Below are 115,343 nucleotides of genomic sequence, written 5' to 3' on the forward strand. Positions count from 1 at the left end.
AAAAGGTATTAACCTTATTGATCACGTACAGGCACAAGCGCGGGTTATGTCCCTATCCGGCGTGATATCTGGACCGGACGCCGCTAAGAACCGCGCTCACATTATCGCGATTAAGGATAAAGGACAGATCGTCAAGTATGTGGGCCGTAATGCATTTACTGGTGTGATCACAGATTTTAGCACATCGACAGATTACAAAACGGCGGACGGTATGACATTTAGCATGCAGTTACGCGAGGTAAGGATAGCGACATCATCCTATGTGGAGAAGCTGCCGTCCCCGATCAAGGCGCAGGTCGCTAAGATCATCAACTCCGGTACAAAGCAGACAAAGGACAAGTCTTCTAAATCCAGCAAGAGCAGCAAATCCAGCAGTAAGTCCGGCAGCAAAAAAAAGGAAAAGGAAAAAGTGGAGAAAGTGAAATTCAAGTCCGGCAGCAAGTGGGGAGGATGATCAATGGAATACATCGAGATTGAGAAAGAGCTTATTCCATACAGGTTTGATATTTCTATTGCCGAAACCCTGTTCACTTTCGAGGTGCATTACAATCCAGATTGCGATTTCTTCACCGTCGATCTGGAACGGGATGGGGAAACCTTAGTGTACGGGGAAAAGCTAGTATACGGTCAGACGCTCTTTTACGACGTACAGGATAACCGGTTTCCGCGCCTGCCCATTGTGCCGTATGACAAATCAGAAAACAGTATAGCTGTAACATGGGAGACGCTCGGAGTGAGCGTCTTTCTGTATATATGGGATGGTGCAGATGGCTAAACAAAATTTTGGGCGGATTGCGGAGATTATGACCGGAAATATGTCCTTTGCGCTTTCCAAGTACACGATGGAGGGCAGTGTACCATTTGACAATGATGCACTGCCCAATGAGTCGGAGCTAAGGGTCTGGAATCTGGCACAGACCACCATCAACAACATCAAGCGTAACGGGGTGCTCATGCTCAATGCGGGCTATACCGGAGATATTGGCATAATCCTACATGGCCGCATATCCGCCGTCCGCACACGATGGGAAGGCGTAGACAAGGTAACTACCATCAACGTGCTGGACAGTGAGGATCTGAGCAAGCGCGAGGTCACAGAGATTGCCTTTGCTAAAGGTACTCTGGCCAGCGCGATTATAAAGCAGATGGCGGGATATATAGGCTTGCCGGTAGCGCAAATGCAACTTTACCAGGACTACAGATACCAAGAGGGTTACACCGCCAAGGGCAAGGTCACTGATATTATTACGGAGGTGTGTAAGGACTGTCGCACCTCCTGCTTCATCAATCAGAGCAAACTATACGTACGTAATCTCCGCAGCGGCGCGGATGCTGTCTTTGCCCTGTCACCGGATACCGGATTAATCGGCAGCCCGGAGTTTTTCGAGGACAACGGCATCAAGGGATATAAGATTCAAGCGCAGCTGCAACGCCGGATTACAACGGCATCCGTCATTAACCTGACCTGCCGGGAGTTTTCGGGCAGGCTGCACGTTCGCGGTGGTAGCCATAAATTTAGCAATACCGGTGATTTTATCACTGAGGTGGAGGCGGTTTTATGACAAAGATAAATCCCGCTGGTGCGCTGGCCGGGATACTGGAGTCCCACAGGGGGAAGCAGGGAGAAAATATAAACGTAGCAATGCCCTGCAAGGTTGTGGCATTTGATCCGGTTACGCTGCGGGCTGATGTGCAGCCGTTGCTTAAACTGACCAGCGGACAGCCTGCACAGATTATGTCCGTGCCGGTAACCGGACAAAAGGTCAAGTTTAGCCTGGGCGATGGCCTGCAGGAGATTGAGACGATTATGCGCCCGGCGCTGGAGCGGGGCGACGTTGTGTATGTCGTCTTTGCCGACGCTGAGATTAAAAACACGCTCTCCGGTCAAGTAGCTGCCCCGGACACAGGCAGGAAGCACAGCTTGAATGATGCGGTAATCGTGGGGGTGATGCCGTGCAGTCTTTAATGCTGGATGCATCAGGGGATTTGGTGTTCCTGGGCGATGACCTGCAGCTGGTGACCGGACCGGATGAGATTGCACAGTGCTGCAAGTTGGTGCTAGGCACCAATCAGGGGGAGTGGTTCTTAGACCCTGAACTGGGGATAGACTTTTCACGGATTACGGGCAAGGGCGTTACTGCCGATGAAGTGCGTTCCGAATTGACGGTGGGCATGTTGCAAGAGCCGAGGATTACGGAGGTCAATGACGTCGTGGTTACATTTGACCGTTCAAACCGGACAGTGAGCGCAAACATAACGGCCACGGCCATCAACGGAGATGTAATAAAGATTGAGGGGGTTGATACCGTTGTTGGATAGCAAAGGGTTTAAGCGTTTGCGCTTTGACGATCTGCTGGGGCAGATGGAGGACAAGGCCCGGGAAGCATTTGGTGATACGGTAAATACGTCAGCCCGGTCACCGTTGGGCATCATCTTGCGGATATTCGCTTTTTTCTTGGCATCAATTTGGACCATGGCCGAGGACGTATATAACAGCGGATACATTCCCACGGCCACGGGTAACAACTTGGACCGGCTGGGTCCGCAGGTCGGTATTACCCGGACCCTGGCGCAGTGGTCCACCGGAATGCTGACGATTAACGGTACCTCTGGTTATGTCGTTCCGGCTGGCTTTCGTGCGGCTACGGCTGCCGGGGTGATTTTTGAAACGATGGCAGATATAACCTTGACCGGGGGTGTGGCAAAAGTTGCAATCGAGGCGCTGGAAGCTGGGGCATCCGGTAATGTGGCTGCAGGTGCTATTACCGTTGTTGTTAATCCGGTACCGGAGATCACCAACATAACCAATGCTGCATTGGTCACCGGTGGCCGGGAAAAGGAGACAGACGCCGAGTTCCGAAATCGCTTTGACTTATCTGTCGCTGGTGGTGGCGCGGCTTCTGTGGATGCCATTCGCGGGGCACTGCTGCGGATGCCTGCCGTCCGGGCGGCAACCGTCATTGAAAATACCGGCATGACGCCGGACGCTGCCGGACGCCCGCCAAAGTCATTTGAGGCCTATGTGCTGGGTGGAGAAGAGCAGGAGGTTGCTAACGTCATATTTGCGACAAAATCCGGCGGTGTGGAACCATATGGCAAGATCACCAAACAGGTGGAGGATCTGGGCGGGCTGCAGCACACGGTTAAGTTCAGCCGCGCGGCTGAGGTCAATATTAAGGTGTCTGTCAATGTCACCAAGAACGCGCAATATCCTGTTGATGGTGATGATCAGATTCGAGGGGCCATCCTGCGCTATATCGGCGGGGTTGATTCCTCAGGATCTTATTACAACGGTCTGAGCATGGGCAACCCCGTGGTATTTACTCGGTTGATCAGCGCGGTTTATGCGGTTGAAGGTGTTGAAGATGTTACCTTGACCGTGGGCAAGGCTTCCGGCAGCTTGGGCAGCGCTAACGTCGTTATCCAACCGTACGAAGTTGCTCAGACCACGGCGGCAGACATTGAAGTGATTAGCCATGTTTAGCGTCAAGGACATGCTTAAGCGATTTGCGGATACTTACAACAAATCACCGGACAGCAACCTGGGAAAGTTGATCAGTATTCTTCATTCGGAGCTGGCACGGCTAGGAGACACCTTCGAACGTATCCGTGACTGGCGCGATATTGACGCAGCCCAAGGCACGACGCTGGACCGGATTGGCACCAACATTGTGCAATCGAGAGGCGCGGCGACGGATGAAGTGTACCGGGTGTTACTCAAATCCAAGATTGCCCGAAACTTGTCGAAGACGGATGTAAATACAATTATTCGAGTGCTGGCTATTGCACTAGATTGTGAATATAACGACATTCGGATCGTTGAAAAATATGACGATCCATTAGAGCCGGAGCCAGCGGCAATCAACTTAATAAGGGTACCAGTAAGGCGACTAAATGAGGTTGGCATGTCGCCTTTTCAGTTCGCCCGAATCATTCAAAAAACCGTCGCCGCTGGTGTCCGGGTCGCACAGATCGAGTTGGCCGGGACGTTTGCGCTATCCTCACAATACGATGTTTTGGAGACAAGCCCTTTCGGGCTGGCAGATCCAGACATGACTACCGGCGGGGAGCTGGGAGAGGTATACGTTCCCGGTGATGATTATCCATTGCCAATATAGGAGGGATTAGATTGGCAGATTTCAATGAACAACTACCAGAATGGCAAGAGGGTGGGATTGAACCGCCAAACTCAAAGAAAGTTGCGGGATGGGCCGTAAATGATAAACCACCAGCGGGTTGGCTCAACTGGCTTTTTAACAGGACATACAAAGTCCTTGCGGAAATACGATCCGTCATATCCAGTCATAAGGCTGATACATCTGTCCATGTAACAGCGGCCAAACAAGTAGCCTGGGACGCCAAGGAAACAACAGCAGGCGCTCAAGCCAAAGCAGACAACGCTCAGGCTGCTGCTGCCTTAGATGCTACAACTAAAGCTAATGCTGCAAGGGATGCGGCAACACTGGCAGCAGATGCGGCAGCCGACGCAGCAGAGGCAGCGGCAAAGGCTGCGTCAATCCCGACAACCCAAAAGGGCGCGGCTGGTGGTGTGGCTGATCTTGATGCGAACGTTAAAGTGCCAAGGGACAAGACTTATAATTCGCTGGGTGGTCGGGGCGGCATAACAAACCTAGACACGGCCTTCACTGCGGGCATTTGGACAATCTCTCCCGGCGCTATCTCCAGCCCAGACGGGACAGCGTACGGCATCTTAGAGAATATTGTTAGTAACGCAGAAGTTCACAACAACTCTACAAACTGGATTATTCAAGTAGTACGCATGCTTGACGCGAGAGTGTTCTCACGCATAAAGGTGAATCAAGGCGTTTGGGGAACGTGGAATCTTGAGGGTGGCGAGGGTGTATTCAAAACCAAGGGGATTGTAGGCACTGACTATAACGAATATATCCATCCGGGTACTTACCAGATTTACGGAAACATACCAGCTAACGCTCCGCCATTAACAGCACCTTGGGGTATCCTTAACGTCTATATGGGAAGTAACGGTTATATTGTGCAGGAAGCTACACAAACAACCGCACCCTACGGGAAATGGTATCGAACGCGCACAGAAACGGAATGGGGTCCATGGCTCAACGTTGCTGTGCAAAACAGAGCTGTGATATTTGATGGGGTGGATGCAAGAAGTGCCGAAAATTTTAGACTAGCGACCGACGCCCCAAGCACCTACCCCGGAGGAGAAATAGTTTTCTTTGTCAACAATAGCCCGGGATGGCCCGCAGTTTACGGCACTGTTGTTTCAGTCAGGGGTAACGATAGGGTAGGGGCTACCGCAGTCACTCAGTATTTTTATCCGTATAATATATCTGCCCCAATTAAGTACCGTCAAGCGCTATACGGCAGCGACACATGGGGCGAATGGAAAACCAATCTCACAAATTCTGATGCTGCCGGATTTGCTAAGACAGTAGGTATTCAAAACTTTGGAAATTCTGCAGGGCCAATTAGTACGGCACAATTTGTTGATACGCTCGCTGGTTTGGGTGCGTTCAGCAACGAGGGATATTGGAGTGGGCGGGGGAACTGGTCATACGCAGCTAATAAATATATAGCAGATTCTGGCTTTGGAAACATCCCACTAGCTGGGGCTTTCATTGAAGTTATTGGGGCTTCATCGTACCACACGATAAGGGTAACGACCGCTACAACTTCAGATGTGCCAAATGCTGCAACATCATCAGAGTTCATCTATGTAAACAACGGACCTACTTATAGCCCCGGATGGCGGAAGAGCTGGAACAGCGCAAATGATGCAAATCTAATGACAGCAAGAGATTTACCAAGTACGAACTTAAATGACGCGATTGTTCCGGGAACATACCTCTTAGCAGCGAATAACGCATACACAAATGGTTCGGGCTTGGATTGGTGTCTGATGAATGTATACCGCAACACTGCGGGGTATGTCGTACAAGAGGCGGTTCAAGTCACTGGACAAAACAGAAGATACAGAACAAGATCGGAAAATACTGCAGCTTGGACAGAGTGGATGATTGTTATCACCGCCCCTGTATCTACTGGTAAAGCGTGGCAAATTGCAAATAATCGTCAAGTAGTTAAATCCGCATATCTTAGTACGACTTCTGCACAGACAATTGCAACTTATACCACTGGAGCTACAACAACCGCTGTAACTGTAAAAGTGAGTCTGATAACTGATGCGCTTAGAACTGTAGCTATTTCAATTTCATATATAGATTCCTTGGGTAACGCTAGGACCTATACAGTTTTACCGGCAACTCAAATGGCGGCGAATGATTACCAATTTATATCCCCAACGTTTATCTGCAGAAATGCTAGCACTATTAGTGTTATAGGACAGACACCATCAGCTGGTGGAAATGCTTGGGTATCAGCCGTAATTACAGAGGAGGGCTAATTAATGGTTTTATATGTACCAGGTACTGCTGATCCGGCGCACGTTGTCGCCGGACAGTATTTTACCTCAAAAACTAACTATAACGTTCAGGGTACGTTACCAGTTAAGACAGACTGGAATGGAGACGGCACAAGTGCAAATCATCACCTAGCCAAAGATATTTCAGCAATCCCCGGAACACTATGGCTAAGACCTGTAAATCCAGCAGATCCAATTACGGGCTTTCAAGGAGATGTGTGGATACAGAAAAATGAACCGAATTTAAATCCCGCATACTGGAGATCGGACGTGACTATGTTCGGCCTACAGGGCGGCATTCCTGTTCGCGGAGCTGGTGGAGTGGTGACACCTGGACCTGTACCGCAGATAAAAGCGGCAGGGTATTGGTCTGACGATATTACCATTGCTGCTGTATCTGTCCCGGCTGGAAGCGTGCGGTCAGGTGTTACGATTGCAGGCACTGCCGGGGCACTGCCCGTGCAAGCTACAGGTCCGCAGACAATCACTCCAGGCACATCTAACATCGTAAAAGGTCCCGGTATCTATGATGGAGCTATTACAATTGCCGGGTCACCGGACGGCATTGCATCTAATATAAGGCAAGACAAGGTAATAAACGGTGTCAGAGGAACTTTGGTAGAAGGCAAGCGCTCGGCCACAGGAACATTCGTAGACGATGGTACACCACATACCGTAAACGGACTAGGATTTACACCCGCTTCAGTAGAGGTTGCTTTTAGCAATGGTAGCAACCACACACGTACAGGTTATTCATATGGACAGTGGTACGCTTGTGTAACAAACTCAAATCAAACCCAACCAATGTCTACAAATTTTAACCAAAATTCAGTTTTTGCCGGGGGTTTTACCGTTGCGGTACCGTTTGGTGTTGGATATACAATCACATGGCGGGCAGTTGAATAAAAAATAGGAGGTCATTAAGATGGAAATCGGAAGAAAAATATATTTTGATAAAGCGACGGGAAATGTAATTCTTGATACTGGTGAAAAAGTCGGTGATGTTGTTAAAACAACACGCGAGCAAGATTTTGCATCTTTCAAAGTGCTAACTGAACGCGTAGAGGAAACGGTAGGAATGATTGAATTAGAGTTCGGTCAATACGCTACTGAGTTTCTTGAGTCACGGTTTCGGTTTCGCGTGAATCCAGAAACGGAGGAACTGGAGTTTTTCTACGGCCCCCTTGATCCAGTAGAAACACCAGTCTATCAGAAGCCACTCACGGAGCGGATGGCAAATACGGAAGCAGAGACTGCGGGAATGGCTTTGGAGCTTGCTCAGACTCAGGCACGACTCGATCAGTCCGAGCGGGATCAAGCATCACTACTCCTGAGCCTCGTGGAAGGAGGTGTTATCTAATATGGATTGGTACGCACTGATTAAGCGACATTTCGACGCTGGCCGTTATACCGTTGAGCAGGTCCAAGTATTTGTGGCTGCAAAGAAGATTACAGAAGATCAAGCTAAAGAGATTAAAACGAGCGCCGCATAGTAGGCGTTTTTATTTTGCCCTCGGAGCCGATCCGGGGGTTTTTACGTTGAGGGGAGAGCGGGGGAACGGGAGTGGAGATAACAACAATCACAGCAATAGTCGCAGCAATAAGCGGAGTTGTCCTTGGGTGGGTGACTAGGACATCAGCGTTTAAAAAGGATGTGGCTCAAGAGGCCGGGAGTGGTGCAGCCTTGCGTACAGACGTTGAGTACATCAAGCATGGCGTTGATGATGTCCGGTTTGAGTTAAAGGATCAGGTAAGGAGATTTGATGCGCTGACAGAGCGAGTGACGAGGGTTGAAGAGTCAGCCAAGCAAGCACATAAGCGGATAGACAAAATTGAGGAATAAGGGAGAGGGAAAATTATGGAATGGAATACAGTGGCTAACTTTATTAAGCCAGAATTGCTTATCGTCGTGGTGGCATGTTGGGTGGTCGGTTACATCCTGAAGCAGACGCCGCGGGTGCCGGACTGGACGATCATCTATGTGGTCACGCTGGTGGCCCTATTTGCTGTCTGCTTCACATTGGGCTTTACTCCTGAGAGCATCCTGCAAGGTATCCTCTGCGGCGCTGTCGCGGTATACGGAAACCAATTGGTCAAGCAGGCCAAAAAGGGGGAATAAAGATGAGCCGTAAAATATCGCAAGTGGGAATTAAGTTCATCAAGTCGTTTGAGGGCTGCAGGCTCAAGGCTTACAAGCCTGTGCCAACGGAAACCCATTACACTATTGGTTGGGGCCACTACGGACCTGACGTTCAATCAGACATGACCATTACGCAGGCACAGGCTGACAGCATGCTGGTCGCCGACCTTGCCAAATATGAGGGATACGTTAACAACTCTAATTACGTGCCGGTTACAGCGCAGCTTAATCAAAACCAATTTGATGCGCTGGTGAGCTTTTGCTATAACTGCGGAAACGGTAGCTTAAAAAAGCTTTGCGCAGGCCGGACAATAGCGGAGATTTCCCAAAATATCACGAAGTACAACAAGGGCGGGGGGAATGTCCTGGCCGGACTCGTGCGCCGGCGACAGGAAGAACTGGAACTATTCAACAAATCTATTGAGACCGAACCGGTCAAGGGGGAAAACACTTTGGAATTAACAAACTATCAATGGAACACACTGCGCGCTCAAGTTAAGGTACTGCTGGATTCAGGTACGATTAAGGATACGGCTTGGTTGGAAAAGATCGACAATAAGACGCTGACAACATCAGAGCTTGCTTGGCTGACATTTACTGTTGCCAAAAAGTAAAGAGTGGATTCCCAAGCGTTTGGGATTTTGGTTTACAAGTTATCCCTATAATGATAATCTGACTTTACACGGATCGGAAGCACCGGAACGCGCAGTCCGAAAGCATCGGTAAAAGCCCGTCTGCCTATAAATGGTCGACGGGCTTTTTTTGCGTTTAATGACAGTTTGAACCATTGCTTAAAAATCCCTTATTCGGTTATAATACAAACAAATGTTCTTATGTTTGGGGGTGCTATCTTGATAAACGAATTAACAAAGCGGGAACAGGATGCTTTGAGCGCAATAATTACCCTCTCTGATCGGTTAAAGTTTTCACCGACTGTCAAAGAAATCGCGGAAGAGATGGGGCTGTTATCGACATCAACGGCATTTATGTACATTGAGCGACTTGAGAAAAAGGGATACATCGAAAGAAAAGAAAGTTCTCCCCGGGCGCTGAAGGTAATCCGTCATGCTTGACGATACCCCACGCAAGTTACTGCTTATCATAACCCATTATCAGCGACACTTTGGCAGTCTCCCTGGTATGCCGGAGCTGGAGAGATTGAGCGGACGAACACCGGTACCGATCAAAGAAGGGCTGTCGGTGCTTGCCAGAGAAAACTACATCCAGTGGCAACCGGACATGCCGCCAGAGAGGGCCGTAATCATTGAGGGTTGGGAACGGGATAACCCATCCCATCAAGCGGATCAGCGGGGAGGCAATACGGATTACTGGAACTACTATTGATTTCGGATTATCAAGCGTTTGGGAATAAGAAAAGCCCCCCAGTTTGACTTTACAGGGGCTTACTTTTTTATCCTATCCTACCGATAACATTTATAGTAAAATATTCATCAAAAATATGTTTGGGGGATAACATGAGGAAAATTAATATTGGAATCCTGTTGCTTTTATTGCTTCTGGTGACTGCATGCTCAAGTTCAAAAAGTATTGAAGGTAATTGGCAGAGAGATGATGATAGTAAATATAGCGGGATGCAAATATCTCTGGAGAAGCTTGATAATGGTAATTATCGAGCAAAGGTCACCAAAGCGGATGAAGAAGGGGTTTTTGCAGAAGGAAATGTTAAATGGCGTGATGTGAAGAAGGTGAAGGAAAATGAGTTTGATCTTTATGATCTAGGGGATGCCGGTCAGTCGTATGAAATGACCTTAACCTATAAGGCTGGTGAAGACGAACTGTCCTTGCAATCCTTCGATAACAAAGGCGAAGAGGGGTCTTCACAAAAATGGACACGGGTCAAATAGGTAATCTTACCTCCGCTATTAGAGCGGAGTTTTTTTCTTTGTAAGAACATTAAAAATAAAGTCCAGCCATGCGCGGCCATCTCCTATCTGGTTCCCGCGACTCACTCCCCAAATGTGGAGGGTGAGTTTCGGCCGGTTCCCTTCCGGCCATCATCAGGCGGGCAGTTCAATTGCCATTATTGGCTGTTTGCTTCGATGCGAAGTGCTTCTTTAACTGCGTTTTGCAGCAATAAAGAATAATTCAATCCTGCAGCATCACCTGCGTCACGCATCCATTTTGGAATTGAACAATTCTTAGTTACTGACTTGTTAGCGGCTGCGTCCTTATACGGGGGCAGAAATACATCTACGAAGACAATTCGGTCTGTAGCGTCTTCAAGCTCTATATGATCAGGAAGAGAAGGTAAGGGGAAAGTTTCTCCTTTTTCCTCCAACTCCAGAAGACGGAAGGCAAGTAATTCCTTCGCGCGCCAAATGCCATCAGCCAAATTTTTCGGGATAATCGCAGTACCGGGGAAGTCAGGGAAATACATACCAATGCCGCCGTCTTCTGCTTGTTCAATGACTACAGGATATACATGGGTACTCAAATCATCACGCTCCTTTAAATTAAAGAGGCAAGCGGAGGGGAAAGCCGGGGTTAAAACTCAACCCCGGAAGTCCGTTCTATGTTCTTGAGTGTCCCCTTCGGAATGGAGCGCCCGCCTGCATGGGCGCTAACATCAGCATATCGGGTTGGGTCTGTCAGGTGTATGTACCGTTGATGACTGGTGCCTTTCCCGTGGTTCGGTGAAGGTCTGAACCCTGCTTCCCGAAGGGCTTGGATAACTTCTCGGACTGTTTTTTGTTTTCCCATCGCTTACCTCCTTTCTATATTCTTATTATAACACGCATTATATTGCGCGTCAATAAATAAATGCGCAATATAATGCGTGCTGTGATGGGTTAGGTGGAGTAACTCCACTGTATAAGCTATACCTATCATTGGAATGGGGGACATTATAGGGATTGTCAAATATCACTGATAACTTGGACTTCTACCATTTTTTCTACCGTCATGAGAAACCATAACAATACTAATAGAACCTTGTACGCACCGGAACGCTCAAACTATAACGAATAGAACCTAATAAATACCTATGAAACCCATGTGTTCCGCACTCGTAATGCGTAGGCCGGGGGTTCAATTCCCTTCACCAGCATCCTTAATAACTCAATCATGGCGCGGCTTTCCGGATTTCGGAGGCTGCGCTTTTTTGTTGCAGTTTCTGATTAAAGGAATTATGTTCATCTGATTATTTAGTCTCAATTTTTTTCTTTTTCTCTTCTATAAGTTGCTTTACGGGATACAGTTCATGTAGTTACCAGTTAGAATAATAATGTTAGGCTCTTTATTATCTCTTGCGTCCTCTACAATCGTACATGATGAAGTTAGAGCTACTACACAAATCATGAATACAATAGTCATATTTTTTTCATCTTGTATGCCCCGCTTATTCTGAATGATTAAATAATACTCCAGTTATAGAGATCACGAACAGTCGAATGGGTTCTTGGGGAATTCAGAATGATCCTTTGTGAGGGTATCCACTCCGGCCTTGAATGTCCTCATCCCACCAGCCCAGAGCAAGAGGCTCTGGATCAGTGGGTACCTGGTTGATTTTTATCTTTGATCCTTGTGTTGGTAATCAATCACCATGCGGACCCACAAAAGTTTTGACCTTGACAGTTACGTTGAACAAGAACCCGCCCTTTTGTACACGTTCGATTTTTATGATCTCTGCATCATACAGTCCGTATTGCCGTGGAGAGCCAAAATATCCGTTTACTGCATTTTGGATCGCTGGGTTTAGTGCAGTAAGTAGAGTGTCTTTGCATAACTGTTCCTTCTCTTCCGGATCGGCGCTGACGCCAGGTTCCAGTAAGAGGCTACACATCAGTAAAGTGACCATTGAGAATTTCTTCAAGAGCTAAGCGCTAGTCTGAATAAGCACACCCATTAAAACTTTCAGGTCCGACACGGTTAACGTTTACAGTGCTGTTCACAAATAAGGAATAGATGATCTCATCTGCTGGAGCGGGATTGTAGTCAGAGCCTATTAAGTAAAGCGGGAACAAATTAGTAGGTGTTGTTGCACCGGGATTTAACTGAAGCCGGTTTGAAGCAACTATGGGATCGGTAGCTGCACTCCCCCTAACCACAAACAGGTTTAACGTGATAAATCCTCCTGAAAACACAAAAAAAGTTGCGACGCCATTGAACTGTACCCTAATAGGGCCCTGAGATCCGGCAGTGGTTAATCCAATCTGGCCAATTAATACATTTTGGTTTGCTGTCAATCCTGCGCCATTCATGCTGCCGGCAATGCTAGCGTTTTGAGAAGTCCGAGCATCGAGTAAACGTGTCATATATCTAGCCTCCCATAGTTTTTGAGATATGGTATGCAGCTATTCCGAAGAGTTCGTCCGCAGGGAGGCAATCATTTAGAGACGGCTGGCCGCCAAGAGTTGTAATACATCCTTCACTAGCTTGTCTCATTGGGAACTGCGGGATTATGGCGGTCAGGATGAATGAGTAAACGGATTCCAGAGTGGGCCAATATGTAGAAATTGCACAGCGGGGGATAGCGGTTATACAGCGGCAGTTATTTTGAGGGGCTGGCAAAGGCGAAGGGAGGGGAATTCCCTCCCTCCTGTCATCAAATAAAAAACGGGAGTAAGAACAAAGCAGTAATGGCGCCAAAAGGGATCCGTCTCTGGATAAAGCGGCGTCTGGGGAAAAAACCTGGATGGAAACCGAATTGTCTGTAGGTAGAGTTTTGCGCGGGCATACCCTGAAACATCTCGTTTGTGGGAATAGCAAGAGTAACGAAATCCTGGTCTACATGGGCAATAAACCCATCATGAGACTGACCATCCGTAGTAGTTACACCAACGTACTTATTCATGCAACTCCAAGCGACTTGTTGATAATTATTTGCTTCCATAAAATAATACCTCCTCAGATAAATACATCCTGACAACAGTCTATGGACTATAACCTACATTGTTGACGGCGAATGCCCATTAATTATTATTTGATGTATTACATTCTTAAGGAGGGAATGTTCATTGATTTTCTTCTTTGAAATTAACGATAATGTCACTCAATTGTTTAGGGTTTACAACCTTATGAGAGAACTCTACCGACCCATCCGCACCAATAATTCCATATTCTCCTTCATCATAAGGGAATATTCTATCTTCAAAGTAGATGAGCCTGGACGTTAATTTTGGTTGCTCCCCCCAGAGGGTATCTATGCCTGTACCCAAAAATTTGGCCAAAGGACTAGATGAGTTTTCCTGAGTCTTAGCCGACATCTGACCTTCCCAAACAAGGCTCATGTATCCATTCTTCAACTCGTAATAATAAATGCTATCGCTGTGTAGGAAATACCACTTAGAATAGTCATTTTCAGTGTAAATAAAACTAGTCATAGGGCCTTCCGGATGCACAGTGGAATAGTAAAATTGAACCCGCGGCAAACCAATGACGGCTAACCTTGCTTTAGCCAGATCGCCGCTGTTCAATTCTTTCTGAATCTCCGGATTTGGAGAAATAATCACAATACCGTTATTCTTCGAATCCCAATGAACAAGCGTTCCGAAACTTCCGCTCATGAACCGTAACGGGACATAAACGGTGTTTTTTTCAACAAAAGGCGGCGTATCTAATTCTAGTTTTTTCTCATTTATCCTCGCAGCACCGCTGCCGACGGCAAGGCTCAATGTGTCCGAAGTATGCGGGTCAACAACCAAAACCGTTTTGGATCTGCTGTTCCAGGTCACCTTATAACCCAAAGACTGCGCAGTGCGAATAGGAACATAACTCACGTTCTTCCTGACCAAAGGAGAAGGTAACTCATCCTGTACCGCCCCGTTTACATTTAGTTTTAGGGGGTTAGCAGCATTCGCTGTACCGCCGATTGAAAAGATAAACAATACAGTAAAAAACAAAAATAATGTTTTTTTCAAGTTGATCCATCCTTTTCTTTTTTTAGTTAGACTTGCTGATTTGGAAAAAGTTGCAGCACCAAGTGAAGCCGGGGCCTTAACCTTGGAGTAGGCAGCCAGCCATCTAACATTTCTTCTACCGTCGAGAGGAACTTTACAAAACCTTATTGAACCTTATAATGAGTAGTGAAGCGCCGCAAAGATCATACAGAACCTAATTGAACCTTACAGATAGGTGTGGGTTACGCTCATAATGCTTAAGCCGGGGGCAATTTCCTTCACCAGCATCTCAAAAAAACTATATGCGGCGCGGTTTTCCGGATTCCCGGTGGGCTGCGCCTTTCCTTTGTTGCAGAGAGGGGGCAGAATGTTATGCGATGCCTGACTATACGGCAGCCTTGGGCGACGCTCGTTGCTCTTGGTGAAAAATCATTCGAGACCCGTTCCTGGAGAACGGCTTACCGGGGTGAAATCGCCATTCATGCCGGTTTGAAGATTGATAAGGCAGTATGCTTACGGGAGCCTTTCCGATCGGTGCTCGCCCGTCATGGTCTTACAGCGGACAATTTGCCTGCCGGAGCGATTGTAGCGACAGGATCGCTGATAAACTGTTATGAAGTTACAGCTGGTATGGCTGAAGAAGGCTGGCCCTACGGCAGCGAATATATCTTTGGAGATTATAGGGAGGGACGGTTTGCCTGGGAACTGACGGGGGTCACTCCGCTTGAGGACAACATTCCGGCCAAAGGCCGACTGGGCTTCTGGGAGCATCCTGTTCTGCAAAGAAAGCGGTGAAGCGCTTATGGAATTTCAGACCGGCAAGTCTAACTGGATAGACGGAAAATGTTATGACAGTACCGGCGGTTCGGTGAAATATAGGTATGAATGGGATGCTGTCCGGGTATCTTTTTAAATATAGGGCTTTGTGTATCTTATCTCTGCCGGAGCCAATCAGGTGTTCAGGAAGGAGCGTATGCATAGGAAATGGGCAGTCTTCTTATTGCGTGGCTTTGCATGTTATGTTTATTTCTTACGTTTAAGGATAAGGTAAGCCGGAGAATTCTATATCCCGTGGCGCTGGTAGTTATTTTCGGCACATTGGGTTATTGGAAGGTTTTAATGTAATCTATAGCGGGTACTTTACAGGTCTTGCCGACTCCCATGGCGAGGCCTGTTTTTATTCTTCAACGCACCAAAGGCTATAGGCTTGCTTGAGGGCCGGATTTGTTTTTGTACTGTTCCTCATAGCTGTGGTAGCCGGAGATATCGAGTCCCAGGTATTTGCGCATATGGATAGCGGCCTGTGCAGCGATGACGTCATCCAGCAGCAGCATCCGTTCATGATATCCCCGGCATATAAATTTGGCCTCGATGCCGACCTGGAGCCGCTGCTGTTCATAGACCTTAACTCCGCGTTTCCTCATTTCGGCGCGCACATCCCTCAGATCGGCAGTAGCCGCATTCGCAGCAGTACGGAGAACATCCATGTATGGGGCGGGGGTCCGCAGTTGTGTCGACATAATGGCTGAATCCCGTTCAAAGGCTGATAAAATCAGCGGAAGCAATATATAGGATTTGACCAGTGTATTATCGTTACTCTCCGCTCTATGCATAAATTCAATCACCTCTAATAAGAACGTATATTCGTATTTTAACCGATTATTCAAAAATTAATCAATGGAATTTCTAAACAACTGAAACAATGTGACATAATTCACAAAATAATTATAAGAATTATTTTATATTAAAATTGAAATAATAAATATTGAAAAATAAAGCTCATTGATAAGGAGAATTGTGATGAATTATGAGGGAAGTCTCCGCCGCGGGTTGTTGTTCGGGTTGTTTCTAAGTGTTCCACTATGGATGTCCATGATCGGCTGGGTTCAGCTGTTATAAAATATACAAATTCTAAGTCCGGCTGTTGCCCGCTGACTTGTGTAAAATTGACAATGACTAAAAACTGCTGCCAAGAGCTGGCGACAGTTTTTTTGCCGTTTCGACATAAGTTGAAAAGTGGTTCGAATATACTAATTTTTAATATTGAAAATTTGTTTTATATGATCGGTAAATACAACGAAACCCTTATGTGATGCGGGATTGAGGACTTTTTAAGAGAATCTATCAAAAAAAATAAGGAATAGATTGACAAACGGAGGGGTGAAGAGATAGACTGATTCTAGTCCGAAAGTAACAAAAGTCATAGACTACATAGAATACAACTGTTACCAACTTCTCATGTATAATCGCAAACCGTTCGAAAGAGCGGGACGCAAAGTCAGGAATCTACAGCACTCTAAAGGTGCCATGATCGTCCGGCCGCCATGAAGCTAACCCTTCTTGGCGGTCTTTTTGTTGTTACGGGCTAATCTGTGCATTCATAGAATAGTTACATAGGAGGTGCATATCGTTGTTGAAGAAAAAATCATTAGCCTTGATTCTGACGGGGATTTTAACCATCGGCAATATGCTTCATCCGGGGATCAATGCAGAGGCGGCGGCAAGTATGCCGTACACCCCAACACCGGTGCTGGGAGTCGCCGGGAATTTCAATGCCTTTATCTTTGGAGATTTCTCGCAAAGCAATGACCAGATTCACGGACGGCTTGCTGCTGCAGGGAATATTACTCTTCAGGGATATGGAGTATCCAAGGATGCTGTGGGCGGAGATGTGCTTATCGCCGGCAAAGACATCGACTTTTCAAATGGAACAGTTTATGGCACCTCTGTGTATGGAGGCAGCATGAAAAGTTCAGGAGCTGATCTTAAAGGAGGTACGCGGCAGGACCATCCGATCGATTTTCAAGCTGAGGAGCAATTTTTGATTCAGCGTTCGAGTGAACTCGCTGCTCTGAAACAAACGCAGCCCTTTGTCAGAGATGGAGGGGAAATGACGATTAACGCTCCGGATTCCTTTAATGTCATTCATTTGACTGCTGCGGATTTGGCGGTTACCAACGGTCTCCAGTTCAACATTGCAGGAAATGCCACGGTAATTATCAATGTAAGCGGGAATAAGGTCGTCATTCCGGATTTTCAAATGTGGAACGGCAAACCTCACAATGTGCTGTTCAACTTCTACGAAGCTTCTTCTGTAGCAAATGGCAACACAACCATTGAAGGCACCATGTTAGCGCCTCATGCCTTTGTGGCATTCAGCCGAGCTGAGCTGCATGGTACCCTTATTGCAAAAGGATTCAGCGGTTATATTCAGATGCATCATCATACCTTTGAGGGAACGGTGCCGCCAGTCGGGCCGACACCAACACCGACACCAACACCAACACCGACGCCGATACCGACGGCGACACCGACACCAACGCCGATACCGACGGCGACGCCAACACCGACGCCGATACCGACACCAACACCAACACCAACGCCGATACCGACGCCAACACCGACGCCGATACCGACACCAACACCGACACCAACACCAACACCAACACCAACACCAACACCGACGGCGACGCCAACACCGACGGCGACGGCGACGGCGACACCGACACCAACGCCGATACCGACGGCGACGCCAACACCGACGCCGATACCGACACCAACACCAACACCAACGCCGATACCGACGCCAACACCGACGCCGATACCGACACCAACACCGACACCAACACCAACACCAACACCAACACCAACACCGACGGCGACGCCAACACCGACGGCGACGGCGACGGCGACACCGACACCAACGCCGATACCGACGGCGACGCCAACACCGACGCCGATACCGACACCAACACCAACACCAACGCCGATACCGACGCCAACACCGACGCCGATACCGACACCAACACCGACACCAACACCAACACCAACACCAACACCAACACCGACGGCGACGCCAACACCGACGGCGACGGCGACGGCGACACCGACACCAACGCCGATACCGACGGCGACGCCAACACCGACGCCGATACCGACACCAACACCAACACCAACGCCGATACCGACGCCAACACCGACGCCGATACCGACACCAACACCGACACCAACACCAACACCAACACCAACACCAACACCGACGGCGACGCCAACACCGACGGCGACGGCGACGGCGACACCGACACCAACGCCGATACCGACGGCGACACCGACACCAACGCCGATACCGACGGCGACGCCAACACCGACGCCGATACCGACGGCGACGCCAACACCGACGGCGACACCAACGCCGACACCGACACCAACGCCGACACCGACACCAACGGCGACGCCAACACCGACGTCGACGCCAACACCGACGGTGACACCGACAGCAACGCCAACGGCGACGCCGACGCCGACACCAACACCGGTGCCGACACCGGTGCCAACACCGACGGCGACGCCAACGCCAACGCCGGTACCAACGCCGACACCAACACCGACGGCGACACCGACGCCAACGCCAACGCCGGTACCAACGCCTACACCAACACCGACGGAGACACCAACGCCGGTACCAACGCCAACACCGACGGCGACACCGACACCAACGGCGACGGCAACGCCAACGCCGACACCAACAGCGACGGCGACACCAACGCCGACGCCAACACCGACGGCGACACCAACGCCAACACCGGTGCCGACACCAACGCCGACGGCGACACCGACACCAACAGCGACGGCGACACCAACGGCGACGGCGACACCGACGCCAACGCCGACGCCAACACCAACGCCAACACCGGTGCCGACGCCAACACCTACACCAACGCCAACGCCGGTACCGACACCAACACCAACACCAACACCAACACCAACAGTGACGCCGACACCAACAGCGACGCCGACACCAACACCGGTGCCGACACCAACACCAACAGCGACGCCGACACCAACAGCGACGCCGACACCAACGCCGACACCAACACCGGTGCCGACACCAACGCTAACACCGGTGCCGACACCAACGCCGACACCAACGCCAACACCGGTGCCGACACCGGTACCAACACCGGTACCAACGCCGTTGCCAACGGTAGAACCAACGCCAGCGCCGACGAGCGTAGCGCCAACAGTAGACCCGACGCCAGCACCGTCGAGTGTAGTGCCAACGGTTGACCCGACGCCAGCGCCGACGAGTGTAGCGCCAACGGTTGACCCAACGCCAGCGCCGACAAGTGTAGCGCCAACGGTAGACCCAACGCCAGCTCCGACGAGCGTAGCGCCAACGGTAGACCCGACACCAGCGCCGACGAGTGTAGCGCCAACGGTTGACCCGACGCCAGCGCCGACGAGTGTAGCGCCAACGGTTGACCCGACACCAACGCCGACACCAACGGTGATTGGTACGAATGACGATCAGGAGATTACGATTGATGAGGATCCGCTGCCTTTGGGCCCTGTGACCATATCTTCGCCTGTGCAGCCAACGCCGGAGACTACTCCAGCGACGGTCCCAGTACCTGCTTCGGTACCGGATGAAGAGATTATTCTTGATGAAGAAATTCCGCTGGGGCCAGTGGATCCAGCCGAGAGTCTGCCGCAGACGGGCGAAGCCAGCCCGGCACCTTATTATATTACCGGTCTCGCTATTGCCGGAGTAGGTCTGCTGCTGAGCAGAACGGCAAAAACCAGCAGACGAAAACGCTGAGGCTTTCATTGAATCACACTCGGGCCAATAGCAGTCTAGACGCCATGTTCTAAATATAACCAAGGCCGCTTTCGGGAGAGACAATCCCCGGAAGCGGCCTTTTTATAGGGTGTTTCCTACGTTTTCAGGGTTATTATACAACAATCGTTTAGATTTCAATCCATCTGTTATACGTACATTTCTCGCAGGCGAGGCTACCATGTTATACTATGCAGAAATCATTGCGGAACCCGCATGATTGTGACTGGAGTATCCCACAGCTACGAGAAGGAAAGGTGAGAATATTCATGTGGAGTGTAATTATACTGGCGATTATTATCGTCATTGCCGGAGGATTGACCTATGCGGGTTTCTTTTTCTATGGAGTGGCGATCCATCGGGCTCCTAAGGAGTTTTTGGCGACTTCACCCGCGCTGAAGGTAGATCCGCCGGTGGCCGGAGCATCCTGGGGAGAAGGGGCGGAGTGGATCGCCCGGCAGAGCTTCCGGAATGTCGACATGAGCTCAGAGGATGGACTAAAGCTGCGGGGTTATTATCTGCCGTCAGAGCGGGCAGCCGGACGTACAGCAATCGTTGCCCACGGCTATTCCGGCAAAGCCAAGGATATGGGGGCCTACGCCAAGATTTATTATGAAAACCTGGGCTATAATGTGCTGATTCCCGATGCCAGGGGACATGGTGAAAGCACAGGCAATTACATAGGATTTGGTTGGCCCGAACGCCGGGATTATGTAAAGTGGATCGAATACATCATTGAAGAGAATGGGCCGCAGGCGCAGATTGTGCTGCATGGGGTGTCTATGGGTGGAGCAACGGTGATGATGACCGCGGGTGAAGAGCTTCCGCCGCAGGTGAAGGCGGTTGTTGCCGACTGCGGGTATAGTTCGGTCAAAGCACAGCTCTCTTATCAGCTCTGGCGGATGTATCATCTGCCAAGCTTTCCCTTCGTGCAGATTGCCAGTCTGATTACCCGGCTGAAAGCAGGCTATTTCTTCGGTGAGGCATCAGCGCTGAAGCAGGTGCGTAAGGCACGGGTGCCGATCCTGTTCATCCATGGTGATGCCGATAAGTTCGTACCCTATGCCATGATGGACAAAGTGTATCAGGCATGCCGCAGCCCCAAGGACAAGTTTGTAGTGCATGGCGCAGGGCATGGGCTTGCGTATGACACGGATAAGGCCGGATACATCGGCAAAGTAAGCCAGTTTGTTGCCCGTTATGTACATTAGTTCCGGATAAACCCCTAGAAAGTAGACGCGCCCGATCTCCGCAAGCTGCGGATATCGGGCGCTTATATGTTCCACATATGGCGGCGTTCCTTGCAACGGGGAACGGTACGTCCATATCTTCTCGTATATTTAATCCCCCGCCGTTTGTGAGCGAAACGGGTGTCGTAATTCCCTGTTATTTCCAGCAGCCGTATGGCGAGAATAATCCTTCCAAAACGACAAAAGCCCTACCTCTCTTTTGTCCTTGCGGCTCCGTGGCCGCGCCAGTGTGAATCGGAATGCTATGTTCGAATTTAGTCTCATAAAAAGGAAGAGTCATGCAAGAAAACGTAAGATTTTGTGTCCAAAATGCCGATAATAAATAGAAAGTAACCAATCGGCCTGACATCTTCTTGATGGGGATGTATATACACGAAAACAAATATTACTTTATTATATCACGAAGTATATAGTAATGCAAGTAGAACATAAGCAGCAGGGTAAGGCTGGAAATGGGGGAACAGATGAATATATACGGGGTGTTTTTGAAGAAGCAAATCAGAAATTATTTTTTTGGCTCCGTGATTGCCGTGCTGGCGGTGGGAAGCCTGTTGCTGCTCTCTTCGCTGGAGATAAGTGCGGTGGAGTATTCCCGCCTGCTAATCGTATTGCTGCTCTCTTTTTCAATTATGGCAATCACGGAAGTCAGTGTGTTCATGAATCAACTCAAACCGATACGGACTGCAATGAAAGAACAGCGGCCTACGCTGGCCATGCTGGAGGAAGCTTATCTCTATACCCATCGAATGCCCAGAAATGCAGTACAGCGGATTCTAGGCCCGCATCTTCTCGGGTTATCCTTGCCGGCGGCCCTAATGACCTTCTGGATGATTCACACCGGATTAATCAACCTCCCTTATTTCTATCTGCTGCTGGCCATGGTCGGGGCGACTCTGGTGGCGTGCATGCATGCGCTGATCGAATTTTTCCTGACCTGCTCGGCCATTGTTCCGCTAATCAAAGAATTCAGAAACCGGGCTTTGGATATGTATAATGTGGATTTCTCGCTGGAAGGGCATGTATTTGTAGCCATCCGCCCAAAATTTCTGATCAGCTGCATGCTGATCGGGACGTTTCCGCTGTTTCTTTTCATCATGGCAACACATATCCGCATGGACAGCCTCAACAGCAGTTCACTTGCCGGCTTGCAGAGTTATTGGGCTTGGGCAGGGATGGTGCTGATGGTAGGTACATTATTCTCCTCCATTGCCGCCTGGCTCCTGACTAACAGCGTTCAACACCCGATCAATGAACTATACAAGGCAATGAATAACGTCAAGGACGGGCGCCTCTTGCAGGTGCAGGATGAATATTCCGATGAATTTTCCAAGCTGGTGGCCGGGTTTAATATGATGGTGCGGGGGCTTCAGGCCCGGGAACAGCAGAACAGACAGCTTCTGGACAGCTACTTCACCACGCTTGCCGTAGCTCTGGATGCGCGTGATTCCTATACTGCGGGACATTCATTGCGGGTGGCGGAGTACTCGGTCATTATTGGACAATTGGCGGGGCTGACGGGCCAAAGGCTCGATGACCTGCGGAAATCAGCTCTGCTGCATGATATCGGCAAAATCGGTGTGCCCGACAATGTCCTGTTTAAAGAGGGAAATCTTACAGATGAGGAATTTGATCAGATTAAGAGCCATCCGGTGCTTGGGGAAAATATTTTGCGGCAGATTGAGCCTGTGGAGAAGATGGCGCCCTACATAAGTGGAGTCCGCTCACATCATGAGCGTTACGACGGCAAAGGTTATCCGGATGGCCTTGTCGGAACGTCCATCCCGCTGCATGGCAGAATCATTGCTGTAGCCGATGCCTACGACGCTATGACATCGGACCGCCCCTACCGGAAAGGGATGGATCATGAGCGGGCGCTGGCTATTCTGGAACAGGGCAGAGGAAGCCAGTGGGATCCTGAATTCGCCGGGTTATTCCTGGCATACTTCGGGAAGGCGGCAAGTTCAGAAGAAGCGGATGTTCCCGGAAGGGCGGGGTGAAACGGGCTGGCAGGGTGTTGCTTGCTGTTTATCCTAATATTTCTTGCGGAAGCGGATACCATCCAATTTATGGAGGTATCCGCTTCTCGTTGCGTGCCTATTTTGTGAACTGGTCTTTAAAACCGACAATTAACGACTACATTCATTGAAGGATTGAGGGTAGACCGTTATAATTATTAAGTCTGGATTTTAATTAAAAAATAAGGGAGAATTTTATGAAACGCGCAGATGTGCTGCTGGTTTCCATCGTGCTCATTGCCGCTCTCGCTTTTCTTGCACCGAGGTGGTTTTCAGACGATAAAGGCGGCCCGGGGAAAAATCTTGTGGCCAATATAATGGTGGACGGCAAGCTGTTCAAGACGGTTCAGCTTACAGAGGAAGATCAAACGGTAGAAGTCCGTACCGATCGCGGGTATAACATTTTAAAAGTGCATGATTATGGTATTGAAATGTATGACGCCGACTGTCCCGACAAGGTATGTCTAGGTTTTGGGTTTATTACCTTGCCCAAGCAGACGATCGTCTGTTTGCCGCACAGGGTATTAGTAGAAATTGCAGGCGCGTCGGGAGGAGATGAAATAGATGCCTATGTCCAGTAGTGAATCTTCAACGGCCCTGAAAAGAACGGTGATTGTAGCGCTCTTTGCCGCAGTGGCGGTTGTGCTAAGTATTATGGAAGCCCAGATTCCACTCGCAGGGATGGGGCTGATGCCCGGTGCCAAGCTGGGATTTGCCAACATTATGATTTTGACCTGCATTTATTTTTTGCGCGCACGTGACGCATTTGTACTTGTAATCCTCAAGACCTTGCTTACCGCATTTTTGCTGGGTACCTTCTCAAGTCTGCTGTTCAGCTTATTTGGCTCTTTGTTCAGCTTTGTAGTCATGTACCTGCTCGTCCGGTTTGGCGGGAAAAGACTCAGTGTCATTGGGATCAGTATTGCCGGCGGACTGGCCCACAACACAGGGCAGCTGCTCGCCGCTTCCATAGTGTTGAAATCATCGAGCACGTTCTACTACTTTCCGATGCTGCTGATTACCGGAGTGGTAACAGGGATTGTCGTCGGTTTCGCGGTGCGTTATGTGGTAGCCTCGTTATCCAAAATATCGCTGTTTGAAGAGTTCTTGGGCGGAACGGGTCACTAGCTGGGAAGGATGACTAACATGAATGAATTTAACAATGAGCTGGAAGCTGGAGCGGAACCGCCAGTGATCTCACTGGCAGGCGTATCGTTTGGATATAACCCGGAGCACCCGATCCTCCAGAATATTACACTGTCTATCCAGCAGGGGGAATGGGTAAGCATCGTGGGACCGAACGGCTGCGGAAAGTCAACGCTGGTCAAGCTGCTGAATGCCCTGCTGCCTAAAAGTGCCGGAGAGATCTTCATCTGCGGCCATAAACTGCAGGAAGAGAATATTGGAACGATCCGTCAGTGCATTGGCATGGTGTTCCAGAACCCTGACAACCAGTTTATCGGGGCAACAGTAGAGGAAGACATCGTATTCGGCCTGGAGGGGCTGTGTTTACCCTACGCGGAGATGGAGGAACGGCTGAAATCCTATGCCATGAAGCTGGGGATCGGCCATCTGCTGGCCAAGCATCCCGGCGAGCTGTCGGGAGGCCAGAAGCAGCGGGTCGCCATCGCCTCCATTCTAGCCATGAAGCCAGGCATCGTCATCTTTGACGAGGCCTCTTCCATGTTGGACGAAGGAAGCCGGAACGAGCTGATGGGCATTTTGCAGGATATGCGCGCGGAAGGGAACTATACCCTGCTCATGATCACACATGATGCCGATGAAATCCTGGCCTCGGATCGCGTGCTGGCCCTGCACGGGGGCGGACTGGCGGCAGATGTAACCCCTGCGGAATTGTTCCGGAATGAAGAGCTTCTGGAGAAGTGCCACCTGCGGGAGCCGTATCCTTGGCGGCTTGCCCGTGAACTGCAGAACCTGGGGATCAAGGTGGATGTTCCCGCCAGTGAAAAGGAGCTTATAGAGACATTATGGCCATACAACTACAACAAGTAAGCTACACCTACGCGGACCGGAGCCTTTGGAGGCAGACAGCGCTGCACGGGATTAATCTTAACATCCCCAGCGGATCGATGGTGGGCATTGCCGGGGCAACCGGCTCGGGAAAATCGACACTTCTGCAGCTGTTCAACGGAATTCTGAAGCCGACGGAGGGGACGGTCAGTGTCCTTGATGTAACTATCCGCGCCGGCGAGAAATCTCCGAAGCTGCTTCCGCTGCGCCGCCGGGTCGGTCTGGTCTTTCAGTTTCCCGAGCAGCAGATGTTTGAGGAGACGGTAGAGAAGGATCTGTGCTTCGGCCCGCTTAACTTTGGCATGAGCCTTGAGGAAGCCAAGGAGCGCACACGCAAGGCGATGACGGACATGGGGCTGGATCTTGGACTGCTGGAGCGCAATCCGTTCCGTCTAAGCGGCGGACAGATGCGCAAGGCGGCCATCGCTTCGGTGCTGGCCATGGACCCGGATATCGTTGTGCTGGATGAACCGACAGCGACACTCGACCCGATCAGCCGGGCGGAGCTGATCGGGCTGCTGGAGCGGCTCTGCCGCGAGCAGGGCCGGACGATTATCATCGTGACGCACCGGATGGATGAGCTGCTTCCCTATGCCGACCGCTGGGTCCTGCTTAAGGAAGGCGAGCTGGCTTTTCAGGGCACTAGCCAGGAGCTTGCTGCCGATTCGGATATTCTGGAACGCTGCGGCTTGACGGTGCCGCAGTCGCTCCGCTACTGGCGGGCGGTTGCCGACCGCTTCGGTCTTGCGGGGGAGAAGCCCCGGTTGACCGCGGGCAGCCTCGCCGAGCTGATTGCTTCGCTGCCTGGAGCAGCGGAGGACCCGGGCCTTGCAGGAAAGAGGGATAGCTATGAATGATCGGCTGCTGCTCGGGCGCAGCATTGAGACCGGCTCCTGGGTACACAAGCTGGATGCCCGGGCCAAGATCATCGGGATGATCTTATATTTAGTTGTTATTTTACTGTCGCATTCCTGGATGGCGATGGCGCTGCTGGCCGTATTTTCGATAGCGGTCATGTCATCAACCCGAATATCACTTAAATATTTCGTCAAGGCGGCGAAGCCGCTGCGTTATTTAATGTTGTTTATCTTTGTCGTTCAAGCCCTGACCGTTAAGGAAGGCGATGCGGTTTTCTCTATCGGCTCTTTTTCGCTGCATGAAGGCGGGCTGCGGCTGGCCGCGTTTTCCGTCATTCGCATGTTTTTCCTGATCACCTTCACAGCCTTGCTTACCTTCACTACAAAACCTGCGAAGCTGAACCGGGGTCTGGAGGGCATCCTGACCCCGTTCAAAAAGCTGGGGCTGTCGCCGGAACGGATTACGCTGATGATCAGCATCGCGCTGCGCTTCATTCCGACGATTCTCGACGAATCGCAGATCATCATGAAGGCGCAAGCCTCACGTGGAGCCGACCTGAAGGAGCTGCCGCTTAAGGAAAAAGGGCGGATGCTCGTCTCGCTGCTTGTGCCGGTAATCTCCAGCGCCTTCCGGCGCGCGCAGGATTTGGTCTATTCCATGGAAGCCCGCGGGTTCCGCATGGATGCGCCGCGCAGCCGGTATCACCGCCTCAGGTGGGGCTGGGCCGATACTGTATTTGTCGCTATGTTCATCATCATGGGAGTTGCAGTAGCATTATTGTAATTTTAGGGGGAAACAAAAATGGCACGTTATTTTAATGGTAAGGAAATCGAACTGCTGGCACCGGCGGGAACGTTTGAAATTTTCAAGGAAGTGGTGCAGTCAGGATGTGACGCAGTCTATTTTGGCGGTCCTGTGCTGAACATGAGAATGATGCGTAAAGGCTACAACCTGTCTCATGAGGAGATTATTGAAGCCCTTGCGATCGCCCACAGCCTGGACAAAAAAGTATATATTACGGTAAACAACCTGTTCAGTGAGGATGATGTGGAGGAAGCCAGAGAGTATCTTCGTTTTCTCGACGGAGTTCATCCCGATGCACTGATCGTTCAAGATATGGCTGTGCTGGAGCTGATCCGCGAGATGGAGCTTACGCTTCCGGTTCACGCCTCGGTGATGATGAATGTGCACAATCTGGAGATGGTTTACGCGCTGCGTGATCTTGGGGTAAGCCGGGTGGTGACCTCGCGTGAGATGGATCTGCAGACGGCTAAGCTGCTGGGGCAGCGGAGCGGCATGGAGCTGGAGTATTTCATTCACGGCGATATGTGCTCTGTGCACGGGGCGAACTGCTACTTCAGCTCCCAGGTCTTCGGCATGAGCAGCAACCGGGGCAAATGCATGAAACCTTGCCGCTGGGATTACCGGATCAAGAAAGACGGCTATGTCTTCCCGGCTGAATATCCGCTGGCTGTCAAAGACATGTTCATGTATGAGCATCTTCCGGAGCTGATTGAGTCAGGCATTACTTCTTTTAAAATTGAGGGCCGGATGCGCGACAAAGAGTTCATGGTGATGCTCGCGAACAGCTATGGTGAAGCCATTGACCGTTATATTGAGGATCCAATCGGTTTTGACCGTACCGTAGATACCAAGATGCTGCACCAAAACCGGAAACGTGACTTTTCCACCGCGTATGCTTTTGGCAAGCCGGGACTGGCAAACATCAACCGCCGCTATGAAGGTACAGGCAAATTTTACAGCACAGGCAAAGTATTCAGTACACCTACTGCAGAGCGGGAGCTATCGGTGGACCGGGTAATGCAGCTGCGTGAGCGGCTTGCGGAAGGCAGACGCAGTGAGCAAAGTAAACCGGAGCTTGCAGTACGCGTGAATAATATGGAGCAGGCCCGTCTGGTGCTTGAGCTGGGTGTAGATCATTTATATCTGCCAGGTGATGTATTTGAGCCGGACCGTCCGTTTACGAAGCAGGACATTAAAGAACTTGGCGCCTTAAAAGGAAAGACAAAGCTCTACCTTGGGATGCCGCGGATGATGACGGAGCTGCATTTTGATCAATACGATCATCTGCTGAGCGGGGAACGCCTGCCGATTGACGGGCTGCTGATTACGAACCTTGGAGCGATTCGCCGTTTCGCCCAGACGGGATACCCGATGATCGGGGACGCCAATCTGAATGTATACAATCATCTTTCTGCCGGGCTGTATGCCGGACTGGGATTGGCTAAGCTAACGGTTTCACCGGAAATGACGATGGAGCATTTTGCATCCTTTACCTCCGGCTGCGAGTTGCCGCTCGAAGTTGTCGTTCACGGCACACCGGCGCTGATGTATATGGAGCATGATCTGTTCGAGAATACCGAGGTGATGGAGCCGATTGGTGAAGAAGACAACCTGTATGTAAGCAATGAGGTACTGGTGCTGAAGACGGATAAAGGCGAGAATCCGGTGTATCGTGACCAATATGGCCGCTGCCACCTGCTGTTCTCCAAGGAGCTTTGCTATCTGCCTATGGTGGAGGAGATGAAGGGCCTTGGCATTGCCAGCTTGCGGATTGAAGGAGCGACCTATAGTGTGGAAGAGCTGCGCGGTATTATTAAGGCTTATCAGGCAGCAATCAACGGTTCTTTGGAAAAGGAAGAGCTGCTCGGCGGTTTGAAGCCGGTGTATGCAGGTTATACCCTGGGTTCGCTGCAGTTTAATTGATATTTAAATTTTTAAGGGTTTCTGGATAGCAATTTTAACGGTAAATGCTAGAGTGATAAGTTATTATTTTCACAAACTATTGTGCTGATTTATTTTCCATATTAAGAGAGTTATAGAGGAGCAGCAGAAGGAGAGGGACCATAGATGGAACAACAGCAATTCATTGGAAGAGATGGAGTAGCCGCTAAAAGAAAGCAGTATTTCTATCCCTGCACCGCACACTTTTACCGTGATGCCCCGCAATTGGTGCGCGGAAGCATGCAGTTTGTCTATGATGAGAACGGCAAGCAATATACGGACTTTTTCGCCGGGGTATCCGTCGTGGCCTGTGGTCACTGCAACCCGGCGATTACAGCCCGCACGATCGAGCAGCTTCAGCAGCTCCAGCACACGTCCACGGTCTACCTAACACAGCCGGGTGTCGACTTGGCGGAACGGCTCGAACAGCTGCTGCCGGGGAGCTTGCGCCGGACCTTCTTCGTCAACAGCGGCTCAGAGGCCAATGAAGGGGCTTTGCTCCTGGCCCGAATGCATACCGGCCGCAAAGGGTTCATTGCCCTGGAAAGCGGGCTGCACGGCCGGACTAATCTCACGATGAGCGTCACCGGCCTCCAAATGTGGAGAACCGACAAATATCTGGATGAGGACGTAACGTTCATTACACGCCCGTATGATCCTGAACTTACGCTGGAAGAGGCCGGGGCGCGGTCGCTCCAGAACCTCGAACATGTGCTGCAGGAGAAAGGCAGCCGCATTGCTGCGATGATCGTCGAACCGATTCAGGGCAATGGCGGCATGATTATGCCGGTCTCCTGGTATTTCCGCGAAGTCAAGGCGCTGCTGGACAAATACGGTGTGCTGCTGATTGATGATGAGATTCAGACCGGCTACGGCCGCACCGGAGCCATGTTCGCCATGGAGCATTTCGGTGTGGTTCCCGACATCATCAGCATGGCCAAGGCGCTAGGCAACGGGGTTCCGGTGGCTGCCTTCGCGACTACGGATGAAATTGCCGCCTCGTTGAACCGGCCTTCAGCCTCCACCTTCGGAGGCAATCCTGTCTCGGCGGCTACGGCATTGGCCGTATTGGATTATATTGAGGGCGAGCGGCTGGCGGAGAGGGCGGCAGAGCTTGGAGAGCGGCTGAAGCGCAGTCTGCAGCAGCTGCAGGAGCGTTATCCGGCACTGATCTCCGACGTGCGGGGTACCGGCTTGATGCTGGGGGCGGAGCTGGCTGGCAGCGACGCCGTTCCTGCGGCAGAGCTGACGGACGATGTGCTGGAAGAGATGAAGGACCGTGGCTATTTGATCGGCAAAAACGGTGTAAACCGCAATGTTCTCGCCTTTCAACCGCCGCTGATCGTTACAGCGGAGGATATTGATGGTATGATAAAAGCACTGAATGAAGTGCTGCTTCAAGCCTCACACCCTCACAGGAAATGAAGATAAAGGAAGAATGATATGGTTATATTGAATGCTTTCAAAACCACCGCGCTCAAGCTGAAAATGTTCAGCGAACTGGTTATGTTCTCGCATACGCTCTTTTCACTGCCGTTTGCGATCATCTCGATGGTGTGGGCTGCCGGGGGATGGCCCTCCGGCCATATGATGCTGTGGGGGCTTATTGCCTTAATCGGGGCACGCAACGGCGCGAATGCCTTTAACCGGCTGGTGGACCGCACCTTTGACAAACAGAACCCGCGCACGGCGCACCGCCATCTGCCGCAGCGGCTGCTCGCGGAGAAGGAAGTCATCCTGTTCATTGTCATCAACTACGCGCTGTTTATAGTCGCTGCCGGTATGCTGAACTTGCTTTGTCTGCTGCTGTCGCCAGTGGCCATTGTCCTGATCTCTACTTACTCCTACACGAAACGGTTTACCTTTCTCAGCCATCTGTACCTGGGGTTCGTCATTGCCTCGGCACCGATCGGTGCATGGTTCGCTGTAACAGGAAATATCGCTTTTACGCCGTTTGTGATTGGTACAGTCGTGATGCTCTGGATTGCCGGCTTTGACATCATTTACGGCACCCAGGATATCGACTTTGACCGGCGGCACGGGTTGTGGTCGATCCCCAGCTTCTTCGGACTCGAAAATGCACTGCGGATCTCCAAAGGCCTGCATTTCATTATGATCCTGCTGCTGCTGTTCCTCTATCTCTGGCGTGATCTGGGCTGGATGTATCTTGTGGGCATCGGTATTGCTACGCTGCTCCTGATGGCGGAGCATAAGATCATCAAGCCGTCGAACCGGAAGCTGATGAAGGTGGCTTCTTATAATTTGAATCAGGTGATCAGTATGGTGATATTGCTGTGTACGCTGATTGATTATTTTTATGTTAGCTAGGGGTATGGAGGCGGCGGGCGATTAGGAGAGGCTGCGCTCCGGGGAATGTTTGGACTTCCGGCCGCTGTTATGTTTGGATTTCCTAATTTTGTTCCGCTGTCTGCGGTAGAAATCCAAACATAAAGGCGGGCGCTAACGCTCCTCCAGTTCCAAACTTCCCCTCCGCTCCGCGTCCTAATCCGCCTTGGCACCCCGTAAGGCTAACACAAAAAAACAACATGCCTACCCAGCGGGGGGTGGCAGAAGAGCGCGGAAAGCTTAGGCTGACGCGCTTTTTTTGCGTGGGGAAGGAGGATTCAAAGCAGACAGCTTTCCTTTATTCCTGTATCCGGACTAAGGAGACGCTATTCACCTGATCTTAGCTCATTTTCTTTGCACGCGGACTGGAGAGACCTTGATCCTGCAGGAAGCAGCAAAATGGGCTTCGAAAATGCAATATAACTGCACTACGGTCCGATAGAGCACGGATGTTGAGTTAATTCTCGAAATAACGTCGCTGGAGTCCGGTAGCTAATCACAGCACCACTTTGGATAAAAATGTCCTATCCAGCCCCTGTCTACAACAAAGGGAAGAAGTTGAATATAGGCGAGTGTCACTGCTAAATATGCTCACGGACCACAGTACGCTCAGCACACACGCTGTGCTGCGTTTACTTTTCAGCATAGCAAAAAGGCCAGGTATCCTAATCCAGACCCAGTTTGAGTATGTGAGGATACGAAGAATAGTATGACAGTTGAATACATACAAAAGAGAGCCCGCTGTGGGGCTCTCTTTTGTATGTGGAACATAGTATTTAGGGTAATGGCATACTCCATTCAGCATCCATTGGATCTCTAAGCCGGACTTCAGCGGTCACGTCCCGCGAAGTACTGCAGCAGCGTCTCCAGGTCGGCATTCGCCGGATAGCTGGAAAGCTGCTGCACTATGGCTGAGGCCTGATCCAGGTAATTCTGGCTGACGTCCTCGGTACGGGATAAGGCATCGCTGCGGTTGATCAGCTCCAGTACCTCGGCGACTTCCTTCCCGGATGAGCCGGGGCCGATCCTGCGGATGAGAGGGGCCAGCTCAGGGTCCTGCAGTGCAAAGAGGGTGGGCAGGGTTACCTGACCGTTGCGCAGGTCGCTTCCGGCCGGTTTACCAAGCACCTCGGCAGATTGGGTGAAGTCCAAGAGATCATCCTGGATCTGAAACGACATTCCGAGCGCTTCACCGAAGGCATAGAGAAGATTCGCCACTTCTTCAGTGCTTTCAGCGGACAGTGCGCCTACCCTGAGGCAGGTGGCCATCAGCAGCGCTGTTTTGTTACGCGATTTCTCCAGGTACTGCTCAAACGTCAGATCATAATCGTAGGCATGCTCCATTTGCTGGTATTCACCCAGGCATAATTGAGCGGTGGCTACGGAGGATAGATCATGGACGTAGCGGTTTTTGTCACCTGTGTATTTGCTTAAGAGCTCAATTACGCGGGCGGACATATAGTTTCCGATGTGCACAGCGGATAATACACCGGTTTTGGTATGAAGCGCTGCCCCGCCCCGCCGAAGCTCTGCATCGTCAATGATATCATCATGAATTAAAGAGGCCGCGTGAATAAACTCGGCAGCAGCGGATAATTGCAGCGCTCTGCGGCCTGGGGACTTGCGTCCGAACCGGCTGCCCACAATGACCATCAGCGGACGCAGGCGTTTCCCGCCTGAGCCGATCAGCTCAAGAATACTCTGGGCCAGCTGTGACTTTTTGGGCACATCCCGGTCACGGGCTACAAGGTTTTCAATTTCGCGGTTAATTTCATTAATGTCTATATTCAAGGCTTCATGCAGCTTCATAGTAAGATTCCCACCTGTCAAATGGCTTTGCTTGTGCGGTTCTGCTGCCTTTGCTCTTGGAGAAGGAATTCTTCAATTCCTGCAACCGGATTTTGATCCGTGAAGTCTCCATTTGCACGCCGTATCTGCATTTTTTTGATCGAGGGAGCCAAATATGCAACCAGATCCAGCTCGCGGCATTTCACCGCAAACTGAAGGTAGAAGCTGTATAAGTAGTCTCCATCCAAAATGTTGCGGGTCAGGTCGGGATGATGTGGGACACAATCCATATGGCGCCCTGCCGCCATGGTAAGAATCGTGTAAATACCTAGCAAATGGACTTTGCGGTTATATTCCAGATCATGGCGTTCCAGTACCGGGAGCAGCTGCTCACATTCTGCCGGAGAGAGATGCAACTGAATTCCGGCAATCGGTGACATTTCAGTCTGTAATAGCCGGAAGGTATCTTCAATGAGTTGTTTGTTCACCATATTCTCTCCTTCTTGTCGGTTTTGCCGGAAGAAACCATAACCTTGATTATCCCTACAAAACCATTATTTAAAACAAAGACAGGCGTTTGCTTGAATCATTGCCTGCTTGCTGGAAGCTCAAATACAAATTAGGACGTGAAAGATGCTTTCACCTGTGTAAATAAGGAGAGTAATGTGTCCTAGGGACACATTACTCTTATGAACATCATATTCAACTGCAGCGGTATTTCATTCCTGCCTAACGTCAGTCGGTATACAGATACCATCGCCGGACGAGCGGTATCCTTTTCCACTGCTTTTTGAGCCAAGGAAGAACGTAGTAATCCAGACCGAAGATGCTGCCGGATCCGCCGATTGTGGCGATTGCCGCACCAACATACCAGAGCATTTCCGTCGACGCCATCTTCGTCGACCAGATCATGACGGCCATACCGATGGTAGCGATCGAAGCAATTGCTGTGAACAGACCTACGATAAGCATAATACCAAAGACGATTTCGGCACAAACCATACCGATTTGGAACCATTTAGCCAGGAACGTATAAGTTCCGTCATTGTTGTAGAACATTAGATCCATGAACCAGTTCGTAATATCATATACGAAGCCTGGAACCGGCAAAGCTTCAACCGCTTCTTTGGCTGTCGTAACTGCAGAAGCAGCCGACTGTGCATCTACTGTATCTTTTACAGCATCCACGGCAACGCTGGCCGATGATGCGGCATCTGTAGCGAATGGAGCTGCAGGAATCAGGAAAATCTTATCCGGATCTTCCCATATCTTCTTCATCTTGTCGATACCTTCATACAGCCACATGCCCCCGAGAAGCATGCGGAGCGGAACGAGCCAGAAGTTTGGCGAACGTTTGGAGAAGTGGCCGCCGAGGAAGCTCTTGCGGTTTTCCACATGGAAGAACTCATGCATCATATAAGTCCAGACTTTGTTGAAACCAACAACCTGGGACAGGTAGAACATATTGATAAAGTGTTTGGAGAGCATAGCCATAAAGCCGGTAAGCATAAACAGCTTGCCTGGGAGGCCGACGTTGGCCACACCGTAGCGGCTGCCTATGGAAACCATTGTACCGTGGAAACCTGGTTTGTAAGCCTTCTTGGCAGTTCCTTTGATGTCGGCGGTAATGTTGCCGGCAATAACTGGAGCTGCTTGTTCGGCGTTCTCAACCATTTGCGGTACAGGACGTGTTTCGCCTTCAGGGATGAAGAAGATGTTATCCCCTACAACGTATACGTTCTTGTGGTCTACACTTTCAAGGTTTTCGTTCGTTACAATCCGCTTACGTCCTTGTTGCTGAACTTCAAGGTTGCCAACGATTTCCGAGCCTTCAACACCGGCTGTCCAGACGATGGTCTGTGCGTCCACGATGTTTTTCTCACCGAGAGCCACACTGCCTTTGCCTACCTCGGTGATCTTGGCGCCTGTAACGATTTCTACATTCATCTTGCGAAGGCGGGCTTCTGCTTTCTGGATCAGCTTATCCGGCAGGATAGGCAGAATCTTAGGAGCCATATCGGCTACAATCAGCCGCACTTCAGATGGGTCGATGTAGAACTCTTTGCACAATTCTTCGCGTTGTTCGGCCATTTCCCCAACCAGCTCGACACCCGTAAAGCCGGCGCCGATAATAACGAAGGTCAGCATGGAACGGCGTACAGCCGCATTCTTCTCTTGAGCCGCTTTGGTATACATGTCGCGGATTTGACGTTTGAGCGCAACCGCGTCGTCATAGGACCAGAAGGAGAAGGTATTCTCTTCAGCTCCCGGTATCCCGAAGAAAGTAGGTTTGCTGCCTGTGCCGATTACCAGGTAATCATAAGCATAGGTAGCTTTGTCGGATTTAAGCTTCTTGTTCTTGAAATCAATGTTGCTGATCTCATCAAGAACTACATCTACTTTAAGACCTGCAAAGATTTTCTTCAGATCAATCTTAATTGAATCCTCGGGCGCGCGGTTCGCTGAAACCTCATGCAGCTCAGTCAATAGAGTGTGATAGGGATTCCGGTCGATCAGTTTGATTTCTACATCTTTGTCGTTCTTAAATTTCTTTGCCAGTTTCTTAGCCGTGAGTACGCCGCCGTAGCCGCCGCCCAAAATGACTATTTTCTTCAAGAGAAACTCACCTCATTCGTCTGATTAGCTGCAAGAGGAGTGCGAATTATTATTTCGCGCCTTCGAGTGCTTTTTCTGCCAGTGTAAAGTATTCGCCTACGTGGATGGAAACGCCGGAAATGGCATCTGTTTTGCCTTCGGCATCCAAAGTAGGAGCAGCACCTTTGTTTTCAAGGAAATACTTTTCAGCCAATGCGATTTCTTCATGCCATTCAGCAGAAGCACCGCCGGCTTTCATGCCGTATTTACCGTCTACAGAGAATTGTTTCTTATCGTCGCCAGCAGCATTCAAACCGCTGAATTTAACAGCAACAACATTTCCGTTTGCAACAGTCAGGTCAACTGTGGATTTCCAGCCGGATTTTTTATCCATTTCGCCTTCTGCATGATATCCGCCGTCTTTGTAAGCACCAGCTTCGGCAGGACCGGCAGCAAGTGCAGCTTGAGCAGCAGCGACAAAGTCATTTACATGTACGGATACACCGGAGATTGCATCTGTATGTCCTTCAGCATCAACAGTGATTGCTGCAGGATCTTGTTTTTCGATCAGGTAAGCTTCGGCTTTAACTGCTTGCTCATGCCATTCGGATTGAGCGCCGCCCTTTTCAACCAAACCGTATTTACCATCTTCAGAAACTTTTTTCTTCAGATCGCCTGCATTTTTAACGTTAAAAGCATTCCAATCAGCTTTGGTGATTTTTCCGCCTTCTACAGTCAGCAGGGCGTAAGTTTGCCAGCCGGTTTCTGCATCAGCTTCAATAGTTCCGAAGTAAGTACCGTCCTTGTATTTTCCAGTCTCTGTTCCAGCAGTGTTGCTGCCGGAGTTGGTAGCTGGTGCAGTAGATTCTACAGGAGCATTTGTTGGTGCAGCGTTGTTAGCATCATTGTTGTTGCCACAACCCGCGAGCAGAGTACCGAGTACAAGAGCGCTCGACAAGATTACAGAAGCTTTTTTCATTTGATATGACCTCCAAAAATAGTTTAAAATATATATATTAAAATGTAAAACATTTTAATAGTCGTTGGAAGTGACAAAAATCACTTTATAAATGACATATGTCACGTGTACCCAAGGCTTTAGACCCTAATTGTAGCATTACCTTGACATATATCGGTCAGCATTAGAAAAAAATTTAGACATCTTGTTTCTACTTCGATGGCATTTTAGCACAAGGGAAGAAAATATCATGTGAAAATAATCACTTAACGAACAAAAAAATAATTTACATTTGGATTATATCAATTTTTAAAATATATTGATACCCATTTTAAAAGACTATTATGTGACAAAATACGACTTCATTCCGCAGGCTGTCCAGATTCATATCCGGGGAGCACGGTTAAGTATTTACTAGACATGAGCTTCTAAACGATACCTAAATAAGGCTAAGGAGATGACATGTAATGGATAACAATGTGGTTAAAGGAAAGTGGCTGCAGCTTAAAGGTGAAGCCAAAAAGCAGTGGGGCAAGCTTACTGACGATGATCTTGACGTAATTGACGGCGAGAAGGATAAATTGGTCGGTAAATTGCAGGAACGTTACGGACATACCAAGGATGCCGCAGAGGCGGAATATAACAGCTGGGAGAAGTCGTTCCGCAGCTAGCGGAAAATCAGGCCTCGTCACAGGGTAATCCCATATTCATGAAGAGGCGGTGTCTTATGGACGATTCAGGATGCAGAGATGTGGACACAAGCCGAATATGACCTGGAAGAGCCTACTATAGAGCTGGAAGAGAGCTGAAAGACAGGAGCGCAAATCGCATTTGATTTGCGCTCCTGTTCATTTGCGGTCTTCTTTAATTGTAAGAAACTAGCTTCGCGCACTGTCCGGATATACAGCAATAGAGCTATAGTTTCATGAATTCAATTCGCCACTGTGATAGTATAGATAAGATGTTTGCTATTACGTAAATGATGTAGGAGTGAAGCTATGGAGTATTTGAAAATATTTTTTATGAACACAGCCCTTCTCATAACATTGGCTTATCTGGCGAATTTAATATATAAACACACAATTACATATGCTCCGGAACGGGTTAAAAAGGTTAGTTGGGTGCTGCTGGCTATCTTTGCCGGCTGGATCAGCTCTTTCTTCGGGTACAGACTGGAAGAGCACGTTATCTTTGATTTGCGGTTTGTGCCGCTCATTATTTCTACTCTGGCTTACCCGCATCCCTTCATCCTTATTATTATTGGTGTAGGAACCGGGCTCACGAGGTTAACCTTCGGCATTAATGAAGCAGCAGTGGTAGGAGTGCTGAATTTATCTATCCTGGGTTTCGTCTGCGCGGGCCTGAGCTTCTGGATACGGCGTACCACTACTTCCATGATGAACAAAGGGTTAGTCACTATTATCGTAGTTAACCTAATGAACGTAATCAATATCACCATTTTTGGAGTTATACCTGCCCGGGAATACATAACGGATATTATGCCGGTTACGTTGCCCGCCGGGCTGGGTCTAAGCATACTGTTCGCGCTAATTATCCGTGACTTCCAATTAGAGCTGATGCGTAACGGACAGGTTGTCAGAGCGAATGAGCTGCTCTCTGCCCAGACGGAGGAGCTGCATAAGAATAAGATCGTATTGGAGAAGAGAGCTGAGCAGCTGATGATGGCCTCCCAGTACAAATCGGAGTTTCTGGCTAATATGTCGCATGAGCTTAGAACACCGCTGAACAGTATCATTAATCTTTCACAATTAATAGAAGAAAATGAGGTATCGCTGACTCCGGAGGAAATGGCCGAATATGCCGGGATCATTCACCGTTCGGGGGAGGATTTGCTGACGCTGATCAATGATATTCTGGACATGTCAAAGGTAGAAGCAGGCAAGCTTGATATTCTTAAGGAAGATTTGAATGTCAGTGAAATCCCTGAACTGCTCGCTGTGCAGTTCAGTGTATCAGCCAGACAAAAGGGGCTGGAGTTCAACATCGCACTGCATGATGACGTGCCGCTGGTCATTCATTCAGACCCCCAGCGGGTGCAGCAGATTCTCCGTAACCTGCTCTCCAATGCCATTAAGTTCACAGTGTCAGGGCATGTCTCCTTAAACATCCGCACACTGGAGCGTAAGGAGGGGGCGCTCGAGCGGCGCTGGATTGTTTTTGACGTGGAAGACAGCGGCATCGGAATAGCCGCAGAGAAGCATGATATCATCTTCGAAGCCTTTCAACAGGCGGATCAGACTATTGGAAGGAAATATGGCGGAACAGGGCTGGGACTGTCCATCAGCAATGATTTGGCCAGGCTGCTTGGCGGATTCATCACTTTACAGAGCCAGGAGGATCAGGGCAGTCAATTCTCCCTTTATTTGCCTTTGTAAGGCTCCGCGCTGCGGTGGATTTCTGCTCCAATTTAATTTGTGATTTTGGTGTATTGACAGGACGATGATGCGGAGTAGAATGAAGCAAACGCCGCATCTAAGGAGTGTTAATACCCCCATGAACATCATGAGAAACAGGCTGCCCGGCATTCGTCCAAAGCGTATCCGCAAAGCCTCGGTACAACGCAAGAATCTGCAGATCGCTACATTCGAGGGGATACCGTCTACTATCTTCCAGGTGCTGCTGCAAGGTCAGTTTCTGACCGGCTTTCTATTATATTTAGGAGCCACCTCCAGCCAGATTGGTTTTGTGCTGGCGCTTACTACCCTGGTCAATGTTGCGCAAATAGGTGTAGCCTTTCTGATCCAGAAGCTGCCAAGCCGCAAGTGGGCTATGGTAACTTTTATCGGCTTGCACAGATTGCTGTGGGGTTCAACCGGACTTGTACCGTTCATCTTTCCTAAAGAGCATTGGGTTATTGCATTTATAGTGTTATATACAATCGCTTTCATTGCTAACACGGCGGGTGGTGTGCTGTGGAGCTCAGTCATCAGCGATCTCGTCCCTGCCCGTGTGAGAGGCCGGTATTTTGGCATCCGCAACACCTTCCTGAACGCTTTGGGGAGCCTTGTGATGTATGGCGGCGGGATTGTACTTGACCGTTATCCCGGCGGGCATGGCTTCCTTATTTTATATATCGTGGTATGGATATTCTCTATTTCGAACATCATCGTCTTCTTCTTCTATCCGGATGTGCCTTTTGAGAAATCAGAGGAGAAAGACTTTCTGCCGATGTTCAGGAAACCGCTACATGATACGCTGTTTATGAAATCAACCTTATTTCTTTCCGCCTGGCTGCTGCTGCAGAACCTTACGGTTCCGCTTTATTCCTATGTGATGCTGCAGCTTCTCCATATCAATTATGAGACCTTGTCGCTGCTGAATGTGTCGCAGACCCTCTTTATGATGGCCAGCTTCTACGTGTGGGGCAATTTGAATGCAAAATACAGCAATAAGCGCCTGCTGCTCTGGACGCTGCCGATTATCGCGACATCCTCGCTGCTGTGGGGAATGCTCTCCGTTCTCCCGATGCTGCCGGTTCTGTTTGCGGCCCATATCGTATTCGGCATGGGGGTAGGCGGCTTCAACCAGCTGGCCTTTAACTTCATTATCGGGGATACGCCGAAAAAGGAACGGCCAATGTATATGGCAATGTATGCGGCGCTTACAGGTCTGGCTGCTTTTTTCGGGCCGCTGATCGGGGGCAGAATTTACGAATGGATCGCTGAATGGCCCCGCTGGACGCAGGTCTATGGCATGCAGCTGGTTGTCGGGGTGCTGATGATCGCCCTGGCGCTGCTGCTGGGACGCCGTATTCTCAGAGATGAATAGACTTATCATTTGAATCTCCACCACTTAGCTGACTTGAAGGGGTGGATTCTTGCGAACAGAGGAGCAACCTCCTCTTATGGGCAAGCGATCCCTGCGTTCTCGCAGTTCTACGTTTTATTTTTATAGGTAATAGCTATACCGCTACCTGTTTGATATTATGAGCCGCATTTTCATCCCGATCATGGTGTGTTCCGCAAGCTACACATGTCCATTCTCGAATCGAGAGGTTCTTCACTTCGGGATGGATCGTGCCGCATACGTGGCACTGCTGACTGGTCGGTTCGAAGGTGTCGGCAACCCGGAGTTCGTCCATACCAAGATGTTTTATACGTCAGTTGTCGCACCCATTCGCCCCAGGACGCATCAGCGATGGACTTGGAGAGTTTGGGATTTTGAATCATATTCGCCACATTCAGATGTTCGATGCTGATCGTTTGGCACNGGTTCGTCCATACCAGGATGCTTTATACGTCAGTTGTCGCACCCATTCGCCCCAGGACGCATCAGCGATGGACTTGGAGAGTTTGGGATTTTGAATCATATTCGCCACACGCAGATGTTCGATGCTGATCGTTTGGCACTCACGGATCAGCTTCGTTGTCATCTTGTGGAGAAAATCGTTCCGGGAATTTGCAATGTGTTCGTGAATACGAGCAATGTGTTGCTTGGCTTTCTTCCAGTTGGAGCCCCCTGGTGTGCGTCTTGCCAAACGCCGCTGCCACAGCGCAAGCTTTTTCTCGTATTGACGGTAAAACCTGGGGTTGGCAAAATGCTCGCCGCTTGAGCACACAGCATATTCCTTAAGCCCCAAGTCAATGCCGATATGTGCATCTGCTTGTGGGAGTGGGGTCTTTTCGACCTCGCAAACCAGGGAGACAAAATACTTATCGCTGGCGTTTTGCCGTACCGTAGCGGACAGTATACGACCCTCCCGCTTCCGAGAGTTGGCGAAACGTATCCAGCCGAGCGTGGGAAGCTTCAATCGGCTGCCTTCAATGGCGATATTTCCGTTCGTGAATTTCGTGGTGTAGCTTTGTACTGGATGCTTCCGGCTTTTGAAGCGAGGCGCTTGATTTTGCTTTTTGAAAAAGCGGTCAAAGCTATCTGCCATATGCCGAACGGCGGACTGTAAAGCAATACTATCGACTTCTTTGAGCCAGTCATATTGTGTTTTTAGGACGGGGAGCTGTGTCGCACAGGTCTGATATGACAAACCTTTGCCTGTCTCGGCATAGGTTTGATTCCACTCTTCCAGGAAATGATTGAACACAAAGCGGCAGCAGCCAAACATTCGACGAATGAGTTGCTGTTGCTCGGTATTCGGGTAGATGCGGTATTTATAGGCTTGATGAACGATCATGTGCGACACCCCCATTTGTAGTATTTTCTTACAGTATAGCACGTATGTTCGCTGAATAGTTGAAAACCGCCGATTCCTCTCCGCCTACAGAGGTCGGAGTCTTTTCGGCTTTTGAAGATAAAACCATATCGTCACCCTTTCCTCATTCGTAATTTAACAGCTGGTTAGGCCGCGGCCATACTTTTGTTTCATAATAATTCTTTTAGTACATTTTTAGCCAGCCGTATCTTCTCATCATTGGCATCACGAAGTAAAGCCACAATGTCTTGAATATCGCTCTCTGCTGATGTAACGATGAAATCTTCATCCAGATATGCAAACAACTGTATTAAATTCACTTCAAGGGATTCCGCAATCTTATTTAAATTCAGCAAAGATACGTTTTTCTCCCCACGTTCAATCTGCCCTATGTATGAAAAATGAAATCCGCCTTTCTCACCAAGGGCTTCCTGAGACAAGCCCCGCTCTTTCCGAAGAGCACGAATACGGGTTCCTACGAGCTTTAAGATTTCCTTATCCATTACGGTATTCACCTCTCCATGTCAATCCTGCCCTATGTATAGATTACCTCTTAATTCATCGGGTGTATCCCCCATTATCCTTACAGAATCCTTAGAATCTCCCCTTACACTGTGGAAGTGGAAAGGATGATATAATATGCGGGACATTATTTTAGAAACCCAGAATCTTTGCAAGAGCTTCAAACATCAACCAGCCGTCAACAAAGTAACGTTAGCAGTACCCCGTAACTCGATCTATGGGCTCTTGGGGCCGAATGGCGCAGGTAAATCGACAACGCTCAAAATGATCGCAGGCATGCTGCGCCCCGATTCCGGGAGTATTCGTATTCATGGGCATGAATGGACACGGAAGGATTTAAGTGAAATTGGCGTATTAATTGAGGCGCCACCGCTCTATGAGAATCTGACTGCCAGAGAGAATCTTAAGGTGCGTACGCTTGCCCTCGGACTGCCGCAGTCCCGAATCGAGGAGACCCTCGCCGTTGTGGATTTAACCGATACCGGAAAGAAACGTGCCGGACAGTTCTCCATGGGCATGAAGCAGCGGCTGGGAATCGCGATTGCACTCTTGAACCAGCCGAAGCTGCTGATTCTGGACGAACCGACCAACGGGCTGGACCCTATCGGGATTCAGGAGCTGCGGGAGCTGATCCGTTCTTTTCCCGGGCAAGGAATCACCGTCATTCTGTCGAGTCATATTCTCTCCGAGGTCGAACAGGTAGTGGATCAGATCGGAATTATCGCCGGGGGAGTTCTGGGATATCAGGGAGCCGTTCCCCACGGGCAAGAGCTCGAAGCCTTGTTCATGCAGGTCGCCGCAGCCAACCGAAGGGCTGGTGAATAACATGCTTTGTCATATTAGGGCTGAACGTTTAAAATGGCGGGGCACTTTTATCCCTAAGCTTGTCTGGCTAGCACCTGTGTTCACGATGCTCCTTTGCGCCATTTTAATGGGCGGACGCTTATTTCAAAGCGGGGCTTACAACTGGTGGTACACGATGCTCTTGCCCGGAGCGCTGACCCTAACCTGTTCACTGACTCTACATAAAGACGCTAAGATGAAATACCGTGGTCTACTGGCTCTGCCTGTTGATCTGAAGACACTCTGGGCCGGGAAAATAATTGCCTGTGCGGAATGGCTATTAGTCGCTATCCTCCTGTTCCTGGTTGGCATTACGTCGGGCGGAATGTTGTTCGGCCAATCCATTCCGCTGCTGAACAGTTTGGCTGGCAGCTTCCTGATCTTCGTCACATTTCTGTGGCAGATTCCACTGTGTCTGTTCCTGGCTGCACGACTCGGATTTTTCGCCGCTGTTCTGCTTAATATGTTCGGTAATGTCATGGGTGTCGTTGCCTTCGATACCGGAGGACTGTGGGATTTTGTGCCTTATACTATTACTTTCAGGCTCATGTGCCCGGTTCTGTCGATCCTGCCGAACGGTCTCCCCGTACCGGTGGACAGTCCGCTGAGAAGCACGGAAATGATTCTTCCGGGTGCCCTGATCTCCCTGGCCTGGTTCGGATTACTTTCCCTCCTTACTGCGCTATGGTTCCGTAAGCAGGAGGCGAAGTAACATGGCTTCACTACTGGGATTGCTGAGAGCGGATCTGCTCAAAAGCCGGCATACGCCGTTTCTGCTAATTCATCTGCTGGCTCCTCTTATCGGAGCTGGCATATTCTTAGCGTACTATTCGTACTCCCCGTGGAGTGCAACCGACAAAGCACTGGCGTTTATGCAGTCTCTAGGATGCGCATTTCCTACCCTGATCGGGCTGGTCTGCTCCATGTCGGTGGAACAGGAAGCGGCTGCAGGACAGTTTCAAAGCATGCTTGCTATACCCGCAAACAAAATTACAACCTATATAAGCAAGCTGCTTCTCCTGCTGTTGTTTGGCTATGGAGCCGTCCTGTTTGCTTACAGCCTTTTTGGCCTGGGGTTCGGCGTGATTTTGCAGCAGGACAGATTGGGAATGCCCTTTTACATCACCGGGGCAGTTATTCTGTTTGGCAGCAATATGTTTCTCTACCTTCTTCATCTGACAGCCAGCCTGCGCTTCGGAAGAGGCGCTTCCATCGGGGTAGGGATTGTGGGGAGTCTGGTCGCTGCCTTAATGCTTACCGGGCTAGGTGATGCCATCTGGCCGTATATTCCCTTCGCATGGGGCGTCCGCTTCATCTCCCTGTGGACAATCCACGCTTCCGGTACGACAGTATCCCCCGCTGTATCGGGGCTGAGCACCGGAATTACGGTCTGGCTGCTGGGAACAATACTGGCTGCTCTTCTGTGCGCTGCATGGTTCCAGCGGTGGGAAGGACGATCAACCGATAATTAGACATACAACTTACAATCGAGGGAACGAATATGGCAAAAATACTCGTGGTAGACGATGAACCCGCCATCCTGTCGCTGATCCGCAACGCGCTTATTACTGACAATCATCTGGTGACAACGATCTCTGATTCTACACAGGTGTGCCGGAATGACCTTGGCGCGTATGATCTTATTTTGCTGGATGTGATGATGCCGGGTGTGGACGGCTTTACACTTTGCCGGGAAATACGCGCGGCGGTGGATTGCCCGATCCTTTTTTTAACAGCCAAAACACTGGAAAGCGATCTGATGTACGGCCTCGGACTGGGGGCAGATGATTATATTGTGAAGCCCTTTGGCATAGGTGCGCTGCGGGCACGGATTGGCGCCCATCTCAGGAGGGAAAGCAGGGAGCGGCGGAATGTTCTATATCTGGAGAATGTACACTTCAACCTCTCCGGTAAAGAACTGTTGGTCCAAGAGGACAAAGTGCCTCTGACCAAAAGCGAATATGAAATTTGCGAATTTCTGGCCCGCAGCCGCGGACAGGTCTTCTCCAAAGAACATATTTATGAAGCGGTCTTCGGATTTGACGGAGAAAGCGACCGCAGCGCCATTACGGAGCATATCAAGAACATCCGCGCCAAGCTGAGCAAATACGGGATCGACGCGATTGAGACTATCTGGGGGATTGGATATAAGTGGAATCTGTGAAACGAATCAAAACAGTGCGCCTTCGCACCTTTTTCCTGCAATACCTCTTGTTCTTAAGCACAGGGACGATTCTGCTGCTGGTGCTTGTACTTGGCTTGTTCACACTGGCGTTTTCCTCCAATATTATACTGCCTGCTAACTATGCCGAGAAGGAGATTACTGCGTTCAAGGAGCGTCTTGCCTCAAGCAGAACAGTAACGCCCGATAGCGTTCCGGGAATGGTAGATTATACGGTTTTCACCCAGGAAGGAGAACTTCTCGCCGGTAATCTGAGCCGGAGTGAAGCAGCACATGCCTGGGAGATTATACAGCAAGGCAATACTCAGGACTCTCATTTCTATACAACCGCCCAGCACGGACAGGAGATCTGGATATTCCGGTATAGCTTAACACCGCAGTATGCATCCTCCTTGCTGCGCAGCTATCTGCCGAATCCTCAGCTGCTGGGAGTGCTGCTCTTCATCTTGGGAATTTTGCTCCAAGCGGCCTTGCTTGCTGCCCGGTTCGGCAGAAAACTCACGGAGAAAATGGCAGGATTACAGGAAGCGACAGAGAACATCCAGCGCGAGAATCTTGAGTTTACCGTCAAGCCCAGCGGTATCCGCGAAATCGACGATGTGCTGGTCTCACTGGACCGGATGAAAGAAGCCCTGCACACTTCACTTAAGCGGCAGTGGGAGCTGGAGCGTTCCCGCAGAGAGCAGATTTCCGCGCTGGCCCACGATATCAAAACCCCGCTTACCGTCATTCGGGGAAATGCGGAGCTGCTGCAGGAGACGACACAGAATGCTGCCCAGCTGGAATATAACGGATACATTCTTCGCAGCGCCGAGGATATTGAAGCCTTCGTACAAGAGGTTATTGATCTGTCCAGCATGCAGGCCAGCTTTGTTCGTCAGAAATCGCTGGTAAGTACAGCGGAGATTCTTGGAGAATTAGAGCTGCAGATGAAGGCTCTGTCCTCCGGCAAGGACCTGCATACGCTTGTCCATAAGGATACTCTTCCAGCATTTCTTTTTATAGATAAGGAGCTGTTTCAGCGGGGCATCATCAATGTCATCGCCAATGCGGTCGAGCATACGCCTCCGCAGGGGAGCGTTGCTTTGCTGGTCCGGGGGGATGACGCTGCTGTTCATTTCACGGTTACGGATACGGGGAACGGCTTCTCGCCAACCGATCTGAAAGAAGCCGCCACCCAGTTCTACAGAGGGGACCAGAGCCGAAGCTCCGGCAATCATCACGGGATGGGGCTGTACATTGCCGAGTCCGCCGCCCAGCAGCATGGAGGGAGCTTAACTATAGCAAATATGTCCTCCGGCGGAGGGAAGGTGACTATGAGCATTCCTGTTTCTACGGGAGTCAGGGATGGTTATGGGCAGGAGTAACGAGTTGCTCTTGTGGTGTCCCTAGATTATTTCACTTTTACGGGTTCGAATAAATTCAGATAATATTTGCTTCCACAACCATCTGGATTGTCATTACGAATGTGTTCTTCCAAGCATAGTCTTGAACGGTCAGATTTGTACTTATTATGCTTGGACAAGTGACGCATTAACGTTTTCCATGAATCACCTATATCATCACTGCTTTCAAGCATGGCGTATAGGCCCCCGGGTAACATCATTTCTTTTAAATGTTTTGGAACATCCGTACCATCTGGGATTGTAGCACACATACCATAACCATATGGGGTACCCAGATGACTTGGCATTGGCTTCACATTACCACCAAATAAACGTGCTGTGCCCAGTAGGTTTGCCGACTTAATCCAATCCAGCACCGGTGCCATTGCCTCATCTTCTGGGGAAACACCTATAGCAATATTGTAGGCCACCCTCATAGGAGGAAGGGTAATAATTTTGATTATGTTGGCTTCTTTCAAATTGCTCATTAATAAATCCTCCGTCTCAGTAAGGATCTCATCCAGACTAGACAAACAGTCTGCGTTTTGCTTTTGAAGGAGTTTCAAGACCCGGCCTAATTGCTGTTCAAAAAGGAGTACTTCTGCTCTCTGCAACTTTAGAGTGGAGATTTTATTTGCAATAACCGTGCTAAGCTGTGAAGGGGACTTGTTTGCGATAACAGATTTTATATCCTTTATCGGAATATCCATTTTGCGAAGTACTGCAGTAATTCGTATACATAAGAGTGCATTTTCATCATAAATTCTCCAGCCAGAGGAGGTATCCCTTGAACTTTTAAATAGTCCCTCTGATTCCCAGTGGCGCAAAGTGCGACTCGTCAGTCCCATCTGCTCCGACAATTTATTGATTGCAACAGATCTGTTCATCCTGGTCTCCTTTCCGAGCTCTCAAAGTTATAATAGCACTTGACGCTGCGACAACTTCAAGAGTGTTCCTTCTCTAAAATGAGATTACTTGCCCCTACTTATGATAAGGTTCACCGAAGCATTTGCAAGGCAAAATTATAGGGCACCCGATTGGATGCCCTAATGTTTGGAACAGGAGTGTGGAGCGGCAGACATTGGCTGTGTAAAGGAATTTAGAGGCTTGTCAGCCAGGCTGCCAATTCTTCGGTCTGGCTCAGAATAGCTATCGGGTCCCAGTAGCCAGAGCGATCACTTGTCCATAAAAACACATGATCATTTTTGACTGCTGGAAGCGCCCCCCAGATCGGGTCTGCTTTGAGTTCATCCAGCGTTTCCGAATCGGAGGTCAGTATAATATAATCTCCCGCATACTTTGGCAATACTTCCGCAGAGAATGAAGCCCAGCCGGGATCGGCCATTTCGGCTGTGACAGCCGCTGGAGGCTTAAAGCCGAATCCATTGTATACCGGCTGTCCGCCTTTACCGAAGCCGGTTCCGACAGCCATCAAGCTTTTTTCACTCATTTCAATAACTGAAAATGTGCTGTCTGCAGGTATAACCTTCAATACGTCTTCTTTGGCACTGGCGGTACGTGTGTCATAATCGGCAAGCCAGGCCTTCGCCTTTTCTTCTTGGCCAAGCAGCTCGCCGAAATATGCGACCTCCTCATGTACCGTTTTTAAGGAAGCGTACGGAATGACGACAATAGGCGCTATTTTTGACATCTGCTCATTCAGCTCAGGATAGAAGTCATCCATAATAATCAAGTCCGGTTCAAGCGATAAGATTTTCTCTACATTGCCATTACCGTCCCCTATATTATCAACATCTTTCAAATATTCCTGGAAGTAAGGATTTTTAATATGATGATCGGATGTTCCGATGGGTGTAATGCCAAGCGCAATAAGACTACCAAGATACTCCCCCGCAACGATTCGTTTCGGATGAAGCGGTACCTCTACATCACCGTTAACCGTTGTAACGATTTTGGTCTGCGGCTGCTCCACAGCATCATTCGTGCCGCATGCGCTCAGCATCAGAATGAAGCTTAGCAGCAATACTGATGCCAGCGTAGGCCTTGAATGTTTAAACATGAATGAATCTCCCTCTCTGATACCATGATACTGATAATCGTTATCAATGATATTAGTATAGTTAAATGGTTCAGGAGGGACAATGGAGGATTCCATGGTTATGGCAGGACAATCTTCTAGTATCTTCTTGCCGGCATGCACTTCTCTATAACGAATTGGAGAAACACCCTTGTATTTTTTGAACAGCCTGCCCAAATAGCTTGGGTCTTGATAGCCGATGCCCTCAGCAATTTCCTTCAGTGTAGCATCTGTTTCAAGCAGCAGTGCCGCTGCCTTATCCATGCGCACCTTGATTAAGTAGTCAATTGGGCTAAGCCCTGTACGGATTTTAAAATAAGAGGATAAATGGGGAATGCTGTAATTCACGCTTTCCGCCAGTGATTCCAGCGTAATAGACTCCGCATAATGTTCATGGATAATAGCGGCGACCTGAGCTGCCAAATCACGTTTCGCCGGGCTTACACCGTGCACCTGTATTTGATGAAGCAGATCATGCACAAACTGATAGAGTAAGGTCCGAACGCGCAGATGCACAAGTGGTTTCTGTTTCTCCCACTCCTTGAACATTTCACTCAATATCCGATGCAGCGCTACCGGGCTGCCCGGCGTTATACTGTACGAATGATCAAAGGAACGAGCCGGATCCAATAATGCGGCAAGCTCTGCGGGTACCGGAGGGTTCATACTCACTTTATAATAAACGCTATAATAATCCATGCCTTCGCTGCCCGCGACTATGTTGAGTACATCACCTTTACCTGCATGAAGCACTGTGAACCGCTGCAGGCGATGAAATTGCTCTCCCAGATAAGCTGTAGCCTTGCCGCGAACCGACATGAGAAACAGGTTTGAGGGTACAGAATAGGAACGAATGGATTCGCCAGCGCTAATCGTGGTGCGGCGAATATCTATGACTTTGCAATTCGCGTGATTCCAAGAAACCATAAGATCATTGATGTCCATGCCGCAGCCCCGCCTCCACTCTCAAAATTCTGTTTTATTTCATAATGGCCCCGCCATACGTGCTGCCCAGCTTACCGTTAACCTTCCTGCCGTTCTATCAAATAGAACAAATAATCGGTCGGGACCCCGGCGTACCCTTGCTGCCTCAGCATCGCGGTCACATTGCCCCGGTGATATGTCCCATGGTTGACCACATGCTGCAGGATGCCGGAGAAATGCGTATCGAGACGACCGTACTTCGGATGCTCGATCGTCATCGCCTTGTCCGGGTCTGGCGTACGCCGCAGCAAATCGCGAAACTGTTCGGGGACGCCAGCGAACAGCCGCCGCATCTCGTCCACGGTTTTGCCCTGTGCTTCTTCCGCCCAGCCCGGGATTTTCGGGAAAATCTCCTCGTTCGGAGCTTCCGCCAGTACGGACATATAGAGCTTTTCGTACAAATACATGTGCCCAAACAGGATATTCGTATAATTGCTGCGGATGTTGAAGCATGTATGAATCCACCTTTCCTTTATTCATCGTCGTTTGGCCGCCACTGCCGCAGCCTTATCTCTATCGTATGCCGGGTTCGCTGACAACCGTTGTCAGCGGAGTTCAATCGGGATCGTCTTCGTAATGTTTTGCGATTCCGTAAGCCATTTCCTGAATCTGACGCTTCAGCTCCAGCGGCTCCCGTATACAAATGGCCGGACCAAACGTCAGCAAATACATCGGAAGGTACTTGTTCATCGTCGGAACGTCGAGCAGAAACCGCGCCGCACGATCGGTCCTTTCCGTCAAATAGTGGCGTAGATACCAGTGGCGGCAAACCGCGTTCAACGTGTCGGGCTCCCCCTCGATACGGATGACCGTCAGCGGTCCGTCCGCCTCCCGTTTCCGCTTAGACTGGTCGTGGAAATAGGCAGACGCGGAGAAATGCTCCGGCTTTTCGAACCGCGCTTCGGTTGGCTCCAGCCGCGCGATACGATCTACGCGGAACGTCCGCATTGCCAGCGACCGATGGCAAAACGCGACAACATACCATTCGTTCCGGTCGTAAGCCAACCCGTATGGATCGACGTTACGTTCGTCGGCCTGTCCTGCGTTCTCCTTACGATAGGCGATGCAGACCGTTCGCCCATCCTTCGCCGCCTGCTCCAGGTCCCGCAACAACAGAACACCGGAAGGCGGACGCACCGGAGAAATCACATCCAAGCCACTCGTCTGGCGGGACAGATCGTCGCGCTGCTCTTCGTGCAGCCCATTCTTCACTTTCTCCAATGCGCTTTCCAGCTCTTCGGTATACGGATAGCCAGCACCTTGCGCAAATTTGAACGCGTCCACAAGCGCCTTCAGCTCTACGGAATTGAAGAATAATGGCGTCTCCCTGAAGCTTTCCAGAATGTGAATGCCGCCGTCGTGGCCCGATTCCGCAACGACTGGCACACCGCTGGCGCATAATGCGTCGATATACCGGTACACGGTGCGGATGCTGATCTCCAAACTGTCCGCGATCTGTGCGGCGGTGAGTTTCCTACCGGAGCGTAGCATCCAAAGCATGGATAGCATATTATCCCATTTTGCCAACGGGAGCACCCTCTTTCCTCGCGAAAATGTGTTCGGAAGTGACTCTTTACTACCTACGGGTAGATAACTTCCGTCTGTTCATCAAAATATCCAGCTTCGGATAAGACAATCTCACTCAGATCATATTTTACAAATATCCGTAAGGACCTAGCAATATGATCCCCATAATTCTCCCCAAAGTAAATACTGTAATAATCCCTTTGATCTACCTCATTACTTTTACTATCTGGTCTTTTTTCGACTACAACAAAATAAATAGGATCGCTCAATTGTTCTTCGTCTTCATTTGTATCAGGCCAATCCTTTAGTTTTACTGTAGTTTCGTTTAAATCGCTGTATTTAAGAACAAAGGAAAGGATCTCATCATCTGACGAATTACTGTTATTGCATCCGACAATGAAAAGAAAAGTGAGAATGAAAAAAAACCGGATAACCTTCATCAATCTGGGGGTCCCTCCAATGAAAATAAATAGGTTTAAAACGGTATTCGTTTGGGCTGTGGTACGATAAGCAGATACTTAGGGGGTGTCCCAATAGCCCTCAAATGGCTTGGTACACCCCCTCACTATTTTTTGCTTTAATAACTTTTCTTTGATCCAACGTTAAATTCTCGATTAGTTGCCCTCTTCCGTGGAAGCAAAGCCGCATTGCGGACTCAGGCAAATCCGGTTCAGATCGACGTATTGCTTACTCCGGCTGAGTATCCCCGTTATCTTCCAAATTTACTATGACACCATTGTTCTCCAGCTCTTGGATAACCTGCTCCGCTTGCTCATTCAGCGGGTTGTTTGCCAAAGATACTTCTTGTAATTGGGGCAACGTTTCGAGCACTTCAATATCCTGGATGAGGTTATCGTCTAGATAGAGATGTTCCAATGTTGGATGATTTTTTAACGGCGTCAAATCTTGAATTTTATTCCCGCTCAGTAAGAGCCATTCTAACTTCAATTTCTTAATGGGACTTAGGTCTTCCACCTGATTGTTGCTGGCAAGAAGATCGGTCAGCTTATTTAGATTTTTTAACGGCACTAGACTTTTTATCATGTTACCGTCAACAACCAGCTTCTCTAGAGAACTTAACCCGGAAATCGGTGAAAGGTCAGTAATCTGATTCTCCTCAACTGCTAAGAACGTTAACTTTTTCAACTTGCTTAGCGGTTTAATATTCTTTATCTTTTGGCCGGGCAGAAATAAGCTCTCGATGTTAACCGCATATTCAAGACCTTGTAAACTGGTGATTTTAGCCTTAGATTCGCTAGGATACAAAGATTCCAGCTTCTTCAAATCAACTGCCTTCAGTTCTTTCTTAGCCGGCAGCTCTAATTCCGCGCGAACGGCTTTCGCCAAAGCCGGGTCTGTAATGACGGATGCAGCCCGAATGGATGTAGCCGGTAAGAATACGAGAACCAAACAAATCACGATGATATTTTTCATTAGCTTAGCAGGCATATACATTCTCCTTTTCAAGCACATTGAATAAGTGCCATTCCTTACCTTTATCGGATTTCACTGCAAAAATGTTCAGCTTAACCTGTTGAATTCAATCAAAATAATTAAAATTTATACCGAAAAAATACCCTAAAACTATATCACATAGTCATAGGGCATTCGCGCTAAATTTTGAAGAAATATGAAAGCATATCTTGTCATTAAATCTCTCGTCCGACATTCGTGTCCGTTCTATACATTTTTTCTGCTTCAATAGGACTTTCTTTTGCTGTCATATGGTGCGGAATTACCCGGTAAACTTGAACCGGTCCGCCGAATACAGCCGACCTATACTTGTCCACATGCTGCTTGGACAAGGGGCGGTTATAATAGCCGGGTACGTATTTATTGATCAATCCCTGAAGTACATGAGTGGCTTCGTCCAAATCTTTGATCGGCTCTGCTTGTCCAAATATCATTACGCTCATATAAGCCGTATCCGTTTTAGCAGGTACCGGGTCCGTAATGGTCCCGTATTCCTCACACACCGTAAAACACACCTCTGGATTTTTGCTCATGACCTGATTACGTCTTCCATCGCCAGCCCCGTGAATATAGAGCTTCCCCTCAGACCATACATAATTTAGCGGTACAACATAAGGGAGGTTCCCATCAACCAACCCAAGATATCCAATTCTCGCTTGCTGCAGGAAGCTTTCAATTTTCTCCTGATCCTTGCATTCCCTGGTCTTGTAACGAACTGGATCCATTTCGAAATCTCTCCTTTCACTCATGAGATATTCATCCCACTCCAATAGTTTGAACTCCGATACTCTTCTAGAGTGCGGCAACGACTCAGATTGCAAATACCAGCGTTATTACGGTAGTATATCAGTGAATGGAGTGCCTTTTAAGATCCAAAGATTAAGGTTATGAGCAATCCATAACTACTTAATATTTTATGATTGGAGCTACTATTTGGAGGTATACACGATGATGAAAGTAATTCGTAATGATAAGAGACCGATCTGGCAGCAATTGCTTGATCAAGCCATTCATAATATTACAAGTGGAATCTGGGCTCCAGGAGAATTGCTGATTCCTTCCCGCGAACTCGCTCACCAGATAGGCGTCTCTCGCTCTACTATACAGATCGTCTATGAGGAATTGCTAAGCCGAGGCTATACGGTTACATCCCGGCGAGGAGGAACGCGGGTTAGTAAATGGAATCAAATCACTGAGTCAACGAAGGAAATCATAGCAAATGGCCCTCTGCCTCCCTCACTTCCCTTGTTGAACTCGGCGGTCGATCAATTACAGGACTGGTTCAGAGGCAAAGAACATGGAGAAGCGGATATTGATTTTAGTCCCCACGAACCTTATTTGGATGGACATTTTCAAAAGAACTGGCGGCAATCGTTTCTCCACGCATCCGCTGCAATGGACTTATCAAGCTGGGCTTACGGCAACCCCTACGGTCTCACACCATTACGTGAGCAAATCCAGCGTTATTTATCACTTGAACGAGGTATCCATATCCAAACAAATCAGATTCTGTTGACCTCAGGAGCTCAGCATAGCATTGACTTAATCGCACAATCGCTTTTATCTGATGGGGACACTGTCTCTGTAGAAGATCCCGGTTTTCCAGCTTCCTGGATGGCGATGAACTATCGGCGTATGAATGTGGTGCCCGTCCCCGTTGATGCGCATGGTCTTGTGGTTGACCGTATTCATCCACAATCCAAACTGATCTTTGCGACTCCTTCGCACCAGTGCGCAGTCGGGGTCGTTATGTCGGAGCCGCGCAGGCAACAACTGCTGCATAAGGCCGCGCAAGAACAATTTTGGATCATTGAGGACGATTATGACAGTGAATTTCGATATCGTGGGGACCCGCTTCCCACACTCTTTAGTCAGGCATCTAATAATACCTTGTACCTCATGAGTTTTTCTAAAATGATTGCTCCAGGCATTCGTATTTCGGCTATCGTTGGATCTGCCGAGGCAATTGCTCAACTAGCCAGGGTACAGGAGCTGACTTACCGTCATCTTCCGATTATGGATCAGCTCACACTAACCCACTTCATCAAGAATGGACATTTTATGCGCCATATGAGAAGAGTCAGAAATGTGTACCGACGAAGACACGAAGCTATGACAAAGGCTATTATGGCTAGCGGTTTAGGGGAACGCTTCACACTAAGTGGAGTAGAAACGGGATTGCATATGTTACTTGAAGCTGAAGAATCATACGACGAAGAAACCGTGACAAAGTTAGCCCTTCAACAGGGAATACGTGTATACCCTCTTGGACCTTATTGTTTGGAAAGCAAAAGGAAGGGATGGGTGTTGGGGTTTGCAAAAGTAGATGAAGCATCGATTGAGCAGGGAATCCATCGTCTTGCGGAGCTGATCTTATAGGGTCATGTTCACAAGCTAATTAGGCTTCAGTAGGGGTTCTATCCTCAGGGGCTGTAATACGAACCAGGAAGACGATGTTTTATGGTCGATTTTCCGTTGCTTGTCGCTTATTCTAGAAACAAAATTTTTATGCTACCGGAGTTATTGTATATGAAAATTGACATATCTATATAATTAGATATAATGGGGCTATGGAAACCATGATGATCTTTAAAGCTTTGTCCAATGATACCCGTGTGAAAATTTTGGAATGGTTAAAAAATCCGGATGAAAATTTTGGACCGCAATTGTATTTGCCAACGGATGCTGACTTTAAAGGAGGGATTTGTGTAGGTAGCATTCAGGAAAAAACGGGATTGGCACAATCCGTGATTTCCAGCTATTTAATGGTCATGAAGAAAGCTGAACTTCTAGAATCAAGGCGATTTGGACAGTGGACCTATTATCGGAGAAATGAAGAAACCATTCGTAAATTTGCCGACTATATCAAGAATGAAATGTAGGTAACCAGAATATAGGGTTACCTGCTCATTTTTAGATAATATATCCATAATAATAGATATATAGAAATAAGGAAAAACATTGTGTTACAAGGAGAAAAGAAATCGTGAAAAGAATCAGTCCACTATTTTTTATTGCGTTGGGTATATTTGGAATTATAAATACCGAACTTGGTGTAGTCGGAATTTTGCCAATGGTCATGGAGAAATATAACGTTACTGCAGGACTAGCTGGAATGCTTGTTAGTTCGTTTGCACTTATTATTGCCCTTTTTGGCCCATGGATGACGCTATTGCTGTCAAGATTAAATCGTAAAACTGCATTGACTGGCATTCTGATTATTTTTGCCGCTTCCAATTTGATGTCAGTTTTTGCTCCGAATTTTTATATGCTTATGGCTCTCCGAATGATTCCAGCTTTCTTTCATCCGGTTTATTTCTCCATTGCCTTTGTACTAGCCACTGAATTATCAGTAAAGGAGGAAGCCGCGAAGGCGAGTGCAAAGGTATTTCTTGGGGTAAGCATGGGCATGGTGCTCGGGATCCCGCTTTCTTCCTATATTGCCAATCAATTTTCACTTGGTACCTCATTTTTATTTTCTGCCCTAGTGAATATCATTGCGTGTGTTGGAATAGGAGTAATGGTTCCAGCCATGTCGGCAAAGGAGAAAATCTCTTTTGGAACACAGCTTGCGATATTACGAAAACCCGCTTTATGGTTAAATAGCTGTGCTGCTTGCTTCATATTTGCTGCTATGTTTTCTGTATATAGTTATTTTGCGGAATATTTAGGACAGAGGTCTGATATGAGCGGGAAACTTATTAGCGTGATGCTTATGATTTTCGGAATTAGCGGTGTGGCAGGAAATTGGTATGCTGGAAAGCTATTAAGCCATCGTATGTCGAAAACAGTGCTGCTTTATCCTGTCGCTTTAGGAATATGTTATTTACTTCTTTATTATGTGGAAACACCCCTTATTCTCATAAGTGGGATTATCATTGTGTGGGGAGCTGTTCATACGAGTGGACTTATTGTAAGTCAAATTTGGCTGACATCGGAAGCTTCAGAAGCACCGGAATTTGCCAACAGTTTATATGTGTCTTTTTCAAACTTAGGCGTCACGATGGGTACGGCAATAGGAGGTTGGTTTATATCACGATTAGGAGTAGGAGAAGTCGTTTGGAGCGGTTTACTTTTTGTAGTATTGTCTCTTTTGTGTATCGTCGTAAAAATAATATGTTTTGACTTACATGCTAAACCCAATGTGAAATCTATGGTTACGGAAGAAGATTGACGGAACTCGTTTCTGTAGTCACACCTAAAGGGGATGTCAATTGCTGGAGGTGAGTTTTTAAGGCCATCCTTCGCTGAATGGCCTTATGTCTATCCAGCTATGATTTAAAGCCTCTTCCTAAAGTAAGGTTCTTAGCATCTTTTAAGTTAACATTCTTGAAAAATTACCTTCACTATTGTTTTTTCATTAGGCTTTGAAGAAAAAGATAACTCTGCATGATGCTTCTTAGCAATCTGCGCACATAATGCGAGTCCCAATCCATTTCCCCCTTCTTTTCTGCTTCTTGCCTTATCTACTCTATAAAATGCTTCTGTCACCTGAAGAAGCTGCTCCTCTGTCATTCCCTTTCCGTTATCTTCTACTTTAATAACTTTTTTCTCTTCTTCAAAATAAGCTCTCATCGTAATTTTACCTTTTGTGCTACATGCCTTTATTGCATTGTCTACTAAGTTCACAACCATACTTTCTATTAAATCTTCATTTCCTTTTATTTCTTTCAACTCATTGTAATATACTAATTCTATTCCTTTTTCTTTGAGCTTAATATTTTCGGTTTGATGAATTTTTTTAAACAACTTTTCTATATCAATTGATACCATTTCTATTTCTTTTTCTTCTCGTATTATTACCAATTCCAATAAACTTTCCGAAATATTTTTTAACCTTTTACTCTCTGATAAAATATAATTGGTTGCAGCATACTTAGCTTCCTCACTTAAATGCGTCTTCTGCATATATTCAGCATATCCATAGATTGCAGTTAATGGAGTTCTTAATTCATGTGCCAAATCATCTATCAATCTCTGCTTTTCTCTCGCATGGTTCTCAAGCTCTTCCATCTGATATTGAATTTTATCCGCCATCGTATTAAAACTTTGTACAACCTCTGCGATTTCTTCGCCACCCCTAATCTCTAACTTTTCTTTGTACTCACCATTGGCAATCTTATTTGAGATACATGAAATTCTTTCTAGTGGTTTAAAAAGATATTCTAATAAAATAAACAAGCATATACTTAAAACTCCTGAAAATATTATACTTGCAGTAAATAAGGAGTTATTCATCTTTTCCCACTCGTTTACTATATCTGTTATGTCTGCATAATAGACTAATGCATATTGGCTATACGGCTCTGGTAAGTACCCGCATATTTGTATGTATTTCCTTCCATCTAGTGTTACAACAGTTATCTCCGTTATATCTTTTTCTATATTTATTTCTTTATCACTTAATGTCGCTTCTATAGGTAAACTTGAATATCTTCTCTCTTTATCTTTATAAATCTGTAAATAAATTTTTTGAACTTCATATTGCTTATTATACATATCATAAGAACGAGCAATAGCAGCATCTGTTTCATAACCTCTATTTTTCATAGCCACTATGTCTTTAGTCATACTATTTACTATAAAATTATGCTCTCTTAGATAGCTCCTCTTAATGCCTGAAAGGTTATGTCTTGTATTAACAATACTAAATACCATAATCCCAACATTAATAAACAATAGAAATAATACCAAAGTCCAGATGTAGGTTTTATTTTTCATACTACACCTCTAACCGATAACCTAGTTTATACACTGTTACAATTCTTTTCTCCAACCCCAACTTTTTTCTCAGCTTCTGAATATGGACATCTACCGTTCTTGTCTCTCCCATGTATTCAAATCCCCATACCAGCTCTAAAAGCTTCTCTCTTGATAAAGCAATATTTCTATTTTTTATGAGTACCTCTAATAGCTCAAATTCCTTAGGTGTATATTCAACTACTTTATCCTTCAAAAAAAGCCTTCTACTATGAAGTTCAACCCTAACATTATCTATACAAAATGTATCTTCATCCTTCTTGGTTCGTCTTAATATAGCTTCTACTCTTGCAAAAAGCTCTAACATTTCAAAGGGTTTTGTCAGATAATCATCTGCTCCCATGACAAGCCCCTTTACCCGATCCTCTACGCTTCTTTTAGCCGTTAAAAGAATAGCAGGAATACCCTTTACTTGTTCCAATACCTCAAACCCATCCATTTTAGGCAACATAATGTCCAGTACAACTAAATCAAAACTTTTATTCTTTATCATTTCTACGGCTGTCTCACCATCCATAGCGAAATAGCAGGTATGCCCTACCAAACTTAAGTTTCTCCTTATTAATTCATTAATTGCCTCTTCATCTTCTACTACCAGAATATCTGCCATGCTTTCACCCCATCATATTAAGCAACTAATATCCTTTACACTTGAAATCTGTACATAGATGTACTATTCTATTTGGAAATGTATAAATATTTCACTTATTATCTCACATTAAAACTTCAACATTAATGATATTTCTTTTTTTTACAACTCTGAAACAACTTTATAATAGTACCAATGTATTTTCTTGTTATTTTTATTTTGTATTAAAAAACAATAACAAGGAGGACAATAAAATGTCTCGAAAATCATCAGATCCAAGAAATGTCGTAAAAAACGGTTTTAAAAGTATTAAAATCATTACCTTTATAGGTGTCTCTTTCCTGCTGCTCACACAAGTCGCAGTAGCTGGTGAACTAAAAACTGTAGACAAGGTTCCTACTGCTTACAATGTCTCTAAACTTTCCTACTTAGTGGATAGACAAATTCCTGCTGGCTATGTAAAGGCTAATTATAAGGCTATCTATGCCCCTTACACTCAAAGTAAAGCACCTAGTCCTAAAGATTTATCTTTACAAGAAGCTGCTGAAATAGCTGCCCAGGAGATATTTAAATTTTCTGACGTAACACTTGATAATCAAACGCTTCAAATGTCCTATTCACCTCAAGCTGGTCAATCTAGTTCTACGTGGTGGGCTCAGGTAGACATTACACCCTTCTATAGTTTTTCAGTTGAAGTGGATGGAGGTACAGGTGAACTAATTCGCAGCAAATGCACTGGTGGTCCTAATATAGACAATGAGTTTGTTATTGATTCACCTTCAGCCGATAAACTCATATCTGAACGACTCGATGCTGGTACTAAACAATTTACTCTTGATGGCTCATACGCAAAAGTCGAAAATCTTATCACCAAAAAAGGCTATATAACTGAACCTATTAAATCCATAACATATCAGTGGATATCTGCTGATGCATTCGCAGTAATTTCACATACCTTTGATGTCACAACTGCTTCTAATAAACTCTATCGTGCTTCACTCTCTCAAGATCTTACTCAACTGAGAGACTACTATAGGGTTTTAAGTACGGAAAATAAATAATTTTGCAACTATGAAGCCCCTGCAGATATCAATGTTATACCAGAAAAGGCACCCATTTGGGTGCCCAGGCTGTCGAGAAAGTCTCGACAGCCTTGTTTATATGCAATTAGTTTAAAGCAGCATCGCGTTAATGTTGTATAATATAGGTAACTATATGGTCGGCGGACGTGTTCTCGTAACCGGATCTGCCCATGTGAAGGCCAATGCGAATAAACGAAACTTAGAGAACCCATGGAGCTCATTAGCATCCGCAGCTAAAGTAAAAGTAAGTGCCGTTGTTCAAACAAGTGGCTATATAACAGCGTAAAGCTATATTCCATAATAGGAATGATACTATCCCCACATTTTTTATTTACTGTAAAAAACGTACTTTATATCTGTTCCAGTTGCTCTTGTAATTCCTCGCCGGAAATATAGAATCCCTTCTGGCTTCCCGTTGCTGTAACGGCATCTTGCGGACTTTGGTTAAAAATAACCCTGCATACGCTCGGCTTGGAATAGTGGCCTGTCGGATCTATATAGTATTTACTTGTAATAATATTATTCAAATCAATTTCGGCATAAGCGATTCCTTCCAGTTCTCTTGGTATCGGCTCTGAGACAATGAGACCATTAGGACTGATAATACCGGCATGGCCTTCGCCGATAGTCTGTGGTACGCCCTGCTTATGATACGGATCACCTTAACGAGTCTATCGGCGAAAAATGCAAAAGGAGCTGCCGCGGCATGCTCCTTCGTTTGATATTCTTATGGAATTTTATTCTCATGATTTGCATGACAGGCTGACGATTCGGTGCCGTAGGCACTTCGAAAAGTCGGTCTTTTTATTGATTTATCTTGCAGAGTTAACTGGCACGTTATAATACTCCCCTAATCTCATCCCGTCAAGAGATAATGTGTGAATTAGCGGCGTAGCGGGGAATCCCCCCTTATACTTTCGAAATATGAATGAATTTCCGAGTATGGAGAGCGATATCGCTTTTTCCAATTCATCCGGTTTCACGTAAAATTTACTTCAGGTTGATGGGGAAAAGGAGGCTCTGCATGCACAAAGTGATCAAAATCAAATTTACGCTCTTTTACGGCGAAGCACCTGAAGCAGATTGTTACGGGTACATGGAGTTGAATCGGGATGGCAATATGATCGCGCTCTATAACAGGTATGGCGAGGAAATAGACATGTATGGCGGACATGAATTTATCAGGGTGCGGACGCTTGGCAAATTCGATAACGAAGACCGCGATAATTTTTACTCCTTGTTAGAAAGTGATGGTGTGGGGTAATCTGCACGGCAGGCTGGCGGTTTGGTATCAAGGCACTACGAAATAACTATTCGGGAGGTAGAAAATGAACAACCGGATTCAAGAGGCAAGTGGAATGAAGAGAGGGCCGATGTTAACCGCACTACTCATCGGTGCATTTGTTGCCTTTCTTAACGAAAATTTGCTTGCTAATGCGCTTCCTGGATTGATGCGGGAATTCAATGTTGCTGCCGCGACCATACAGTGGTTATCGACAGGTTATATGCTCGTTATCGGTGTACTCGTGCCGGTGACCGCATTACTGCAGCAATGGTTCACAACTCGCCAGATGTTTATGTCTGCGATGGCATTATTTTTGGCCGGTACCTGCTTGTGTGCAGTATCCCCGGGATTCGGAATCTTGCTGACGGGCAGGGTTATTCAGGCTTGCGGTACAGGATTATTGATCCCGTTGATGATGAATACGATTCTCGCCCTCTATCCTCCAGAACGCCGGGGTGCCGCCATGGGTCTCATGGGGCTGGTCATCATGCTTGCCCCTGTCATCGGGCCGACTTTGTCTGGTTTGATTATCGATACCTTACACTGGCGCTGGCTGTTCTACATGGTGATTCCTGTCGCACTGTTTTCGATGATTTATGCATTCATCTACTTAAAGAATGTGACAGAACTGACCAAGCCAAGGGTCGATCTTGTGTCCATTGTGATGTCAACCGCCGGTTTCGGCTGCGTCACCTACGGCTTCAGCCAAACAAGTGTCTCTCTTGGGCCTAAAGGTTACGGATTGATTGCAATAGGCAGCCTTTTCTTGCTCTTGCTAGTATGGCGACAGCTCAAGATCAAAGAGCCGTTGATCGATCTTTCAGTATTCCGGCATCATACTTTTTCTCTCGTTGCGGTATTGATTGTTATTCTGATGATGGTTCTATTCTCCACAACAACATTGCTGCCGTTCTATATGCAGGATGTGATGAAGTTGACAGCATTCGCGACAGGCTTACTTCTTATGCCAGGTAGCATTTTGAACGGGATCCTGATGCCGGTGTCGGGGAAATTATTCGATAAATTCGGACCGAGACGCGTAATTGTGCCCGGTCTGCTCCTGATCGCCATATCGTTGTGGCTGTTTGCCGGCATCGACAGTGATACAACACAAGGTTCCGTGCTGTTCAATCATGTCCTCTTATTCGTAGGCATGTCATTCGTCGTCATGCCGGCTCAGACGGCAGGATTGAATCAACTTCCACGTCACCTGGTCCCTCATGGCACAGCCATATACAATACGCTTCAACAGATTGCAGGTGGAATTGGCATTGCATTGTTCGTCGGCATCATGTCGTCTGGAGCCACTCGTTATCTTCACCATTCGCTCGATCCCACTGCAATGCATGAGAAGACACAAAGCATGGTTTCCGGTCTACAAACGGTTTTTTGGATTGAATTTATTCTTGCAATACTTATTTTGGTGCTGGGTTGGTTTATCAAAAAGACACCTGAGCATAATTGATTCATTGCTATATAGATTGAACTTATAATTCTTCTATTTTGGGATTGGCCGTGACTACAGAGAATGTTTGGACTTCCAACCGCTGTTAGGTTTCGATTTCTTTTCCCTAAATGTATATTCTCAAGTTCAATCTAAATAGTCAATTTCATCCTACGCATAAAGCCAAACCCCCGCCACCGTCATCAACCCGGGCAGCACTGCCTCGTCCACCTCCACGTTGTCGTACCATCCGCCCACGGCCAGGTTAAGCAGCAGATAGAAGGGCTGGTCGAACGGCATGATGCCCGGCTCCAGCTGGCGCTGCGCGAAGCAATACCCGTCTACCAGCCAGCGAATAGAACCCGCATCCCATTCCAGCGTATAATCGCGGAACTCATTGATGGTTCCGTCTTCAAGCTCGTGGGTGAATTCCTCAACCACTTTGCTGTCAAGGTCCTTTCCGTAGTGCAGCGTGCCGGCGATCTGCCGGGGTAGGCGGCCCTTGGCCTCCAGAATGTCGAGCTCTCCGGAGGCTGGCCAAGGCCCGTATGCCAGATCCTGCGGCAGCAGCCAGATGGCAGGCCATAGACCCTGCCCTACCGGCAGCTTGGCGCGTATGACAAGCTTACCGTAGCAGAAAGAGAAGTGATTCCTTGTATCCAAACGGGCCGATGTATACGCAAAGCTCCGTCCATCCTTCTCAACTTTTTCAAGACACGCGCGCAGGTTTAAGCCGTACTCATCGAAATAGAGATTGTTCGGGTGACCCGTATAGAACTGCTGCTCGCCGTTCCCCCAACCGGCATAGACGGGATTATCGTTATTATCAAGCAGATCGTTGCCTATACGGATGTTCCAGAGACTCAAATCACCTCCGCCGTTCACAAAATCCTGCTCCCATATCAGCTTACTCATCCATGACACTCTCCTTTCCATTTAACCACAGCATAATGCATTTCAGTGCCCGGCCCGAATGAATCCAAAAAAATGGGATAGGGTCAAAAATCATGCCCTTTTTTTCCCGGGTCTTTTTTCTTACGATGAAAAGGAAGGGGGGGGACACGAGACATGTTTCAATTTCAAACGAAACAAATGAAAGCGTTTTTTAGACAGTGGCAGATGCAAAGCATGGTCATTCCGGGAATCATCTGGATGTTGATCTTTTGTTATTTTCCGATGCTGTGGCTCATTATCGGCTTTATGGACTATAGTATCGCGAAGCCTATGCTGGAGTCGCCGTTTGTCGGACTGAAGCACTTTCAGGATTTTGTGACGGACGACCGGTTCTGGCGTTCGATCCGCAATACGCTGGGGATGAGCAGCATCAAGCTTGTGCTGGGGTTTCCGATTCCGATTTTGTTTGCTCTGCTGCTGGGCGAAATCCGCAGCCTGCGCTTCAAGCGCACTGTGCAGACCATTTCGTACCTGCCGCACTTTATCGCCTGGACGATCTTCGGCGGCATCGCGCTCAACTGGCTGGGCGAAGGTGGTGTGGTCAACCAGCTGATGATGACACTCGGACTGCAGAACCGCGAAATTCTCTTTAACAGCGACCCGAAATATTTCTGGTGGATTACCTTTTTTACCGATACGCTGAAGGAAACAGGCTGGAGCGCCATCATCTACATCGCGGCTATATCCGGCATCGACCCTGGTCTGTACGAGGCCGCAGAGCTTGACGGAGCGGGCCGCTGGCAGCGCATGTGGCACATTACCGTGCAGAGCATCCGTCCGACCATTGCTATTCTGTTCATCCTCGCCGTCAGCGGTATTCTCGGCAGTAACTTTGAGCAGATCTTTATGTTAAAAAACAATATGAACATGAAGATGGCCGAGAGTCTCGATCTCTATATCTATAACATGGGACTTGTGTCGGGGCGCCATTCTTTCTCAACAGCCGTTTTATTTGCCCGTTCCATCGTGGCGCTGGGGCTGCTGTTTATGGCGAATCAGACATCCAAAAAATTAACTGGCGACGGCATTTTCTAGAAAGGGGGCCAACCGGTGAAAAGACGCTCAGGACTAAGGGGCATCGGAGTATTTGAAGTCTGCAACGCCCTCCTGATGCTAGGGGTATGCTTTCTGACGCTGTACCCCATGTGGTTCGTGCTTATTAACTCGCTTAACGCGCCGGAGCAGGCGTTGCTGGGCACCGTCAACTGGTTCCCGGAGCAGTTCTCGCTGGCCAGCTACAGCGTCGTATTTAACGACAAGACAATGATGAACGGGTTCGTAATTACGACCCTGCGCACTGTAATCGGGTCGGCTGCACATGTCTTTTTTACCGCCATAATAGCTTACGGCATGAGCAAGACGACGCTGATCGGCCGCAAGCTATATATGAAAATCGCCCTGATTACCATGCTCTTTTCAGGCGGACTCATTCCAACGTTTATCCTGATGACGAAGCTGGGCCTGTACGACAACTTCTGGGTATTCGTCATTCCCGGCATGTACAGCTTTTTCAATATGGTCATCTTCATGAGCTTTTTCCGCACCATTCCAGACAGTCTCGAGGAATCGGCCAAGGTAGACGGGGCATCAGATTACGGCGTGCTGTTCCGGATTGTACTGCCTAACAGCATGGCTGTAATCGCTACCATCTCACTGTTCTCAGCAGTCTATCACTGGAACGATTATTATCAGGGTGTTATCTATATCCGCTCGCAGGAGATTCTGCCTTTGCAGACCATTTTGTACAAAATCATTGCCGAAAACTCCATGTCCTTCATGCAGCAGCAGGCGATGGCCCAGTTCGGGGCAAGGCTGCCCGGCAACTCCATAAAGTTCGCCTCCATGATGGTGGCTACCCTGCCGATTCTGGTGTTCTATCCCTTCATTCAGCGTTATCTGGTCAAAGGGGTGATGATCGGCGCTATTAAGGGGTGAACCGATTCACTAATCAGTAACTTACAAAAAACCGAAAGGATGATCTTCTTATGAAGCGTAAACCCGTTAAAAGAAGTCTGACTATCATGCTGACCTTGATGCTGTCGCTGGCTCTGGCCGCATGCAGCGGCAATTCCGGCAATAATGAAAGTGCCCCGACCGCGCAGCCGGCAGACTCCACACAAGCGCCGCAGAACGAAGCAACGCTGAATCCCGATGAGCCCGCATGGAAACTGGATACGAGTCCAATCGATTTAACCTGGTTCGTCGGTGCCAACTGGTACGCCCACTCCTGGGGCGAAAGCTTGACCTCCAAGTACATTACAGAGAAAACAGGCGTCAATGTTAAGCTCGAAGTCCCTTCCGGCGAAGCGAACGAGCATATCACCTTAATGATGACCTCCGGCCAGCTGCCGGACCTTATCTCCATGGGATCATGGGAAACCGCTGTCAAAAAACTGTGGGAAGGCGACCATGTCTATGCCTTAAACGAACTGGCAGACCAGTACGATCCTTACTTCTACAAGGTGGCGGGCGACGGGACCCTGAAATGGTACCGGCAGGAAAACGGCAACACCTATGGCATTCCGAACGACTCCTACAGCCCGAACCTGATGCATGAAACGGGTATGACGGCGGCCAACCAGACGTTCCTTGTCCGGAAGGATCTGTATGAAGAAATGGGCAGTCCGGACCTCAGCACCCCGGAGGGTTTTCTGAACGCGCTGCAACTGTTCAAGGATAAATATTCGAAATATAAGGGCCAGCCGATGAGCCCCTTCTTCGCCCAAGGCAATGTGCCATACGGCATGACTGAATATCTGCATAATCTGTTGGCCATACCGCACGAGAAGGACGGAAAAGTATACGACCGCGTAACCGATCCTGAATATATTGCCTGGCTGAAAACATTCCGCACCGCTTACGAGCGCGGGCTGATCAACGTAGACTTCCTGGTGGATTCCGATACGCAGGTGGAGGAGAAAACGAATAACGCGCGCTATTTCATGATGATCCGCGAATGGTCCGGCATGACGGCCGTAAATCCGATGCTGGCTGCCGGCACCAATCCCGATTCGTATTATATCGCTGTGGATGGACCGCAGAACAGCAGCGGCGACAGCGCCAAGCTGTTCCCCGGCAATATGGACGGCTGGATGGTGACAATGATCAGCAAGTCGACGAAAAATCCGGAACGGGCCATCCGCTTCCTGACCTATCTCTCCAGCGAAGAAGGGCAGCACGATCTGTTCCTCGGCAAAGAAGGCGAAACGTGGGAGACGGTGGACGGCAAGCCTCAGCTCAAGGCTGATATGCTGAACCTGATTGAGAGCGATATTGAGACGCTGGAGAAGCAGTATGGCGTGCTCGATACGTACTGGATGATGCGTAACCCGGTTATCGTTAACCAGTGGAGACCGGAAAAAGCACCTGTGATCAAGCAGATGGAGGACTTTGCCAACGCTCAGGCCGATATTGACAGCGGCATTTACAAGGGGCTGGACCCGCTGGGCGATTCCGAGGTTGCAGTAGCCTGGTCACGGATTTCACAGAACTGGGAGGAAGTGCTGCCGGAGCTGATTACAGCCAAGGATGAGGCTGCGTTTGACAAAATCTTCGCAAGCTTCCTTGAGCGCCGTGACAGTTACGGCTTCCAGCAGGTAATGGAGTTCCGCCAGACCGAGCTGGATGTGCGGAAAGCGAAAATGGCCGATTAACAGCACTGCCGGCTGCCTGCTTACGCAGGGGTTTCAGCAAGTTCGCTCATTCTCCTGTTTACCTGCCTGAAGGTTTGTAATCCATGGTATATTACAAATGTAGGGAGGTATGGGAATGAAGGCTGTATGGATGAAAATAAGGAAGCTTTACCGCAATTCCCGTATATCACAAAAATTATTTCTGGCCTTCAGCCTGATGATTGCCATTCCTGCCATTGTGGTATCCTTCCTGTTTATCCGGGCCCAGGAAACCCAGCTCTACAAGGACGCCATGGCCACTGGCAGCAGCCACGTCTCGCGCCTGGAGGAACAGCTGCGCAGCCGCATGGATATGCTTGAGAACGCTTCCTCAACAGCTCTGACGCAGAAAGCATTTGTGGACTTCATTCATTCCGATATGCGGGCCGACGGTCTGCGGCTCGTCAAGTTCAGGCAAAATCAATACGAGCAAATGCATAATATTATTCAAAGCTACGACATGGTTAGCGAGCTAAGCTTCTATGTTGACAACCCGAATCTGTACGAGATCTGGCCGGAAATCTATCATTATGACCGCTTCTGGCCGCAGGACTATTGGAGGTCGCTGCGTGAAGAGAACGGAGCTGCTTACCGCTTGTTCTCCCTTCAGGACGGAGAGCATACGTTATCCTACTACAGATTGGTGCGCCTTCAGGGACAACAGTACAAGCGGCCTACCATCATGGAAATCCGGACCCGGCACAGCGTCTTTTTCAGCAATCTTTTGGAGGAGGAGACAGGCGGTAATTTCTTCTCTGTTGTCATGGATGGGACCGCTCCTTCACGCCATGTTTATAATACCTCGCATGCTTTTGCCCTGGACGCAGGCGGGCAGCTGGATGAGATCCTTACCCGCGTTCACGGGCAGCTCGACGTACTGCAGCATAACAATCCCGTCGAGGTCCGGGCCGGTGATCAGACCTATTATGCGCTATACCGTTACATCGCGCCGCTGGATGCCTATGTCATTGATATCGCTTCCCGCCATGATCTGATGAAGGGGCCGCGAAGCTGGTACCTGCTCGTCGTGGCCATTACATCCTGCGTGCTGCTGATGCTGCTGCTGTTAGTTTCATATATGACCCGGCGCATTTTCCGCCGTCTGGAGATGGTACTGGCTTCCATGCGCAAGGTGCGCAGAGGCCAGCTTGATGCCAAGATCCATACAGGTCTTGGCGACAATGAACCCGGCGATGAAATCGACTATGTCGCCGTCAGCTACAACAACATGCTTGATGAAATCCAGCGCCTGATGACCCAGGTCGTCGATAAGCAGCTGATCGCCAAAAACGCACAGCTCCATTCGCTCCATTCGCAGATTAATTCCCACTTCCTGTACAACGCACTGGAGTCGATCCGGATGCATGCGGAAGTGGAGCGGCAGCCGGCCATCGCCGGGGCGTTGGTGTCACTCGGTTCGCTGCTGCGTTACAGCATGCAGTGGCGGGGCGATACCGTCAGTCTCGGGGATGAGCTAGCCAATATTCAGAGCTATATCCGCTTCATTAACTTTATGGAAGGCAGCAGCTTCGAGCTGCGGGCGGACCTTCCGCCTGAGGTGCTGCGCTACCCCATTCCGAAAATGTGCATGCAGCCCATTGTGGAAAACGCCGTACATCATGCGGCGCCCCCGGGGGGCAGCGTGGTCATCGAAATTAACGTAACCGTGGAGAACAACCTCATGCTTCTGATTGAAATCCGCGACAACGGAACCGGCATCAATTCTCAGACGCTCAGCAATCTGCAAGAGGCGCTGGAGGATGAGTCGGATAACCCGATTGTCGCCAGCCAAAACGGCCTAGGATTAGAGAATGTGCACAAACGGCTGCAGCTGCACTACGGCAAGGGCAGCGGCCTTTCAATTGATAGCATACCGGGCGCCTATACATGCGTCACGATACGGTTGCCTTGGGAACAAGTCAATCTGGGGGGATGGTAAAAGTTGATCAATATGCTGATTGTGGACGATCAGAAGCATATCCGCGACGGCCTGCAGGCAATGGTGCGCCAATTCCCGCTCCAGCCGGATAGCATTTACTGCGCGGGGAATGGCATAGAGGCGCTGCAGCTGCTTCGCCAGAACAGCATCCAGCTCGTCATTACCGATATCCGCATGCCCGATATGGACGGACTGACGCTGATGGCGCACGCACGGGAAGAGCACATCACAGCTGATTACCTGATCATTAGCGGATACGGCGATTTTGCTTATGCCCAGAAGGCGATCGAACTGGGGGCGAAGGGCTATTTGCTCAAGCCGGTGAACCGCGAGGATCTGCAAGCCTCGGTTGAGCATGTGTGGCAGGAAATCCGGACCCGGCAGGCGCTTACGCACAACATGGAGCAGTTATCCCGGCTCGCCCGGGAGACGGACCGCAAGGAACTCAGCCTTTACATGCAGGGCTCGGCAAGCGATGAGGTGTGGGTGGGCGAGACGGAGCAGCAAAATGCGGAGCTATGGCGCAGCTACCGGCTCTGCCTGCTGCGCGAGGAGCGGCGGATTAACCAGCCGGGTGCCAGCAGCGCCCACAGCATGGAATCCATCGCCTACCGCGTGTATGGCAGTGAGGGCTGCCTCTGTCTTCAGCACCGGCCGCACCTGATATTAGCCGTTGATGCCTCTGTTCCTACCGACAAGCTGCCCGCCGCTCTCAAGACCGCACAGATTGGCGCTACAGCCATCATGACTGGGCTGCAGCAAGGGTTAAAGGTACTTCCCTGCGCCTACACCGAGGTCCAGGAGTTATACCGTCACAGCTATTTATTCCCCGAGCTACGCTGCATGCTGCCGGAGAACATCGCGGGGCTTATGCAGCAGTGGCAGCTTCCCCATGAGGAGCTGTACGCTTTGTTCCGTTTCATTGGAGCTAACAACGACAGCAAAATCGCCGAGGGCATCTCGATGCTTTTTCACAAAGATGTGCTGCAGCGTTATCATATTCAATATACCGATCGGTTATGCCGGGCTGTGGTGCAGATGCTGGAGGAGTACGAGTGGGTGATACGGCCTTACATGGGGGAGGATGCGCTCGATATTGAATCGCTGCGTAACCTGTATGACTATCCGGGTATCCGTGATTATATTCAGGCGCTGCAGCATCAGATGCTGCGTCTCAACCATTTCTATTACGAGTTTAAGTGCAGCTACCGTAACTCGCAGGACCTGAACGAAGCGATCCGCTTCATCCACGAAAATTACCACAAGCCGCTTGATCTCGCCATGGTTTCCAACCATGTGTCGCTGAACTACGCCTATTTCTCCAACCTGTTCAAAAAGAATGTCGGTAAAGGGTTCGCTGAATACTTGCGTGATGTACGGCTGGATAAAGCCCGGCGGCTGCTGGCCGAGACGGAATATAAAATCGTCGAGATCACGCCGCTGGTCGGGTATGAAAGCTACAAAAGCTTCACCCGGGCCTTCCGCGAAGTCATGGGTATGCAGCCCACGGAATACAGACAGATGATCCGGCGGAAATAAGTGTACCGATCCCCCTTTATGGGGGATTTTTTGGGTTCATCCTGCCTAAAGCCAAAATAATGGGCCTTCATATAAAATCCTGTACCTTTAACCGAATTATTCCATTGGTTAAAATATAGATGTAATAATCTGTAAGCGTTTTCTATTGTGCCAAACGATTCTAAAGGAGGGCAAGTATGAAACGAATGTACAAGACTGAGATTAGGCTTACACGCAAAGTATGGAGCCTGTTCCTCGCGCTGGTGATGCTGTCGGGCATCGGCTTGTTACCAGCTTCCAGGGTTCAGGCGGCGGGCAACACTGTAACGTCCATGGCTTATTTCTCGGCGGCAGACGGGCCGGTCATCTCCAAATCCGGAGTGGGGCAAGCCAGCTTCGGGTTTGTTATGCCGGTCTTCAATGGAGGCGCCGCCAGCTGGAGCGACGTTTCCGGCGATGTGGGTGTTAAGGTGAAGAAAAGTGGCAATTGGGTAGACATCGACAGCGCAGGCGGTTATGTCTATAACCAGAACTGGGGACACTGGAGCGACGGCGGCGCGAATGGCTACTGGTTCACGCTGACGGCCACCACAGAAATTCAGCTATACTCCAAGGCCAATAGCGGAGTTACACTGGATTACACGCTTGTGTTCCAGAACGTTAACACCGCAACCATCACGTCGATGACGCCGACGCAAGGGCCGGCGCTTACGGCGGGCTTCACCGGCAGCGCAGGTTTTACGTATCCCATCTTCAACAACAATCCGGGCCTCATCTATGATGCAGTAGCTCACGATCTGAAGCTGTCCGTCAAGCCTGTTAGCAGCAGCCAGTGGATTAACATCGACAACAATGCGGCCAGCGGCTGGATCTATGACAGCAATTTTGGCCAATTTACTGAAGGGGGCGGCGGTTACTGGTTTAAGGTAACAGAATCGATCAACGTCAAGCTGGAGTCGAAGACCTCTTCCGCCAGCCTCATCTACACCATTACCTTCAATCAGCCTGTCCGCAATTCATTCGTCCTCTCCGCTTACGACGGCACCACCTACACGGCGGACAAGAGCGGCGCCATCGGCTTCCCGTTACCTAAGATTGACGGAGGCGCACCGATTGGCAGCGAACTAGGCAACTTCGTGTACCAGATTAAAAAAGGCGGGCAATGGGTCGATCTCAGCAACTCCGGCCAGAGCGGATTCGTCTACGCGGGCAACGGATACAATAACATGTCCGCCGCCAACCAGTGGGGATACTGGGCAGACTACGTCTACGGCCTCTGGTTCCAGCCGATTCAGGAGAACATGGAAATCCGTATCGGCTACCCGTTAAACGGGCAGTCCGGCGGAAACGTCGGCAGCAACTATGTGTATTACAACTTTATTGGCAACCCCAATGCACCGCGTCCCGATGAAACCGACCATGAAGACATTGCCATCGGGACGCCAAGTGATCCGGCGATCGCCGGCATGAACCTCATCTGGCAGGATGAATTCAGCGGCACCGCACTCGATACAAGCAAATGGAATTATGAAACAGGCTATTACATCAGCGATGATACTAACAGCTGGGGCTGGGGCAATGCAGAGATGCAGCACTACACGAACAGCACACAGAACGTATTCGTGACTGGCGGACAGCTGAACATCCGGGCCTTGAACGATCACCGTTCGTTCCCGCAGGACCCGAACCGGTACGCGGAGTATTCCTCCGGCAAAATCAACACCAAGGCTCATATGTCACTTGAATACGGCCGGGTGGACATCCGCGCCAAGCTGCCTACCGGCGACGGCATCTGGCCGGCGCTCTGGATGCTGCCGGAGAATTCCGTATACGGAGCCTGGGCTGCATCCGGTGAAATCGACATCATGGAAGCCAAAGGGCGGCTGCCCGGCACCACCAGCGGCGCTATCCATTTCGGCGGCCAATGGCCGGTGAACCGCTATATCGCCGGTGAGTATCACTTCCCGCAAGGGCAGACGTTCGCGAACGATTACCACGTCTATTCTATGGTGTGGGAAGATGACAACATCAAATGGTATGTAGACGGCAAATTCTTCTTCAAAGTAAGCCGTGAGCAATGGTATTCTGTCGCCGCGCCGAACAATCCCGACGCACCGTTCGATCAGCCGTTCTACCTCATCATGAACCTGGCAGTCGGCGGCCATTTCGACGGTGGCCGCATACCGGACCCATCCAGTATCCCGGCTACAATGCAGGTGGATTATGTACGGGTGTACAAAGAAGGCACAGGCGGCGAAAATCCCGGCAACGTTCCAGTTAGCGGAGTCACCGTCACACCGTCCTCTTCCCAAGTAGAGGTAGGCAAGAGCGTCCAGTTAACTGCGGGCATAGCGCCTTCGAACGCTACCAACAAAGCGGTCAACTGGTCAGTCTCCAATCCCGGCATCGCCTCCGTCAACGCAACCGGCAGCGTAGCCGGCATCGCGCCGGGCGTTGTCACCGTAACAGCCACAACCGCTGACGGCAGCAAAACGGCCGCCAGCACTATCACCGTCGTCACGCCGGCACCCGGCACCGTCGTCATCGGTGACAGCGTGCGCGGCCTGAAGAAGACCGCCAACAACCTGCAATTCTACGTTAACGGCGCGACCTTCGCCGACCTGCACTACAAGATCAATGGCGGCGGCCAGATCAACGTTGCCATGACCTCTACAGGGAACGGCAACTTCACCTACCCGCTCCTCAACCTGCAGCAAGGGGATACAGCGGAATACTCCTTCACCTACAACCCGGGTCAAGGAGCGCTCGACACGCCTTGGCAAACGTATGTGCATGGATTGACGCAGGGGGTTCCGGAGTAGGGATTATGGCGGGATGAGCTGATTAAGCGAAATGCAAACAACCAAGCGATGCCCTGGGGCAATGCTTGGTTGTTTTTACCTAGATTACGGAGTATTGAATCGTTTTGCAACGCCCCCCCTTTCTGTGTAAGATAATAGTGAGGGGACTTGTCATTATGACGATAGGGCTTCCGTTCAATGGAAACCTTTCTTTAATGATAGAAAGTTCGGTGAAGCGTTAAACCGAATTTGGCAAGAAAAGCTTCAGCTTGCGCAGGGTCATTCCTCACGGAGCGGGCTTCGAATAGATGCTTTTCTCATGGCAGGGAAAGTTAGTACGAGGTGAATGAAGATTGCCGACGATTATGGTAGTGGATGACGACGCCTATGTCCGCGAACTGGCAGGGCTGTTATTAAGAGACGAAGGTATGGACGTCGTAGAGAAAGTGGATAGTCTCGAAGCCTGGGATTATTACTTGCATCATTCCGTCGATTTAATCATTTTGGATATTATGATGCCCGGCATGGACGGTTGGGAGCTGTGCAGAAAGCTGCGGGAGGCCGGGGACAAGCCGATACTGATGGTCACGGCCAAAAAGGAGTCGCTGGACAAAGTCAAAGGCTTTCGATTGGGGACGGACGATTATTTGACCAAACCTTTTGATCCGATGGAGATGGTTATGCGGGTCAAGGCACTGCTCAAAAGGTATCGGATCGCTACCTCCCATATCGTGAAGCTCGGTCGAGTCATTCTCGATAAAACGAGCTACCAGGTTCACTTTTCTGATACGGGCGAGGAATGGGCTCTTCCTTTAAAAGAATTTGAGCTGCTTTACAAACTGGCCAGTTATCCCGGGCAAATTTTTACGCGCGACATGCTGATCCGCGACATTTGGGGTTACGCGTACAATGGGGATGAACGCACCGTGGACACGCATGTCAAACGTCTGCGCGACAAGTTTGAGCAGTATGCCGAAGATTTCCGCATCGTAACGATGCGCGGCATGGGCTACCGTCTGGAGGCGTATCATGATTAACTCGCTCTATGCCCGCGTCGTGTTAACGTTTCTGGGGGTCGTCATAGTCAGCCTGCTCTCGGTTTTATTCGTTCAAAGCTATTTCTACAAAGGCCATATCGAAGCGACAGTGGAAGAGAAGATGATTGGCAATGCCCAAATGATCATTCAATTATATAAGAAATTGGCTCCGAAGGATGCGAAGGCTTTCGTGGAAGTAAGCAATTCTATGCCCTTTTATAAGATACGGTTTTATGACAGCGCGGGAACGCTGCTGAACCCGGGGAGCGCTGCTCCAGACCGGCAGAAGGATCAACCGTATCTGCAGCAAGTGCTCAAGCAAAACAAAATTTATCACAACGGGTCCAGCGAGGATGATGAGATTACGGTTGGCCTGCCTTTTGCGCTGAACGGTTCGCCGCACGTCTTGTTGGTTACGACCCAGACCAGTTTTGTCTTCGACGAAATCGATTCCTTGATCCGGTATCAGCAGCTGTTTACTCTCGGTTTGGGAAGTATTCTGGTGTTGATTGCTGCGCGGTATATGGTCAGGCCCATCCGGAAGCTGACGCATGCAACGCAAAGAATGGCCAGGGGCGATTTTAACGTTGGCCTGTCTACCAAACGTCGTGACGAAATTGGACAGCTTACCCTAAGCTTTAACGCGATGGCGGCTGAATTGGGAAGGCTGGATATGCTCCGTCGGCGGTTTGTTTCCGATGTATCCCACGAAATCCAATCTCCTCTAACGTCGATCAAAGGATATACCCGTGTGCTGAAGATCAAGTCCATGGACGAGAAAACCCGTATGCGGATGCTGAATATTATCGACGAGGAGAGCGACAGGCTGTCCCGGCTGTGCGACGATCTGCTGGAATTGACCAGCCTGGAGCACGAGCATGCAAAGCCCGCCCCGCAAAAGTTTCGTCTCGACGAGCAACTGCGCAAAGCTGTCATTCGCCTGGAACCGCAATGGTCTGCCCGCAATCTGGATATGCAACTTATGCTGGAACCGATAACCATTGTGGCGGATGAAGACAAGATGAATCAGGTGTGGAACAACTTGCTTGGCAATTGCATCAAATTTACCGCCGATCCTGGAAAGATAATGGTGGAGTCCTTCAAGAAAAGCGAAAGCGCAGTCGTCCGAATGACGGACAATGGAATCGGCATACCTGAGGAGGAAATCAGCCAAATTTTCAAACCGTTCTACAAAGTGGATAAAGCGAGAAACCGCAATGTTAGCGGCAACGGAATCGGTCTTTCCATCGTGAAGCGAATTGTCGATCTTCATCATGGAAAAATCGAAGTGTCCAGCAGATTGGAGAGCGGAACCTCCTTCTCGATCACACTTCCCCTCGAAGATACAAAGCCCGAATTGTAATCCTCCGTTCAAACTGAGGACAAATTCGGGCTTTATACTATCCTCGAAAGGTCAATTTTATATTTTTTGATCAGAAGGAGGACCAAAAATGAAAGTATTGATTGCCATCTTGACCCTCCTGACATTCAGCATGTCGGGAACCTATGTCCAGGCGAAGGAGAACCAGAAGCAGCCGCCCCCCGCAACCGCAGCCGCCGAGCGCCAGCTTTGGCAATCGAAAGGGTATGGCCATATATTCGAAATAGAAGGCCAATCCGTTAAGGTCTACGGCTACACCAAGGACAGCTTGGTACCGTTCGGGAAAGGAAATATCGAGAACAACGGCGACATTTATATTAATGAAATTTACGACAACACCAAAACCCAGGAGCAATTTAATGCCCCGCGATATCTGATGGGCCGCTTCGTTAACGGCAGCTTGACCGATGGCTTGGGGTACGTGCAGCATCTCAAACGGATCGATAATCTTCCCAAGGTGAAGTATAACGGATTCAGCAATGATCCCGTGCAAAATTTTGAAGTATTCTGGCAATCCTTTGAAGAGAATTTCAGTTTCTTTCCGCTCGTCAAAGTGAATTGGAAAGAGGTGTACAAAGAGTATCGGCCCAAAGTTAGCGCCGCTACCTCCGAGAAGGAACTGGAGGACATTTTGACGCAAATGTTCCAAAAGCTAAACGACGGACACAGCATCATATTCGGTAAAAAGGGTTTGATCTTCTCCAAGTCCAAAGTTGAGCGAGAGGAATTTTTCAATGCCAATTCGAAGTCGATGCAACGAAACGTCGAAGACGGATATATGAAAGGGACGGTAAAGAGCAAGCTCGACGGGCGCATTGTTTATGGCCAAACGAAAAGCGGCGACGCTTACATCAAGCTGATTGGTTTTGACGAGTCCGATCCGCAGAAAATTGACCAAGCGCTGGCGGAAATGGTGCAGGATCTGGCGAACTGCCGCAACTTTATGATCGATATGCGCTTTAATGAGGGGGGCGAGGACTTCTTCGGGTTGAAAATAGCCGGCTTGTTTGCCGAGAAACGCACGCTGGCGTATGCCAAACAGGCCCGAACAGGCGGATACGAGCAATTCTCCAAGCCTACGCAGGTATATATTGAACCGGGAGCAAAGCAGTTTTCAGCTGACAATATTGTGGTGCTGACCAGTCCGATAACGGTAAGCGCCGGCGAGACAGGGACGATGGCCTTAAAAGCATTGGACAAAGTAACGGTTATCGGGGAAAAGACGTGCGGATACTTTTCGGACATGCTGCTTAGACTGTTGCCGAACAAACAGTTATTCTCCCTGAGCAACGAACGCTATACATCGCCTGACGGCACTAATTACGAGCAGCGCGGCCTACCGCCGGACGAAAAGATCATGATCAAGCAAGCCGATATTGATGCCGGCAAGGACCCGGTGATGAACCGAGCCTTGGAATTGCTTAAAAAGAAGCCATAAGGGATCCCTTTCACTCAGCGGGACTCCTCCAATGGGATAAAACACAAGCCCCTGGCAAATGTAAATGCCGGGGGTTTTTTGGCGTTCATTCCGCAAAATCACCGGGTATCCCGAAACCATTCCGTAAGGCGGACGGACGGATACCCTTTTCTTTGCCAAGAATGCCCACGCTGATCATTGTGGCCATTCTTGATTTCGTGTACACTTCTATTTTTTCACACTCGTGATGATGTATTTATTCTTTTGACTTGAACAATCGTTACTCCGCAGCACCTACTTGGTTGCGCCCTTGATACCGCGTTACATTTGATTGATATGATGTATAATTGCATGATATAAAAATTCGGCTAAATCTCCATCGCTATATTGATTTATATAATTATTGAATCGACTATCTATTTTATACGTATTTGCAATGCATGTTAACATTTCAGAATCACATGCCATAGATTGTTCGAGATAACTTTTCCATTCTGTGATTAATTGCTGCACTTCATTTGAAGAAGGGGATTGATGAATACAGGATGCTATTTTTCTGAATACCCTTTCCATGTTTTGTTCAAATCCAGAATATAGGCCCGCTTTTTCATTAGGAGCGAGTTTTTCCATCTTCTCCTCGAACTCCTTGTATGCCTCTGTTTCTCCATAGATGAATTTCGCTTCATGATCATATTGTTCTTGTAATGGTAAAATAGATGAATCATTAAAAATTCGTAAGTTGTAAATATCCTTCCCCGACACATACTCATCCAATGCAGTAATGATTGTTTCTAATTTTTGTTTTCTCGATATTAAAGTTTGGCTATGCTTTTTTAATATTTGCTTCTGCTCTTGTTTCGCAAGCTTCAAAATATCCGCTATTTCCTTCAGGGAAAAGTCCATTTCCTTTAAAAATAAAATCGTTTGAAGTTTTTCTAAACTGTTTCGATCATAGAGACGATAGCCTTTTTCTGTTAAGTAAGTCGGCTTAAATAAATTTATTTTATCGTAATATTGTAAGGTTCTAGTGGTTATGCCTGTAATTTTAACGATATCTTTAACCGTTAATAATGGTTTCTTCATCCCAAAATCCTTCTATTTCGTCTAGTATTTGATTGGCAGGTGTAATCGTTGCTTCAAAGATCGTTTTCCCTGCTTTATCTAAGTAGTATTTAATTAAATAATAACCACAGGCATAACCAGCACTATAAGGCATATTGACCGGATCATAGTTTTGAAGTTTTGCTATTTCGTCACCATAAAGATACGGTGCAATTTTATCAAAGCCTGTTAGTTGTAATTGTTCCTTGAGCACAGGCTTAATATGCTTATTAAGCGTTTCTGGATTTGTTTTCGACACCCAAGGGCCTAGTAGATCTTCCCCAAAGATGGAAGTAGCGAAGTTTTCTGCTAATCCTTCACTTACGATTAATTCACCTAAGGTAACGGTATGATCCCATTGAATAAATTGATACCGAACATTATGGTTACATTCGTGTGCTAAAGCAGCCTTCATTCGAGTTATTGTATATTCATTTGGCACAAGTGTACACAATATGTAGCCAGGAATACCCCCATCACCACTATATCCTTCACTTAACATTAATGAAGGGCTTTCCGGGTTCCCTAATTGAATGGTAAATAAGTAATCGGCTACAGATAAGCTTACTCCATGCTCTGTAAATAAATGAAGGCTTTTCTTTACAGCATTTTCACACTCAGACCAAAAAGAATCGGACGAAATTAAACTTATTTCTGTTGAAAGCTCATTTGTGATCTGATTAGGAGAGATGTTCATTATATTATTCAAAGTAATAACATCAAAACCATTAGACTCCTCAGCTTTAAAAGGAATATGTTGGATTTCCCATTTTTTCATAAAAGGAGCCAACATTTCTTGTCTGAATAACTCAACCTTTTCCTCTTGTGGAGCTTGTGCAACTTTTCGGTAAATTATATCTGAACGTAATGACTTTATATTCATAACTTTCACCCCTCGTTTATTATAGTGAAAATTATGCACTATGACGTTGCGTAATAGTCAAGAGATTAAGATCAAAATATAAGCTAATCTATTCTAATTGCCTCGATATAAAGCTCGATCTTCACTTCATTTCCGACGATTATACCACCCGTTTCCAGCGGCGAGTTAAATGACAAGCCAAATTCGTTGCGTTCGATACTGGCTATTGAATGAAATCCTGCACGCTCCCGGCCACGAGGATCTTTGTTTAGTCCTTCAAAAACGGTCTGAAAAGTGATGGGCTTTGTTACTCCATGCAGAGTTAAATTGCCCGTAAGTTCATATTGCCGTTCGCCAGCTAGGACGCAGCTGGTGCTTTGAAACGTAATGGTTGGATACTTAGCTGCATGAAAGAATTCGTCGCTCCTCAGGTGCTCGTCCCGTTGCCGTTGGCGAGTTGTGAGACTATTTGCGTCTATGGAAGCCTGTATACCCATGGTTGTTAAATCGTTGGGGTCAAAGCTTAAGGTCGCTTGGAAATGCTCGAATACTCCTTTAATTTTATTAATCATTAAATGCGTCACCGAAAACTCGACGGAGCTGTGGTCCGGATCTACTTCCCAATTGACATTGCTCATGAATAAATTCCACCTTTATGATAAGATTCTGAGAAAGGTCGCCCTATCTCCAAAACACTGCGAAATTCGCATACTCCTAATATACAAAAACGCTACTGACAACGTGATGTCAGTAGCGTTCTAGCATTTTTTCGGCTTTCTCGTAAATCCGATTTCGGAATGATTCAGGCTCCACCACCTTTACATTCCCTCCCAGCTGTCTGTAACGGCAAGTTTTTAGGTCATCCTTTGCGGATGGCCCTTTCTTCAAAAATCGCTTTATTCAACTACCGTATCCGTGCACTAGGTTAGCGTACATCCAGCTAAATGTCCCCAAGTAGAGTGTCGAGTTGCTCCCACCGCTCCGCAGTGTGAATCATTTCTTCGGCAAAACGGACAGGGACCACGCTGGACGATTCGAACGACGGCTGAATCCACCAAAGCGATTCGATACACCAGTCGTACTTGATTGCCCTTAAAATCGAGCCCGGCGGTAGCTGCCGCACACTACGGTAGCCTTCAGTGAAAGCGACCACTGCATCCTTGCGGAATCCGCGCTCGCTGAGCGTGCCGGAAAGAACTGCCCGCCCGAGGTCCAGCGCCGGAAACGAGTAGCGTGCCCGGTCGAAATCAACGATGGCTGCCAGAGCATCTCCTTCGAAAAGCAGGTTGTCTGCCCACAGATCGAGGTGGGCCCAGCCGGCAGTCAGCGGCTTAAAGTCATCATCTCCAAGGGAATCAACAATCGCCTTCTGTAATTGCAATGCATTCCGGACACGCTCAGACGAGTCACGGGCCGCCTCCCAACTTACCTCCCAGGTGCGCTCCAGCTCCTCGCGAGACAACTGCCAAACCGGTTCCTCCGGCGGCACTGCTGCTCCGAGGCCTGATGCCATCGCGGAATCCCAGACGGTATGCATATCCGCGGCAGCCCGTCCGAGTGCGTGCATCCTATGCTCACCGATCATGCCAGCAGGCACCATAGCGCCCGGACAGCACGTCATGACGGTCATGTACCTTCCGCACGGCAGAATGTGCATGCAGCGCCCATCCAAAGTCAGCGGCTCAGGACACGGTCCTCCCGACTGATAAAAAAGAAGTTGCAGCTGCAGCGCATTTTCAATCTTGCCGCGAAACTCCGGGTCATGCATCTTAAACCGCTCAGGGTGATAGCTTTTGGCGAACAGCCACCCCTTGTTCGTCTTGACAATCCACTTCTCGTTCAATAGCCCACGCCTAACACGCTCGGCGGACAGCAGCTCAGCCGAAAAATGCTTTTTCAGCCAGTCCGCGATTTCGTTGACTAATTGGTCCTCAGTCGTCAACAGCATTAGAATCCAACCTTTCTAAATCCCTCCGCACCTGAACAGCGAAACTGCGCAGAGAGCGTAGTAGAGTTATAAAGTTTCTTGGCGGTCAGTTATGATGTCGAACTCTCCAGATGACATACTACTTCTCCTGCTCCTTTATCACTTGCTCAATCCCGAGCAGAATCAGCTTCAGGCCGAACTCAAACGCCCCGTCGGTCCCCATTAGCTCGAATAGCCCGTTCGTAAACATCCTGCGGAACAGTCCTGCATCCGTCTCGCTCATGGAATCCAGAAGGCGAATCATCTCCTCACCCGGAGCTGCTCCCGGGTCCTCCTTAAGGATAGCGGAGACATTGCGCTCATGCTGATAATCGTCTAGGACGAAGTAGTAGACATAGTTCACAAGCGTAGTAATCACTTGCATTTTCTGCGCTTGTGTAAGCGGCGTCGACTCCACGCAGAGCAGCATACGGTTGGTGAACCGGATGATGTCCGGTTCGTGGGGCAGCGTCATCATCATGAGCTGCGTAGAGCAGGGATATCGGCTGAGCACGCTCCGTACTGTTACCGCAAGCCCTGTCAGTTGCTCCTTCCAATCCCCCTCGGAGTGAAACTCTTCCAGGATCACCTTCGATACCTGATTGGCCAAGCGCTGGTAAAGATCCTGTTTGCTCTTGAAGTACCAGTACAGGGAGGGAGCCTGAATCCCCAGCCTGTCGGCCAATCGCCTCATGCTGAATTTCTCGATATCCTCCTCTCCAAGAAGCTCCCACGAGGCTTCCAGAATCCTGTCCTCCGAAATTTGAGGCTGCTGCTTTTTCATCATTATCCGCCCTTTATCTAACAGTGTAAGTTTATGCTTTACAGGTTTATAGGTTCATGATATCATCTAACACTGTAAGGTTCAATCTAACACCGTTAGATTGGATACAATAAAGAAAGTGGTGATCCAACATGGATGCAGAAAACCTCTATTACTTTGAAAAAGCACCGGTCGCAAAGGCCGTAGCTCACTTCGCTATACCGATGATGCTAGGCACATCAATGAATGTCATATACTCCATCTTGAATGCCTATTTCCTTGGTACACTCCATAATACTGCTATGTTAACCGCACTCGCGCTAACCTTGCCACTATTCGCAGTCATTATGGCGCTGGGCAACTTGATTGGCATGGGCAGCGGTACCTACATCTCCCGTATGCTAGGAGAGAAAAAGTATGATGACGTAAAGCATGTGTCTTCATTCGCTTTTTACAGCAGCTTAGTTCTCGGTCTTCTCGTGATGGCCGCGGGTCTCCCGTTGATCGATCCCATCGTTCATGGCCTTGGGGCCACGCCTGACTCCTTCGGATTCACGAAGGACTATGTCACGGTTATGCTTATCGGTTCACCGTTCGTCGTGCTATTTTTCACGCTGGAGAATATCGTGCGCTCGGAGGGTGCAGCCATCACGTCGATGATCGGTATGATTCTCAGTGTTGTTGTAAATATCATTCTCGATGCGCTCGTCATCTTCGTGTTCCATTGGGACGTGATCGGCGTTGCGTCAGCTACGGTCATTTCTAACTTGGTTGCGAGTATATACTACGCCTTCCATATGGGATATAAAAGCCAATTTTTAACTGTCTCCATAAAATGGTTCAAGGCTACCAAAGACATTCTGGGCAATGTATTCAAAATCGGGGTTCCCGTCTTTATTATGAGCATCTTTTTGGGGGCAATGTCGCTTATCTTCAACCATTTTCTTGTCGAATACGGGGATTCGGCCGTAGCGGCTTACGGAATTTCATCACGTTTATTGCAATTTCCTGAGTTTATTCTGATGGGCTTATGCGAAGGGGTCGTGCCGCTCATTGCCTTCTCTTTTACAGCGGATAAATTGCGCATGAAGAATACCATTGGATTTACGATCAAAGTGATTGTGGGGTTAGCAGCCGTATTCGGCATCATCGTCTATTTAGTTTCCGACCATTTAATTGGTCTATTTACAAATGACCCGCAATTAATTGAAATGGGCAGCTACATTCTGCATGTGACGTTCTTATCCTTGTTCATTACAGGAATGACCACTCTGTTTACCGGGGTCTTCCAGGCAACAGCGCAAGGAACGGCCGCGTTTATTATGTCAATTATTCAAGGTGTTACGCTGATTCCTGTGCTTTATATCGCCAATCAAATGAACGGCTTCCACGGGGTGGTCTGGTCGATTGTCATTGCGGATGCCGCCGCATTCCTTGTCGGTGCCGTCATGCTGTATGTTCTGCGGAACAAATTGCAGCCGGAATTGGATAGTTTGGTACAGTAGAAGTTATGTAACAGCCAGATCAGCCAACCTTGGAGTTCTGCGGCCTCTTTAAAAAAAGAAGGTGCGAGAAGCCGGTTCATCACCGGACGCTTTTCGTACCTTCGCTTTTTTGTCTAAATCAACGCGTTGAAATGGCCCTCTGAGTTTACCGTCGCCGTCCGGGGATCAGTCAGACCGGCGCCCTTGAGGCCTCCCTTTCCTTCAGCCCGCCAGAGCGGGAGATGGTCTTGAAGCGGAGGAGCCAGTACAAAATCGACCGGGGTGCTACTCCCACTTTTCTGCACCAGTTGGGCCTCCATCAGTCGAATTTGCCGCTGCAGCTGCTCCCGGCGATAAGGAGTCTGCATCTCTCCGCCCTGCGCTGCATTCACCTTGTCCAGTTCCATCAGCAGCCGGTTCCGCTGCTTCTCCAGGGAACTGACATCGCTTTGTGTGCCACCGTAAGCTGCAATGGCTTGTACCGAGCTGATGCCTGATACTGTCTGTGTCGCCATGATCTGTCCCTCCGTTTCCTTGGCTCCTACTCCAAATTCAGCCAAATTTGAAAGTTCTAATCATGTCTATTACCCGTCCACCCCCGCCATGACAACATCCCAAACGTATATCGGATAAAAATCGTCGCATAGTCTCAGTCGGCCGCTTGTTTCGACCATACCAAAGACCCACCCAGGACCTGTAAAAGTCCCTTCAAGGTAAATCATTAATCTGCAGCATAAATACAGGCTCCTGCGAGCTTTTTCATGATACCTTATTTCATTTTTCTGTACTGTTAATAAATCTTGTTCAGCAGCCCAATCACTTCATCAAGGGTGAGGCCAAAGGACTTGTAATATGATGTGTCGCTGGCCATTTGCTTCAGGACCATTTCGTTGCGTATCCGCAGCATCTCATCGGGCGAGAATTCGGCTACAAAACATCCTTTACCTGTTATCGTATTGATCAAACCGCTTCGCTCAAGTTCTTCCCACGCTTTCTTTACGGTGATAACACTAACATGAAGCTCCAGGGCTGCCTGACGAATGGGCGGTAAACAATAGCCGCTTTCCAGCTCACCTTTCAGAATTTGTGCGCTGATCTGTTCGTAAAGCTGCTGATAAATCGGTTTCTCGGATGTGCTCGAAATCGTTACGTTCATAATATCTCCACTCTTAGGAATCTCTTTACCGCAATCCGATAGGCAATCAGGGTGAATGAAATAAAAATTACGAGGCCCGCGATCAGAATAGATAGCTGCAGCGCTTTATTATCCGTCCCGGAGCCATAGAAAATGTCGTTCATCCAAGGACTCTGGATTCCGGCCCATTGGGCCAATCCGGCAAAAAGTATAGCGGCCGTAGTGGATGCGGTCGTTGCCGCGCCATATTTATACGCCGTCTTGTAGTACATGGATATAAATATGATGTTGAAGATCGCAAGCATGATAAAGCATAATCCCCAAAAACCCATGTGTGGTGCATAGAAAATGTAAGTCAGATGAGGGTATAAGAGAAACGTAAATATACCGAAGATCATCGCAACAAGAAGATGCATTAGTTCAAGAATGACAACAACGGCTATCCTGGACTTCACGATGTCTGTTTTGGTCACTGGCATCATCGTACTAAACATCAAATCGTTCTGACTTTTAAATCCGCCAAACATGTTCGGTACAGTTATGAAGCAGAAATATAGCGGGACAAGAAAGTAGACCCAACCGGGAATAAGCATTAAGCCACCCAGAATTAAGGGTAATACGAAGAACCAGGGATTTACTCCTAATTTCAAATCCTTCATCACCAAATTATACATATACATCCCCCCTTTTCGCGAAGTAGATCATGATTTCATCGAGGCTGGGCGTGGTTGCCCTTAGGTTGGAGGATGGATCGAAATCATTGGCATGAATCAATCCGGTAAAGCCGAACGAGTTGATTTTGTAGGAAATCAAATATTCCTTTACTTCGCTCAATTGGGCCTCGCTGCCGCTGATTAAACGATAGGACTCCTTAAACTCGTTTTTCTCGGAACTGGCGACGATTTGCCCGTGTTCAATGAAGGTTATATAATCCGCACATCTTTCCAAGTCGGATGTAATATGGGTAGAGAAAAGAATACTGATCTCGCCGCCAATGATAAGCTCCTGAAAGATATCTAGAAGATCGTCTCTTGAGACAGGATCGAGTCCGCTGGTCGGTTCATCAAGGATAAGCAGCTTTGCGCCATGCGATAAAGCAAGGGTCAAGCTGTACTTTACTTTCATTCCTGTAGACAGTTCCGCTATTTTTTTATTTTCATCCAATTTGAACCTTTTTAGATAGTTGTAGTACGTTTCATCATTCCAATTCTTATAGAACTTCTTTGTAATATCGGTTAGCGTTTTTATCTTGCTGCGTGTATAGAAATCGATATCACCGAATGCGCATCCAATTTCCTGCTTCAATTCGATTTCATGTTCAGCGATGTTTTTGCCAAAAATGCTGATCTCACCACTATCGGCTTGAACCATGTTCAAGATCGATTTTATCGTGGTCGTTTTTCCCGCGCCATTGACCCCGATAAAACCCATAATATAACCCTTCTCCAATTGAAAAGATACATCTTTGATCTGAAAGTGAGGATATCTTTTATTTAAATTTCTAATATCTAATGCCAGCATACCATACCTCCTCAACAAATTGTGTATTCCGTGTATACACAATGTATCATGAGGCTTTTACAAAGTCAATTGGTACACGACGACGGATACACTGATGCCGAGCAGCGCCACACATCCCTGATCCCCGAATAGTGATAACCTTTTTTAACGGGATTACGGTACGGTTCACAATAACATGACTAAAGCTATTACATCTGTAAAGTTAGCCAAGCAATGTACGAATATTCCTAATTTCAAAGAATCTTTTTTGTATACCAAATAAAATAATGGTGAAAATGCCACAATTCTTGCGACTATAAGCCAAGGGGACCAGAAATGATAAACTGCAAATAATACGAGATTGACCAGTACACTATACTTGCCCATCCATTTCATACGTGCCAGTAGAAATCCTCGAAAATAGAGTTCCTCCGTTATGGGTAGTATAAGTGTAATAAAGAAAAAACTTACTATTATTGCAATTATGATAAAATTTTTACTGAATAGGCTCATGTCCTGGACATAATTGTACTCACTTGGAAGCCAATGAAATACTGAATTTAATATGTAATTTGAAAATGGTTGTAATGCCTTCATAAGTATTCCTGCCACTGTAAGCAATAAAAGAGTGTAGACTACATATTCTTTAACCTTCATCTTACTTTTTAGGCCCAGTACCTTAAAGATATTGAAATTCCCCGTTTCCTTTTTGGCGACATAAAATAAATATCCCAGTTCTATAGGAAATACTGAGAAAAAACCGGCTATGCCTAGCGTAACAATTTTAGGATATTCTGTTAAACTGCCCGCTTTTAATAAAAATAGATAACATAGACTTAACGCTATTCCTGGAAATAAGTGAAGTATTATAAGCTTCCATATGCTTCTGATCTCATTTTCATTATTCATATCCTGTTCCCCCCATAATTTAATTCTTCTATAACTTAAACTATGGGGCCATCCCAAGGTCAACCTTATTCAATGGGGATATAAACTTCTAAATATGACTTTAATATTCCTTCGTGGTAGCCTACTAATAACATCCCTATAATTACTATGCCTTTATGTTTATAATTATTGGCATCCATCCACTTCTCACCCTTTATAAAGTTATCCTCCATCACGTCTTCATACTGTACTCCATCTTCAACAATCGTATATATACATTTTTCATAGTCTAAAATATCCGTTTCCCCTACAGCATTATCAGCCTCTATATCTTTCGTAACCAGCATTGTATTGGATTGTATTCCCTCTTCATTAAAAAGGATATACCGTTTTAAACTCTTGAAAATTGGTTCCTCAGCTAATTGATCTCTGTTATTATGTATAACTTCAAATTCCTTATAAGCTCTGAAATCTGATATTTCTCCCAATATTTTTATAGGTGCCATGGGCCTAATCGAATAATTATTTAAGTGTTTTTCAATATCGTTGCAATCCTTTTTAGCCTTTTCAATTCTATGGGCTATAGTATTTAATCTGGCTATATTTTGAATTATTTCATTGTGCTTTTCATCCAAAATACCTTGCATATCTTTTATATCACTTTCTTTGCATAGCTTCTGAATAGCCTTAAATTCCAAATCCAATGATCTATAGAACTCTATTGCTAATACAGTATCTATATCTTTAAAATCATATTGTCTATAATTATTCTCATTATTTTGTATTGGTGTCAAAATCTCTTTTTCTTCATAATATCTTAACTTATCCTTGGAAATTCCCATGATATTAGCGATCTGACCTATTGTGTACATAGTCCCTCTCCTTACTTCTCTTCTATTCTCTTGGTGATAGTAATCTTAATCCCGGCTCAACGCTTCAATTAATTCCCCGGAGATTCCGAAAGCGGACGCTCCTACTCCGCCGCTTCCGACAGCCATGCATGGCCTCCTCGTAGAGATATAACCTTGTCCGTTCAGCACAATCTCCAGCTCCTTCCCTGCGCGCTCCGCTCCCTCATTAATATAGAAGAGGGCGTCCCTTCGTCATTATGACTTAGGACACCCTCTGTCGAACTATTCATATCCCTACAACACTCTACAACTTTCCACAACAAAATTTTTCGCCATCCTCCTATTATATAAACCCCTGAGATAACAAAATCTTCTGTACTTCGACTGCACGTCTCCATCCTGTTCAGACTTGATTCCTGTTATTTCATCAGTTAAGAGGCGCAGTTGCTCGTCCACATTTAAATCATAACACAGCGCAGCTTGCATAATTACAACCAGTCCATCCGGAATTCCCTTCGGATAGGTCTGAACAAAGCGCACATAGTCGTTCAGGAGTTCTGTTTTTCCTGACAGAATCTCTACGGCGTATAAATTCACTTTTGCTAAGAACCGAAATTCACGAGCGATCTCTAGTCCTTCTTTCCCCAAATCCTCCAACCAGCCAAGTTCTGCGTATCTGTAAATGCTATCTTCAGCCTGCTCGTAATCCCCTAGCTGTTGATATGCAATTCCCCGCATCTGCTGACTAAACCCAAAATAATAAACAAGCGGATGCTGCATCTTAATTAGGGGGCTAGTCAGCCCCCTCGCCTTGTAATACTGCCTCTCTTCATAAATACGCTGAGCATAGTTATGCAGGATATCCGCCGTATAAAGCAACTTATTCCATTGTTCAAACGAATACGCGGTTTTTAACATTTCAACAAGAATATCCGGGTTAAAGGCTTTGAGGATAGAGAGATGCATACGAAAACCCTCCTTTTTTATCCATTTATACCTTCATTGTATATTTCAGGATTCAGAGGGTCAATATAAATAGTACTCATAAGTACTTTTTAATTATTATTCTTTTTGATTATAGTGATCTGTAACGGTTGACTCCCCTCTTCTAACCTTAATGTAGAGGTGATCCTATGAATTTACCAGAAAACGTCGGCAATCGCATACGTGAGCTTAGAAAAGCTAAAGGATGGACTCAAGAACAATTGGCAGAAGCAGCATCGCTTCACTACAGTTACATAGGTGGTGTCGAACGCGGAGATCGAAACATTTCTTTAGAGACGCTGGAAAAAATCATTGCAGCGTTTCAAGTTCCCGCCATTGAAGTTTTTCGTTTCGATGATGAGACCGAGCACCGAAAGGCGCTCGATGAGCATATGACTTTGATTAGCACTAAGAGTGCAGAAGAAATAGCAGCAATCACTCGGGTGGTGCGGGAAGTGATTGCTGCTATGGGGATGGGGAGAGGTAGGACTGGATAAGGAAATCAAAAAAAACACTGAACGTCTCTGAACCTCAAAGTCTCTGAGCTCTACAATTCCCTTATATCCCAAGTTACACCAACACTCCTCAGGCTACCTCACCAAAAATTTCGCCCTACTTATGATAAGGTTCACCGTGCTGTTTAAAACGGCAAGTTTTATTTTAACCGTTGTGTGCGCCTATTCCGACATGGAAAGACAGTTCAATAGGCAGAACATGAAAAAAGAAAGAAACGAAGAGCTGTAGTCTTCATTTCTTTCTTCTTCTGAACTCAAGAACAACCCTGCTCTGAATATTCTTCGTTAACCCTCTAATTTAGTGATCATGTCATACACCTTACTCAAATTCGTCTTAAAGTATGTAGTAAAGTACCAGTTATGATACAATTCCGGTACTTCAATCTCATCAATACTTTTCTTACTTTGAACGGCTTCTGCCACAATTGCCATTATATCGGTTATATATCCCTTCACTTCGTGAAGTTCTTGCAAAGAGCATACTTCGCCATGTCCCGGTACGATAGTTTCTACATCCAGCAGTTCGACCTGCTCCAAAATATTCAGCCATTCCTGAGGATTTGCATACGCCAAAACCGGGTGATGTTTTGAGAGCACCAGATCCCCTATTACGACAATTTTGTCTTCCGGAATGTACACGATTGTATCACTTTGCGTGTGTCCCCCACCAAAGGTAATGAGTTGAATGCTACGATTACTGCCATGTATGGTCATCTGCTGATCAAAAGTTATTGTCGGCAGCGAATGTACTAGATTGGGGAGCATCTTCATAAACTCACGGTCACTAGCACTTTCCCATGCCATTTCCCTTTTTAACTTTTCATCCGTCTCTTGTTGTATTTGCTCTTCAAATTCTTTGATAGCCTGATACATCTGCACCGTGTTTTCCCGATATTGGGCTAACCTGTCTCTGGCAAAAGTATTCATAATCTCACGAGTAGTTGATGTTGAAATAATATTAGCCGCAGGTAAAAACACTTGATTTCCAGAGGTATGATCACTGTGCCAATGCGTGTTGATTACATAGGATACAGGGTTTCCCGTGAGGTACTCTGCAGCAGCTTTCAAATCCTTTGCAGCCTGTATTGTCGAGAATGTATCCACGACAAGAGTTATATCGCCTAGATCAATGATTGCTGCATTCCCCAAAGAACCGGTACCTGGAACTGCAATCGCTGCAATTACACTATCAGCAATGTAATTCAGCCGAAAATGCTCGGAGCCTCTAAATGATTCAATCCTATTTTTCATAGTAACCTCTCCCTTCCAACATGGGAATACACTATACTCCAAATCAATACAGTAGACAATAATTTTTCTCCAAAAAAAGTAGGCTATATAAGCTGGACTTATCAAGGATGCAAGGCAATTTCACAAACCCATCAGTTGAACCATACCTAAATCGAGCAGAGGACTATGATAGCGATTTAATATTTTATCGTATTATTCTTCACATGCACTAAGATTTTACAATGATAGGCTTAATAATGTATGCCTTATTTCACTTTAGGAGGTAATATTATGAGCAAGTACGACGAAGCAATGAAGCTGCTGGAAGAACAAGTGGGTAACAAGGACGGCCTAATCTCTCTGTCCACCATCGCGCTGGAACCGGGGGCCAATGGCAAAAGCCGTCCCGCCGCCCGCATTGTGGACGCCTATTATGAGGACGGCGCGTTCTACACCGTCACTTACGCGACCTCAGGCAAGATGCAGCAGATCGCCCAAAACCCCGAAGTCGCCGTTTGTATCATTGTAGAAAACTTTACGGCCGATGGTATCGGTGAAAACCTGGGCTGGGTATGTGACGAGAAAAACGCGGAGATGATGACAAAGCTGCGCACAATATTCGCCGAGTGGTATAACGAAGCCAATAACGACGAAGACCCTAACACATGCCTGCTGCGCATTCGCCTGACAAAGGGCCTGTGGAATGACGCCCATAAAGGGATCAGAAATGAGATTGATTTTGTCAATAAGACGGCAAATTAAGTGGTCTATGTGGTTTCTATATTTTGCATATTATTTGATAACAGACAATGTTAGCTCAAAGGGAGTGTCCGCACACTCCCTTTTTTTTCGCCGTTACTTATGGTAGGGTTCACCGTGCTAGCTGAAGGGGCAAGTTATTATTGCTCAAAGAGTGATTTCTATAAGGAATTAAATACAGAGTTAGTAAATTAAATCTCAAAATAAAAGTTGAAAAAAATAAAACCGATACCTTTCCATTTCAAGGAGATCATAATTCAGCCTTCTTACAAAGAAAGAGAAGGCTATAAAGGCGCATTGGCTGTCCTAATCTAGGGTATGCTCTTGATTTCCTCCAATAACGTGAATAGGCGGAATCCCGTGGTTCGGGACTCCGCCTTCATCCTGCTTTATGTTGGATGGATTTTCGCCGCTTGGCTGCGGCCTCGTCGATTGCCTGCTGGATATTGGCCAAGGCGGCCTCAAGCGGCTGGCCAGCCAGATATTGATTAACGCCCTCTTGAATCTTCACCTGAAGCGATTCGGTAGATACGGTGTGCGGCCAATAGAGCGTTGCGTCCTCTCGCGTTACCGCCGCTGCGATGGAGGATACAGAATCGCTGCGATCCGTTGGCGCTGATATCACGGAAGGTACAGCCAATGCGCCCGCTGCCAGCTTTTCCTGTGTGGTCCTGCCGTTCATAAATGCCACGAACTGCTTGGCCTCCTCCGGATGTGCTGTTCTGGAGCTGATAACCCGATACGTGCCGACATTGATATTGGGTACGGTCTTCAAGCTGCCCGGCACCATCATAAACCTTATATCCTGCGTGGCATTCCGCTCCTTGATGCTCGGGATGTCCCAGGTGCCGGTAATAATCATTGCCGCCTGGCCGGTGCCGACCAAATCCTTCGCCTGCTCATGCTTCAGATTCTTCCAGTTCGGCGGCACAAATCCCCGGTCAATAATTTCCCGGTGCTTTTGGATAGCATCGACGAATACCGGATCATGAATCCCAATCTCCCCGCTCTCCAGCTTCTTCGTCCAGGTGGCATCCGCCCCGTTATCCGACATGATCGCCCCCCAGAAGAACTGGGCTGTGGACCACTCCGCATCCATCGCTACCGGTATGATACCCGCCTGCTTCAGCTTCTGGCAGAGTGCAAGGAATTCCTCCCAGGTCCGGGGAACCTCCAATCCCAGGAGGTCGAACAATGTTTTGTTGTAGAGCAGTCCGTCGCTGTGCATCACCTCGGGCGCACCGTACACCCGGCCCCCGACCGTAACCGGCAGCAGTGAGTTCGGATAGAATTCCTTGAGAAAGGCAGCGCCCGTCAAGTCCAGGTACATATCGCTCCGTAAGGCACGGAATTCCTCGAACAAGCTGGGCGACCAGGTATCGAACACATCCATTCGCTCACCGCCAAGCAGCCTGATCTTGATTCCGGCCGTATAGTTATTGTTCTGAATGAAGTCTGCATCAATTTGAATATGGGGATGGAGCTTTTCAAATTCGGCAATAGCATCGAAATACACCTTGCCCGCCTGTGCCGTATCCAGCAGATAACTGGAGTACCGCAGCGTGATTTGTTCTTGCTGTCCAGGTGCTTCGCCGGAAAGAAGAGAAGCTTCCGTGCGGCCCTGTCCATCACAGCCAGCAAGCGCAAGCAGCAGCAGAACAGCGCTGCACCGTATCGCGAGTGTCCTCGTAATCATGAAGCTTCCCCTCCCTCAGGCTATTCCCCATCCATAATGTGGATCATATGGACCACTCTTATATTCTGACTGATGCAGCTTATTCCCGTCAACGGGCAATCAGAGCTTTCCCCCCGAGGTGGCGATACCCTCGATAAATTGTCTTTGGAACAGGACGTATATCAGCAGCATGGGCCAGATCGCCAGCACGGAGGCCGCCATCAGCTCCGGGTAATCCACGGAAAAGGCGCTTTGGATCTTCGCCAGAGCCGAAGAGAGCGTCGCAGCGCTGGAGCTTGTGTTGACGATCATCGGCCACATCAGATCCTTGAAGGAGAAGAGCGCCGTGAAAATTCCTAGCGCTACCAGACCAGAGCGGACAAGCGGCAGCATGATTCTTGCAAACGTCTGCCCGATATTGCAGCCGTCAATTCTGGCAGCCTCCTCCAGCTCCTTGGGCAGCCCCATAAAGAATTGTCGCAGCAAAAAGGTGCCGAAGGCGCTCACAAGCCCCGGGAATAACAGCGCAAAAATGGTATTGCGCATCCCCATTGCATCAACCATCAAATATTGCGGGATGATGAAGATCTGCGTCGGCACCATCATCTGGAACAATACAAGACTGAAGAAGAAATTTCGTCCCGGGAAGTTCAGTCTGGCAAAGGCATACGCAGCCATCGCGCTGAACAGTACGGCGCATAGCACGCGCAAGGCCATCATCGCAAACGTGTTCCAGTACAAGATCAAGAAGTTATTCTGACGCCACACCTCCAAGTAGTTCTCCCCTCTCCAGGTCTTGGGGAAAAATATGAAGGGATTCATCGAGGTGGACTCCGTAACTGATTTGAACGAGGTCAACACCATCCAGACGAACGGCAGAATCATCGCAGCGGCTCCCAGAAGCAGCACCAGATGCGCTAAGCTACGGTTAATGCGTTTATACTTGGTCATACTGACGCCTCCTACATGTAGTTGACCCATTTTTTTTGCGCTTTCATCTGGAAGAACGTAACCATCATGATCAGCGCCAATAACACCATAACAATTGCTGAGCCATAGCCCTTATTGGAGTACTTAAATGAATTATTATAGAACAGATACACAAGCGATACGGTACTGTCATAGGCAGGGTTGGTCACATCAATCATCATATAGATAACGTCAAATACTTGCATGGATTGAATAATCGTGGTCACCACAACAAAAAACAGCGTGGGCGATACAAGCGGCAGGGTAATCACGAAAAATTGGCGCACCCGGCTGGCTCCGTCGATATCGGAGGCTTCGTAGAAGTCTCGCGGGATCTCCTGAAGACCGGCGAGCAGCAGCACCATATTGTAGCCTATAACACTCCAAATACCGATAATGGCGATGGAAAAGAGTGCCACACGCGGGTCCGTCGTCCAGTTGACAGCGGAAAAGCCCAGCTTGGACAGCCCGTAATTAATCAAGCCATAATGCTGGTTATACATCCACCGCCATACCATGGTGACAGCCGCAGGGGCGGCAACCATCGGGATGAAATAGATGGTTCGGTACAGCGAGCGCCCGGTAAGCTTGCCATTCAGCAACACGGCAACAAGCATTGCAATGGCAATACTCGCAGGTACAACCATCAATGTGTAGAGCAATGTATTGCCCACCGCATGCCATACCTGCGGATCATGTATCAGCTTACGGTAATTTTCCCATCCGATGTAGATGTTGCCTTTGCCGAAATCTCCGCTCTTGAAGAAGCTAAGGTAGGCGGTCTGTATAATCGGAATGAAATTGAGAACAAACAGTCCGATGATCGTTGGCGCACACAGGAACCAGCCCCAAGACCATTCATTCCAGGTTTTAGCCCCGATTTTTCGCTTAACGATATGATTCATCTGCTACCTCTCCTATCAAACTTGCGGCAACCGTGAGGCTACCGCAGTATGCTGATGCTTATTTCTCTTCTGCTAGACTCGCATTCATCACACCTGCTGCATTTCGAGCCGCTTCCTCAACCGGAACCTTGCCGGAGAATGCCGGCTTCAGCATTTCATAAGCCTTATCTTCCCAGACAGCCGTCGTATTGGAATACGGACGAATGACACCATAGCTCACCATATCAACAAACGCCTTGATGTTAAACGTCTTGTTCGAGTTAATCCATAGGTCAGCCGCACCTTTATACGCAGATATCGCAACACCCAGCTCTGCCTGACGCTCCTGGCCCACCTTGGAGCTAAGATATTCCACGAACTTCCACGCTTCCTCCGGATGCTTGGTCTTGGCATCAATTGCATTGCCGAGGCCGTTATAGATGGAGGCCTGTTTGACCTTTTTAGGCAATACGGCCACATCGAAGTTTTTAGCCAAATACTCATTTTCCGTGAACCCGCTCAGGTTCCAGGAGCCGAACAAGCCCATCGCCACCTTGCCGTTCTTCAGCAGGTCAGCGCGCTCGGCATCTCCGTATACCTCAGGCGACAGTCCTTCACGCACAAAGTTGATATAGAACTGAAGGGCTTCAATCGTCTTGGGATCGTCATAGCCTGACTTTTTGTCGGCTGTAATGATAGTGCCTCCGTTCTGGTACACAAAGTTATAATATCCTTCCTGATTGTGCAGCGGCGCTAGAAAGCCATATGTCCCATCCTTCGTCAGCTTCTTAGCGGCGTTGTGAAGATCATCCCAGGTCCAGTTCTCGTCCGGGTAATTAACGCCTGCTGCATCAAACAACGTCTTGTTGTACCATAGCCCGATGGTATCAAAATCCTTCGGAATTGCGTATTGCTTACCTTGCATATTATAGATTTGGTTAAGGCCTTCAGGATAATTATCCAGCTTGACGTCAGCGCTGTTGCTTATACGATCCGTGAGATCAAGCAGCATGCCGTTGCTCCCATAGCGGTATATCTCGTTGGAGTGCATCCAGAACACATCCGGCAGCGAGCCTCCGGTAGCCCCCGCTTCCAGCATCGTCCAATAATCCGACCAGCCTGTCACCTCAATATTGACCTTAATATCCGGATTCTTGCTTTCAAATTCATCGGCAATTGTCCGAAGTCCCTTCTCCTGATTGGAATCCCAAATCGCATAGGTCAGCGCGACTTTATCTCCGCTCGCCGCCTGGGTTGCCGGCGCGGAATTCGTTGCCTTTGCCGATGGCGAAGCTGCAATGCTGTCGTTGCCGTTACCGTTGCTGTTGCTGCAAGCCGTCAAGGCAAATGCCGTAAGGACGACCGACAATACGGTTGCAAAATTTTTTCTTTTCACTAAAATTACCCCCAACTTCCAATTAGGATATGCTGCATCTGCTGCATCTCCCATATTAGGCGAATGCCGCAGCCATCAAAATGGCTGATTTTTACGTAACGTTTCCCTTTTTTGACCGTTTCGGCAAGACAAACTAAAAAGCACACCCTAACGGATGCACTTCTTTTACATATCTATTCTTTTTTTGACAATGGCCATTCTAGCCCCGGTATTCCTCAGGCGTCATGCCGCACAGCTTCTTAAACAACTTGCTGAAATACGCGGTATTCGGGTATCCTACGCGCTCTGCAACCTCATAGACCCTCATATTTTTTTCCCTTAGCATACTCTTGGCCTTCTCCATACGCAACCGGGTCAGGAAATTGACGAAATTCTCCCCCGTCTCCTGCTTGAATACCCGGCTGAGATAGGAGGCATTCACGTTAATACGGTCGGCAATCCCTTGCAGAGAGATATCCTCCGCATACAACTGCATGATCAGATCGCTCGCTTGCTCTGCATAGCTTCGCGGAGAATCGCGTTCCGACATCTGCGCCCTGCACTGCTCCAGATAACCGGTTACAGCCTGGTGAAGCCCCTCAAGACTCTCTTCGTGGAGAATGCTTTCATATACCGTAATTCCGGCTTCGTTGGGTTCGGGAAGCGCCGGGAAGCACGACAGAATCGCCGCAAGCAGCCTCATATAGATCGACCTTGCATTCTGCTTCGTACAGCCTTCCAGCAGCATGGTATCCTTCAATCCGTTCAGATACGCAGCCGCCCCCTCACTCCCGCTCTCCGTATCCTGCCTGAACTTTCTCATCGCCGACCTGTCGATGACCAGCCGCTCCCCGCCTCTTTTGCGATGCCTTGCCTGATCATAGAAGGAGAGACCGCTCCCTCCTTTGAAGAATAATGCGTCAAGCGCCTCATCCGCCTCCTGATATGCCCGTTTCAGGCCGGCGAAGCCCGGCGCCGTTCCGCTAACACCAATAGACATGGTCAGCTTCAGGAAATCTCTCATGGCCGCTTGAATCTTGTCTACCGCTTGTTCAATTTCCCCGTGGACAATCCGCCCCTCCTGCCCCAGATCCAGCAGCAGCACATATTCAGCGGAATTTAGGACAATGATCTCCTTCGCACGCTTGCGCGGAAGAATCTCTTCAAGGATATTGGTGACGGAATAGCGCAGCAGCTTCTCATCCTGCTCCACATACTTGCGTCTGAGCTGCTCGAAATCATTAATTCGCAACTTGACCAGTACCATCGGCTCATCGGTCAGGCGAATCCGCAGGGATTCGCGGCTGGCAAGCACATCTCCGGCGTCCCTGAAGCCGCTGATCAGCTCCTTGAAGAGCGTTTCCTTCAAGTGTTCAATACTCTCCTTGTAGGAGCCTGGCGGCATTTCTTCGGATCTGCTGCGGGAAATGCCAACCGCCCGCTTCTTGACGATCTCAAGCACATGGCTAAGCTGCGCTGGCTTCATGTCGCTCTTAATCAGATAATCGGTCGCCCCGAGCCGAACTGCCTCCTGAGCATATTGAAACTCCTCCAGGCAGCTTAGGATCACAAACTGTCCACCTATATCCAGCCGTTGGGCCTCCCGAATCAGCTCAATGCCATCCATAACTGGCATCTTGATATCTGTAATTATCAGGTCGGGCCGATGTATTCCGGCCAGCTCCAGAGCCTCCCGCCCATTCGCCGCTTCACCCAGAATCGTGAAGCCCTCCTCTTCCCACTGAATGATCGACTTCAGACCGATGCGCATCAGCAATTCATCATCAACGATAAGAACGCCTAACATGCCCATATTCCTCCTCCCCGTTCCTTATGGGAATCCGAATCATGAATACCGTGCCTTGCCCCGGACTGCTCTCGAACGATACGCCGTAAGGCTCGCCATACACGCGACGAATACGCTGGTGTACATTGATAATGCCGATGCCGCCGCCTTCTGCACCGCCAAGCCTGCTCTTTAGTTGGCTTGCCGCTGCCTCGCTCATACCAACACCATTGTCCCTTACCATAATGGCGAGATCGGAATTTCCGATACGCCTGACTTCGATGGACACAAGACCGTTCTCCTGATCCGCAATCCCATGAAAGATGGCATTCTCCACCAGCGGCTGAATACTCAGCTTGGGAATTTCCTGTTCCTCCAGTAATTCCTCAATTTCGCAGTGGAAGTCAATCCGGTTGAAATAGCGAACCTTTTGAATGACGATGTAATGACCGATGTGCTCCAGCTCCTCACGGATAGGGACAAGCCTGTTGTCCGTTTTGGCGGTGTAGCGAAGCATAGAGATGAGTGCCTCCGTCATCTCCACAATCTTCTCCGAATGCTGCATGGTAGCAATCCATTTGACCGAATTCAGTGTATTGTACATGAAATGGGGATTAATCTGCGCCTGCAAGGCCCGGATTTCGGCCTCAATCTTCTGCTCCTGCTCATCATAAATCCGTTCAACAAGCTGCTTCAATTCCGCCGACATTTGCTCAAATCTGCCCGCCATCACGCCAATCTCGTCATTGGACCTGACGGCAGGCAGGTTGTCGAACTTCCCCTGCTCAACAAGTGTCATATTGCGGATCAGTTGCTTAATCGGCCGGGTGATGAGATTGGACATATACAGAGAGCTGACCAGAGCGAACAAGAGCAGCACAACTACAATGGTCCACAAATTCCGCTTAAGGATGTTACCTTCTACAGCGAGTTCTTCAACCGGCATATACATATAGGTCTTCCAGTCATGCACCTCAAACGGTGCTTGAATCAGAATGTAGTCTTTGCCTGATACACGGACGATCTGCCGGTCCGACTCAGCGGCCAGCACATGTTCACGTATAGGAAACAGCGACTGAAACGGCTTGCCAATGAGACTGTACTTATTATTAAAAATAATTTGGTTTCCATCATCCACGACAGTAAATGAAGAGCGGCTTCCCGCCTGCATCCGTTTATTCAGCCGGTTGATGAAATCAATGTCCACACTGACGACCATGAGGCCGAGCAGGCTGCCGTTCTCCATATCGAATATTTTGCGCAGATTGTAGATGGCCCAATTGCTGTCTCCCTTGGTCTGCCTATCCATCCTTGTCGGTAAATCACGCGTAATATCGTCCGAACGCAGGAAATCTTTGAACCAACTCTCATCCCTGGGATGATAGGTATAGTCGATAAGCTTGTTCGGAGCGATATAGAGATCGTTGCCTTTGTTCATATTGTAGACGTATATGGAGATGGCGCGATCCTTCATGGTAATGTAATTCATCAGTAATTGTGTGGCTTGCAGCTCGTTGGCGACAGAGCTGTCATGCAAATAGTTTTGTACCGGATAATTCTCCTGCGAGACAGCGGAAATGTAGCTGTTGATCCCATAGCTGGAGATGAGCGAAATCTGCTTCACGTCCTCCAGAAATTCTTCAATGCGAATGTTTGACTGCCTCGTCACATCGGACAGCAGATCCGTATATTTACGCTCAAGCATCTGCTGGGATGAGATGTAGGAGTTGATAAACATAATGACGACCGGTATAAGAATGGCCAGCAGAAAAAAGAACATCATTTTGTTCTTCAAACTTACAAAACGGCGGGTCTGAACCAAGTGAATCCCCCCGGTGCGAGAGATGGTAGAATACTTTAATGATAGACCCTCGGGCGGTTTCCCGCCACCCGGTCAGGCATGTCTTTTTTTTACTCTTTTTTCTCTCTTTTTTACCTGTGCTGCTCTGCACGGGTCTCTGGTCGATGAATTTCGCAATTGGCTTCCCCAGTATCGGATGTTTCTCTCTATCCGTCATGGGGCAGATCGTAAAGAAAGGAACAAAAACAGTAAAAAAGCTTGATTTTATAGTGCTATTCATTATCTTAACATGGTCGGTGAAGAGTAACGGCAATGACAAGGGAGGTTGCGGAGCCTATGCAGAGATAGCTGGAAGCGAAATCACGACGGATCGAGTCCCATAATAACCAGTGGTATCCAAAAAAACACAAGAGGTGAGATTATATTGAGGCTACAGCTTAAGCGTTCATTGATATCCATGCTTGTACTCCTGACTATCCTGCCGAACACATTGGTAAACGCTTCCAATAATCAGTTGTCCGATCCGACCCCAGACCCCGCTCCGGAGCAAATGGAATTGCAAGCAGCGCCCCCGGAGGCGTCCCCGCTGTTCAAATGGAGCTTCCACCCGGATCAAATCGTTGACCGCGTGTCGGTTGTGAACAGCGTCTATCCTCAAGGCAGTGCTGAACGCGCCACGCTCAAAGGAGTAGCAGCGATTGTATACGACGACCAGCGCGGCGATGTGCTCTCCCTGACCGGCGGTACCAATGGCAGCGGCTGGCTGGAGCTGCCGGAGCAAATCTACAGTGGAATCAAGGATGAGCTGTCCATTGCCTTTTGGGCAAATATCGACCCATCGGCTGGTGCTTATTCGCGCTTGCTGTCCTCTACGATTGCCGAAAAGGGGCTGACCTCCGCCGGAGTAAGCGGATGGCAGGATTCAGAGTTTATTGTCATTGCCGGTGCAGGCACCTTCAGCAACCGGATTTATACCGGCACGAATCCCCAGCAAGTTGCCAGCTATAAAGGCGATATCGTCTGGAATAACCAACCCGCCAGAGGCAAGTGGCAGCAAATCGTCATTACTATGAAAAGCGATGGGGCCTACGATGTATATATGAACGGCGTTCCGGTTGGCGCTAAAGGCCTGGATCAGGGCAAAAGCTCTCAAGGCGCAACCATGGCCTCTGTACTCCAGCATTTCTTCTCACGCGACTATCTGGATGCCTTGAAGTTCAATGCTTTTGGCAGGTCACTCTATACGTCGGATGGAGATATCCGCGGGAAATTTGACGACTTGCGGATCTACAATGTCCAGCTAACTGCAAGTCAGGTAAGTACACTGTATACAGAGACCAAGCATGAGGAAGTGGATACAGCCCAGCCAGCCAAAATCTCGGTCGATCTGGCCGATCGCTCGCTTGGACCTGTATACCATGGTGCCTCCGGCGCTCTGTATGCTATCAGTGAGCCGAACGTACCGGATATCAATACTCTGATTCCGATCAAGCCCTCACACATTTCCCAGAAGCCGCCAAACGGTATCCAGCATCCGACTGGCGATGCGCTGAGAGTCTCGGATTACTTCTTCGAGGCCGGCGGTGAAGCCGTTAATATCGTCATGCAGGATTATTATCAGCACTGGTATTACCCTTCCAGAACAGCTGAGGAATACATTAACGAAGCCGTCATCCCAATTACAACAGCAGTCAAAGCATATAAGCAGCAATGGGCCGCGGCGAATCCGGGTCAGAGCCCGGATAACAAGTTCATTTATATTCCATTCAATGAACCTGAACAGAACAACACCCGCTATCCTCAACTGCTGTCAGACAGTCAGATGGGCAAGAACTCAAGAGCGACGTTCAACGCCGACTGGCTGGCGGTAACGAAGAAAATTAAAGAAATTGACCCCGGCGCGGTTATTTCCGGAGTGAATTTAACCCAATATGGAGCAAGGGTATTCGAGGATTTCATTGCCTTCTGCGTTGAGAATGATTGCTTGCCCGACATTATCAGTTGGCATATGCTATGGGACAAAGCCTTCAACCAGGCACCCTCGAATGTTGCCACCTACCGGGCGGTAGAAGCCAAGTCCGTGCAGCGCTACAAAGAACTGTATCCGGATCGAACCGTTCCCTTCCCGATCAAGGTGGATATCAATGAATATGCTGCAACTTCAGAGATTGCCGTAGGTGGATCACTTATACATTATATTGCGCGCTATGATGAGCTGAAGATGAACAGTATGCTGCCGTATTGGAACACGGCCAACTCCTACGGTTCCCTGCTGGCAGGACAGAACGAGCCGAACGGCGCGTGGTGGCTCTACAAATGGTATGCCGACCTGATGGGCGGCGACATGGCAAAGGTCAATGTCATTAATGCCAGACATGAGAATGATGCATTCGGCCCCGGCTTGTATGGGCTAACCTCCATTCAGGATAACAAGGAGCAAGTCGGTATCGCATTCGGAGGCACACAGGGCAATGGTCAGATTGTATTCAATCACGTGACAGGCGCTGCGAACAGCCCCTCATTCCTGTCAGGAGCGGAAGAGGTGCATATCACGGTATGGCATGCGGGATATACAGGACTGAGCGGCTTCCTCGTTGAGCCGACGCAAATCATTGACCGCAATTATCCGGTCAAGAACGGCTCTGTCACCCTTAATGTCAAGCTGAATGATTACACCTCTGCCTATTATGCAGTTATTACCCCGGCGGTAAGTAATGCTCCGCAAGAGCGATTCTTCCAACGCTTCGAGGCTGAGAATGCGGAGGTGCGGACTAATGTGACCACAACCGATCACTATCCGCGCAAGAGCACTGGACGCTCTGCTTCCAACGGGCAGTACATCGAAGGAATCAAGGCAGCGGACAGTCTGGTGAAATGGACTAATGTTACGGTTCCCGCGGATGGTAATTACCGTCTGGATCTCATCGGCGGCAGCGGTGCAACAGCAAGCATGCGCAATCAATCCAACACCGGAAATGCGAATCAGCGCATCAATTCTGAGTGGTTCATCAAGATTGACAATCAACCGGCAACGAAAGTGGTTCTGCGTGCCGATTATAGCATGCAGCTGCTTGGCGGCAATACGATCTTTGCCGATTTGACGCAAGGGACGCATTCTATCGGCATCAGCAAATACAACCCGGATACAGGAGAAGAGGGTCAAGGCGAATCCACCCTTGATGCGATAGAAGTCACGTATAGCGGCAAGCCGGGTTTACTCCCTAATTATCGGGTACAGGCCGAATTTGCCGAATACGATCCTGCACAAGGGCTGTCGAGAGCGAGCAGTCTGGCGGGCTTTGAGGGCGCAGGATATGTAACCGGCTACAGAGCCAACCAAGATGCCAATACCCGTTTTGTTGTCAGTGTGCTTCAAGACGGCATGTACGATTTGAAGGTCCGCTATGCATCCTCCAGCGAGGGCAGCCTGCGAATTGACCATGACCGCAAAGCGCTTGTGGACCTGCCTATTGTGAATACAAATGGGCAGTGGCAGGAAGCCAAGGTCCCTACCTTCTTGCGCAAAGGTATAAACCTGGTCGATGTCCGTTCGAAGGCGGCGCTGAGTCTGGATTACGTGGATGCGGCTTTTGTCAGCCAGAATGCCATATATTCCATTGAGGCTGAGGATGGAACCGTTGTAGGAAATCCGGCTGGCTCCGAGCTGCCGCTCATTCGGGAGGATGCTTTCGCCAAGTACGCTTCGGGCGGCAAGTATGTGAACGGCATTACCTCATATGACGGAGTGGAGCGGTATCTGGAGCTTCCGAACATCACTGTATCCCAAGCAGGGGCCTATAAGCTGGTTGTCACCTATGCCAACGGCGAAAGCGCTGGGACGCATGCCTACAACAATGACGTTGTTGAACGATATGCACAGATCAGCGTCAATGGCGGTGGACCGCAGACTGTCTTCTTCAAGAACACAATTTCATGGCAACAGTTCGCAACACAAACCTTTGATATTGAACTGAAGGCAGGAACGAATACCATTCGCTTCTCCAATAATAATACGTATAATGGCGGTTCCAATCCTTATGGAGGAACCGGAGCACAAGGGTTTACTCCCTACACGGCTGTACCTCGACAGTACACACCTGCGTTTGACCGTTTCGATATTTATCTGCAGCAGCCGCTGAACGGCGGCAACAACAACGGCGGCAGCAATAACGGCGGCGGCAATAACGGTGGCGGCAATAACGGCGGCGGCAATAACGGCGGCGGCAATAACGGCGGCGGCAATAACGGTGGCGGCAACAACGGTGGCGGCAATAACGGTGGCGGCAATAACGGCGGCGGCAATAACGGCGGCGGCAATAACGGCGGCGGCAATAACGGCAGCACTTCCATTGGTTCGGTCCCTTCCAACCAACCGGCCACGTCAAGCAGCGCAATCTGACTGTTGAAGCAGAGGTTACAGGAACTACCGCTACGTCAACTCTGGATGCCCAAAAAGTACGGACAGCGGATCAAATTACAGTCTCCTCTCCGTTCGGCATTCTTGCCGGCTCACCGCTCGCAGATTCGGAAGGAGCATCAGTGTCCTTCAAGGATACGGATGAAATTGCCGATTGGGCGAAGCAAGATATCGCTAAAGCGGTTCAAGCCGGCCTGATTACCGGAACACCTGACGGACGATTTGAGCCGTGGCAATCGGCAACCCGTGCAGTGGCTGCAACCGTCATTCTAAGACTGCTTCAGCAAGCGAAATTAGTAAACTGAGGAAGAACAAAGCGGGACTGCCCCGGTCATTTACAAGACCAGCGGCAGCCCCTTTTTGTGCATGTGTTCTACCCTGGCTGCTAGAGTAAAGGGCTGAATACTTCAGCCCCTCCTCATCAAACCGTACGTGAGGTTTTCCCTCATACGGCTTTCCGATGTTTGTCAGAATATACCAATCTAAGGTAGCTAGCTTTTTTTGACTGTAGTTCGTGTAGTAGTAATTTCTCCATCCTTGAATCTTTGGATTGAGCCATTCTACATGTTCCGCGAATACGTATGCCATTGTCATTTCCTTTGTTTATTTAGTAGTTGTAAAATAGATTTCTCCTAGAATTTCCTTTACTTGATAATGTTCTGGTGAAAGCTCTTTTTCAATAAAAGAGTTAACATCTGATTGTTCAACATCGTACATCACTTCAATTTCTTTGGAAAATAGAAGTCTTTCTTTTTCAAGCAAGCTAGAAAGGGATGGTTGTTGTTTTGGTTGTTGTTTTTCCAGATTTAAAACTTGTTTTAATCCATCAACATAGTATTCGAATGGACGACCACCAACAATTTTTACGCCTTTATTTTCCTCATTAATCATGATAATGGTAGGAAAACCTCTGGCACCTAATCTTCTAGTTAGATCAAAATCTTCATTTAATAATTGATGTCCGATTAGTTGTCCAGCATCATTTACAATTGCTTCTCCATCAAGACCAAGTTTATTTACGATTTCAATCATAACGGATTTATCTGAAATATTTTGATTAAATGCGAAAAGCGCTTCTCTTGCACGCCGCAAATATTCAAATGCTATTGCATCATTATGATTTTTTTGAATTATCTTAAATACACGAGAGGGCGGGTAGGACGATTGAACCGGATTATCAATCATTAAAGTACCATCAATGGGCATTCTTGAATATTCTCCAACTTCTCTCCAATGACCAGCAACGTCGGCTGGTTTATAAACTCCATTTGCAGGGTCGATTGGTCCGTCATGCCATTTTTCCAGCAAACCACCCATAACCGTATGGAAATTAAAATAATCTCCATACTGCTCTACAAAACGACGCAAGACTGGTTCAATCGCCCAGCAATGAGAACAAATAGGATCCGTCACATAATAAAGATTAATTGATTTGTTTGGCTGATTAAAATTAATCATCTCCATTTCTTCCTCTTCAGCTGCCCCGCAGACACCTGTTTCTAAGTCACAAATCATATGATTATTATTATTCAATTCATTTCCCTCATTCCTATTTAAATGTTGTATCGAATAAGCGAGGAAAGAGACCTCGCTATAAATCATCTCTTACTATTAGTTTCTAATGGTTTTCAATGCAGTCGACCAAGATACAACCTCATTTAACATGGTTTGAACAGTATCTTCATGAAACGGTGCCGGTTTAAAGGTTGTCATATTTTCGAAATCCGTATCAGGAGTGATGAATATAAATCCATCAAGTTCACTAATTTTCTTTGACCAAGGATGAGCTTCTGGCGTTTTATATTCCTGTGTCAAAATAGCAGGCACAGCCTCGTTGAATCTTGGCAGGTTGTAGTCTTTAATATCTACCAACTCGAATTCAGTATCCGTTCTTTTGTCTGCGATGGATTTTACTCATTCTGCCACTTGTATATTTACTCTTGAATCTCTTGTACTCCCAGTAATGATACCGATTTTAATCATATTTATTCCTCCTAAATTTGTTTTAACAAAATGTCTTATTTTCGCTTTACTTCTCAAAGATGCAAATTTATATTATTTGCTTTACAATTGAATTTTAAATCATAATGATAATCATCGACACCAATAGTTCTGTGGATTTGTCGTTTAACCAACACTTTTAAGAAATTGTTGAAAAAATAGGAGTGGTACCAAAATGACTCAATCAAAGACGGACCCGCGAGTTCTACGTACTCGCAAATTAATTATGGATTCTTTCATTGAACTTTCAGGAAAAAAGGAATTTAAGGATATTACGATAAAAGATATTACGGCAGAAGCCATGATTAATCGGGCAACTTTTTATTATCATTTTGAAGATATCTATGACTTACTAGAGAAGGTATTATCAGAAGTATTGTTAGTCAATTTGAATTATGATATTTACGAGAATGATGAACTAAATGAAGAAGCTTTTGTTCGTATCTTTACAGCGATCACCAATTTTCAAAAGTCATTATCCAGTCGCTGCCATAGGGGATACGAAGATACCATTGCTCGTATTATCAGGGAACAGCTCGAATTCATTTTTTACAAAATGCTGTTAAAACAAAATAAAACGGAAGAAGATGACGCTCTAATAATTAATGCTGTCATATTAAGTTGGGGAATTTACGGGGCTTCTGTAGAATGGAGAAGAAATAGTAAGAAGATATCGCCGGAAGAGTTTATTAAATCAGCAATTCCTTATTTAATTTCTGGGATTGATTTTGGTTCTAGAAATTAACAGGTAAGTAAGGGCGACCAGGGTCTGTCAAATTTTTTGTTCACCTTAGCAAAATATACTCGTATGGTTCATTTCAATACCAAGTTAAGGGAATGTTGTATTGTTTGTTTTCTTAGTCAATCTCTATCCTTATCTAATAATTCGCGTTTTTTATTTAAACAGGTTCCACGCCCCTGTAAGCATTTCTATATACAGATCATATCCGTGCCAATATTTACACTTGTCACTTATATCATCTCTTCATCAAGATACACAAAAACCCAGCTCTTATATGCGGGCTAGGTTAACCCTCCACTTATTATTCATCGTAAAATTTGGATATTCTCTGTGCAGACAATGATCAAAAAGTTGATAGAGTACTTAGATCCCAAACCATACCCAAATGCCAACTAAGACAAAATTTCGCCCTACTTATGATACGGTTCACCGCGCTGTCTGGAACGGCAAGTTTTTAAGGCCATCCTTGTGGGATGGCCTTCTCTTTTAGACACGCATACTCGGATTTTTTTTAGAGCTTCTTTTTTTCCTCGCTCTCTCTTCATACGGTCCGTAAAAGTAAGATACGAACAATCCAATGACCATTGAAAATACCGCCAATTATTGAACCAAACTTAAATAATGTAAAGTCCAATCTAAACAGAAGGTCTATTGATAACACAACATTCATTAAATCATAACCTCAGTATTCATTACATCGTTGCTTCCCCTTTTGTTATTGCCAATTTTGTCAGGGATAAGTTTCTAATACAACAGCAGACCTTCGGAATGACGCTTTCCTTAGCACTGGCTTCTGAAGGTCTGTTTTTAATCTAAGTTCATGGACTTCATAATATTTGGATAAATCTGATTTTTTTCAAATAATTTTCTGACCTGATCGGCCATAAAATCCGTGGAATGCGGCATTTGATGACGAATCCACCACTCCACAATCCCAATAAAAGCAGAAGCCATGAATTGAGCATTTAGCTCACTCTCGACATCAGACTTATTACCCAGCTTATTCATTTTATCCATAAGACTGACGGAGATAAATTGCTGCAACCGGTCCCGGAATACAAAAACCCTTTGATTGGAGAACATGGAAGAAAAGAACGAGAAGTGGTCTCGTAAATAATCAAAAAACGGTTTTGGCTCATGTATGAGCTCTTGATTTACTTCATCGACTTCCCGTCTCTTGCACAGCGAAATTAATTCATTAATGCGCTCTTCAATGCATTTGTCCAAGAGATCGTATTTGTCAATGTAGTGCAGATAAATGGTACCACGGTTAACATTGGCGCGATCCGCGATATCGTTAATCGTAATTGCTTCAAAATCTTTTTCCGAGAACAGCTCTAAAAAGGACTTCGTAATGGACTGCTTTGATCGAAGAATGCGGCGGTCGGTTTTTACGGTATGTTCCATTGCATTCGTTACCTCCTTAAGATCATCAACAATTCCGAGAGTACTGTTGTATATCGAACAAATACGAATCGATTAACCATTGAATATTCGGGGCTACTCTTTATAATATTAATCAACGGACGTCATATAATCAACATGTGATTTATATTGTACATTCGTTTAATTTCATCTTTCTCATTTATGTATCCTCCATTTTAAAGCAAAGGAGCAGTAACTCATGGAAAATATTCAAAACAAAGTGGTCATTATAACAGGAGCCTCCAGCGGCATAGGAGAAGCAACTGCGAAGTTGCTGGCCCAAAACGGCGCGAAGGTCGTATTGGCTGCCAGAAGAGAAGAACGTCTGCATGCAATAGTTGATGAAATAAAACAGGGTGGTGGTGACACCTTTTCTGTAAAAGCGGATGTCGTTTCCGCCGAAGAAATGCAGAATTTGGCCAAATTTACCTTGAACACGTATGGCCGAATCGATGTATTAATCAACAATGCAGGCATTATGCCGAATTCCAAGCTGAATGAACTGAGAGTTGAAGAATGGGATCAAATGATCGATGTGAACATCAAAGGTGTTCTGTATGGCATCGCAGCAGTGTTGCCCACCATGCGGGAGCAGCAATCTGGTCATATCATCAACCTGTCTTCTACAGCCGGTTATCATGTGGCCCCGACATCGGCCGTCTACTCGGCCACTAAATTCGCCGTGAGGGCCATTTCAGAAGGGCTGCGCCTGGAAGAGTCCCCGACTTCGCACATACGGTCTACCTTGATTGTTCCAGGGCTGACAAAAACCGAACTGTTCGATAGCATAACGAGTCCCGAAGTACAGGCGATAGCCAGTCAAGTTAAAGGTATAGGCATTTCTCCTTACAGTATTGCCAAAGCCATTGCTTTTGCCATTAATGAACCTGATGACACCCTGGTTAGTGAAATTATGGTTAGACCGACCGCGCTTTGAACATTACCTCTATCAAAATGTCTGCTTATTGAAATAACGCGGCCCATTTGGCTGCGTTATTTCGGCATGCTGTACTTAACTTAAATGGGCAGTTTGGTATCAATAGGAGAATATCCCCTGATCTCCACCAAAAAACTTGCCCCTACTTATGATACGGTTCACCGTAACATCTAATGAACGAAACTTGGGTACACCCCTGATCTTGACGATTCAGCCAACGACAATTTCCCATCTTCCATCCGGTATACCTTGTCGCAATATTCAAGCATACGCTCATCATGGGTAACCATAATCGCCGCTTTCCGGCGTGACTTCACCTCTTGCGCAATTAGACTGACGACTTCATGGGCGCGTTTGGTATCCAAACTTGCAGTCGGCTCATCCGCCAAGATGATGTTGGGATTATTAATTAAAGCACGAGCAATCGCTGTCCGCTGCTTCTCACCACCTGATAGCTCTTCCGGAAGGCTTTTTAACTTCGAGCCCAGACCCAGCTCTTCCAGCAACTTAGTGGCGAATTCCTTATCCTCCCTTTTAACCTTTCCCGACATCCTTTTTACTATTAGCAATTGATCAAGAACATTTAGATAGGGCACCAAATTCGATGATTGCATAATAAATCCGATTTCTTGTAGTCTTATAATCGCTAGTTCTTTGGCAGTAAGTGTAGAAATATTATGTCCATTTAGCTTAACCTCTCCTTCTGAAGCTTTAAGTAGCGCTCCAGCAATAGACAAAAACGTACTTTTACCGGAACCCGACGGTCCAACTACAGCAACAAACTCGCCCGGCTCCACTGATATTGACACATGATCGAGTGCCGCGATCCGATTGCTTCCTTCGGCATAATACTTTGTGAGTTCACTCAATTGCAATCCCTTACTCATTATTCAACCCTCCCGAGCGCTTTGAGCGGATCAATCTTTGTAATCTTGCGAACAGAAACCATCGAACTTAACATAGCGATAATTAGCAAAATAACAGAATACGTGACGACAAGACTAGTTTCCAGCTTGAATGGCATACCCTTCGGCATAATGACAGCTGTTCCATAAGTCAGTAAGATTCCAACTACTATACTAGTCAGCGAAAGCACAAACACTTGCGATACAATGGCTTTGCCCAAGAATCTGTTACTAGCACCTATAGCTTTCATAATGCCGAACTGGTTGGTCTTCTGCATCGTAATTACATAAAAGAACACCCCAAGCACGAATGCGGAGATAGCGAGCAGAAATGCAAGCATCATTAAAATAGTACCGTTCTCTTCTTTGTATCCTGGCATTCCTTGAACGGCTCCCGCTCGGGTAACTGTATCCGTACCTAATAATTTGCTATTTATTACTTCTGGATCGATATCCTTACCTTGTACCATAATCGCATTAACGGGACCTGCAACTCCTTTATCCGAACCCGGAGCTGCGAAGGTAATCTTCCGCCACTCGTCCATCGGAGTGAATACTGATGCAACGTGGTTATAGGTCTGATTCTCGACAAATCCGATAATCGTCAATGATTCCGTCGTGGCATCTAATTGAAAAGTGTCACCAATGTTATAGCCCTCATCCTTCATGGACGAATTTACTACGACACCAGTAGGGTTCTCAGAAGATAGGCTTTCCCCTTCTACGATAGCCGGTTCCAAGAAGCTTCCTGGGTTAATTCCTATAACCGCAATATCCAACTTATCTTCATTCTTGGTGCTTTGTTCCTTCAACGCCGTTGCCATCGTACTTCCCATAGGTGCGGCAGCACTCACATTTGGTAGTAGCTCCACTTCCGTCATTAATTGATCAGACAGCAGCGACTTACTCATTGAAGACTGGGACCCTTCTTCAAAAATGACATAATCAGCCTTCATAGTCTTGAATGTTGACGCAGCTAGCGTAGATAATCCATTCCCCAAACCTGACAAGATAAATACCAACCAAGCAATTAGTACAAAAATAATGATGATCATTAAAAATCTCATTTTACTATGCATCAATTCTTTCATAGCTAAAAACATTCCCTTTTCCAACTCCTTATCTCTATACTTTTTTGACACTAGTGTCAAATTAATAACACCATCGCACTCGCCACATTAATTAAACAACATAAATGACACTTGTGTCAAATTAAATCCAAGACTGAGGCTAGCTCTTGGCTCCTCCGATCCACATTTGAAACAACAGCTTTCCCCAATCAGGTATAGGGATATTGAGCATATTAGGGGTATCAATTAAGTTAAAGAACACACCAATAAGCACAGGAAGCGGGATATCTTGTCGCAGGCTTTTTTCCTGTTGTGCGCGTTCAAACAAGCGTGACAATTGTATTTTAAGAGTCTTATGTGCTTCCTCAATAAACTCAAGATCCCTCGCTGCTGCAGTAGAATTAGCCGTATTTATTTTACTGGCATCTCCCAATAGTTGATGGAGCCTATATTCTTCTACGTAAATGAGAAGTAACTGCTCGAGAGCGTCCATAGGATTAGTCTCATCAATTGCTGATGCATTGTCTAGTACTGTTGCTATTACACGCTTCATACAAGCAGCAACGATCTCTTCTTTATTAGCGTAATATTGATAAATAGTACTTCGGGCTCCGGATAGATGCTGTGAAAGCAGCTTAAGATGAAAACCGTCGTATCCATACTCAAGCACTAATTTTTTTGTCGTATCAAGTAGCTCTGTCTCAGTAAAAGATTGTTTTCTTCCCATTGAATCTCTTCCTTTTTATCATTTAAGATCTGTGTTAAAAGTAAATAACATGATTGGTAGGATCCGTAATATTCTGAAGTCTCGCTAAAGATAAGAATACACCAAATTCACTACAGGTGCATACGGCTATTAGTTAATCGTACCAACACTCCTTTTTCAATGTTTAATCCATTCAGAACCTGTTGAACCTTCACCTCAGCAGACCGTAGAGGTACTCAAGAAACATCTTTGGGATTACTTCGCCCCTGGCCCATGCCGAAATATCGTTGTCAACGGCGAAGCCAGTTGGAGCCGTGTCTGTGCTTTCTGTGCCGAATACCGATCACCGCAGACCGTTCCGCACGAGTGATGTTTACGTTCGAGCGGGAAGTGTCATCCGAGGAGCCCTTTATAAGGTTAACTCCTATCGCTTGAGCGACTGCATTCTGCGACCGGCTTCCACCCAGTTCGCCGTTACTTATGATACGGTTCACCGCGATGGCAGTAAGGGCAAGTTTTGCATGCTAGCTATAGCGAAGACAAAGACAAATTTCTTTATTAACGAATTTATTTTGTTACGCTTATATAGCCTTGGTCTTTCGGCATCTCGGATAATTACTACAGCCCCAGAATGCTGCGCCTTCCTATCTCCATAACGATTCTAACGGCGATTTTTTTCAATCCTCTTTTCATTTCATTAAATGCCTCAGCTTATCTGGGTTCCTAACAAAATATAAGTTGCGAATCGAATTTCTCTCGACATGCATGAGCGCAACAGTTATGTTGCCCTCTCCTGAACGGATAACAAGTCCTGTTTGGCCATTTATATCCCTCATTTCTACATGCACGCCTCCTTCGTAATGAGGAGCCTTACGAATTAAGCCGAGAAGGAACCGGGCGACGAGATCGCGCGATTCAATAGGATGGACGGCGGCGATGGCTTTACCTCCTCCATCTGAGACCAACACGACATCTTTGGCGAGCATGGATACAACCATATCCACGTTACCCTGTTCGAGAGCTGCTAGGAGTCGACGGACCCACTCTTCGCTTGCTGCTTCGGGATTGACTGGTTCATCGGGGGTAATCCCCATCTTTCCTCTCGTAACGCTAATTGCAGCCATGAATTACTTGTGTTCGGCACAATAGTCATATTCGCCAAGATAAACGTCTCGACTTCGTTGATATTGACCGGTGCCAATAACGACGAAGACCCTAACACATGCCTGCTGCGCATTCGCCTGACAAAGGGCCTGTGGAATGACGCCCATAAAGGGATCAGAAATGAGATTGATTTTGTCAATAAGACGGCAAATTAAGTGGTCTATGTGGTTTCTATATTTTGCATATTATTTGATAACAGACAATGTTAGCTCAAAGGAGTGTCCGCACACTCCCTTTTTTCCGCCGTTATACCCATCATTGAAATGATCTGTTACAAATTGAATCTTTCCCCGAAGAATGGTCAATTGTAGAATTGAGAATCATCAAAACAAAGCAGGACATNAGTGTCCGCACACTCCCTTTTTTCCGCCGTTATACCCATCATTGAAATGATCTGTTACAAATTGAATCTTTCCCCGAAGAATGGTCAATTGTAGAATTGAGAATCATCAAAACAAAGCAGGACATTTATATTTCCCTAGTTTCTTCCCTCAGCCATGCGCTCTCTTCATCATTTAAATAAGGAGCCAGCTTCGTATAGACCTCTTGATGATAATTGTTTAACCATTGCTTTTCACTCTCTGTTAACATATCTGTATTGATACCGGCTAGATCAATTGGACAATACGTAATGGTTTCAAACTTCATAAATTGACCAAACTCTGTTTTCTCGTCGTCAACTACTAACATCATATTTTCAGTTCTAATTCCATATTTACCTTCAAGGTATATCCCCGGTTCATTCGTAATGATCATGCCTTTTTCTAATATAACAGTATTAGTATTATTCCTTATGCTTTGTGGTCCCTCATGAACATTCAAGAAAAAACCTACCCCATGGCCTGTCCCGCACTTATAGTCTAGACCATATTGCCATATTGGTTGTCTTGCTAAAACATCTAAGTTAGAACCTGTAGCCCCATATAAATATTTCACTGAGCTTAATGCAATAAACCCTTTTAACACCAAAGTAAAATCTCTTTTTTGCTCATCGGTAAGTTTTCCTAAAACAATCGTTCGTGTAATATCTGTTGTTCCATCATAATACTGTCCGCCTGAATCAACTAGAAAAAGGCCTTCATTCTTAAGTATAAATTGCGTTTCTTTATTGGCTTTATAATGCATCAACGCAGCATGTTCTCTATAACCTGCTATCGTATCAAAGCTAGGCCCAACATATCCTTCCTGTGCCCTTCTGAAATCTTCTAATCTTTCTTCTGCAGTAATCTCTGTAATTTCTATTTTATCTACAACGTTTTTTAACCATTTTATAAATTTCACCATGGCTAAACCGTCTTTGATTTCACACCATTTCACATTTTTTATCTCAACTTCATTTTTTATAGCTTTTAAATTAGTTGTGATGTCCGGACTTTCAATTTTATTTGTATTACTGTTAATGGCGTTATATAATCTGCTATTTGTTTTATTCGCATCTAAAATAATGGTATCTCCGCTCGAAAGATTTCCCAAGAACATATGTATTTCATCATACGCTTTTAACTCGATTCCTTCAGCCTCCAGTTCTAATTGAACCAAAGGGGGAATCTTGCAGGAATCAATAAATAAATAACATTTATGTTCCGCTACGATTACATTACTAATTACAACTGGATTGTTAGGCACATCGGCCCCTCTTATATTCAAAAGCCATGCAATGTCATCTAAGGAGGTTAAAATATAATAATTTGCTCCTATATTTTTCATTTCTTTTCTTACTTCATTTAATTTTTCCACACGTGATTTGCCTGCATATTTTACGTCATGAGTAAACATTGATCCTTTAGGAATCTCCGGTCGATCTTCCCACAGATCACCAATTAAATCTTG

General features: G+C 47.6%; 108 protein-coding genes, 3 pseudogenes and 1 riboswitch (2 of these 112 running past the window's edge). Of the genes and pseudogenes, 59 read left to right on the forward strand and 52 right to left on the reverse strand.

From position 1 onward, the window contains the following. From ACAN56_RS09785 to ACAN56_RS09865, 17 genes are all read left to right on the forward strand, one after another. Window positions 1-454 carry the 3' portion of a phage baseplate protein gene (locus ACAN56_RS09785; RefSeq protein WP_379142372.1) on the forward strand. Its footprint begins 83 nt before the window's first position, so the window shows 454 of its 537 coding nt (coding positions 84-537); its start codon lies off the left edge, out of view; its stop codon occupies window positions 452-454. A gap of 3 nt (window positions 455-457) precedes the next feature. Then, on the forward strand, window positions 458-775 hold the full coding sequence (locus tag ACAN56_RS09790; RefSeq protein ID WP_379142374.1) for a phage baseplate plug family protein: 318 nt from the start codon (window positions 458-460) through the stop codon (window positions 773-775). Beyond that, a complete protein-coding gene (locus ACAN56_RS09795) occupies window positions 768-1,562 on the forward strand; it encodes a phage protein (RefSeq protein ID WP_379142376.1) in 795 nt (264 codons plus the stop codon). Before ACAN56_RS09790 ends, ACAN56_RS09795 begins: the two co-directional genes overlap by 8 nt. Then, the gene (locus ACAN56_RS09800) at window positions 1,559-1,966 is read left to right on the forward strand and encodes a Gp138 family membrane-puncturing spike protein (protein WP_379142378.1); all 408 of its coding nucleotides are present in this window, start codon (window positions 1,559-1,561) and stop codon (window positions 1,964-1,966) included. The genes ACAN56_RS09795 and ACAN56_RS09800 overlap by 4 nt, the downstream gene beginning before the upstream one ends. Beyond that, on the forward strand, window positions 1,954-2,319 hold the full coding sequence (locus ACAN56_RS09805; RefSeq protein ID WP_379142381.1) for a DUF2634 domain-containing protein: 366 nt from the start codon (window positions 1,954-1,956) through the stop codon (window positions 2,317-2,319). Before ACAN56_RS09800 ends, ACAN56_RS09805 begins: the two co-directional genes overlap by 13 nt. Next, the gene (locus ACAN56_RS09810) at window positions 2,309-3,484 is read left to right on the forward strand and encodes a baseplate J/gp47 family protein (protein WP_379142385.1); all 1,176 of its coding nucleotides are present in this window, start codon (window positions 2,309-2,311) and stop codon (window positions 3,482-3,484) included. The genes ACAN56_RS09805 and ACAN56_RS09810 overlap by 11 nt, the downstream gene beginning before the upstream one ends. Beyond that, on the forward strand, window positions 3,477-4,118 hold the full coding sequence (locus ACAN56_RS09815; RefSeq protein ID WP_379142387.1) for a hypothetical protein: 642 nt from the start codon (window positions 3,477-3,479) through the stop codon (window positions 4,116-4,118). The genes ACAN56_RS09810 and ACAN56_RS09815 overlap by 8 nt, the downstream gene beginning before the upstream one ends. Before the next feature lie 11 nt (window positions 4,119-4,129). Further along, window positions 4,130-6,400, forward strand: coding sequence for a pyocin knob domain-containing protein (locus ACAN56_RS09820; RefSeq protein ID WP_379142389.1), 2,271 nt, complete (start codon window positions 4,130-4,132; stop codon window positions 6,398-6,400). Window positions 6,401-6,403: 3 nt separating this feature from the next. After that, entirely contained in the window at window positions 6,404-7,324 is a 921-nt protein-coding gene (locus ACAN56_RS09825; protein ID WP_379142391.1) for a hypothetical protein, read from the forward strand. Between the two features lie 19 nt (window positions 7,325-7,343). Continuing rightward, window positions 7,344-7,778: a hypothetical protein gene (locus tag ACAN56_RS09830; RefSeq protein WP_379142393.1), complete on the forward strand. Its 435-nt coding sequence runs from the start codon at window positions 7,344-7,346 to the stop codon at window positions 7,776-7,778. 1 nt (window position 7,779) lies between these two features. Continuing rightward, window positions 7,780-7,911, forward strand: a complete 132-nt coding sequence (locus tag ACAN56_RS09835; protein WP_379142395.1) for an XkdX family protein — start codon at window positions 7,780-7,782, stop codon at window positions 7,909-7,911. A 71-nt stretch (window positions 7,912-7,982) separates the two neighbouring features. Next, window positions 7,983-8,261 carry a hypothetical protein gene (locus ACAN56_RS09840; RefSeq protein WP_341119404.1) on the forward strand — a complete coding sequence of 93 codons (279 nt, stop codon included), beginning with the start codon at window positions 7,983-7,985 and terminating at the stop codon, window positions 8,259-8,261. A gap of 15 nt (window positions 8,262-8,276) precedes the next feature. Then, a complete protein-coding gene (locus ACAN56_RS09845) occupies window positions 8,277-8,537 on the forward strand; it encodes a phage holin family protein (RefSeq protein WP_341119405.1) in 261 nt (86 codons plus the stop codon). A gap of 2 nt (window positions 8,538-8,539) precedes the next feature. Next, entirely contained in the window at window positions 8,540-9,172 is a 633-nt protein-coding gene (locus ACAN56_RS09850; protein WP_379142398.1) for a lysozyme, read from the forward strand. Between the two features lie 237 nt (window positions 9,173-9,409). Further along, on the forward strand, window positions 9,410-9,631 hold the full coding sequence (locus tag ACAN56_RS09855; protein WP_379142401.1) for a LexA family protein: 222 nt from the start codon (window positions 9,410-9,412) through the stop codon (window positions 9,629-9,631). Continuing rightward, window positions 9,624-9,902: a hypothetical protein gene (locus tag ACAN56_RS09860; RefSeq protein WP_379142403.1), complete on the forward strand. Its 279-nt coding sequence runs from the start codon at window positions 9,624-9,626 to the stop codon at window positions 9,900-9,902. Before ACAN56_RS09855 ends, ACAN56_RS09860 begins: the two co-directional genes overlap by 8 nt. 131 nt (window positions 9,903-10,033) lie before the next feature. Then, window positions 10,034-10,423, forward strand: coding sequence for a hypothetical protein (locus tag ACAN56_RS09865; protein WP_379142405.1), 390 nt, complete (start codon window positions 10,034-10,036; stop codon window positions 10,421-10,423). Between the two features lie 176 nt (window positions 10,424-10,599). On the opposite strand, the gene ACAN56_RS09870 is transcribed toward ACAN56_RS09865, so the two are convergent. The 6 genes from ACAN56_RS09870 to ACAN56_RS09895 all read right to left on the reverse strand — a co-directional run bounded on the left by ACAN56_RS09870 (window position 10,600) and on the right by ACAN56_RS09895 (window position 14,437). Continuing rightward, window positions 10,600-11,013 (reverse strand): type II toxin-antitoxin system HicB family antitoxin, encoded by a 414-nt coding sequence (locus ACAN56_RS09870; protein ID WP_379142407.1) that lies wholly within the window; start codon window positions 11,011-11,013, stop codon window positions 10,600-10,602. Window positions 11,014-11,063: 50 nt separating this feature from the next. Further along, a complete protein-coding gene (locus ACAN56_RS09875; protein WP_379142409.1) occupies window positions 11,064-11,279 on the reverse strand; it encodes a type II toxin-antitoxin system HicA family toxin in 216 nt (71 codons plus the stop codon). An 832-nt stretch (window positions 11,280-12,111) separates the two neighbouring features. Then, window positions 12,112-12,375 carry a DUF3888 domain-containing protein gene (locus ACAN56_RS09880; RefSeq protein WP_379142410.1) on the reverse strand — a complete coding sequence of 88 codons (264 nt, stop codon included), beginning with the start codon at window positions 12,373-12,375 and terminating at the stop codon, window positions 12,112-12,114. 25 nt (window positions 12,376-12,400) lie between these two features. Continuing rightward, window positions 12,401-12,832, reverse strand: coding sequence for a hypothetical protein (locus ACAN56_RS09885; RefSeq protein WP_038585295.1), 432 nt, complete (start codon window positions 12,830-12,832; stop codon window positions 12,401-12,403). Between the two features lie 290 nt (window positions 12,833-13,122). Continuing rightward, window positions 13,123-13,410 (reverse strand): phosphatidylinositol kinase, encoded by a 288-nt coding sequence (locus ACAN56_RS09890; protein WP_342438160.1) that lies wholly within the window; start codon window positions 13,408-13,410, stop codon window positions 13,123-13,125. A gap of 121 nt (window positions 13,411-13,531) precedes the next feature. After that, the gene (locus ACAN56_RS09895; RefSeq protein WP_379142411.1) at window positions 13,532-14,437 is read right to left on the reverse strand and encodes a copper amine oxidase N-terminal domain-containing protein; all 906 of its coding nucleotides are present in this window, start codon (window positions 14,435-14,437) and stop codon (window positions 13,532-13,534) included. 351 nt (window positions 14,438-14,788) lie between these two features. On the opposite strand from ACAN56_RS09895, the gene ACAN56_RS09900 reads away from it, so the two are divergent. Further along, window positions 14,789-15,211 carry an ASCH domain-containing protein gene (locus tag ACAN56_RS09900; protein ID WP_379142413.1) on the forward strand — a complete coding sequence of 141 codons (423 nt, stop codon included), beginning with the start codon at window positions 14,789-14,791 and terminating at the stop codon, window positions 15,209-15,211. A 404-nt stretch (window positions 15,212-15,615) separates the two neighbouring features. Here the strand turns inward: ACAN56_RS09900 and ACAN56_RS09905 are convergent, their stop codons facing one another. Further along, window positions 15,616-16,029 carry a YhjD family protein gene (locus ACAN56_RS09905; RefSeq protein WP_379142415.1) on the reverse strand — a complete coding sequence of 138 codons (414 nt, stop codon included), beginning with the start codon at window positions 16,027-16,029 and terminating at the stop codon, window positions 15,616-15,618. 624 nt (window positions 16,030-16,653) lie between these two features. Continuing rightward, window positions 16,654-16,743: riboswitch (cyclic di-GMP riboswitch) on the forward strand. A gap of 83 nt (window positions 16,744-16,826) precedes the next feature. Here ACAN56_RS09905 and ACAN56_RS09910 point away from each other — a divergent pair. From ACAN56_RS09910 to ACAN56_RS09960, 11 genes are all read left to right on the forward strand, one after another. Next, on the forward strand, window positions 16,827-20,015 hold the full coding sequence (locus ACAN56_RS09910) for a collagen-binding domain-containing protein (RefSeq protein ID WP_379142416.1): 3,189 nt from the start codon (window positions 16,827-16,829) through the stop codon (window positions 20,013-20,015). 287 nt (window positions 20,016-20,302) lie between these two features. Then, entirely contained in the window at window positions 20,303-21,244 is a 942-nt protein-coding gene (locus ACAN56_RS09915; protein ID WP_379142417.1) for an alpha/beta hydrolase, read from the forward strand. 503 nt (window positions 21,245-21,747) lie between these two features. Beyond that, window positions 21,748-23,280, forward strand: a complete 1,533-nt coding sequence (locus ACAN56_RS09920) for an HD domain-containing phosphohydrolase (protein ID WP_379142419.1) — start codon at window positions 21,748-21,750, stop codon at window positions 23,278-23,280. Window positions 23,281-23,495: 215 nt separating this feature from the next. After that, entirely contained in the window at window positions 23,496-23,879 is a 384-nt protein-coding gene (locus ACAN56_RS09925) for a NusG domain II-containing protein (protein WP_038585316.1), read from the forward strand. After that, the gene (locus tag ACAN56_RS09930; RefSeq protein ID WP_038585320.1) at window positions 23,863-24,426 is read left to right on the forward strand and encodes a Gx transporter family protein; all 564 of its coding nucleotides are present in this window, start codon (window positions 23,863-23,865) and stop codon (window positions 24,424-24,426) included. The genes ACAN56_RS09925 and ACAN56_RS09930 overlap by 17 nt, the downstream gene beginning before the upstream one ends. An 18-nt stretch (window positions 24,427-24,444) precedes the next feature. After that, a complete protein-coding gene (locus ACAN56_RS09935; RefSeq protein ID WP_379142422.1) occupies window positions 24,445-25,311 on the forward strand; it encodes an ATP-binding cassette domain-containing protein in 867 nt (288 codons plus the stop codon). Continuing rightward, window positions 25,287-26,186 (forward strand): energy-coupling factor transporter ATPase, encoded by a 900-nt coding sequence (locus ACAN56_RS09940; protein WP_379142425.1) that lies wholly within the window; start codon window positions 25,287-25,289, stop codon window positions 26,184-26,186. Before ACAN56_RS09935 ends, ACAN56_RS09940 begins: the two co-directional genes overlap by 25 nt. Beyond that, entirely contained in the window at window positions 26,179-26,970 is a 792-nt protein-coding gene (locus tag ACAN56_RS09945) for an energy-coupling factor transporter transmembrane component T family protein (RefSeq protein WP_038585328.1), read from the forward strand. The genes ACAN56_RS09940 and ACAN56_RS09945 overlap by 8 nt, the downstream gene beginning before the upstream one ends. A gap of 18 nt (window positions 26,971-26,988) precedes the next feature. Then, window positions 26,989-28,914, forward strand: coding sequence for a peptidase U32 family protein (locus ACAN56_RS09950; protein ID WP_076113710.1), 1,926 nt, complete (start codon window positions 26,989-26,991; stop codon window positions 28,912-28,914). A 144-nt stretch (window positions 28,915-29,058) separates the two neighbouring features. Beyond that, entirely contained in the window at window positions 29,059-30,357 is a 1,299-nt protein-coding gene (locus tag ACAN56_RS09955; protein ID WP_379142427.1) for an aspartate aminotransferase family protein, read from the forward strand. Between the two features lie 18 nt (window positions 30,358-30,375). Beyond that, window positions 30,376-31,260 (forward strand): UbiA-like polyprenyltransferase, encoded by an 885-nt coding sequence (locus ACAN56_RS09960; protein ID WP_038585336.1) that lies wholly within the window; start codon window positions 30,376-30,378, stop codon window positions 31,258-31,260. Window positions 31,261-32,106: 846 nt separating this feature from the next. On the opposite strand, the gene ACAN56_RS09965 is transcribed toward ACAN56_RS09960, so the two are convergent. The 4 genes from ACAN56_RS09965 to ACAN56_RS09980 all read right to left on the reverse strand — a co-directional run bounded on the left by ACAN56_RS09965 (window position 32,107) and on the right by ACAN56_RS09980 (window position 36,640). Further along, entirely contained in the window at window positions 32,107-33,087 is a 981-nt protein-coding gene (locus ACAN56_RS09965) for a polyprenyl synthetase family protein (protein ID WP_379142430.1), read from the reverse strand. A 17-nt stretch (window positions 33,088-33,104) separates the two neighbouring features. Continuing rightward, the gene (locus ACAN56_RS09970; RefSeq protein ID WP_052091770.1) at window positions 33,105-33,557 is read right to left on the reverse strand and encodes a hypothetical protein; all 453 of its coding nucleotides are present in this window, start codon (window positions 33,555-33,557) and stop codon (window positions 33,105-33,107) included. A 244-nt stretch (window positions 33,558-33,801) separates the two neighbouring features. After that, on the reverse strand, window positions 33,802-35,682 hold the full coding sequence (locus tag ACAN56_RS09975) for an FAD-dependent oxidoreductase (protein ID WP_038585341.1): 1,881 nt from the start codon (window positions 35,680-35,682) through the stop codon (window positions 33,802-33,804). A 49-nt stretch (window positions 35,683-35,731) separates the two neighbouring features. After that, entirely contained in the window at window positions 35,732-36,640 is a 909-nt protein-coding gene (locus ACAN56_RS09980) for an FMN-binding protein (protein WP_379142433.1), read from the reverse strand. 446 nt (window positions 36,641-37,086) lie between these two features. Here ACAN56_RS09980 and ACAN56_RS09985 point away from each other — a divergent pair, with 446 nt between their 5' ends. The 3 genes from ACAN56_RS09985 to ACAN56_RS09995 all read left to right on the forward strand — a co-directional run bounded on the left by ACAN56_RS09985 (window position 37,087) and on the right by ACAN56_RS09995 (window position 40,408). Continuing rightward, on the forward strand, window positions 37,087-37,290 hold the full coding sequence (locus ACAN56_RS09985; RefSeq protein WP_038585347.1) for a CsbD family protein: 204 nt from the start codon (window positions 37,087-37,089) through the stop codon (window positions 37,288-37,290). Window positions 37,291-37,617: 327 nt separating this feature from the next. After that, window positions 37,618-39,015, forward strand: a complete 1,398-nt coding sequence (locus tag ACAN56_RS09990; protein ID WP_379142435.1) for an ATP-binding protein — start codon at window positions 37,618-37,620, stop codon at window positions 39,013-39,015. 118 nt (window positions 39,016-39,133) lie between these two features. Then, complete coding sequence (locus ACAN56_RS09995) at window positions 39,134-40,408, forward strand: MFS transporter (RefSeq protein WP_379142437.1); 1,275 nt, start codon at window positions 39,134-39,136, stop codon at window positions 40,406-40,408. A 133-nt stretch (window positions 40,409-40,541) separates the two neighbouring features. Here the strand turns inward: ACAN56_RS09995 and ACAN56_RS10000 are convergent. The 3 genes and pseudogenes from ACAN56_RS10000 to ACAN56_RS10010 all read right to left on the reverse strand — a co-directional run. Further along, window positions 40,542-40,712: pseudogene (locus ACAN56_RS10000) on the reverse strand (zinc ribbon domain-containing protein); the annotation flags it as partial. 108 nt (window positions 40,713-40,820) lie between these two features. Beyond that, window positions 40,821-41,783: an IS200/IS605 family element RNA-guided endonuclease TnpB gene (gene tnpB, locus ACAN56_RS10005; protein ID WP_489685695.1), complete on the reverse strand. Its 963-nt coding sequence runs from the start codon at window positions 41,781-41,783 to the stop codon at window positions 40,821-40,823. A gap of 173 nt (window positions 41,784-41,956) precedes the next feature. Continuing rightward, window positions 41,957-42,289 carry a helix-turn-helix domain-containing protein gene (locus tag ACAN56_RS10010; RefSeq protein WP_076111852.1) on the reverse strand — a complete coding sequence of 111 codons (333 nt, stop codon included), beginning with the start codon at window positions 42,287-42,289 and terminating at the stop codon, window positions 41,957-41,959. 136 nt (window positions 42,290-42,425) lie between these two features. On the opposite strand from ACAN56_RS10010, the gene ACAN56_RS10015 reads away from it, so the two are divergent. From ACAN56_RS10015 to ACAN56_RS10035, 5 genes are read left to right on the forward strand one after another with little or no spacing between them, the layout of a single operon-like run. Continuing rightward, window positions 42,426-43,133, forward strand: coding sequence for a lantibiotic protection ABC transporter ATP-binding protein (locus ACAN56_RS10015; protein WP_379142442.1), 708 nt, complete (start codon window positions 42,426-42,428; stop codon window positions 43,131-43,133). A gap of 1 nt (window position 43,134) precedes the next feature. Beyond that, the gene (locus ACAN56_RS10020) at window positions 43,135-43,863 is read left to right on the forward strand and encodes a lantibiotic immunity ABC transporter MutE/EpiE family permease subunit (RefSeq protein ID WP_038598086.1); all 729 of its coding nucleotides are present in this window, start codon (window positions 43,135-43,137) and stop codon (window positions 43,861-43,863) included. Between the two features lies 1 nt (window position 43,864). Further along, window positions 43,865-44,623 (forward strand): lantibiotic immunity ABC transporter MutG family permease subunit, encoded by a 759-nt coding sequence (locus ACAN56_RS10025; protein WP_038598088.1) that lies wholly within the window; start codon window positions 43,865-43,867, stop codon window positions 44,621-44,623. Between the two features lie 29 nt (window positions 44,624-44,652). Then, window positions 44,653-45,315, forward strand: coding sequence for a response regulator transcription factor (locus ACAN56_RS10030; RefSeq protein WP_038598089.1), 663 nt, complete (start codon window positions 44,653-44,655; stop codon window positions 45,313-45,315). Further along, complete coding sequence (locus ACAN56_RS10035) at window positions 45,303-46,700, forward strand: HAMP domain-containing sensor histidine kinase (protein ID WP_052092398.1); 1,398 nt, start codon at window positions 45,303-45,305, stop codon at window positions 46,698-46,700. Before ACAN56_RS10030 ends, ACAN56_RS10035 begins: the two co-directional genes overlap by 13 nt. A 26-nt stretch (window positions 46,701-46,726) precedes the next feature. Here the strand turns inward: ACAN56_RS10035 and ACAN56_RS10040 are convergent, their stop codons facing one another. From ACAN56_RS10040 to ACAN56_RS10070, 7 genes and pseudogenes are all read right to left on the reverse strand, one after another. Continuing rightward, window positions 46,727-47,605, reverse strand: coding sequence for a MerR family transcriptional regulator (locus ACAN56_RS10040; RefSeq protein WP_038598091.1), 879 nt, complete (start codon window positions 47,603-47,605; stop codon window positions 46,727-46,729). 212 nt (window positions 47,606-47,817) lie between these two features. Then, window positions 47,818-49,701, reverse strand: coding sequence for an AraC family transcriptional regulator (locus ACAN56_RS10045; protein ID WP_038598093.1), 1,884 nt, complete (start codon window positions 49,699-49,701; stop codon window positions 47,818-47,820). Window positions 49,702-49,778: 77 nt separating this feature from the next. Further along, window positions 49,779-50,156: pseudogene (locus ACAN56_RS10050) on the reverse strand (DinB family protein); the annotation flags it as partial. Between the two features lie 139 nt (window positions 50,157-50,295). Further along, a complete protein-coding gene (locus tag ACAN56_RS10055) occupies window positions 50,296-51,267 on the reverse strand; it encodes a helix-turn-helix transcriptional regulator (protein ID WP_379142448.1) in 972 nt (323 codons plus the stop codon). A 53-nt stretch (window positions 51,268-51,320) separates the two neighbouring features. After that, window positions 51,321-51,710, reverse strand: a complete 390-nt coding sequence (locus ACAN56_RS10060) for a hypothetical protein (protein WP_156130982.1) — start codon at window positions 51,708-51,710, stop codon at window positions 51,321-51,323. Between the two features lie 244 nt (window positions 51,711-51,954). Next, on the reverse strand, window positions 51,955-52,740 hold the full coding sequence (locus ACAN56_RS10065; protein ID WP_156130983.1) for a leucine-rich repeat domain-containing protein: 786 nt from the start codon (window positions 52,738-52,740) through the stop codon (window positions 51,955-51,957). Between the two features lie 176 nt (window positions 52,741-52,916). Beyond that, entirely contained in the window at window positions 52,917-53,465 is a 549-nt protein-coding gene (locus tag ACAN56_RS10070) for a pyridoxamine 5'-phosphate oxidase family protein (RefSeq protein ID WP_379142451.1), read from the reverse strand. A 223-nt stretch (window positions 53,466-53,688) separates the two neighbouring features. On the opposite strand from ACAN56_RS10070, the gene pdxR reads away from it, so the two are divergent. From pdxR to ACAN56_RS10085, 3 genes are all read left to right on the forward strand, one after another. Further along, window positions 53,689-55,119, forward strand: a complete 1,431-nt coding sequence (gene pdxR / locus ACAN56_RS10075) for a MocR-like pyridoxine biosynthesis transcription factor PdxR (protein ID WP_038598103.1) — start codon at window positions 53,689-53,691, stop codon at window positions 55,117-55,119. A gap of 191 nt (window positions 55,120-55,310) precedes the next feature. Next, window positions 55,311-55,622: an ArsR/SmtB family transcription factor gene (locus tag ACAN56_RS10080; protein WP_340895902.1), complete on the forward strand. Its 312-nt coding sequence runs from the start codon at window positions 55,311-55,313 to the stop codon at window positions 55,620-55,622. A 104-nt stretch (window positions 55,623-55,726) separates the two neighbouring features. Beyond that, a complete protein-coding gene (locus ACAN56_RS10085; RefSeq protein ID WP_379142454.1) occupies window positions 55,727-56,914 on the forward strand; it encodes an MFS transporter in 1,188 nt (395 codons plus the stop codon). Window positions 56,915-57,060: 146 nt separating this feature from the next. On the opposite strand, the gene ACAN56_RS10090 is transcribed toward ACAN56_RS10085, so the two are convergent. Continuing rightward, window positions 57,061-58,461: a sensor histidine kinase gene (locus ACAN56_RS10090; protein ID WP_379142457.1), complete on the reverse strand. Its 1,401-nt coding sequence runs from the start codon at window positions 58,459-58,461 to the stop codon at window positions 57,061-57,063. Between the two features lies 1 nt (window position 58,462). Further along, on the reverse strand, window positions 58,463-59,110 hold the full coding sequence (locus ACAN56_RS10095) for a response regulator transcription factor (protein ID WP_379142459.1): 648 nt from the start codon (window positions 59,108-59,110) through the stop codon (window positions 58,463-58,465). 233 nt (window positions 59,111-59,343) lie between these two features. Here ACAN56_RS10095 and ACAN56_RS10100 point away from each other — a divergent pair, with 233 nt between their 5' ends. The 3 genes from ACAN56_RS10100 to ACAN56_RS10110 all read left to right on the forward strand — a co-directional run bounded on the left by ACAN56_RS10100 (window position 59,344) and on the right by ACAN56_RS10110 (window position 62,921). Continuing rightward, window positions 59,344-60,150, forward strand: a complete 807-nt coding sequence (locus tag ACAN56_RS10100) for a hypothetical protein (protein ID WP_379142462.1) — start codon at window positions 59,344-59,346, stop codon at window positions 60,148-60,150. A gap of 1,045 nt (window positions 60,151-61,195) precedes the next feature. Next, window positions 61,196-61,435, forward strand: coding sequence for a hypothetical protein (locus tag ACAN56_RS10105; protein ID WP_038598107.1), 240 nt, complete (start codon window positions 61,196-61,198; stop codon window positions 61,433-61,435). Window positions 61,436-61,499: 64 nt separating this feature from the next. Further along, window positions 61,500-62,921, forward strand: coding sequence for an MDR family MFS transporter (locus ACAN56_RS10110; RefSeq protein ID WP_379142465.1), 1,422 nt, complete (start codon window positions 61,500-61,502; stop codon window positions 62,919-62,921). Window positions 62,922-63,071: 150 nt separating this feature from the next. Here the strand turns inward: ACAN56_RS10110 and ACAN56_RS10115 are convergent, their stop codons facing one another. Beyond that, window positions 63,072-63,815 carry a glycoside hydrolase family 16 protein gene (locus tag ACAN56_RS10115; RefSeq protein ID WP_052092399.1) on the reverse strand — a complete coding sequence of 248 codons (744 nt, stop codon included), beginning with the start codon at window positions 63,813-63,815 and terminating at the stop codon, window positions 63,072-63,074. A 153-nt stretch (window positions 63,816-63,968) separates the two neighbouring features. On the opposite strand from ACAN56_RS10115, the gene ACAN56_RS10120 reads away from it, so the two are divergent. The 9 genes from ACAN56_RS10120 to ACAN56_RS10160 all read left to right on the forward strand — a co-directional run bounded on the left by ACAN56_RS10120 (window position 63,969) and on the right by ACAN56_RS10160 (window position 77,639). Continuing rightward, window positions 63,969-64,889 (forward strand): ABC transporter permease, encoded by a 921-nt coding sequence (locus ACAN56_RS10120; RefSeq protein ID WP_038598111.1) that lies wholly within the window; start codon window positions 63,969-63,971, stop codon window positions 64,887-64,889. A 15-nt stretch (window positions 64,890-64,904) separates the two neighbouring features. Next, window positions 64,905-65,789, forward strand: a complete 885-nt coding sequence (locus tag ACAN56_RS10125; RefSeq protein ID WP_379142468.1) for a carbohydrate ABC transporter permease — start codon at window positions 64,905-64,907, stop codon at window positions 65,787-65,789. 50 nt (window positions 65,790-65,839) lie between these two features. Next, on the forward strand, window positions 65,840-67,507 hold the full coding sequence (locus ACAN56_RS10130) for an extracellular solute-binding protein (RefSeq protein ID WP_038598115.1): 1,668 nt from the start codon (window positions 65,840-65,842) through the stop codon (window positions 67,505-67,507). A 115-nt stretch (window positions 67,508-67,622) separates the two neighbouring features. Continuing rightward, window positions 67,623-69,464: a sensor histidine kinase gene (locus ACAN56_RS10135; protein WP_379142471.1), complete on the forward strand. Its 1,842-nt coding sequence runs from the start codon at window positions 67,623-67,625 to the stop codon at window positions 69,462-69,464. A 12-nt stretch (window positions 69,465-69,476) separates the two neighbouring features. Continuing rightward, window positions 69,477-71,003, forward strand: coding sequence for a response regulator (locus ACAN56_RS10140; protein WP_379142657.1), 1,527 nt, complete (start codon window positions 69,477-69,479; stop codon window positions 71,001-71,003). A 176-nt stretch (window positions 71,004-71,179) separates the two neighbouring features. After that, on the forward strand, window positions 71,180-73,804 hold the full coding sequence (locus tag ACAN56_RS10145) for a family 16 glycosylhydrolase (protein ID WP_379142473.1): 2,625 nt from the start codon (window positions 71,180-71,182) through the stop codon (window positions 73,802-73,804). 332 nt (window positions 73,805-74,136) lie between these two features. Beyond that, complete coding sequence (locus ACAN56_RS10150; RefSeq protein WP_156130984.1) at window positions 74,137-74,820, forward strand: response regulator transcription factor; 684 nt, start codon at window positions 74,137-74,139, stop codon at window positions 74,818-74,820. Continuing rightward, window positions 74,813-76,183, forward strand: a complete 1,371-nt coding sequence (locus ACAN56_RS10155; RefSeq protein WP_379142475.1) for a sensor histidine kinase — start codon at window positions 74,813-74,815, stop codon at window positions 76,181-76,183. The genes ACAN56_RS10150 and ACAN56_RS10155 overlap by 8 nt, the downstream gene beginning before the upstream one ends. An 88-nt stretch (window positions 76,184-76,271) precedes the next feature. After that, window positions 76,272-77,639 carry a S41 family peptidase gene (locus ACAN56_RS10160; protein ID WP_379142477.1) on the forward strand — a complete coding sequence of 456 codons (1,368 nt, stop codon included), beginning with the start codon at window positions 76,272-76,274 and terminating at the stop codon, window positions 77,637-77,639. A gap of 300 nt (window positions 77,640-77,939) precedes the next feature. Here ACAN56_RS10160 and ACAN56_RS10165 read toward each other — a convergent pair whose 3' ends face one another. The 5 genes from ACAN56_RS10165 to ACAN56_RS10185 all read right to left on the reverse strand — a co-directional run bounded on the left by ACAN56_RS10165 (window position 77,940) and on the right by ACAN56_RS10185 (window position 82,331). Then, a complete protein-coding gene (locus ACAN56_RS10165; protein ID WP_038598126.1) occupies window positions 77,940-78,701 on the reverse strand; it encodes a MerR family transcriptional regulator in 762 nt (253 codons plus the stop codon). After that, complete coding sequence (locus tag ACAN56_RS10170) at window positions 78,676-79,602, reverse strand: DUF2268 domain-containing putative Zn-dependent protease (RefSeq protein ID WP_379142480.1); 927 nt, start codon at window positions 79,600-79,602, stop codon at window positions 78,676-78,678. Before ACAN56_RS10170 ends, ACAN56_RS10165 begins: the two co-directional genes overlap by 26 nt. An 83-nt stretch (window positions 79,603-79,685) precedes the next feature. Next, the gene (locus ACAN56_RS10175) at window positions 79,686-80,219 is read right to left on the reverse strand and encodes a YceI family protein (RefSeq protein ID WP_038598130.1); all 534 of its coding nucleotides are present in this window, start codon (window positions 80,217-80,219) and stop codon (window positions 79,686-79,688) included. A 302-nt stretch (window positions 80,220-80,521) separates the two neighbouring features. After that, window positions 80,522-81,529: a phosphotransferase gene (locus tag ACAN56_RS10180; RefSeq protein WP_379142482.1), complete on the reverse strand. Its 1,008-nt coding sequence runs from the start codon at window positions 81,527-81,529 to the stop codon at window positions 80,522-80,524. A gap of 118 nt (window positions 81,530-81,647) precedes the next feature. Further along, window positions 81,648-82,331, reverse strand: coding sequence for a TetR/AcrR family transcriptional regulator (locus ACAN56_RS10185; RefSeq protein ID WP_038598134.1), 684 nt, complete (start codon window positions 82,329-82,331; stop codon window positions 81,648-81,650). Between the two features lie 131 nt (window positions 82,332-82,462). Between ACAN56_RS10185 and ACAN56_RS10190 the strand changes: the two genes are divergently transcribed. Then, entirely contained in the window at window positions 82,463-83,815 is a 1,353-nt protein-coding gene (locus tag ACAN56_RS10190; RefSeq protein ID WP_379142485.1) for an MATE family efflux transporter, read from the forward strand. A 113-nt stretch (window positions 83,816-83,928) separates the two neighbouring features. Here the strand turns inward: ACAN56_RS10190 and ACAN56_RS10195 are convergent, their stop codons facing one another. From ACAN56_RS10195 to ACAN56_RS10225, 7 genes are all read right to left on the reverse strand, one after another. Then, window positions 83,929-84,309 (reverse strand): hypothetical protein, encoded by a 381-nt coding sequence (locus tag ACAN56_RS10195; protein ID WP_379142487.1) that lies wholly within the window; start codon window positions 84,307-84,309, stop codon window positions 83,929-83,931. A gap of 275 nt (window positions 84,310-84,584) precedes the next feature. Then, on the reverse strand, window positions 84,585-84,950 hold the full coding sequence (locus tag ACAN56_RS10200; RefSeq protein ID WP_379142490.1) for a GntR family transcriptional regulator: 366 nt from the start codon (window positions 84,948-84,950) through the stop codon (window positions 84,585-84,587). Continuing rightward, on the reverse strand, window positions 84,947-85,603 hold the full coding sequence (locus ACAN56_RS10205; protein ID WP_379142493.1) for an ABC-2 transporter permease: 657 nt from the start codon (window positions 85,601-85,603) through the stop codon (window positions 84,947-84,949). The genes ACAN56_RS10200 and ACAN56_RS10205 overlap by 4 nt, the downstream gene beginning before the upstream one ends. Continuing rightward, window positions 85,596-86,450: an ABC transporter ATP-binding protein gene (locus ACAN56_RS10210; protein ID WP_379142495.1), complete on the reverse strand. Its 855-nt coding sequence runs from the start codon at window positions 86,448-86,450 to the stop codon at window positions 85,596-85,598. Before ACAN56_RS10210 ends, ACAN56_RS10205 begins: the two co-directional genes overlap by 8 nt. A 165-nt stretch (window positions 86,451-86,615) precedes the next feature. Continuing rightward, window positions 86,616-87,338 carry a CPBP family intramembrane glutamic endopeptidase gene (locus ACAN56_RS10215; protein ID WP_379142497.1) on the reverse strand — a complete coding sequence of 241 codons (723 nt, stop codon included), beginning with the start codon at window positions 87,336-87,338 and terminating at the stop codon, window positions 86,616-86,618. Between the two features lie 65 nt (window positions 87,339-87,403). After that, complete coding sequence (locus ACAN56_RS10220; RefSeq protein ID WP_379142499.1) at window positions 87,404-88,189, reverse strand: MerR family transcriptional regulator; 786 nt, start codon at window positions 88,187-88,189, stop codon at window positions 87,404-87,406. Between the two features lie 273 nt (window positions 88,190-88,462). Beyond that, window positions 88,463-89,134 carry a DNA-binding protein gene (locus tag ACAN56_RS10225; RefSeq protein ID WP_379142501.1) on the reverse strand — a complete coding sequence of 224 codons (672 nt, stop codon included), beginning with the start codon at window positions 89,132-89,134 and terminating at the stop codon, window positions 88,463-88,465. A 167-nt stretch (window positions 89,135-89,301) separates the two neighbouring features. Here ACAN56_RS10225 and ACAN56_RS10230 point away from each other — a divergent pair, with 167 nt between their 5' ends. After that, a complete protein-coding gene (locus tag ACAN56_RS10230) occupies window positions 89,302-89,649 on the forward strand; it encodes a helix-turn-helix domain-containing protein (protein ID WP_379142503.1) in 348 nt (115 codons plus the stop codon). Between the two features lie 303 nt (window positions 89,650-89,952). Here the strand turns inward: ACAN56_RS10230 and ACAN56_RS10235 are convergent, their stop codons facing one another. Beyond that, complete coding sequence (locus ACAN56_RS10235) at window positions 89,953-90,918, reverse strand: MBL fold metallo-hydrolase (protein WP_379142505.1); 966 nt, start codon at window positions 90,916-90,918, stop codon at window positions 89,953-89,955. Between the two features lie 270 nt (window positions 90,919-91,188). Here ACAN56_RS10235 and ACAN56_RS10240 point away from each other — a divergent pair, with 270 nt between their 5' ends. After that, window positions 91,189-91,659, forward strand: a complete 471-nt coding sequence (locus tag ACAN56_RS10240; protein WP_038598155.1) for a pyridoxamine 5'-phosphate oxidase family protein — start codon at window positions 91,189-91,191, stop codon at window positions 91,657-91,659. Between the two features lie 376 nt (window positions 91,660-92,035). Here ACAN56_RS10240 and ACAN56_RS10245 read toward each other — a convergent pair whose 3' ends face one another. The 6 genes from ACAN56_RS10245 to ACAN56_RS10270 form a co-directional block, all read right to left on the reverse strand. After that, entirely contained in the window at window positions 92,036-93,352 is a 1,317-nt protein-coding gene (locus ACAN56_RS10245; RefSeq protein WP_379142507.1) for an ABC transporter substrate-binding protein, read from the reverse strand. A 99-nt stretch (window positions 93,353-93,451) separates the two neighbouring features. Next, window positions 93,452-94,282: a carbohydrate ABC transporter permease gene (locus tag ACAN56_RS10250; protein WP_379142509.1), complete on the reverse strand. Its 831-nt coding sequence runs from the start codon at window positions 94,280-94,282 to the stop codon at window positions 93,452-93,454. An 11-nt stretch (window positions 94,283-94,293) separates the two neighbouring features. Then, on the reverse strand, window positions 94,294-95,205 hold the full coding sequence (locus ACAN56_RS10255) for a carbohydrate ABC transporter permease (protein ID WP_379142511.1): 912 nt from the start codon (window positions 95,203-95,205) through the stop codon (window positions 94,294-94,296). Window positions 95,206-95,263: 58 nt separating this feature from the next. Beyond that, complete coding sequence (locus ACAN56_RS10260; RefSeq protein ID WP_379142513.1) at window positions 95,264-96,580, reverse strand: ABC transporter substrate-binding protein; 1,317 nt, start codon at window positions 96,578-96,580, stop codon at window positions 95,264-95,266. Window positions 96,581-96,779: 199 nt separating this feature from the next. Continuing rightward, window positions 96,780-98,366: a helix-turn-helix domain-containing protein gene (locus ACAN56_RS10265; protein ID WP_379142515.1), complete on the reverse strand. Its 1,587-nt coding sequence runs from the start codon at window positions 98,364-98,366 to the stop codon at window positions 96,780-96,782. Beyond that, window positions 98,344-100,167 (reverse strand): sensor histidine kinase, encoded by a 1,824-nt coding sequence (locus ACAN56_RS10270; protein WP_379142518.1) that lies wholly within the window; start codon window positions 100,165-100,167, stop codon window positions 98,344-98,346. The genes ACAN56_RS10265 and ACAN56_RS10270 overlap by 23 nt, the downstream gene beginning before the upstream one ends. A 403-nt stretch (window positions 100,168-100,570) precedes the next feature. Between ACAN56_RS10270 and ACAN56_RS10275 the strand changes: the two genes are divergently transcribed. Next, a complete protein-coding gene (locus ACAN56_RS10275; RefSeq protein ID WP_379142521.1) occupies window positions 100,571-104,545 on the forward strand; it encodes a hypothetical protein in 3,975 nt (1,324 codons plus the stop codon). Window positions 104,546-104,685: 140 nt separating this feature from the next. Beyond that, window positions 104,686-104,868: an S-layer homology domain-containing protein gene (locus ACAN56_RS10280; RefSeq protein ID WP_379142523.1), complete on the forward strand. Its 183-nt coding sequence runs from the start codon at window positions 104,686-104,688 to the stop codon at window positions 104,866-104,868. Here the strand turns inward: ACAN56_RS10280 and ACAN56_RS10285 are convergent. The 3 genes and pseudogenes from ACAN56_RS10285 to ACAN56_RS10295 all read right to left on the reverse strand — a co-directional run bounded on the left by ACAN56_RS10285 (window position 104,828) and on the right by ACAN56_RS10295 (window position 106,546). Further along, window positions 104,828-105,157, reverse strand: coding sequence for a group II intron maturase-specific domain-containing protein (locus tag ACAN56_RS10285; protein ID WP_379142525.1), 330 nt, complete (start codon window positions 105,155-105,157; stop codon window positions 104,828-104,830). The genes ACAN56_RS10280 and ACAN56_RS10285 overlap by 41 nt on opposite strands. Window positions 105,158-105,166: 9 nt before the next feature. Next, window positions 105,167-106,078: a DsbA family protein gene (locus ACAN56_RS10290; protein WP_379142660.1), complete on the reverse strand. Its 912-nt coding sequence runs from the start codon at window positions 106,076-106,078 to the stop codon at window positions 105,167-105,169. 96 nt (window positions 106,079-106,174) lie between these two features. Then, a pseudogene (locus ACAN56_RS10295) lies at window positions 106,175-106,546 on the reverse strand (NADPH-dependent FMN reductase). Between the two features lie 193 nt (window positions 106,547-106,739). On the opposite strand from ACAN56_RS10295, the gene ACAN56_RS10300 reads away from it, so the two are divergent. Beyond that, window positions 106,740-107,309 carry a TetR/AcrR family transcriptional regulator gene (locus ACAN56_RS10300; RefSeq protein WP_379142528.1) on the forward strand — a complete coding sequence of 190 codons (570 nt, stop codon included), beginning with the start codon at window positions 106,740-106,742 and terminating at the stop codon, window positions 107,307-107,309. An 804-nt stretch (window positions 107,310-108,113) separates the two neighbouring features. Here ACAN56_RS10300 and ACAN56_RS10305 read toward each other — a convergent pair. Further along, the gene (locus tag ACAN56_RS10305) at window positions 108,114-108,713 is read right to left on the reverse strand and encodes a TetR/AcrR family transcriptional regulator (RefSeq protein WP_379142530.1); all 600 of its coding nucleotides are present in this window, start codon (window positions 108,711-108,713) and stop codon (window positions 108,114-108,116) included. Window positions 108,714-108,930: 217 nt separating this feature from the next. Between ACAN56_RS10305 and ACAN56_RS10310 the strand changes: the two genes are divergently transcribed. Then, the gene (locus tag ACAN56_RS10310) at window positions 108,931-109,668 is read left to right on the forward strand and encodes an SDR family oxidoreductase (RefSeq protein WP_379142533.1); all 738 of its coding nucleotides are present in this window, start codon (window positions 108,931-108,933) and stop codon (window positions 109,666-109,668) included. A gap of 170 nt (window positions 109,669-109,838) precedes the next feature. Here the strand turns inward: ACAN56_RS10310 and ACAN56_RS10315 are convergent, their stop codons facing one another. The 5 genes from ACAN56_RS10315 to ACAN56_RS10335 all read right to left on the reverse strand — a co-directional run. Then, window positions 109,839-110,555 carry an ABC transporter ATP-binding protein gene (locus tag ACAN56_RS10315; protein ID WP_379142536.1) on the reverse strand — a complete coding sequence of 239 codons (717 nt, stop codon included), beginning with the start codon at window positions 110,553-110,555 and terminating at the stop codon, window positions 109,839-109,841. Then, window positions 110,555-111,676, reverse strand: a complete 1,122-nt coding sequence (locus tag ACAN56_RS10320; RefSeq protein WP_379142539.1) for an ABC transporter permease — start codon at window positions 111,674-111,676, stop codon at window positions 110,555-110,557. The genes ACAN56_RS10315 and ACAN56_RS10320 overlap by 1 nt, the downstream gene beginning before the upstream one ends. A 127-nt stretch (window positions 111,677-111,803) precedes the next feature. After that, window positions 111,804-112,370 carry a TetR/AcrR family transcriptional regulator gene (locus tag ACAN56_RS10325; RefSeq protein ID WP_038598161.1) on the reverse strand — a complete coding sequence of 189 codons (567 nt, stop codon included), beginning with the start codon at window positions 112,368-112,370 and terminating at the stop codon, window positions 111,804-111,806. A 668-nt stretch (window positions 112,371-113,038) separates the two neighbouring features. Beyond that, the gene (locus ACAN56_RS10330) at window positions 113,039-113,443 is read right to left on the reverse strand and encodes a sigma-70 family RNA polymerase sigma factor family protein (protein ID WP_379142542.1); all 405 of its coding nucleotides are present in this window, start codon (window positions 113,441-113,443) and stop codon (window positions 113,039-113,041) included. Between the two features lie 538 nt (window positions 113,444-113,981). Further along, a protein-coding gene (locus ACAN56_RS10335) for an aminopeptidase P family protein (RefSeq protein ID WP_379142544.1) crosses the window boundary here: on the reverse strand, window positions 113,982-115,343 show its 3' portion. It continues 417 nt past the right edge of the window; 1,362 of the gene's 1,779 nt are visible here — the last part of the coding sequence; its start codon lies off the right edge, out of view; it ends in the stop codon at window positions 113,982-113,984.

The sequence above is a fragment of the Paenibacillus paludis genome (assembly GCF_042610515.1).
Taxonomy (GTDB): Bacteria; Bacillota; Bacilli; order Paenibacillales; family Paenibacillaceae; genus Paenibacillus_AQ.

What these genes read in the sequence shown, in the direction of transcription:
- ACAN56_RS09790 (WP_379142374.1), top strand. Translation starts at nt 458, where the DNA reads ATGGAATACATCGAGATTGAGAAAGAGCTTATTCCATACAGGTTTGAT.
- ACAN56_RS09795 (WP_379142376.1), top strand. Translation starts at nt 768, where the DNA reads ATGGCTAAACAAAATTTTGGGCGGATTGCGGAGATTATGACCGGAAAT.
- ACAN56_RS09800 (WP_379142378.1), top strand. Translation starts at nt 1,559, where the DNA reads ATGACAAAGATAAATCCCGCTGGTGCGCTGGCCGGGATACTGGAGTCC.
- ACAN56_RS09815 (WP_379142387.1), top strand. Translation starts at nt 3,477, where the DNA reads ATGTTTAGCGTCAAGGACATGCTTAAGCGATTTGCGGATACTTACAAC.
- ACAN56_RS09825 (WP_379142391.1), top strand. Translation starts at nt 6,404, where the DNA reads ATGGTTTTATATGTACCAGGTACTGCTGATCCGGCGCACGTTGTCGCC.
- ACAN56_RS09830 (WP_379142393.1), top strand. Translation starts at nt 7,344, where the DNA reads ATGGAAATCGGAAGAAAAATATATTTTGATAAAGCGACGGGAAATGTA.
- ACAN56_RS09835 (WP_379142395.1), top strand. Translation starts at nt 7,780, where the DNA reads ATGGATTGGTACGCACTGATTAAGCGACATTTCGACGCTGGCCGTTAT.
- ACAN56_RS09845 (WP_341119405.1), top strand. Translation starts at nt 8,277, where the DNA reads ATGGAATGGAATACAGTGGCTAACTTTATTAAGCCAGAATTGCTTATC.
- ACAN56_RS09850 (WP_379142398.1), top strand. Translation starts at nt 8,540, where the DNA reads ATGAGCCGTAAAATATCGCAAGTGGGAATTAAGTTCATCAAGTCGTTT.
- ACAN56_RS09860 (WP_379142403.1), top strand. Translation starts at nt 9,624, where the DNA reads ATGCTTGACGATACCCCACGCAAGTTACTGCTTATCATAACCCATTAT.
- ACAN56_RS09865 (WP_379142405.1), top strand. Translation starts at nt 10,034, where the DNA reads ATGAGGAAAATTAATATTGGAATCCTGTTGCTTTTATTGCTTCTGGTG.
- ACAN56_RS09875 (WP_379142409.1), bottom strand. Translation starts at nt 11,279, where the DNA reads ATGGGAAAACAAAAAACAGTCCGAGAAGTTATCCAAGCCCTTCGGGAA.
- ACAN56_RS09880 (WP_379142410.1), bottom strand. Translation starts at nt 12,375, where the DNA reads ATGGTCACTTTACTGATGTGTAGCCTCTTACTGGAACCTGGCGTCAGC.
- ACAN56_RS09885 (WP_038585295.1), bottom strand. Translation starts at nt 12,832, where the DNA reads ATGACACGTTTACTCGATGCTCGGACTTCTCAAAACGCTAGCATTGCC.
- ACAN56_RS09890 (WP_342438160.1), bottom strand. Translation starts at nt 13,410, where the DNA reads ATGGAAGCAAATAATTATCAACAAGTCGCTTGGAGTTGCATGAATAAG.
- ACAN56_RS09900 (WP_379142413.1), top strand. Translation starts at nt 14,789, where the DNA reads ATGCGATGCCTGACTATACGGCAGCCTTGGGCGACGCTCGTTGCTCTT.
- ACAN56_RS09905 (WP_379142415.1), bottom strand. Translation starts at nt 16,029, where the DNA reads ATGCATAGAGCGGAGAGTAACGATAATACACTGGTCAAATCCTATATA.
- ACAN56_RS09915 (WP_379142417.1), top strand. Translation starts at nt 20,303, where the DNA reads ATGTGGAGTGTAATTATACTGGCGATTATTATCGTCATTGCCGGAGGA.
- ACAN56_RS09920 (WP_379142419.1), top strand. Translation starts at nt 21,748, where the DNA reads ATGAATATATACGGGGTGTTTTTGAAGAAGCAAATCAGAAATTATTTT.
- ACAN56_RS09925 (WP_038585316.1), top strand. Translation starts at nt 23,496, where the DNA reads ATGAAACGCGCAGATGTGCTGCTGGTTTCCATCGTGCTCATTGCCGCT.
- ACAN56_RS09930 (WP_038585320.1), top strand. Translation starts at nt 23,863, where the DNA reads ATGCCTATGTCCAGTAGTGAATCTTCAACGGCCCTGAAAAGAACGGTG.
- ACAN56_RS09935 (WP_379142422.1), top strand. Translation starts at nt 24,445, where the DNA reads ATGAATGAATTTAACAATGAGCTGGAAGCTGGAGCGGAACCGCCAGTG.
- ACAN56_RS09940 (WP_379142425.1), top strand. Translation starts at nt 25,287, where the DNA reads ATGGCCATACAACTACAACAAGTAAGCTACACCTACGCGGACCGGAGC.
- ACAN56_RS09945 (WP_038585328.1), top strand. Translation starts at nt 26,179, where the DNA reads ATGAATGATCGGCTGCTGCTCGGGCGCAGCATTGAGACCGGCTCCTGG.
- ACAN56_RS09950 (WP_076113710.1), top strand. Translation starts at nt 26,989, where the DNA reads ATGGCACGTTATTTTAATGGTAAGGAAATCGAACTGCTGGCACCGGCG.
- ACAN56_RS09955 (WP_379142427.1), top strand. Translation starts at nt 29,059, where the DNA reads ATGGAACAACAGCAATTCATTGGAAGAGATGGAGTAGCCGCTAAAAGA.
- ACAN56_RS09960 (WP_038585336.1), top strand. Translation starts at nt 30,376, where the DNA reads ATGGTTATATTGAATGCTTTCAAAACCACCGCGCTCAAGCTGAAAATG.
- ACAN56_RS09965 (WP_379142430.1), bottom strand. Translation starts at nt 33,087, where the DNA reads ATGAAGCTGCATGAAGCCTTGAATATAGACATTAATGAAATTAACCGC.
- ACAN56_RS09970 (WP_052091770.1), bottom strand. Translation starts at nt 33,557, where the DNA reads ATGGTGAACAAACAACTCATTGAAGATACCTTCCGGCTATTACAGACT.
- ACAN56_RS09980 (WP_379142433.1), bottom strand. Translation starts at nt 36,640, where the DNA reads ATGAAAAAAGCTTCTGTAATCTTGTCGAGCGCTCTTGTACTCGGTACT.
- ACAN56_RS09985 (WP_038585347.1), top strand. Translation starts at nt 37,087, where the DNA reads ATGGATAACAATGTGGTTAAAGGAAAGTGGCTGCAGCTTAAAGGTGAA.
- ACAN56_RS09990 (WP_379142435.1), top strand. Translation starts at nt 37,618, where the DNA reads ATGGAGTATTTGAAAATATTTTTTATGAACACAGCCCTTCTCATAACA.
- ACAN56_RS09995 (WP_379142437.1), top strand. Translation starts at nt 39,134, where the DNA reads ATGAACATCATGAGAAACAGGCTGCCCGGCATTCGTCCAAAGCGTATC.
- ACAN56_RS10010 (WP_076111852.1), bottom strand. Translation starts at nt 42,289, where the DNA reads ATGGATAAGGAAATCTTAAAGCTCGTAGGAACCCGTATTCGTGCTCTT.
- ACAN56_RS10015 (WP_379142442.1), top strand. Translation starts at nt 42,426, where the DNA reads ATGCGGGACATTATTTTAGAAACCCAGAATCTTTGCAAGAGCTTCAAA.
- ACAN56_RS10020 (WP_038598086.1), top strand. Translation starts at nt 43,135, where the DNA reads ATGCTTTGTCATATTAGGGCTGAACGTTTAAAATGGCGGGGCACTTTT.
- ACAN56_RS10025 (WP_038598088.1), top strand. Translation starts at nt 43,865, where the DNA reads ATGGCTTCACTACTGGGATTGCTGAGAGCGGATCTGCTCAAAAGCCGG.
- ACAN56_RS10030 (WP_038598089.1), top strand. Translation starts at nt 44,653, where the DNA reads ATGGCAAAAATACTCGTGGTAGACGATGAACCCGCCATCCTGTCGCTG.
- ACAN56_RS10040 (WP_038598091.1), bottom strand. Translation starts at nt 47,605, where the DNA reads ATGAACAGATCTGTTGCAATCAATAAATTGTCGGAGCAGATGGGACTG.
- ACAN56_RS10045 (WP_038598093.1), bottom strand. Translation starts at nt 49,701, where the DNA reads ATGGACATCAATGATCTTATGGTTTCTTGGAATCACGCGAATTGCAAA.
- ACAN56_RS10065 (WP_156130983.1), bottom strand. Translation starts at nt 52,740, where the DNA reads ATGTGCTTGAAAAGGAGAATGTATATGCCTGCTAAGCTAATGAAAAAT.
- ACAN56_RS10070 (WP_379142451.1), bottom strand. Translation starts at nt 53,465, where the DNA reads ATGGATCCAGTTCGTTACAAGACCAGGGAATGCAAGGATCAGGAGAAA.
- pdxR (WP_038598103.1), top strand. Translation starts at nt 53,689, where the DNA reads ATGATGAAAGTAATTCGTAATGATAAGAGACCGATCTGGCAGCAATTG.
- ACAN56_RS10080 (WP_340895902.1), top strand. Translation starts at nt 55,311, where the DNA reads ATGGAAACCATGATGATCTTTAAAGCTTTGTCCAATGATACCCGTGTG.
- ACAN56_RS10090 (WP_379142457.1), bottom strand. Translation starts at nt 58,461, where the DNA reads ATGAAAAATAAAACCTACATCTGGACTTTGGTATTATTTCTATTGTTT.
- ACAN56_RS10095 (WP_379142459.1), bottom strand. Translation starts at nt 59,110, where the DNA reads ATGGCAGATATTCTGGTAGTAGAAGATGAAGAGGCAATTAATGAATTA.
- ACAN56_RS10100 (WP_379142462.1), top strand. Translation starts at nt 59,344, where the DNA reads ATGTCTCGAAAATCATCAGATCCAAGAAATGTCGTAAAAAACGGTTTT.
- ACAN56_RS10105 (WP_038598107.1), top strand. Translation starts at nt 61,196, where the DNA reads ATGCACAAAGTGATCAAAATCAAATTTACGCTCTTTTACGGCGAAGCA.
- ACAN56_RS10110 (WP_379142465.1), top strand. Translation starts at nt 61,500, where the DNA reads ATGAACAACCGGATTCAAGAGGCAAGTGGAATGAAGAGAGGGCCGATG.
- ACAN56_RS10115 (WP_052092399.1), bottom strand. Translation starts at nt 63,815, where the DNA reads ATGAGTAAGCTGATATGGGAGCAGGATTTTGTGAACGGCGGAGGTGAT.
- ACAN56_RS10120 (WP_038598111.1), top strand. Translation starts at nt 63,969, where the DNA reads ATGTTTCAATTTCAAACGAAACAAATGAAAGCGTTTTTTAGACAGTGG.
- ACAN56_RS10130 (WP_038598115.1), top strand. Translation starts at nt 65,840, where the DNA reads ATGAAGCGTAAACCCGTTAAAAGAAGTCTGACTATCATGCTGACCTTG.
- ACAN56_RS10135 (WP_379142471.1), top strand. Translation starts at nt 67,623, where the DNA reads ATGAAGGCTGTATGGATGAAAATAAGGAAGCTTTACCGCAATTCCCGT.
- ACAN56_RS10140 (WP_379142657.1), top strand. Translation starts at nt 69,477, where the DNA reads ATGCTGATTGTGGACGATCAGAAGCATATCCGCGACGGCCTGCAGGCA.
- ACAN56_RS10145 (WP_379142473.1), top strand. Translation starts at nt 71,180, where the DNA reads ATGAAACGAATGTACAAGACTGAGATTAGGCTTACACGCAAAGTATGG.
- ACAN56_RS10155 (WP_379142475.1), top strand. Translation starts at nt 74,813, where the DNA reads ATGATTAACTCGCTCTATGCCCGCGTCGTGTTAACGTTTCTGGGGGTC.
- ACAN56_RS10160 (WP_379142477.1), top strand. Translation starts at nt 76,272, where the DNA reads ATGAAAGTATTGATTGCCATCTTGACCCTCCTGACATTCAGCATGTCG.
- ACAN56_RS10165 (WP_038598126.1), bottom strand. Translation starts at nt 78,701, where the DNA reads ATGAAGAAACCATTATTAACGGTTAAAGATATCGTTAAAATTACAGGC.
- ACAN56_RS10170 (WP_379142480.1), bottom strand. Translation starts at nt 79,602, where the DNA reads ATGAATATAAAGTCATTACGTTCAGATATAATTTACCGAAAAGTTGCA.
- ACAN56_RS10175 (WP_038598130.1), bottom strand. Translation starts at nt 80,219, where the DNA reads ATGAGCAATGTCAATTGGGAAGTAGATCCGGACCACAGCTCCGTCGAG.
- ACAN56_RS10180 (WP_379142482.1), bottom strand. Translation starts at nt 81,529, where the DNA reads ATGCTGTTGACGACTGAGGACCAATTAGTCAACGAAATCGCGGACTGG.
- ACAN56_RS10185 (WP_038598134.1), bottom strand. Translation starts at nt 82,331, where the DNA reads ATGAAAAAGCAGCAGCCTCAAATTTCGGAGGACAGGATTCTGGAAGCC.
- ACAN56_RS10190 (WP_379142485.1), top strand. Translation starts at nt 82,463, where the DNA reads ATGGATGCAGAAAACCTCTATTACTTTGAAAAAGCACCGGTCGCAAAG.
- ACAN56_RS10195 (WP_379142487.1), bottom strand. Translation starts at nt 84,309, where the DNA reads ATGGCGACACAGACAGTATCAGGCATCAGCTCGGTACAAGCCATTGCA.
- ACAN56_RS10200 (WP_379142490.1), bottom strand. Translation starts at nt 84,950, where the DNA reads ATGAACGTAACGATTTCGAGCACATCCGAGAAACCGATTTATCAGCAG.
- ACAN56_RS10205 (WP_379142493.1), bottom strand. Translation starts at nt 85,603, where the DNA reads ATGTATAATTTGGTGATGAAGGATTTGAAATTAGGAGTAAATCCCTGG.
- ACAN56_RS10210 (WP_379142495.1), bottom strand. Translation starts at nt 86,450, where the DNA reads ATGCTGGCATTAGATATTAGAAATTTAAATAAAAGATATCCTCACTTT.
- ACAN56_RS10215 (WP_379142497.1), bottom strand. Translation starts at nt 87,338, where the DNA reads ATGAATAATGAAAATGAGATCAGAAGCATATGGAAGCTTATAATACTT.
- ACAN56_RS10220 (WP_379142499.1), bottom strand. Translation starts at nt 88,189, where the DNA reads ATGTACACAATAGGTCAGATCGCTAATATCATGGGAATTTCCAAGGAT.
- ACAN56_RS10225 (WP_379142501.1), bottom strand. Translation starts at nt 89,134, where the DNA reads ATGCATCTCTCTATCCTCAAAGCCTTTAACCCGGATATTCTTGTTGAA.
- ACAN56_RS10230 (WP_379142503.1), top strand. Translation starts at nt 89,302, where the DNA reads ATGAATTTACCAGAAAACGTCGGCAATCGCATACGTGAGCTTAGAAAA.
- ACAN56_RS10235 (WP_379142505.1), bottom strand. Translation starts at nt 90,918, where the DNA reads ATGAAAAATAGGATTGAATCATTTAGAGGCTCCGAGCATTTTCGGCTG.
- ACAN56_RS10240 (WP_038598155.1), top strand. Translation starts at nt 91,189, where the DNA reads ATGAGCAAGTACGACGAAGCAATGAAGCTGCTGGAAGAACAAGTGGGT.
- ACAN56_RS10245 (WP_379142507.1), bottom strand. Translation starts at nt 93,352, where the DNA reads ATGATTACGAGGACACTCGCGATACGGTGCAGCGCTGTTCTGCTGCTG.
- ACAN56_RS10250 (WP_379142509.1), bottom strand. Translation starts at nt 94,282, where the DNA reads ATGACCAAGTATAAACGCATTAACCGTAGCTTAGCGCATCTGGTGCTG.
- ACAN56_RS10255 (WP_379142511.1), bottom strand. Translation starts at nt 95,205, where the DNA reads ATGAATCATATCGTTAAGCGAAAAATCGGGGCTAAAACCTGGAATGAA.
- ACAN56_RS10265 (WP_379142515.1), bottom strand. Translation starts at nt 98,366, where the DNA reads ATGTTAGGCGTTCTTATCGTTGATGATGAATTGCTGATGCGCATCGGT.
- ACAN56_RS10285 (WP_379142525.1), bottom strand. Translation starts at nt 105,157, where the DNA reads ATGACAATGGCATACGTATTCGCGGAACATGTAGAATGGCTCAATCCA.
- ACAN56_RS10290 (WP_379142660.1), bottom strand. Translation starts at nt 106,078, where the DNA reads ATGATTTGTGACTTAGAAACAGGTGTCTGCGGGGCAGCTGAAGAGGAA.
- ACAN56_RS10300 (WP_379142528.1), top strand. Translation starts at nt 106,740, where the DNA reads ATGACTCAATCAAAGACGGACCCGCGAGTTCTACGTACTCGCAAATTA.
- ACAN56_RS10305 (WP_379142530.1), bottom strand. Translation starts at nt 108,713, where the DNA reads ATGGAACATACCGTAAAAACCGACCGCCGCATTCTTCGATCAAAGCAG.
- ACAN56_RS10310 (WP_379142533.1), top strand. Translation starts at nt 108,931, where the DNA reads ATGGAAAATATTCAAAACAAAGTGGTCATTATAACAGGAGCCTCCAGC.
- ACAN56_RS10315 (WP_379142536.1), bottom strand. Translation starts at nt 110,555, where the DNA reads ATGAGTAAGGGATTGCAATTGAGTGAACTCACAAAGTATTATGCCGAA.
- ACAN56_RS10320 (WP_379142539.1), bottom strand. Translation starts at nt 111,676, where the DNA reads ATGTTTTTAGCTATGAAAGAATTGATGCATAGTAAAATGAGATTTTTA.
- ACAN56_RS10325 (WP_038598161.1), bottom strand. Translation starts at nt 112,370, where the DNA reads ATGGGAAGAAAACAATCTTTTACTGAGACAGAGCTACTTGATACGACA.
- ACAN56_RS10330 (WP_379142542.1), bottom strand. Translation starts at nt 113,443, where the DNA reads ATGGGGATTACCCCCGATGAACCAGTCAATCCCGAAGCAGCAAGCGAA.